The sequence below is a fragment of the Pseudomonas sp. NFACC05-1 genome, assembly GCF_900100135.1.
In the GTDB taxonomy this organism is placed as follows: domain Bacteria; phylum Pseudomonadota; class Gammaproteobacteria; order Pseudomonadales; family Pseudomonadaceae; genus Aquipseudomonas; species Aquipseudomonas fluorescens_Q.
Genome location: NZ_FMTR01000006.1, coordinates 171199 through 284317 on the forward strand (window position 1 = coordinate 171199; position 113119 = coordinate 284317).

The window sequence follows — 113119 nt, forward strand, 5'->3', positions numbered from 1 at the left end:
CAAGCGCGTACTGTTCAACCATTACCGCCGCCAGGACCTGGAGCGCGCCTACCTCGACACCCTCGCCCAACTGCCGGAGCAGGTGGCGCCGTCGGAGGAAGAACGGGCAATCATCCTGCAAACCCTGACGGAACTGGATCAACTGCTCGATGGATTGCCGCGAGCGGTCAAGCAGGCGTTTCTGCTGGCCCAGGTCGATGGCCTGACCTACAACGAAATCGCCCGTGAACTGGGGATTTCCCTGGCAACGGTCAAGCGCCATCTGAACAAGGCAGCGATGCGCTGCTACTTTGCTTTATGACCCCGTCGATCAATGGCGCACCTGACGTCAGCGCCCAAGTCGCCGAGCAGGCCGTGCACTGGCTCCTGGAAATACAGCAAGGTCCACTCGACACCCGCCAGCAGCAAGCCTGGGAGCAATGGCTCGATGCCCATAGCGAACATCGCCGCGCCTGGGAACATATCCAACGGGTCAATCAACGGCTGCGTAGCGTATCCCCTGCGTTAGCCCATGCGGCCCTCAATGCACCGAAGTCCGCCATGCGGCGGCGGGCACTCAAGACGTTGCTGGTACTGGGGGCCGGCTCAACGTTGGCCTGGGGCCTGCGTGAGCGCCAATGGCTGCCACCCTTGATGGCCGATTTCCGCAGCCCGGTGGGCGAACGGCGTCGCCTGATGCTGGATGACGGCAGCCAGTTGCAGCTCAACAGCGGCAGCGCGGTCGACGTTCGCTTCGACGCTCAACGTCGCTTGATCCGCCTGCTGGAGGGTGAACTGTTGTTGACTGCAGCCCGGGACCCCAGGCCCCTGTACGTACTGACCGCCCATGGCCGGCTGGAAAGCCGCAACGCCCGGTTCAACGTACGTGAATATCCGGAACACACCCAAGTGGCGGTGTTTGACGGCGAGGTGGACATTCGCAGCCGAAACGGCCCGTCGTCGTTGCTGGGCACATCACGGCAACTGAGCCTTGGCATCAACGGCGCCGGGCCCGCCACGGCGCTGGATGCCAACAGCGGTGCCTGGACGGAAGGCATGCTGATAGCCGCGCACATGCGCCTGGCGGACTTTCTCGACGAACTCGGCCGGTATCGCCGCGGCCAATTGCGCTGCGACGAGGCGGTCGCCAACCTGTTGATCTCCGGAACTTATCCGCTGGACAACAGCGAACGAATCCTCGATCTGCTGGAGGTCAGCCTGCCGGTAAACGTACGCCGCTTTACTCGCTATTGGGTCTCGGTCGAGGCTCGCGCTTGAACCATGATCGTCTTGCCAGAAAAAAACACGCAACCGTGAGCCGTTTTCCCGGACTCGGGTGACAGAGAAGGAAAGCCACTTCGATACAACCTTCTCGGGATCCTCATCCATGCCGCAGCAACCTACCCGCCTCACCCCGCTCGCCCGTACCGTGCGTCAATGGCTCCTGGGGGCCAGCTTGAGTTTCGTCGCACTGCCTTGTGTACAGGCTGCAGATGCCAAGGCCTATCACATCGCGCCGTCATCACTGGAAAATGCCCTCAATCAGTTCGGGCGGGAGGCCGGGGTGTTGATTTCCTTCGGCTCGCAGACGACCGCTGGTCTGCAGAGTCGTGGCCTGGAAGGCAGCTACAGCCCAGAGCAAGGGCTCAGTGCGCTGCTCGAAGGCACAGGCCTGCAAGCCCGGCCCGAGGGAGATAATGCCTTCAGCCTGCAGCCGGCCACCACCACCGCGCTGGACATCGGCACCACCACCGTGGTCGGAGACTGGCTCGGCGACGCCGCGCAGGCCAATGTCTTCGAACACCCCGGCGCCCGTGACGTTATCCGCCGTGAAACGTTCGAACGCCAGGGTGCGACGCAGGCGCGGGATGTGCTCAATCGCATTCCCGGCGTCAATGCACCGGAAAACAATGGCACCGGCAGCCATGACATGGCACTGAACTTCGGTATTCGCGGGCTCAACCCTCGCCTGGCTTCACGCTCCACGGTGCTGATGGACGGCATCCCGGTGCCTTTCGCACCTTACGGCCAACCGCAGCTATCGTTCGCGCCGGTCAGCATGGGTAACATGGACGCGGTAGATGTCGTGCGCGGCGGCGGCGCGGTGCGCTACGGCCCACAGAACGTCGGCGGCGTGGTCAACTTCGTGACGCGGGCGATTCCCGATGCACCCACGATAAAAGGGGGCTTGCAGACCGAGACGAGCCCGTCCTCCAGCCATGACGGCTTCAAGACCTCCTCCAATCTGCTGGCCGGCGGCACCGCCGACAACGGCTTGGGCGGTGCCCTGCTGTATTCCGGCACCCGCGGCGGCGACTGGCGCGAACATAGCGACACACAAATCGATGACCTGATCCTCAAGGGCAACTACCAGTTGGACGAGGCCAACAGTTTCAATGCCATGGCCCAGTATTACGAAGGCGAGGCCGACATGCCCGGCGGCCTGAATGTGGCCGACTACGATGCCGACCCGTATCAATCCACGCGTCCGAACGACCGTTTCTGGGGCCGTCGCACCCTGGTCAATGTCGGCTACCGCTACCAACAGGACCGCCGGGAATTCACCGCCAGCACGTTCTTCACCAAGACCTTGCGCAGCGGCTACCTGGACCAAGGCACCTTCCTGTCCCTGTCACCCCGTGAATATTGGGTACGCGGCCTGGAAACCCGTTTCGCCCAGGGTTTCGACCTCGGCCCGACCAGCCACGAGGTTGGCATCGGCTATCGCTACATCAACGAGGCCGGCCACGAACTGCGATACCGCACGCCGATCGCCAGCAACGAATTGCCGACAACCTCCAGCCGCAACGACCGTGATACGCGCGGGGGCACCGAGGCCAATGCATTTTTCATCGATGACCGGATCGACATCGGAAAATGGACCATCACGCCGGGTGTTCGCTACGAAATGATCGAATCCCAGCAGACCAACAACCTGACGAATGTGAAGTACAAGGGCGACTACAACACGGCCTTGCCGGCATTGAACGTGCTGTATCACCTGACCGATGAGTGGAATCTGTATGCCAACACCGAAGGCTCGTTCGGCAGTGTGCAGTACAGCCAGATGCCCAACCGTGTCAGCAGCGGCGAAGTGAAACCGGAAAAGGCCCGCACCTGGGAGCTTGGCACCCGCTATGACGATGGCAACCTGCGGGCGGAGATCGGCGCGTTCCTGATCAACTTCGACAACCAGTATGAAAGCAATCAGACCAATGATTCGGTGATCGCCCGAGGCGAGACTCGCCACCAAGGCATCGAAACCAGCATCAACTACGCCCTTGATGGCCTGAGCCCTGCACTGGCCGGTTTCGACGTGTATGCCACGTATGCCTTCGTCGATGCCACCATTCGTGAAGACGGACCGAACAAAGGCAACCGCGTGCCATTCTCTTCGAAGCACAAAGGCACACTGGGCGTGGGTTATACGGACGGGCCGTGGAAGCTGAACCTGGACAGCACCTATCAGAGCGCGCAGTTTGCCGACAACGCCAACACCCGGGCTGAAAGCGCCGACGGCAGTACCGGCAATATCCCCGGCTACATGCTGTTCAGCAGCCGCGCTGCCTATGATTTCGGCCCGCAACTGTCGGACCTGAACGTGGCGGTGGGCGTGAAGAACATCTTCAATACCCAATACTTCACCCGCTCGTTCGACGACAACAACCGAGGCAAGTACGTGGGGGAACCGCGCACGGTGTATGTGCAGACGTCCGTGGCGTTTTGATTCGGGGCTACGGTGAACCGCTGAAACAAGACGGGCCTGCGATTGCAGGCCCGTTCGGTGAGTGACTTCAAGCGATCGGGCTCAGCCGTTGAGGGCGGCCCGTTCGTTCTCCAGGAATTCTTCTTCCAATAGCGCATCGGCCAAGGCAACGGATTCGGTCGGTGTCGCAACGGCGGCGCGCTTGCCGCGCAGTTTGCCGAACAAATGCTCCAGGGCATTTTCAAGTTTGGCGGCCGCGCCTTCGATCGCCAGTTCCAGCGATTCGGCCTTGTGCGTCACGGAAATCGGCTGATGGCCCTTCGGCCGTGCTTCAAGCTGGCAACGCAGGTCATGGGGACCCGGCTTGTCGCCGTTCTCGTCCCGCAAATGAACCTCGACCCGTGTCAGGTCCTCTTCATAACGTTCGAGCGTGCTTTCGATGGTAGTACGTACCCACTCCTCCAGTCGGATGCTGCTTTGAATATGGTTATCGCTATTGACTTGGATTTGCATAGTTCATCCCTTATTTCAGCTAGCTCGCCGGGGGCCGTCGACGTTGATGCAACGGCCCCTTGAATACAGAGTCGGGCTGGCGGAAGAACAATTCAACCCCTAAAAAAAGATAAATATTCATACGCAAATAAAGCCAGACAACAGGCAAAAGCGCTGTTAATGTCGGGAGTTGCCCCCGCCCTGCCTACCCACCGTAAATCGCCTCCCCACCTGCACCGTCAGCGAACATCCGCGCGTTATTGCCCCGAAACGGGCAGCGACCACAGCCGCATTCCAGAGCGTTCGGCGCCCAGGCTCCGTGATCATTGTCCGACAGTTTTTCCGGCATGCCACTTGCTAACTCCCTGTAGGAGCTGTCGCGGGCTGCGATCTTTTGATCCTGAGGCCTGCCTGGCCCCTGGAATCTTGAGCTGAACACGATCATGGAATGGCCGGTGGTCCGGCGTTGCGAACTAATCCCGATCATGGCCGGTCAACAACTGCACGTTCAATCAGGCGGTGACGCATCATGGACAACCCTTTTCAGATCATTACCGACGCCTTTGCGCCGCATTATCAAATCAACCTGAGCATTCAGGGCCTGGACGGCAGCATCATGCTGACCCTGTCCAAGAGCGGGCGCATCGTCGCCAAACGCATGATCAGCGCCCTGCAGCGCAACGACCCGGAGCGCCTCAAGCGCCTGGTGCAAAGCATTCAGTTCGGCATCGCCATTGAGCAGGGCCACAGCGCCGTGGCCATCCTCGAAGCCATGACCGGCGGTGACAGCATCAAGCTGCCGCCACCGCACGCACAAGGGCCGGCGCCCTCTGCCGCCGGGATCTAGATTTCTCCTTTCTCCACCTCGGCATGTTCGCTGGAACCCGCTCCGACCTTGCGGTGCGGGTGCTCGATCTTCACCGAGGGGAACTGCGACGAAGCGTAGCGCACCACCAGGATCGCAAACGCCAGCAGCAGGATGCCACCGCACAAGTAGATGATCCCCAGGTCTGGCGGGCTGTGATGGGAAACGTTGGAAATCAGCAGCCGCGTCAGCGCCGTGATCGCCACGTAGATCAAAAACCGCACCGGCATGTGGTTGGTCTTGAAGTAGATCCCGACCATCGCCCCCAATTCCAGATAGATGAACAGCAGCAGGATGTCATCGATCTTGATGTGTCCTGCTTCGATCATCTGCAAGAATTCCATCACCGCCGCCCACGCGGTCACCGCACCAATGGCGAACAGGGCCAGGTAATGGAAGGTCTCGACGAACAGGTTCCCCAGGGACTCGGCCAGTTGATGGACGTTCTGGCGCAGGGTCTCGGCCCAGTTGATTTTCACGATGTAGTTTCCTTAGGTCGACTCGACCGGATGATGCGGGTTGGACGTGACGGTTGTTCTGCATGCAGAAAAAAGGCCAGCGACTGAAGGTGAGATGGCGATAGGCTGGTATCCGGCACTTTTGGGAGCTTCATTCGCCGTATCGCGAGCAAGCTCCCACACCAGCTTTGCTCCCACAAGCTTTGCCCTCACATGCCGAAACCGGTCTACATTAAAAAGCCACTATCCAAAGCAACAGGATTCGCTTATTCTTTTGCCTGTATATAAATACAGTAGTCACAAAGACAACCAATGTGAAGGCATGTGAGGTGGTGAATGGCCGTCGAAGTGGTATACCGCAGCAGCCGAGATCTGGAGCGCTTGTTCATGGATAAAGCCGAAGCTGACCGTCATGACAAAATGCTGGAACTCGCCGAATTGCTGGCAGAAGTGTTGCAAAAAGCCGTTCCATCGCTGAGCGAGCAACAGGTCGAGGAAGCCGGGATCTACATGGCGAAGAATCGTGATGTGTTCGCCAAGGCGTTCAAGAGCCAGCCGGACGCCTTGTCCGAACTGCTCAATCCGTCGAACGAATAACTAAAAAGATCGCAGCCTTCGGCAGCTCACACAGGGAATACACCGTGCGGGAGCTGCCGAAGGCTGCGATCTTTTAGTAATAACGGCGCGGATCCGAATCGATCAGGCTCGCCAGCTTGGTCAGGGCGAAACGCAGTTCGTCCTGGCTGGTGGGGGACATCAACACCAGCCGTACACAGCGAGTGGTGCCTGAGCGCTCAGCCTGGAACTGGGTGCCGCTGAGCACCAATACGCCGTTGGCCCGGGCGAGCATGGTGAACTCATCGCTGGTCCATGGCTCCGGCAGCGTCAACCAGACGTGATAGGAATATGGCTGGGTCTTGAGCTCGAAATTGGCAAAGATTTCCCGGGCGATCGCTTGTCGCCCCGCCGCCTCGTTGCGCTGGATGCGAATCAGTTTCTTGTCCAGGCCTTCGGTAATCACATTGCTGGCCAACTGCGCGGTCAATGGCGACGGCATCCAGACGCTGCTGCGCACCATCGAGGTCAGGCGCGACAGCAGTTTTGGCGGGCTGTAGATATAACCGACGCGAAGCGCCGGCATGACCGATTTCGACAGGCTGGTCAGGTACACCGAACGGTCCGGCGCAAAGGCCGACAGCGGCTTGATCGACGGATCGGTGGCCAGGAAGCCATAGATATCATCGTCCAGGATGATGAAGTCGAATTCCTCGGCAAGCGCGGCGATCTGGGCCCGGCGCTTCTGCGACATGATCGCCGCCGTCGGATTCTGGCAAGTCGCCACGCAGACCAGCATCGCCGGCTTCTCTCGCAGGCACAGCTCGCGCAACGCTTCGGGAATGATGCCTTCGTCATCCATTGGCACGCCACGCAGGCGACGCTCAAGACCGTGGGCCAGGGAAATGATGCCCGGGTAGCAAAGCGCTTCGCAGAGCACCAGGTCACCGGCGTTGGTCAGGGCGCTCATCGCCACCATCAAGCCATGCTGGGCCCCTGCCGTAATCACCACTTGCTGCCATTGCGCGTCGGGCAATGAATGACGCAACCATTGCGCCCCCGCCTCGCGATGCGCCGGGTGACCGCCATCCGGCGCGTAATCCAGTGCGCGAGCGAAATCGGTGCTCTTGGCCATGCCCACCAGGGCGCCACGCAACCAGTACTCCAGGGTTTCGCTGTAGGGCTTGATGATCGAAAGATCGAGCAGTTCGGATTGCCCCAGGTTCAGTGGCGCGGCGGCACTGTTGCTGGCCGGCAGCTCCAGCTGCTTCTGGTTGAGCACGTAAGTGCCACGCCCCACCTCCCCCTGCACCAACCGACGCCGATGGGCCTCGCTATAGGCCCGACTGATGGTGCCCGGCGTGACATTCAAGGTGGTGGCCAACTCCCGCAAGGTCGGCAGGCGATCGCCCTCGTTCAGCACGCCGTTGTTGATATCGCGCGCCAACGCATCGGCAATCGACAAATACATCGGTTGGCTGAACTCGCTTAGCTGGGGAACCCACATGAATGATCACTGCCCATCGTAGAAATGATGAATATCCGAGCATATCACATGGAGGTTAGGCAACTAATAATTCGACACAATCGACACATTGAATCGATTGATACGATTATTGAATCGTTTTTCAATGCGACATGAAGAAAAATTTATTAGAAATAATATTATTTAAAATCAAATAGTTAATTCATAAAAATCGCAAAAATAGCCTGTCATGGCAGAAAAATATCTCGTAACAATCCCGCCCCCTATTGAATCAACTCAATTCATTCAAATACACTGATCTCGAATCGAAGCAATCGACTCAATCATTCACTGCGCGCTCCTGTCGCGCCAAGTCGAGACATCATGGACACATTCAGAAAGGATCTATCTCTGTCGGCGATCATCGCGGGCTTCATCGCCGTGATCATTTCCTACGCAGGCCCACTCATCATCGTGTTCCAGGCAGCCAAGGAAGCGCACCTGCCCAATGACGTGGTGTCTTCATGGATCTGGGCCATTTCCATTGGCAGCGGGATTACCGGCCTGTTCCTGAGCTGGCGCCTGCGTGTTCCGGTCATCACCGCGTGGTCGACACCGGGTGCAGCGTTACTGGTGTCGATGCTGCCCACCGTGACCCTGCCCCAGGCCATCGGTGCCTATGTGGTGGCGTCGATGATCATCGCGTTGGTCGGCCTGTCCGGTGCGTTCGACAAACTGATGAGCCGCCTGCCCAAGGCCATTGCCGCCGCCATGCTCGCCGGGATCCTGTTCCGCTTCGGCGCCGAGCTGTTCACGTCGATCAAACTGCAGCCGGCGCTGGTGTTGGCGATGATCGCGGCGTACCTGATCTTCAAGCGCTTTTCGCCACGCTACGCGATCCTGTCGGTGCTGATCGTCGGTTGCGCGGTGGCCGCCTCGTTCGGCGAACTCAACAGCACCTCGATCACCATCGCCGTGGCCCAACCGGTCTTCATCGCCCCTGAATGGAACTGGCATGCAATCATCAACATCGGCCTGCCACTGGCGCTGGTGACCTTGACCGGCCAGTACGTGCCAGGCATGGCGGTATTGCGCACCTCTGGCTACAACACGCCAGCACGCTCGATCATTTCGGTCACCGCGATTGGCTCGATCCTGATGGCCCCGTTCGGTTCCCACGGTTTGAACCTGGCGGCCATTACCGCAGCGATCTGCACCGGCCGCGAAGCCCACGAAGACCGCGACAAACGCTACATGGCCGGGATCGCCTGCGGGGTGTTCTACATTCTGATGGGGACCTTTGGCGCCACCCTGGCCTCGGTGTTCTCCGCACTGCCGAAAGAATTGATCGCTTCCCTCGCCGGTCTCGCCTTGTTCGGCGCGATCAGTGCCGGGCTGACCGGCGCCATGGCTGACGAGAAACAACGCGAAGCGGCACTGATCACCTTCCTGGTAACGGCTTCGGGCATGAGTTTCCTCGGCCTGGCCGCCGCGTTCTGGGGCTTGATCTTCGGCCTCGTGGCGCACTTCGTGCTGACCTACACCCGCGAACGCAAAGCCGCCGTTATTGCCGAGGGCAGCCGACCATGACCACTCGTTACGACTTCATTGTGGTGGGTGGCGGCATCGCCGGCGTGTCTGCCGCTTATGAGTTGGCAGCCCATGGCAGCGTCTGCCTGCTCGAACAGGAACAGCAACTGGCCTATCACACCACGGGGCGTTCAGCCGCGATCTCGATGGAAAGCTACGGCAACCAACAGATCCGTTCACTGACCTGCGCATCCCGGCGCTTTTTCGAGAACCCGCCCGAGGGCCTGGCCGAGCATCCGCTATGGTCGCCCCGGGGCGCGCTGATCGTGGCCCAGGCGGCACGGGTGGACAAACTCAAAGCGCGTTTCAGCGCCGTCCTGGGGCAAGTGCCCACGGCCGAGCTGCTCGACGACAAGCAAGTGCAGGAGCTGGTCCCCTACCTCGCCGAAGGCGCCTGGAGCGCCGGGATCTACGAGCCCAGCGCCTTCGATCTGGATGTGCATGGCATCCACGGCGCCTACCTCGGTGGGCTGCGGGCCCGTGGTGGCGTGATCAAGCGCGAGACCGAAGTGCTGCGTGGCGAACATCGCGACGGGCACTGGCGCTTGCACACCCAGGACGGCCAGCAATTGCAAGCAGCCATCGTGGTCAACGCCGCCGGTGCCTGGGCCGATGAATTCGCCGAACGCTGCGGCGTGCCCAAGGTCGGTGTCCGACCATTGCGGCGCACCGTACTGGCGGTCGATCCACAGTGCGACGTGCACCACACGCCCTACCTGGGCACGGTCGACGAGGACATTTTCATCAAGCCTGAAGCCGGGCGGCTGATCGTCTCCCCCTGCGATGAAAGCCCTTCGTTGCCCTGCGACGCACTGCCGGAAGAGCTTGACCTAGCCATCACCATGGATCGCCTGCAAAACACCACGCGCCTGCGTCCGCGCTCGATCATCAACAAATGGGCGGGCCTGCGAACCTTCGTCGCCGACCGCTCGCCGGTGCTCGGCCAGGACCCACAGCAAGAGAGTTTTATCTGGCTCGCCGCCCTCGGTGGCTACGGCATCCAGGCTGCGCCCGCCATTGCACGCCTGTGCAGCCATGCGGCGCTGGGCATCGCCATGCCGGACGACCTGGCGGCGCTGCAGCTCAACTATCAGCATTTTTCCCCGGCCCGTTGCCGCGATGAGGAATTTTCCAGCCAGGCCGTCAAGCAGGTTGCCGATTTGCACTAACCCCCATCCCACTTAACAAGGAACGTCACTATGCAAACCACCGCTCAAATCCAGCCCGCCGCCAAACCTTTCCTGGGCGAAGAGAACGTCATTTTCACCGACAAGGCGCCATTGCCGCTGGGTACCTATTCCCAGGGCATCAAGGTCAGCCACGGGCAGACCATCTACCTGTCGGCACAGACCCCGGTCTCGGCGCTGAACAACGAAGTGCTGGCCAAGGATTTCGAAGGCCAACTGCGCCAGACCCTCGACAACCTGGTGCAAATGGCCGAAGCGGCAGGTGGCACCCTGGCGAACGTGGTCAAGGTCACGGCGTTCATCACTGACTTGAGTGAGTTCCCGACCCTCAACCGCGTCATGGAAGAGTACTTCACCAAGCCCTACCCGGCCCGCACCACCGCGGGCGCCAGTGCACTGGCACGCAACACCCTGGTTGCCATCGACGCCATCATGGTGATCTGAAACACCTTCTGTCAGCGGAGTGCCCGTCGGTCTGGTGAGCTGGACCGACGTTGGCAAGGAAAGCACCAGCACAGCGTACTTTCGGAGGGTGACATGAAAAATTCGTACAGAGAGTATGTATTGCAGTGCCTGGTTTGCGATCGAAGCTACCAGCCCCATGAGGTCAGCTATTACTGCCCTCATTGCAAAGTCGATGGTGCCCTGGACGCGCTTTACGATTACCCGGCACTCAAGCGCGAATGGTCCCGGGACAGCCTGGCCCATGACCACGCTCGTGGCATGTGGCGCTATGACCGCTTGATGCCGTTGAGCTCGACGCAGTTCATTCCACCGTTACTGGTGGGCAACACGCCGCTGTACTCGCGCCCGGAATTGCTCGGCAAGGGCGCCCGGATCAAAGTCTTCGTAAAAGACGAATCGCGGCAACCGACCGGGTCGTTGAAGGATCGCGCCAGCGCCCTGGCGGTAGCCCACGCCCTGCAATCCGGTGCACGCACCGTGGCAGTGGCCAGCACCGGCAATGCTGCTTCGGCATTGGCCGGGATGAGCGCCAGCCTGGGCTTGCACAACGTCATTTACCTGCCCAAGAGCGCGCCCCGCGAAAAGCTCGCGCAGATGCAGGGCTACGGCGCCGAGATCGTGCTGGTCGACGGGCAATATGACGAAGCCTTCGAACAATGTCTCAACGCCTGCCAAGAGCACGGCTGGTACAACCGCACCACCGGAATCAACTCGTACATGAGCGAAGGCAAGAAGACCGTCGCCTTCGAGATGTGCGAACAACTCAACTGGCAAGTGCCGGACCTGGTGTTCGTGCCCGTCGGCAACGGCTGCATCCTGGGCTCGGTCTACAAAGGCTTTTTCGACTTGCTGCAATTGGGCTGGATCGAACGCATCCCTCGCCTGATCGGCGTGCAGGCCGAGCACAGCAACTTCATGTACCGCGCCTGGCGCAACGACCGCTCGATGCAGAAAACCGAGCGCCGCCCCCCCACCAGCCTGGCCAGCAGCATCAATGTGGCGCTGCCGCGTGATCGCCTCAAGGCCATGCGTGCGGTCACCGCCAGCGGCGGTGAGTTCATCTGTGTCAGCGATCCGAGCATTGTCACCGCCGCCTCGAGATTGGCCGCCAGCACCGGCGTGTTTCCAGAAGCCGGCGCCGCCAGTGCCTTCGCCGGTCTGCTCAAGTACGCCGAAACACACCCCGACACACCGCAAACCGCCGTGATCCTGATCACCGGCAGCGGTTTGAAAGACACCTCCATTTTTCTATCCGACTCGACCAAAAGCCAGCCACGGGTGTTGCCGCATCACGTGACTGCGCCGCTGGCCGAGGCGCTTATCTAGGGAATCGCACCATGAGCCTGCAAAATTTCGACCCCACCCTTGCCCGCCTGATCGACCGCGAGCGCAACCGCCAGGAAACCCACCTGGAGCTGATCGCTTCGGAAAACTATGTCAGCGAGGAAGTGCTCCAGGCCCAGGGTTCCGTGCTCACCAACAAATACGCCGAAGGCTATCCGGGCAAGCGTTACTACGGCGGCTGCAAGGTCGTCGATGAAATCGAGAACCTGGCCATCGAACGCGCTCGCAAGCTGTTCAACTGCGAATACGTCAACGTGCAGCCGCACTCCGGCTCCCAAGCCAACCAGGCGGTTTTCCTGGCGGTACTTGAACCCGGCGATACCATCCTGGGCATGTCCCTGGCCCATGGCGGCCACCTGACCCACGGCGCCTCGGTGAATTTTTCCGGCAAGATCTACCGGGCATTTTCCTATGGCCTGGACACGGAAACCGAAACCCTCGACTACGAAGAAATGGAAGCCCTGGCCAGGGAACACCGGCCGAAGATGATCATCGCCGGGGCCTCGGCCTATTCCCGGACCATCGACTTCCAGCGCTTTCGCAAGATCTGCGATGAAATCGGTGCCTACCTGATGGTGGACATGGCGCACTACGCCGGCTTGATCGCCGCGGGCGTCTATCCGTCGCCGGTTGGCATCGCCGACTTCATCACCTCCACCACCCACAAGACCTTGCGCGGCCCGCGCGGCGGCCTGATTCTGGCCAAGGCGCAATATGGAGCCCTGCTCGACAAGACGATTTTCCCGGTGTACCAGGGCGGCCCGCTGATGCACGTCATCGCCGCCAAGGCCGTGGCGTTCAACGAAGCCTTGGGCGACGGGTTCAAGCATTACCAGCAGCGGGTGATCGACAACGCCCGCGTCATGGCCGACGTCCTGACCCGACGCGGCTTGCGTGTGGTGTCCGGCGGTACCGATTGCCACATGTTCCTGCTCGATCTGCGCTCGATGAACATCACCGGCAAAGACGCCGAAGCGTTGCTGGAAAGCGCCCATATCACCTTGAATAAAAACGCGATCCCCAACGATCCGCAGAAACCGGCCATCACCAGCGGCATTCGCATCGGCACGCCGGCGCTGACCACCCGTGGCTTTGGTGAAGCGGAATGTGCCGAAGTCGCGAACTTGATCGCCGACCTGCTGGAACAGCCGGACAACGCAGCACGCCTGGACAACACCCGGCGTCGAGTGATGCATTTGTGCGAATGCTTTCCGGTGTATCTGTTGAGGTAAGCCAACACCCGTCGCTTAAGCGCAATGCAATAGAGGCGAGCACAAACCGTGGCGAGGGAGCTTGCTCCCGCTGGGCTGCGAAGCGGCCCCATTGGATCACCGCGACCGTTCAGGCAGACCGCGCCAGCCGGTTTTACGACGGCTGCGCCGCCGAGCGGGAGCAAGCTCCCTCGCCACAGGGTTGGTGTTTTGTTGGCGGGAATAGTCAGTCTGGGAGCACCAGAAAAAACCTGTGGGAGCGAGCTTGCTCGCTCCCACAATTGGCTTTTCAGCGGTACAACAAACGCTCCGCCAGCTCATCGGCCACCCGGGCCGGTGAGCGCTTCTCCGCCTGGGCATGGGCAAAGACTTCCGTGAGCCGGGCACCGATCTTCGACAAGTGCGCGGTGATCGTCGACAGCTCTTCGCCGCGATGTTTCAGGGCGACGTAGATCAGGCCACCGGAGTTGATCACATAGTCCGGCGCATAGAGGATTCCACGTCTTTCCAACTGGTCGGCCACTTGCAGGTTGCTCAACTGATTATGGGCCGAGCCGGCAACGGCCGAGCAGCGCAGTTGTGCCACGCTTTGGCTGTTGAGCACCCCACCCAGCCCGCAAGGAGCAAGGATGTCGCAGGGCGTGCTGAGCAGCGCGTCGTTGGCGATCGGATGGGCGCCGAGTTGCTCCATCGCCAATTGCACCTTGCCTGGGTCAATGTCACTGACCAGCAGCTCGGCACCTGCGGCGTGCAGTTGTTCGGCCAGGGCATAACCGACGTTGCCCAGGCCCTGGATCGCCACCCGCAGGCTTTCGAGGTTATCGCTGCCCAGGCGGGCCATGGCGGTGGCACGAATACCGGCAAAAACCCCCATTGCCGCGTGGGGCGCGGGGTCTCCCGAGGCGGTGGTGCTGGTGACATGGCGAGTCTGCTGGGCGATGCAATCCATGTCGGCCACCGACGTGCCGCTGTCGATGGCCGTGATATAGCGACCGTCCAACTGCTCGATACAACGACCAAAGGCTTCGAACAACGCTGCCCGACTCTCGACATGGGCGGGGCGCATGATCACCGCCACCCCGCCGCCCACGGGCAAGCCGGCCAGCGCCGCCTTGTAACTCATGCCTTGGGCCAGGCGTACGGCATCGGCCACGGCACTTTCGTCGTCGGGGTAGGCAAGATAACGACACCCCCCCAGGGCGGGCCCCGGACGACTGCAATGAATGGCAATCACCGCCTTCAACCCGGTTGCCGGGTCTACGCTTAGGTGCAGCGATTCAAGGCGGGAGCTTTGCATGAGAGCAAACATCGAAAGGCTCCCGAATCACTTTTGTTTGTTTCGCCAGTATAGGCGCGCAGTCGAAATTTGCTGGAGCACGCAGGAATAAGTCGCCACCGTGCTCAGTCTTTTTCGGTATAACCTGTCATAGCCTCTGTCCGAGACTGGACGAAAATCCACGGCAGGGCTAAAACGGGAGCGTAGCCCGGAGAGTTCGATGAAACCGCGCCAAGCCTTTTTTGATTGTCTGCACCGCTCCCCACCGGCGCTGTTCGAAGCGGCGCTGTGGATCGCCGCCGAACATGATCGCGAGGTCGACGTACCGGCCTTGCTGAAGGATTTCAAGGAGCTGCAACAGCGGGTCAGCCATGGCCTGCCGATGCTGCCTGTCAGCGAACTGGGCCAGCCCTTGCTGCGACGGCTCAATGACTTGGGCTTCGCCCAGGACGACTTCACGCCTCTGCGACCACGAGCGGCGTTGCTGGACAAAGTCCTGGCACGCAAACGCGGGCAGCCCCTGGCTCTCGGGCTGATTGCCCTGGAACTGGCCCGAGGCCTGGAAATTCCGATGGTCGGTGTCAATTTCCCCGGGCATTTCCTGTTGAAGGTACCCGGCGCCGATCACCTGCTCGATCCGTGCGGCGGCCGTCGGTTGTACCCCAATGACTGTCGGGAACTGCTACAGCGCCAATACGGCGCGAACATGCAGCTCAAGGCTGAACACCTGGTCAATGCCGAGCCGATGCAGATGCTGCAGCGCCTGTCGCGCAACCTGCGTCAACTGCATCTGGCGAACGACGATTACATCGCCGCCTTGATCGACGCCGAACGGGTACTGGAACTGGGCAACGCCAGCGCCGCCGACTACCTGGCCCGCGCCAGCCTGTACCAGCGACTCGATTGCCCCAACGCCGAGCGCTTCGACCTGGAACATGCCCTGATGCTCAGCGACGATCCGATCCAGCGAATCCGACTGACGGAGCGGCTGGGGCATTTGCCGCCGAATTCGGTTGTGCACTGAGCCGGGGACTTTGTTCAGGAGCGATGACGGCCCTGTGGCGAGGGAGCTTGCTCCCGCTCGGTTGCGCAGCAACCGCCGAAAAGCTTGGGGACGCTTCGCGTCCCAGCGGGAGCAAGCTCCCTCGCCACAGGGGATCACCTGGTTTTCAGAACCGTGTGAAGCCCTCAGGGGGTATCCGGCTGATTCGCCGGGTGCGCCTGTTGGAACGCTGGATGCCCAGCCGCCAATGCCGCGACCCGACGAATCCGTGGATACGCCTGCAAAGACACATTGAACCGCTCAGCCGCGTACAACTGCGGGATCAGGTACACATCCGCCAGCCCCGGCTCTGCACCGAAGCAATAGCCGTCGTCACCCATCAACTGCTCCACGGCCGCCAATCCCTGGCTGATCCAGTACCCGATCCACTCCGTCACCTGCGTTTCATCGTGGCCCCACTGCCGCAATTTGTTGAGCACGCTGACGTTGTGCAGGGGGTGAATATCGCAACCGATCAGCGCGGCGACGCCACGCTCATGGGCGCGCACCGTCAGGTCGGCGCTGAGCAGCGGCACCTGTGGATAACGCTCCTCCAGGTATTCGATGATGGCGGGCGATTGCACCAGCAGCGCGCCCTCATCGGTACGCAACGCCGGTACCCGGCCCTGGGGGTTGATCGCCAGATAGGCCGGCTGGCGATGCTCGCCCCCAGGCGCAGCGATCAAGTTGACGGGCAAGGCCTGGTAATCCAGCCCCTTGAGCGCCAACGCAATGCGCACCCGATAGGACGAGGTGGAGCGGTAGTAGGTGTAGAGTTCCATGCCCTGCCCCTCAACGCGCCGGCAGGATCTTGCCGCGGCACTCGCCGAAGCCGATGGAGGCGAAACCCTCGCGGCGGCAACGGGCCCGCAAGATGATTTCGTCACCGTCCTCGAGGAATCGGCGCACTTCGCCAGACGCCAGTTCGATCGGTTTTTTACCGCCTTCGGTGATTTCCAGCAGGCTGCCGAATTGATGGTTTTCAGGGCCCGACAAGGTGCCCGAACCAAACAGGTCGCCGGCCTGCAACTGGCAACCGTTGACGCTGTGATGCGCGACCATTTGCGCCACGGTCCAGTACATGTACTGGGTGTTGCTCAGGGTCAGGCGCTGGGCCGGCAGGTTTTGCTCGCCCATGGCCTCGGTCAGCAACAGGACTTCCAATTCGATGTCGAAGGCACCACCGGCCTGGTCACGCTTGTCCAGCAGATACGGCAGCGGCTGCGGATCGCCTTGCGGGCGTGCCGGTTGCGGACGACGGAACGGTTCCAGGGCTTCAGCCGTTACCACCCATGGCGAAATACTGGTCAGGAAACTCTTCGACAGAAACGGCCCCAGGGGCTGGTATTCCCAGGCCTGGATGTCCCGGGCCGACCAATCGTTGAGCAGGCAGAACCCGCCAATGTGCCCGGCGGCATCGCCGATGGGGATCGGTTCGCCCAGGGCATTGCCCTTGCCGATCCAGATGCCCAGCTCCAGCTCATAGTCCAGCCGTGCACACGGGCCGAACGTCGGCTCGGTCTGGCCGGCCGGCAGGGTCTGGCCCTTGGGGCGGCGCACGTCGGTGCCGGACGGGCGAATGGTCGAGGCGCGACCGTGGTAACCGATGGGGACGTATTTGTAGTTGGGCAGCAACGGATTGTCGGGGCGGAACAGCTTGCCGACATTCTGCGCGTGCTCGATACCGACGTAGAAGTCGGTGTAGTCGTTGATCCTGGCCGGCAGGTGCATCTGGCAGTCGGCAGCGAGGAGCAGCAGTTTCGCGCCCAGGGCTTCGACCTTGCCCCGCAGGGGGCTGTCCTCGCGCAGCAGTTCCAGCAGTCGCTCACGCAGGGCAACCCGGGCGCCTCGGCCAAGGTCGAAAAACCCATTCAACTGGCCGTCGGCCATGGCTTCGACAGCTTGGCGTGCCGCGCCGTCAAACAAGCCCGCGTGCAGCGCCGCCTGCAAATCGAAAATCCGCTCGCCAATCGCCACGCCGCTGCGCAGGGCACCGCCATCGACACTGAAGATACCCAATGGCAGGTTCTGCAACGGGAAGTCCGCATGGCCGTTGGCACAGGCGACCCAGCTACGGGCAGGGGAAAGTTGAGTCATGGGTTATCTCCGGGTCGGGTCGAACGTGACAGGCAGCGAGGCCCAACATGCATCGTAGTCGGTTTGCAGTTGCGGGCAGTCCAGGGCGAAACGGCTTGGACGCAGCACCTGGCTGGTCTCGAACATGAACGCCATGGTGTTGTCGATTTTCACCGGCTGCAGTTCAGCATTGATCGCCTTGGTACAGGTCTCGCCGTCCGGGCCATGGGCACTCATGCAGCTGTGCAAGGACGCGCCGCCCGGCAGGAAACCTTCGGCCTTGGCATCGTAGGCACCCTGGATCAGGCCCATGAATTCGTTCATCAGGTTGCGGTGGAACCACGGTGGACGGAAGGTGTTCTCTGCCACCATCCAGCGTGGCGGGAAAATCACGAAATCGAGGTTGGCCAGGCCGTGGACGCTGGTGGGCGAGGTCAACACGGTGAAAATCGACGGGTCTGGGTGATCGAAACTGACCGTGCCGATGGTGTTGAAGCGGCGCAGATCATATTTATACGGCACGTTGTTGCCGTGCCAGGCCACCACGTCGAGGGGCGAATGATCCAGCTCGCAACCCCATAACTCACCGAGGAATTTCTGCACCAGTGAGGTGGGTTGCGCGAGGTTCTCGTAATGGGCGACCGGTGTCAGGAAGTCCCGTGGGTTCGCCAGGCCATTGCTGCCGATGGGCCCGAGATCCGGCAGGCGCAGCGGCGCTCCGTGGTTTTCGGCGAGGTAACCACGGGCCTGCGGGTCGAGCAGTTCAATGCGAAATTTCAGGCCCCGGGGCAGCACGACGATTTCCAGCGGTGCCAGTTCCAGCACGCCCAACTCGGTGGCGATCCGCAGCCGTCCCAGTTGCGGCACGATCAACCATTCACCGTCGGCATTGAAAAATACCCGCTCCATGGAACGGTTGGCGCGGTACTGATAAAGGCTGATGCCGGCCGGTTTGTCCGCACCGGCATTAGCCGCCATGCACACCAGCCCGTCGATGAAATCGGTAGGCTCGGCGGGGATCTCCAGCGGGTTCCAACGCAGGCGATTGGGCGTGACCTCGCCCAATGGGCCACCCGCCAGTTGCCGTTCGAGCTTGGTGAAGGCCGGGTGATTGGCAGACGGTCGGATGCGATACATCCAGGTACGCCGCGCTTCGCTGCGAGCCATGGTGAACGCCGTACCGGAGAACAACTCGGCATAGAGACCGTATGGGACTTTCTGCGGCGAGTTCTGGCCGACGGGCAAGGCGCCGGGCAAGGCTTCGCTGGCAAATTCATTGCCGAAGCCTGATTGGTAAGCCAGGTCCGACGCTGGGGAAACGAGGTTCATGGAGCCTCCAGGAATGCGGCCCGTCACTCAACGGAGTGGTTGAGGCGTACCGGGTTGTTTTTATCGTAATTCAATTACGCATAACGTAATTTGCTCGACAGCGACCGTCAAGCTATAAAGACGCCCATTCGCCTCAGGACCCAGCGCCTCCATGGAAACCCCGCTCAGCAACGGTAAACAGAAAGTCCGCTCGGCCGAAGTCGGCACCGACATCCTCAAGGCCCTGGCCGAACTGTCGCCCTCCACGTCGCTGTCGCGGCTGGCCGAACACGTGCAAATGCCGGCGAGCAAGGTTCATCGGTATCTGCAAGCCTTGATCGCCAGCGGGTTTGCCGAGCAGAACGCCGCCACCAACCACTACGGCCTGGGCCGCGAGGCCCTGCGCGTAGGCCTGGCAGCGCTCAACGGCATGGACGTGCTGCAAGTGGCCGCCCTGCCCCTGGCCGAATTGCGCGACGACTTGAACGAAACCTGCTTCCTGGCGGTGTGGGGCAACCATGGCGCGACCGTGGTGCGCATCGAACCCGCCGTGCGGGCCGTAACCGTGGTAACGCAACTGGGCTCGGTATTGCCACTGCTCAGTTCGTCCACGGGGCTGGTATTCAGCGCTTATCTGCCGGAGCGCGAGACCATCGGCTTGCGCGAACAGGAAGTACAAGGCACCGAGCACCACGCCCTCGCCGACGACCGCGCTTATGCCGTGTTGTGCGAGCAGATTCGCAGTCGCGGCCTGCACCATGTGCATGGTTTGCTGATGCCGGGGGTGGATGCCTTATCCGCCCCGGTATTCAATGCCGTCGGCCAAGTGACGGCGGTCATGACCATCGTTGGCCCGACCTCGCTGTTCCATGCCGACGAGCACGGCCCGGCGGCGCAACGCCTACTGGCAGCGACCCAGGCCGTGAGTTGGCGAATGGGCTATGAAGCGAGTTCGGAATCAGCCCAGTAAATCCGGGACAATCTTGATCATTAGATCATTGAGGTGAGCGGGGGCAAGTCGCGGATGGAGATGACGGTCATCCCCACTGAAGGGCACCATGTAAATAGCTTGGTGATCGCCTTTGGAGTGGTAGGGAATCTCATTATTGTCGAAATGGCCCAGTAGATAGTCGACCAGCGGTTCAGAAGAAGACACCACGCGCTCACCAGCGCCATGGGTAACAAAACCGGTGACGTAGACTTTATCCAGATCGACCCCGGGCAAGTGCAGTTTCAAGGCACCATGAACATCCTCAACCGACAACGGCTTGATGGAACGCCAGGATAAATCCATTGCAGGTTTTTCAGTCAGTTGGGTGACGATATCCGAAACGATTTTTTCGAACGCGATCAAATCCAGCGCCCTGACACGGTCTTCAACGGCAAAAGAATAACGCTTGTTGAACACGTTACTGACGCCTTGTTTGTAGTTGGGCACCCGCTGCTTTTCAACCCAGGCCAATGCTTCATCGAACAGGGTTTCGGACGAGCCAACTTCGGGATTCGGAAAGTCTGCCAATGTATTCAGATAACTGCTGAACGGATTGACACCCAGCGCTTCCAAATAGCGCCCCAACAACACCTGCACGGCAAAATCCACACGGGTATTCTTCAGTGCGAGCAGTTTTTCAGAGTAAGAAGAAAACAACTTGGTATTCATAAGACATCCTTGTCATGTCATAGACCGAACCTCCTGTTCGATCCGCAGGCTTAGTTATACATCAGACAAACCCCATACTGTAAAAAGACAAATGTAAGCGTGCGTAAAGACCTTCGGGAGTTGTTTTCAATCTAACCCATCACCCCCATGACTTTAGCCTTCGCAACTGCTTGAGTACGCCGCTGCACCCCCAACTTGCTATGTATGCGACGCGCATGGGTTTTTACCGTGTGCAACGATATGAACAGTTGCTCGGCAATTTGTTGATTGGAATGACCTTGTGCAATCAATTGCAGAACTTCAAGCTCTCGGTGACTGAGTAACGTATCTTCGGCGCCAGCCGTTGATGGTTCGATGGGCGCTGCCGATTGCGTCCAGTGGCCCAGCTCGGGCTGGCGCAAACGCAGCTCGCACAAGGCTTGCTGGGCCCGCCAGCACGTGACTCGCTTGAGCCCTTCTTGCAGGAGTGTCCGGGCCTGGGAGCGATCGCCGGACAACCAGACAACCTCCGTCAACACCAGATGCAGTTCGGTCTCCAGGCTGTGCATTTCACTCTGCTGTGCCTGGGTGATCATGGCTTGCAGGCACGCCTGCGGCTCCTGTGCCCGTTGCAGGTAGACCTCGGCCAGCACCAGCAGGTATTCAAGTCGCGCAATCAATTCCAGCGTCGCGGGAGGCGCGTGCTTGGCCTGCGGCCCACGAAAGTGGCGCAAGACGCGGGTCAAGGCTTCATGGGCCAATTCCGCCCGCCCCTGTTGCAACCAGAACTGACAGCTGGTTTGCAATAACACGCCACGGTAAACGGTGTCGGGGATGTGCCGCTGCTGCATGATCCGCTCGGCATCGCGCAGTTGCATGAAGGCCTCGCCATAATCGCCCTGGTTGGCAGCCAGGCTGGCCTTGCCGAGAAATCCGTAGAGCACCTGTTTGTCCAGGCTGTGCAGGCCTGTTTCCAGACCCGCTTGAAACTGCTCGGCGGCGCGCTCTTCAAACCCCATGCGCAACGCCAGGCGCCCGCGCCGCAGGGCAATACGTCCCAACAACGGGGAAAAGTCCTGGCCTGGTTTATCCAGCAGCGCCTGGACAGCGGCCAGCAGATGATCGGCCCGATGAGGCGCGCCACGTTGTTCCAGGACTTGGGCGTGATCCAGTTCCAGCAATCCTTCGAACACCAGCGAACCCTGTGCGCGCGCCAGGCACAGCGCCTGGCGGTTGATCCGATGCGCGGAAGCCAGTTCGCCTTCAAGCAGCGCCTGCTGCGTCAGCCCACCCAGGCACAGCAACCGTTGGGCCCAGGCCTCGGGGTCCAGGCTGGCCTGGGCCTGGAGAAAGTGCTCGCGCGCCTGTTCGCCATCGCCCGAGAGGTGCAGCAACCAGCCTTGCAAGACCTGCCACCTGGCCAGCAGCTGTCGCTGCCGGCAGGCCGAAGGCTGCGGCATGAACCTGGCCAACTGCTCAATGCATGTCGACGCCTGGTTGAAGCGTCCGGCGAACAACAGCGCAGCGGTGACCAACCCCACCGATTGTGGCGTACAGAGGGTCAGCGCTTCACCTTGTTGATCGTGCAGGCCCAGCAACAGCACCACGTTGCGACGCTGCAAGACGTGCTCGAAGCTCAGATGCTGCAAGAAACTCACGGCAGTCTCGAACTCCTCGGCCAACATGGCTTGCTCGAACGCCATTTGCCAGTCCTGCTCGGCAGCAAACCACTGGCAGGCCCGTCGATGCCAGGAACGCCCCTGCGGCCAGGGCTCTTCACGTACCAGCCGGGCCAGCGCCGGAAAAATCTGCAACCAGTCCGACGTCTGCTCCCATGGTTCGATGAAACATCCCAGGTCCAGTAACAAGGGCAGGCATTGCACGCCCACGGTGTCGCCGAACAGATGCTCGCATAGCCGGGCATTGAAGCGCGGTAGATGCGCCAGCACATGCCAGGCCTGCGCCAGGTCTGGAGTCAGCGCGCTGAACAGTTCGTACTCCAGATAGTCGACCAAGGTCCCCGGCCGTCCGGGCGTTGCATGTTTGCGCGCCCAATCGCAACGTTCCAGCAGCGTGATGCGCACCCCGGCACACCAGCCGCCACTACGTTGAATCACCTCGCGGGCAGTGCGGGCAGCCTGGGGGCCGGGCAGATGACGCAGCAATGGCAGGACATCGTCCGGGGTAAAGAACAACGCCTGCGCATCGAACTCGTGCAGTTCGTCATCGAGCAACAGCCGCGGCCAGTTGCATTGGGGACGGCGGCGGCTATTGAGCCACAGGTGCAACGCTGGACTGCTGGTGTTCAACAGACGGTCGAGCAACTGGTCCAGTTCGGGATTCGGCACCCGGCAGTAGTCATCCAGGAACAACCACGTGGGTGTCTGCAAACGCGCCAGGTGGGCCAGCAGTCCCGCTTCATCAAGCATCGGCAACCCGAGGGCCTGGGCCAGGCGCTCGCACATTTGCACCGCGCTCAACGCCGCGCCCCCCAATGGCAACCAATGCAACCGACACCCGGCGGGAGCCTGCAGGAAACACTCGGCGAACAATGCACTCTTGCCACTGCCCGCTGGCGCGCAAAGCAGTTTTACCCGCGCTTCGGACGTCAGCAAAGACTCACTCAGGGACCGCCGCGGCACGTGCGTCGAGGACAGGCGAGGCAACAATCCTGGACGGTCCGGACACGGGGTCATGGCGGTCATGTGGGTGATCCTGTTTATTGTTATTTCACCACCCTAGTCCTGTGTCGCCGAGCTTTGGAGAAGTATTCAGCGCGCTGATTGGCGCTCATAAAGAAACGACCGGCAGGAGCGCTGCCGGTCGTCATGTCGGGTTCAAATCAGACTCGGTCCCGTGGCGAGGGAGCTTGCTCCCGCTGGGTTGCGCAGCAGCCCCAAAACGGTCCACTCAATGCACCTGATACATCGAGCCGTCTGGTTTCAGGGCCGCTGCGCGCCCCAGCGGGAGCAAGCTCCCTCGCCACAGATGCGGTGTCCGTCCGAAGGGTTAGCGAACCCCGGTCGAACGCAGCGCTGCCGGTGTGTAGTCGGCGGCCCGGGCTTCGAAGCCGTACTCATAGCTGTGTTTCTCTTCGTTCTTCATGCCCAGCGCGATGTAGCGGCCGGCAATGATGTCGTAGAGCGCCTCCAGGGTGTAGCCCGGGTTCTGATGGTCGTAGTAGAACTGGGCATGACCTTCGGCCACCCGCCACAACTGGCCGCGACCGTCGTAGTGATCCACCAGCGCCGCCTGCCAGCTGTCCTCGTCGATGTACATGTGGCGCTTGGCATAGATGTGCCGCTCGCTGGGCTTGACCGTGCCGACCACTTCCCAGACCCGGTGCAATTCATAGCGAGTCAGGTCCTGATTGATATGACCGGCCTTGATTACATCGTCGTACTTGAGGCTTGGCGAGTCGAGCTTGTAGCTGTTGTACGGGATGTACATTTCCTTTTTGCCGACCAGCTTCCAGTCGTAGCGATCCGGCGCACCGGAAAACAGGTCGAAGTTGTCGGAGGTGCGCAACCCGTCGGCGGCGGTGCCCGGGCCGTCGTAAGCCACTTGCGGGGCACGACGCACCCGGCGCTGGCCGGCGTTGTAGATCCAGGCCAGGCGTGGCTCCTTCACTTGGTCGAGGGTTTCATGCACCAGCAGTACGTTACCGGCCAGACGTGCCGGGGCAGTGACCTCCTGCTTGAAATAGGTCAGCACGTTGCTGGCCTTTTCCGGGTCGGCGTCCTTGATCAGGAACGGCACGGCGATTTCTTCTTCGAAGCGGATCGGCGTGAAGCTGCCATTGGTCTGCGGCGTCACCTGGGTGATGACCCGGCGCAGGTTGCCGCCGTGATAACGGGTGACGTGGTTCCACAGCACTTCCACGCCGCTCTTGGGAATCGGGAAGGCGTAGTAGCGGTTGCCGGTGAAATTGGCCAGGCCATTGCCGTCGTTGATGGCGTTCACGTTGAGGGCGCTGCGCTTGGCCGACTCGTAGATTTCCGGCGGCAGGCCCACGCTGCGGTGGGTCGGATAGACCGGGATCTTGTAGGTTTCCGGGTAGCGCTTGAACATCGCGACCTGGCCTTCGGACAGCTTGTCCTTGTACTTGTCCACGGTCGCGGCGGTGATGGTGAACAGCGGTTTTTCATTGGCGAACGGGTCGGCCAGAAAGCCCTTGCTGTCCACGGCACCGGCGTTTTTCGGGATGCCGCCGGTCCAGGCCGGAATCGAGCCATCGGCATTGCCGGCTTTTTCCGCGCCCAACGGCGTAAGGCTGGTACCCAGTTTATTCGCTTCATCCGGCGAGACCGCCGCCATCACGTTCGCGGCCAGCAGGCTCAGGGCCAGGGCACCGCATTGCAGGATCATCTTGCGCATTGGGTTTTCCTTGTCAGCCAGATCAGAAGTTCACGCCGAAGCTCAACGCGAGGAAGTCGCGGTCTTCGAGAACGTTGTAATCGCCGCCAAAAAAGTCGGTGTAGCTCAGGCTGGCGGTGTAGGTGTTGCGGTAGTCGGCATCGACACCAACGCTGATGGCCTTGGCGCCTTCGTTGAACAGACCGTTGGGGCCATAGCCGGCCACGTCGTGGGACCAGGACATGTTGGGCTTGAAGTTCACCCCGCCGATCACGTTGGAGTAATCGAGGATGGCCCGGGCGCGATAGCCCCATGATGTCGAGGTGACGAAACCATCGGTGTCGCCCTGGAAGCCGTATTGGCCGTAGACCGAGTCACGGCCATAACGCAGCTTGTCCTTGGACTCCAGGCCACCGACATGCACGACCGCCGCTTCGCCAACCAGCGTCAGGCGATCAGCCCCCAGCACCTGATCGAAGAAGTGCGTCAGGGTGCTCTGGACCTGGGTCACTTCCTTGCGCCGGTAGCCGGTGTTATCCGCCCCGGCCGAGGTCGCGATGGGCGAGGCCGCGCCACCGACAATCGGGTTGAGCAGCGCCAGGGTCAGGTCGTTGGTATTGACCTGCACCGGCGCGTTGGGACGGTAGCTGACTTCCCCGGTCCAGGCGGTGCCGGTGGGTAACGTCGTGGAGAAACTGGCACCGTACAGGCGGATGTCTTCCGGGTATTCAAGGTAATACTGACCGCGTCCCAGCATGACGCTTTGCGCCAGGCCGCTGCCGCTGCCTGGGGCCAGAATGTTGGCAATCGAGATCATTCCCGGCAAGGCCGCCAGCGTAGAGGAACCTGCGGTGATGGTGCCAACAGTAGGCGTGCGGCTGTGGTAATTCATGAAGTACAGGCCGTACTCGGTATCATCGCCGAGCCAGCGCAACGCGGTACCCCACTGGCCGGAGTCACGGGCATCGCGGTCGCCACTACGGGGAATGATCACCCCTTCGCTGGACACCTGGATGCCCTGGCCGAATGCCTCGGTCAATGGCACGAACGGCGCAATCGCCGGGCTGCCCACCGTGTAGCCACTGGTGCAACCATCGGCCACCACATCGTTGCCGAAGAACGTGCCGCAGTTATCCACCACGGTCTGGTCCCACTCCAACTGATAGAAGCCTTCGATGGTGAGCTTGTCGGTCAGGCCCTGGGAGGCGAACAGCATGTTCACGGGGATCAGGCCTTCCTTGATCTCCGCACCAGGGCGACGGAACGCGGACACGTCCACCGGGTTGATGCTGTTGATCGAGTTGCCGATGAAGGTACTTTCCCCCCAACTGACCACCTGCTTGCCGGCGCGCACGGTGCCCGGCAAATCGGCGATGGAATAGTTGTGATAGACGAATGCATCGAGAATCTGCGCCCCCGAGGACTTGGCGCCTTCCTTGCGATTGCTGTCGCTGATGTCCTTGAACTCGCGGCCTTCATCCTTGAGTTCGAAGTCATACCAGTACTTGCCACGCACGAACACGCCGGTATCGCCGTACTTGAGTTCAAGGTCGTGCAGGCCTTTGAAGATTTTGGAAAAGGTCTCGCCCTTCTTGAAATTCAGCCGCCCATCATCACCGGTGGACGATTGGCCCCGACCGCCGTTGACCGTGCCAACCAAGTCGTTGTCGGCATCGCGCATGCCCCAGCTTGCGCCCACGGACAACGACGAATCGAACTGACCCTCGATCTCGCCAATGTTGAATGAAACGGCCTGCGCCTGGGCACAGCAACCCAAGGCCACCGCGACGGCCAGCGCCTGCGGCTTGAAGATGGCGCGCATTGTTATTGTTGTCATGCGTCTTCCCCGGTGAGTGACAGAGGCTTCACCCTACTGCCGCACGCCAGGGGCGATAAGCGCACCAAGGAGGTATTCGCACTGTACCTAAAAAGGATTACAGCCCATGCGGCGCAGGCCTTTGCGCCGTGCATGGATGGACTGGATGATGGGTCATCAGCGCCGCGCATACCCATGCCCAGCCTTCGACTGTTACGCGCCCTGCAACGGTGCATGCCTGAATCCGGGCTGTTTCCCGCGGGGCTCGATGCCTATGCTGGCCGGGCTTTCAGGGCAACGGGCCTGCAAGCACAAGCCTCATGGCATCCCTCATGCCTGGCACACCGTCTTCGGATGGATTGGCGTATCGGTCCATCATCCCGTGTTTACCGACGTTGGTTTGTAGCTCCTTTGCAACGTCACGCTTAGGCCGCTGCTTTTTGCAGCGGCCTTTTTTATGTGCGCCTATTTCCGAGTTAAAACTTCTTGTTTCCTACGTTGTTGTCGGAAAGGCTCACCTGCCTGTTTTAAGAGAACGAACTTATAGTTTCCTTGGTCGCCCAGGATGGGTGACTACGCAAATAGCCATGAACGACTGCACGTATTGAATCACGGCATGGCTATTCAGATTCGATTCGAAAGGAACTCGATATGCAGCAAGAAAAAAATCTACTTGTAAATAGAGGTATACCTCGCACGCCTTCGTCACCTGACGGGTTTGGGTTTAACGCAAGGCGCGTGTCAGGCCCAGACCACTCTGATCGTGCATACGATGCCGTTGATTATGCTCTTGATTGGCTAGATGAAAGCAACACTTCTACCGAAGAGCTCTTCAAAGAAAATGTCAGGAATATCACTCATATAACCAACGCCGAACTCGCCAAAACAAGAGCAGCCGTTGCTGCGGTGGTCCCTCGTGGAACCGATGCAGCCGAAATTGAATTACGAACACTCAAGCTACAACTGTTCAAAGCGAGAAAAGATCATCAAGAACACATAGCGATAGCCAATCTTTATTATGGTCATGATCCACTGACTCACAAAACTCAAGACGCTCGTTATAAGGGGTTCGAGCTCATTGGCCGTCGTGGAGGTGAAAGGGCTTACTACAACGCAATTTCCAAGTGGAATGTTTCTTATGCTGCGGCGTACGAGGCAAAATTCCTGGCTGAGCAGATCAAGCTATTGGATGCTCGCTTAACCGCACACAACAAAGCCATTGCCCAGGCAAACGCAAAAGCAGCCGCGGAGGCTCGGGCAAAGGCTCAAGCTGAAGCCAAACGCGTGGCTCAGGAACAGGCGCGCAAGGCCGCCGAAGCCGAGGCTAAACGCGCGGCTGAAGAACAAGCACGGATTGCACGGATTGCCGCAACAGTAGCTGCTAAACAAGCCCACGATGCCGCCATGGCCTTATGGGAGGCCGAAAGGTGGGCCGCTGCTGAAGAACTGGAGGCGGAGGAAGCGAGGCGTCAGGCAGAAGTCAAAAAGGCACGTCAACCAGCCCGGGCTACCCGTACATTTCCAGTATCGGGCTCCGCCGCAGCCGCCGGCCCAGTATTTACAATCGCAGGTGGGACCTTCGCCCCCAACCGGGTGACCGCCTCGGGCATCACGGATGAGTTACGCACCGCGGTTTCGGCGATCCTAAAAACAGTTACCGCAACGGCATTACCCACTGTTGCATGGTTTGCGTCACTGATTGACCCGTCGGAGCTGGGCAACGAAGAACGCTACGCCCTGAGTGTTCCGCTGTCAGAACTAGCTCCAGCCAACACCGATGATTTGCTGGCAGTCGCAACATCGAAGGGAGAGGTCAATCTCCCGGTGGTGCTGGGTTCCATGACCACCGACGACGAGATGATGTTCGTCGTCGCGAGTGCCGACGGAACATCGGTGCCCTCCAGCGTGCCGGTCAGGCTTGCAACACTCGACCCTCACAGCAACGTCTACAAATCCTACAGTCCAGATGGCTCATCCACCTTGATGACCTGGACGCCTATCGTAAAAGAGACGGATGCATCCACGACACTGCCATCGATCGTGCCGAAGATCGACCTCTATGAGGGCGGAACCCCCTGGGCCATAACCAGAGGGGTCGATAAGGATCCGGAGCTGGAGGATTACGATTTTGGTAGTGGGTTCGTCACGGTGTTCCCGGTTGAGTCGGGTATTCCGCCCATCTATACCGTCTTTAACAACTCTTCTGAATGGGCTTCCACGGAAGAGGCACGCAAGGCAGCCGAAGCCGAGATCCTAGGCGTAGCCCAGGCACAAGCACTGGAACAAGTCCTGGCGGGCCGCGCCTATCCTATACCGGGCGCGGCGGCCGCAGCCGGTCCGGTGTTCACGCTTGTCGGCAGTAGCCTGGCCATAAGTTCGGAAGCGACCTTGGCCATCCAGGCCGCGCTACGAGCCGCAGTCGCCATGGCTGTCGAATCGCTTACCGCAGTGGCAGCGCCGACCTTGGCGGGTTTTGCGGCGCTGCTCTATTCACCCAAGCTGGCAAACGGTGAATTACCCGAGCGATATGCGTTCAGCACGCCACTCTCGGAGCTCGCACCGACACATCACCACGACTTGCATGCAATCGCGGCGGCCGACGGATTCGTTGACTTGCCGGTACGCCTCACTTCTCAAGCAACCGTGGATGGTCAATCCGAAATCCTCGTGATCAACACCGACGGTGTAACCCACCCGTCAAAAACCAGAGTGGTGCCGGTTACCTATAACGCACAACAGAACCTCTACATCGCTACAACTGAACAAACCCCACCCAGAACCTTGACGTGGACGCCGGTCGTTCAACCCGGAAACAGCTCCACGGCCCTTCCCGCCGAGCCGCCCGCCCCGCCTGTTTATACAGGCGCATCGGTAACGCCCATAGAGGGAAGGATCGATCCGTTTCCCGAAATAACCGCAAACAGCTTCGATGATTATGTTTTCGTTTTCCCAATCGACTCAGGCCTGCCGCCTCTGTACGTCATGTTCAGGGATCGACGGGAAGACCCTGGGGTTGCGCTGGGAATGGGGGCTCCGGTTTCAGGCGTGTGGACGGATGCAGCATCGAAAGGTGAAGGGGCACCCATTCCGTCGCAGATTGCGGATCAGTTGAGGGGAAAGGAGTTTAGGCGTTTCAGGAAGTTTCGGGAGGCTTTTTGGAAAGCCGTCGCTGGCGATCCTATACTTTCGCAACAATTTAATTCACGTAATCTAGTAGAAATGAAAAAAGGTCGTTCTGCCTATACCAAGGAGACTGAACAGATTGGCGCACGAACCAAATATGAGCTTCACCATAAACAATACATTTCTTTAAATGGTGGAGTTTACGACATTGACAATATCACTCTCGCCACCCCTAAAAGACATATTGAAATTCATAGAGAGCACAAACAATGAAGAAATCGATAACCGAAATAACTGAAAAAGAATTTCTCGCCTTCATAATAAAAATTTCAGAAGGAAATTTTCCTTCTGAAAAAGCACATAACAACGCAGTCTTGGATTTCAAGCGTATCTCAGAGCACCCCGCAGGATCAGATCTTCTATTTTATCCAGAGCCTGGCAAGGAAAGCTCTGAGGCGATAGTCGACGAGATAAAAAACTGGCGTGCAGCCAACGGTAAACCAGGCTTCAAGCAACCCTGACGCTCCAGATATTTGAACGCCCCTTGCTGCTGAATAATCGGCAGCAGGGGTCTCTCGACTCCGGCGTCATGATGTACCGAACCCAGCAGCATTTTGACCATCCACTCCTCATCGGTAAGAAGCAATGCACCTCCTCTATCCTAGCGACCCATTTTATAAAAAACGTCCTGACGAGCAGTACGCTGAAGAGTACGAAGCGGTAATGACTGCGGGACTGAGGACTGTGCTGTTCTCTTTTGAAGATTTCGAAGCGGGCCTTTTCAAGACTTCTGCGTCCCTCACGCCCGGAGACTCGATTTTGTACCGCGGGTGGATGCTGACACCCGACGCTTATGCTGCTTTGGTTAACCAACTGCGTGAAAAAGGCGTCATTGAAGTCACCAACGCCACGCAATACCGACACTGTCATCACCTGCCACAGTGGTATCCGTTGTTGACTGCCTATACGAGCGAAACGGTGGTGCTGGACAGCGATGCAAACTTCGTTCAAGCGCTCGAAGACCTGCAATGGCCAGGCTACTTCATCAAGGACTACGTAAAGTCACTTAACACCGGTGGTGGCAGTCTAGTGGACACTCCCGAAGGCATAGCACCGCTTGTTGAAGAGATGCGCCAATACCGGGGGCAGATTGAGGGCGGTATCTGCGTCAGACGACGAGAGGAATACCTTGAAGAAACCGAGCGTCGTTATTTTGTACTCCAAGGGCAGGCCTACGGCGTCACCGATGAGATTCCTGAGTTGGTGACCGAGTGCGCACGGCTGATCGACAGTCCTTTTTTTTCGGTCGACGTAGTACTCAGGTCAGACGGTGTGCTGCGAGTGGTCGAGCTCGGCGACGGGCAGGTATCAGACCGCAAGGAGTGGCCCGCCGCGCGCTTTGCCTGGATGTTGAGCCGTGCGGGATAGGTCTGTGCCCTATCGAGACCGCCGCGAACCTGGCGGCCCTGGTGCAAAAATATTTTCCATGAGCACGGTTACCGCAGCGGGCGACAACCGGCCCAGGTAATGAGACTTAAATGGCGTGGTGTTGCAAGTTCGCCATCATTTCTTTCAAGGCTTCCAGATTGTCATTCGGGTGCACCGCATGCTCGAAGTCGCAGATCTGCTGCCAATGGGCGGCGACGTCTTCGGGCGAAAACCCTTTGCGCGGATCAAAGCCCGCCCCCAGGCTGCGTTCCCAGCGCACCTTGCCCATCCAGCCGCCGCCCACTTCGAACAGGCCGGAGGTTTCCTGGCAGGTTTCACTGGCCAGGTACACCACCAGCGGGCTGACGAGTTCAGGTTTGAGTTGCTCGAATACCTGCGGCGGGATCAGGCCTTCGGTCATGCGCGTGCCGCCGGTGGGGGCGATGGCGTTGACCAGGATATTGTTCTTGCGCCCCTCGATGGCCAGGGTGCGGGTCAGGCCATACAGGCCAAGCTTGGCCATGCCGTAGTTGGATTGGCCGAAGTTGCCGTAGATGCCGGACGTGGACGCGGTGAAGATCACCCGCCCATAATTCTGTTCACGCAGGTGCGGCCATGCGGCGCGGGTGACTTTGTAGGCGCCTTCGACATGGACGCGGTAGACCAGGTCCCAATCGGCGTCGTCCATTTTGTGAAAGGTCTTGTCCCGCAGGATCCCGGCGTTGTTGACCACCACATCAACCCGGCCGAACGCGTCGAGGGCATTTTGTACCAGCTTGTCGCCATCGGTCACCGAGTCGTGGTTGGCCTCGGCGATGCCGCCCGCCTCGCGGATTTCGGCGACCACCCGGTCTGCTGCCGAGGCATTGGCCCCTTCCCCTTGAGCCGAGCCGCCAAGGTCGTTGACCAGCACTTTTGCGCCTTGTTTGGCGAACAGCAGCGCATGGGCGCGGCCCAGGCCCCCGCCAGCTCCCGTGACGATCACGACTTTATCTTCGAAGCGCACAGACTCACTCATGGCAGAACTCCAGCAGGCGGACAGGACAATGGGCACGAGTGTCCGGCACAAGTCGACCGGTCACAATCAACACGGTTGCAAGTGAATGGTGGGCGATAAGGTGAGGGGATGATGCGGGCCCAAGCCACAGCGGCCTATTCGATTTTCCTGCTGGCAGAGGCACCGCTATCGCGAGCAGGCTCGCGATAGCGGTCTTTCAATCAGAATAGATGCTGGATGTGCTGACGCGTTCGCGAGCAAGCTCGCTCCCACAAGGTATCGTCATGAACAGGCCATTTGTCTGTGCGGCGCGGCGATGGCTTCGCGAAACGCCAGGTAATGCTTGAGCACCTGCACCGGCGCCTCGGTGTGCGGGTAATGACCAATGTCGGGCAACAACACTGTGTCCGGGCTCGGGATCAGGGCCTCGTAGCGCGCCACCATGTGTTCTCCGGAAATCGGGTCGACCGCGCCGTCAATCACCCGCAACGGCACGTCGCCGCGCTGCATCGCCTGCACCCAGCGATCCCGCTGCACACGGCGTTCGGGAATATAGGCAATGAGCTTGTGCATGATCCGCGGACCACGATGGGCTTCTACCAGACTCCAGAAATCATCCAGCTCGCTTTCAGTGGGGGTGGTCCGGGGGCCGAAAATCTGCCGAAAGCTGCTGACCAGGCTTTCCCGGGAGAACGCCCGCCCCAGCAGCCACCCCAGGGGGCTGAGCAAAAGTTTCTGGGCCCAGACTGGGCGGTGAGTTTCCGGGAACAGGCCGCCATTGAGAAAGACGCAACTGGCGAGATGGATGCGCGCTTCGTAATGCCGCGCCAGCAGTTCCTGGGCCACGCTATCACCGTAATCGTGGGCCAACACATGCAGCGCGCCCCTCACATTCAGGTGCGCGAGCAGGGCCTGTTGCAGATCGGCTTGCTCCAGCAGGCTGTAGACGTGATCCGTCGGTTTGGCGGAGTCGCCGAAACCGAGCATGTCACACGCGATCACCCGGTAACGTTGCGCCAACGGTTGCCACAGGTAATGCCAATCCCAACTGGCTGTGGGGAACCCGTGGATCAGCAGCAGCGGCTCGCCCTGCCCGGCCACCCAGTAACGGATGGCATGACCTCGGAACATGAAGATCTGGCTGCGCTGGCGCCAGATACGCAGGGGAATCTGGGCCAGGGGCATCAGCTTCGATACCCGGCGTCTTGCTGATCGAGCTTGCGTAACAACGCCGGCCAGGCCAACGCGCCGCCCATGCCCTGGGCGCTTTTGGTCACCCCGGCGATCATCGCCCGGGCGCCAGCCAGGATCTGCGGCTCGATGGCAATCAGCTCGGCCCCGCCGCTCTGCGCCAGGACCTGGATGTCACAGGCCCGCTGAAAGGTGAACATCATCAGGAAGGTATCGGCGATGGTACCGCCGCAGGTCAGCAAGCCATGGTTGTGCAGCATCAGGAAGTTGCTCTCGCCCAGGTCCGCCTGCAGGCGAGCCTTTTCTTCGTGATTCAAGGCCACACCTTCGTAGGCGTGATAGGCCAGGCTCGACAGCACGAACAGCGATTGCTGGCTGATCGGCAGCACCCCCTGTTTCTGGGCCGATACCGCCACGCCAGCAGCGGTGTGGGTGTGCAGCACACAGGCCACATCATGGCGTACCTCATGCACCGCGCTGTGGATGGTGTAGCCGGCCGGGTTGATCTCGTAGGGGCTGTCCATCAACTTGTTGCCGGCCTGATCGACCTTGACCAGGCTCGAGGCGGTGATTTCATGGAACATCATCCCGAACGGGTTGATCAGGAAATCCTCGGTACCGGGAACCTTTGCGGAAATATGGGTGAAGATCAGGTCATCCCAACCGTGCAGCGCAACAAGCCGATAACAGGCGGCAAGGTCCACCCGGGTTTGCCATTCGGCCGCACTGACCTGATCTTTGATGCTGAGTGTCGTTTGGACGGGCGCTACGCTCACGGCTCTGACCTCTGGTTTCTTGTTATATGTTTCGATCGAAACGTCGTACGCAAGAAAATCAGTCTAGTCAGCTCTTTCAGAGGCGGTAGTTGCGTTCGCAGCCAGCTTACTGGCCGAACGAGTCAGCGCATCCGCTTCAAGGGCGCAACGTGTCAATCAACTCAGCAAGCCATGGCTCGGCGTCGGTTTCCGGCGTGACGCTCTCGCTGGCATCCAGACGCAGCATCGGCAGCACCTCACGTACGCCCAATTCGACGAACAGCTCGCACATCTGCTCGCCACCGGCGCAGAAGGTATCCCCGTAGCTGGCGTCGCCCAGGCCGATCACCGCGCCAGGCAAACCGCGAAAGAACCCGGGCAACTGGTCGCGGATGACCGAATACAACGGCATCAAATTGTCCGGCAACTCACCCATGCCGGTCGTGGAAGTCACTGCCAGCACGGCCTGCGGTGCGAATGCCTGCACATCCGCCAGGGTCGCACGAGGGTCGTGCCAGGATTCAAAGCCTGCCTCGCGAAGCAGTTTGGCGGCGTGCCGGGCGACTTCTTCGGCGGTGCCATACACTGAGCCGGAAAGAATGGCGACTTTCATCGATCTGATCCTGAACCTGAAAAAAGAGCCAGGATAGTAACAGTTGCACCTGTCAGGCTGCGAATGGCTCTCAACGGCCCTAATGGCCAGTGGACAGCCTATCGATTTCTTTTAGAATGCTGCTTCTACAAGGATGTTCAAAGGGTTCTCCCCATGATCAACGCTCAACTGATGCAACTGGTCATCAATGCTTCGAACGATGGGATTGTCATCGCCGAAAAAGAAGGTGAAGACAATATCCTGATCTACGTGAACCCGGCCTTCGAACGATTGACCGGTTATCACCGCGACGAAATCCTCTATCAGGATTGCCGGTTCCTGCAATCGGGTGATCGGGACCAGCCCTCGCTGGAGCCCATTCGCAAAGCCTTGAAAGAGGGCGGTACCTGTCGTGAGGTGCTGCGCAACTACCGCAAGGACGGCACGCCGTTCTGGAATGAGTTGTCACTGTCCACGGTAAAAAACCAGGCTGACGGGCATACCTATTTCGTGGGTGTGCAAAAAGACGTCACGACCCAGGTCAAGGCTCAACAACGCGTCGCCCAGCTGGAAAAGGAACTGGCCGAAGCGCGGCAGACAATTGCCCGACTCGAAGCGACGGACGGTTCAAACAAAACCACGAATTAATGGTCAGTCACTACAATCACCAGTGAACACGTAAATTATCATTTCGAGCAGATCATGCAGCGCGATGCCCTCCTGACGCAGGATGAACTGGATTTCATCCGGACCATGCAACACAACCCGCAGTTGAACGAGCGGGATGTCACGTCGAGCTTGCTGGTAAACGGTGGGTCGCAGATCCGTGACTTGCTGACACGTCTGGCGGCAAATGAGCAGGTTACGTTGCAAGCCAATTTCGAAAACCAACAAATGACCTTTCCGCTGCATCTGGTGGAAGACGAATTCCATGCGATGCACCTGCGCTTGGGTGTGCCAAGCATCTACGAGGACGGACCGAAAATACGCCCATGGCGCCTGGCGCTCGAAGAGCCGGTGGCGCTGGAAAACATCAAGGGTCAGCCGGGACCGCTGTGGGTCCACGAAGTATCCTGCAAGGGCGTACTGCTGGAAAACCGCAGTCGGACCAAACCGCCGAAGCAGTTTGCCTTGTGGTTCAGCCCATCAGGCTACGAGAGAATTTCGCTGCGAGGCAGCTTCGAACGGGAAACCGATCGCGGCCTGTTTGCCTACCACCTGAGCCAGAATGACCAGGACGAGACCGAGCGCCTGCGCCAGTACATCCTGCAGCAACATCGCCTGACCCATCCGACCATGCACCTCTAGTATCCTGTTTCGCAAACACGTTTCTTTTTGACGGGTGGCTGGTGTCGTCAGGCAAGACGCCGCGACGAGTCATAGCCCGCTATGGCGAGGAGCGGCAACGCAGCATGACGGCAACAGACGCCGTCAAAAAGGAACAGTACTTGCGATACAGGACACTCCATTCAGGTATCCAGGTTGCCTGCCAGAAATTGACGCAGGCGCTGGCGCATCACTGTCCCCTCATTCCCCAGGCAACCGACCGGCGATCCAACCAGGCTCTCCTGTGCCAGATCGGATGCATCACCGGCCAGCATCAAAGGACAATCCAGGCTCATTGCCAATTTACCCAGGCGCTTGGGCAAGTCTGGAGCCGGCGCATGATTGGAAACCAGCACCAATGCCACCGGCTGGATCTTCTGGCACACCAGGGTCAGTTCCTCGAACGGAAGGCCGATCGACAACAGCCTGACGCCCACTTCCGCCTTGGACAGGAAAAGCCCCGTGACCAGCAACTCCAGTTCATGGCAATGATCGGCAATCGCGCAGGCCAGGACACGCGGCGACGTACCTTCGCGCTTGAACAAGAGCCGCTGGATGATGCGCGAACGCAGGAAACCATCAAGAAACACCCATTCGCTGGTTTTCCCAAACGTCTGCTGGCGTTGCAATAGTTGTCGCCAAAGCGGCATCAGGATGTCCTGGAAGACGATCGGCACGGTATAGGTGGAAAAGACCTGCCCATAGACACGATCAAGCTCCACATCGTCAAAGTTGCTAACCGCGTCCGCCACCTGTTGTTGCCAGTGGGCATGATCGGCCCTGACCTGATCGGATGAAATCAGCGTGGAGACCGGCTGCACCGACTCGGTCTTCGCCAAGATCCTTCCCACTTTGCTGACGGCCACCCCGCGCTCGATCCAAGCCAGGATGCTGCGCACTTTTTCAATATCGCCCAACGAGTACAGGCGATGCCCACTTTCGGTGCGGGTAGGTTGGATCAAACCGTAGCGCCGCTCCCAGGCACGCAGGGTCACGGGGTTAACGCCGGTCATGCGCGCGACTTCGCGAATGGGAAACAGGTCTTCCCGTCTGAAGGCGCCTGATGCCTGGAAAACGAAGCCATCCTCTGTGATTACACTCATTTTGGCAGACAATTCCGGCTGGGAAATTGGATCCTAGTTTACCCCTCCCCGGACATGTCATGACAAGGACAAACGTACTCGATGTGCGTTTTTGTTGTTTTACGCACAATCAGGAATAATCCTTGCCTGTTTTTTGGCGACCAGACGCTGCCCACCACCCCGGGGGCGTCCCCCGCGAACCTCCTACCCGGAGTGCCGCGCCTGTCTTACGGAGATGCATAATGTCTACCTCACCCGTCACCCTGATGGTTGCCCGCCGCGTCGCCCATGGACGCTATCAGGATCTGATCGCCTGGTTGCGCGAAGGCGAACAATTGGCAACCGATTTTCCCGGCTACCTGGGCTCAGGCGTGCTCGCGCCACCGCCCCAGGACGATGAATTCCAGATTATCTTCCGGTTTGCCGACGAGCAGACGCTGCACGCCTGGGAACACTCAGCCTCCCGCACGGCGTGGCTGGGACGGGGCAGCGATCTGTTTGCCCATCCCTCCGAACACCGCGTGCGCGGCATCGATGGCTGGTTCGGCGCGGCCGGTCAGCGTCCGCCACGCTGGAAACAGGCCGTGGCCATCTGGCTGGCGTTTTTTCCCGTCTCGCTGTTGTTCAATTTCCTGTTGGGGCCGCTGCTGGGCGAACTGGGCCTGTTGAGCCGCGTGTTTATCAGTACGCTGATCCTGACGCCACTGATGGTCTACCTGTTTATTCCGATGTCGACCCATCTGCTGGCGAACTGGCTCAACGGCGCGCCACAGCGGACGTTGCCGGCCAAGCCTTTTACACAGAATCAGTGATTTAACCGGGATGCCGCCTTCGCGAGCAAGCCCGCTCCCACAGTAGATTTGTGTCGTTCACATCATTTGTGTTCGACGATAATCCTCTGTGGAAGCGGGCTTGCTCGCGAAAGCGGTTTATCCGTTAACGCTGATGTCGGCTGGCGCACCCTCTTCGCGAGCACGTCGGATCGACGCTGTCACAGATTCGCCTGTCGCAATCTTGCGTCGCTGTTATAGTTTTGCTCTAGCCGTGAACCGAGCCGTCCTATGTCCAGCGCCACCGCTCCGATCCTGATCACTGGCGCAGCCCAGCGCGTCGGCCTGCATTGTGCCCGGCGATTGCTGGAAGACGGGCAACCGGTGATCGCGACCTACCGGACCGAACGTCCAGGCGTGCAAACGTTGCGGGACCTGGGCGCGGTCATGCTGTTTGCCGACTTCTCCAGCGAAGCGGGGATCCTGGCCTTTATCGAGCAACTCAAGCAGCACACCGACCGGCTGCGGGCCATCGTGCACAACGCCTCGGCCTGGCTGGCCGAGGGCCCGGGCTGCGAAGCCGCGGCCTTCAACGCCATGTTCGGCGTGCACATGCTGGCGCCTTACCTGATCAACCTGCACGGCGCCGAGCTACTGCGGCGTTCAACCCCGGCGGATATCGTGCACATCAGCGATGATGTAACCCGCAAGGGCAGCGCCCGGCATATCGCCTATTGCGCCACCAAGGCCGGCCTGGAAAGCTTGACCCTGTCGTTCGCGGCCAAGTTCGCCCCGGCGATCAAGGTCAACGGCATCGCCCCGGCCCTGCTACTGTTCAACCCCGAAGACGACGCAGCTTACCGCGCCAAGGCCCTGGCCAAGTCCGCACTGGGCATCGAACCCGGCAGCGAAGTGATCTACCAGAGCCTGCGTTATCTGCTGGACAACCCTTATGTCACCGGCACGACCCTGACCGTCAACGGCGGGCGGCACGTCAAATAGCCTTGTTTCGAGGATGCACCATGACGCTATCCCTGCCCCAGAACTATCGCGAGATCCTCATCGGCCTGGGGGAAAACCCCGAACGCGAGGGTCTGCTCGATACCCCGGTCCGTGCCGCCAAGGCCATGCAGTACCTCTGCCATGGTTATGAACAAAGCGTCGAGCAGATCGTCAACGGCGCGCTGTTCGCCTCTGACAGCGATGAAATGGTGATCGTCGCCGACATCGAACTCTATTCACTCTGCGAACATCACCTGTTGCCCTTCATCGGCAAGGCCCATGTGGCTTATATTCCTACGGGCAAGGTCCTGGGGCTGTCGAAGATCGCCCGATTGGTGGACATGTTCGCCCGCCGCCTGCAAATCCAGGAGAACCTGACCCGGCAAATCGCCGACGCGGTGCAGCAGGTCACCCAGGCCGCCGGCGTGGCGGTGGTGATCGAGGCCCAGCACATGTGCATGATGATGCGCGGTGTCGAAAAACAGAACTCGACCATGAACACCTCGGTGATGCTCGGCGTCTTTCGCGATTCCAGCACCACGCGCCAGGAGTTCCTGCAATTGATTCGACGGAGCAAGTAAATGCCACAACTTCAGCCAGCCATGGCACGCATCAAGGTCAAGGACCTGCGCCTGCGCACCTTCATCGGCATCAACGAAGATGAAATCCTCAACAAGCAGGATGTGTTGATCAACCTGACCATCCTCTACGCCGCCCAGGAAGCAGTACGCGACAACGACATCGACCACGCGCTGAACTACCGCACCATCACCAAGGCGATCATCGCCCACGTGGAAGGCAACCGCTTCGCCCTGCTCGAACGCCTGACCCAGGAATTGCTCGACCTGGTCATGACCAACGAGTCGGTGCAATACGCCGAAGTCGAAGTCGACAAACCCCACGCCTTGCGATTCGCAGAATCAGTGTCGATTACGCTCGCAGCAAGTCGGGCGACTTCGTAGCAGCTGCAAGCCTCAAGCGGTAAGCTTCAAGCCTGACCACCGCAAATCCAAACTTGCAGCTTGAAGCTCGCCCCTTGAAGCTGCCTCGCAGAGATCCCCATGAACGACCAACAACGCCTCGAACTCGAAGCCGCCGCTTTCCGTCGGCTGGTTGCCCACCTGGACAGCCGCAAGGATGTGCAGAACATCGACCTGATGAACCTCGCCGGCTTCTGCCGCAACTGCCTGTCCAAGTGGTACAAGGCCGCCGCCGATGAACGCCAGATCGAGGTCAGCCTCGATGACGCCCGCGAAGTGGTCTACGGCATGCCGTACGCCGAGTGGAAAGCCCAATACCAGAAAGAAGCCAGCGCCGAACAACAAGCGGCGTTCGCCAAAGGAAAACCCGATGCCTGATCTCAATACCCTGCGTACCCGTCTCAAAAGCGGCGAACATGCCTTCGCCGACACCCTGGCCTTTATCGCCGCCGGTTACGACTACCAGCCCCAGGCCTTCAACAACGGCGGCGTGCAAAACGCCGCCGGGCAGAACGAAGGATCCTGCAAGACGCTGGGCCTGGCGCTGCTTGAGGGCTTGAGCGATGAAGAAGCGCTGCTGGCGTTTGGCGAACACTACCGTTCGGTGCTGGCCACACCCGAAGGCAGTGATCACGGCAATATCCGTGCGCTGATGGTGCATGGGTTGGCCGGGGTGAAGTTCGAGGCGCCACCGCTGCAACGGCGCTGATCGCCCCTTCCATTACGACGAGGTCCGCTGTTGTGGCGAGGGAGCTTGCTCCCGCTGGGCTGCGCAGCAGACCCAAACAGTCAAACTCAATTTGCCTGACACACCGCGTTGCCAGGTTTGGGGGGCCGCTTCGCGCCCCAGCGGGAGCAAGCTCCCTCGCCACAGGCTGAGTCCAAGTGAGCGGCGCCTCACCACATCCCGACTTTTAAGATTGACCCGGCAACTTTATTTCGTTTGCCGGGCCCCTCTGCTCGCGGCTTAGATAACGGAAATTTCTCCATCGTCCGGGCCGTCTTCCATGAGCAGCGAAACCATCAGCCAATCGATCTCCATCGTGCATCCCGTCAGCCTCAGCCACGGCAAGAATGCCGAGGTCTGGGACACCGACGGTAAACGCTACATCGATTTCGTCGGCGGCATCGGTGTGTTGAACCTCGGCCATTGCCATCCGCGCATCGTCGAGGCGATCCGTGAACAGGCCACCCGGTTGACCCATTACGCATTCAATGCCGCCCCCCATACGCCGTACATTGAATTGATGGAACGGCTGGCGGCGTTTGTCCCGGTGGATTATCCGGTCAGCGGCATGCTCACCAACAGCGGCGCCGAGGCAGCAGAGAACGCCTTGAAGATCGTACGCGGCGCCACGGGCCGTACCGCCGTGATTGCGTTTGATGGCGCCTTTCACGGCCGCACCCTGGCGACCCTCAACCTCAACGGCAAGGTCGCGCCTTACAAGCAGAAAGTCGGCGTACTGCCCGGGCCGGTGTATCACCTGCCGTACCCCAGCAAGGACAACGGTGTCACCCGCGAAGAAGCCTTGAAGGCCATGGAGCGGCTGTTCAGCGTCGAAATCGACGTGAATGACGTGGCCTGTTTCATTGTCGAACCGGTGCAGGGCGAAGCCGGCTTCCTGGCGATGGATGTGCCCTTCGCCCAGGCCCTGCGGCAGTTCTGCGACGACAAGGGCATTGTGCTGATCGTCGATGAGATCCAGTCCGGCTTCGGTCGCACCGGCCAGCGCTTTGCCTTCTCACGGCTCGGCATCGAGCCTGACTTGGTCCTGCTCGGTAAAAGCATTGCCGGCGGCGTGCCCTTGGGCGCGGTGGTGGGACGCAAGGCGCTGCTGGACAACCTGCCCAAGGGCGGCCTGGGCGGCACCTACTCGGGCAACCCCATCGCCTGCGCCGCCGCCCTGGCGACCCTGGATGAAATGACCGACGCCAACCTGCATGCCTGGGGCTCGCAACAGGAGGAGGCAATCGTCAGCCGCTACCAATCCTGGCGCAACCGTGGGCTGACGCCCTACCTGGGCCGCCTGACCGGCGTCGGCACGATGCGCGGCATCGAGCTGACCCACGCCGACGGCACCCCGGCTTCGGCACAATTGACGCAACTGCTGGCCCTGGCGCGGGAATCGGGCTTGTTGCTGATGCCCAGTGGCAAGTCGCGACACATCGTGCGGCTGCTGGCGCCATTGACGACCGAGCCGAACGTGTTGGGGGAAGGCTTGGATATTCTGGAGGCGTGCCTGGCGAAGCTGGTCTAGACATCCCCACTCACCCTGTGGGAGCCGAGCTTGCTCGCGATGACGGCGGCACATTCAAAAATGACTGCACATGACCCACCGCGATCGCGAGCAAGCTCAGCTCCCACAGGAGACCACTGATAAACATCCCCCCATTAAAAAACCGGCCGAAGCCGGTTTTTTAATGCCTGATGGATCAGAACGAAGCGTTCTGCAAGCCATCCAGGTAGCGCTCGGTGTCCAGGGCTGCCATGCAACCGGCGCCGGCCGAGGTGATCGCCTGGCGGTAGACGTGGTCGGCCACGTCGCCGGCCGCGAAGATGCCTTCGACGCTGGTGGCGGTGGCGTTGCCGTCGCGGCCGCCCTTGACCACCAGGTAGCCGTCCTTGAGTTCCAGCTGGCCTTCGAACAGCGAGGTGTTCGGGGTATGGCCGATGGCGATGAAGACGCCGTCAACCTTGATCTCGTCGAAGCTGCCGTCGTTGTTCTTCAGGCGGGCACCGGTCACGCCCATGTTGTCACCCAGCACTTCGTCCAGGGTCGCGTTGAGCTTGAGGATGATCTTGCCTTCGGCGACGCGGGCGTTGAGCTTGTCGATCAGGATCTTCTCGGCGCGGAAGGTTTCGCGACGGTGGATCAGAGTGACCGTGCTGGCGATGTTGGCCAGGTACAGCGCTTCCTCGACCGCGGTGTTGCCGCCACCGACCACCGCCACAGGCTTGTTGCGGTAGAAGAAACCGTCGCAAGTGGCGCAGGCGGAAACGCCTTTGCCCATGAAGGTTTCTTCCGACGGCAGGCCCAGGTAACGAGCGCTGGCACCGGTGGCAATGATCAAGGCATCGCAGGTGTAGGTCGCGCTGTCGCCAGTCAGGGTGTATGGCTTGGCGGCGAAGTCCACGGCATTGATGTGGTCGAAAACGATCTCGGTCTCGAAGCGCTCGGCGTGTTCCTTCATGCGCTCCATCAAGGCCGGGCCGGTCAGGCCATGGACATCGCCCGGCCAGTTATCGACTTCGGTGGTGGTGGTCAATTGACCGCCGGCCTGCATGCCGGTGATCAGCAGTGGCTTGAGGTTGGCACGGGCCGCATAAACCGCAGCGCTGTAACCGGCAGGGCCGGAACCGAGAATAATCACTCGCGAATGACGCACTTCAGACATGACCTGCTCCTGTTGACCGGACCTTGCGGGCCGGAACGCCGGGTGAGCGGCGTGAATAAAAAGGACCGTTGACGCACTTGGGGAAGGCTTGGGTTCGACAGTCCTGGAAAAGAATGGGTGCAGCGTATCGAGGGAGCGAAGATTAAGGAAATACGGATTAACAATCCAGCTCATAGGTGAGCTCTATCCCCCGCGGCCCTTTCAATAGGCGCCTTCGCCTCAAGAAACGTTGTTACACGCCATGTCGCCGCTTTCCCGGGCGGGGCAAAGCCGGTAAGGTCGGCGCGTTCACCTTCGCTCGGAGCCACCTATGCCCGCCCCCGTCCTGTCCGGCCCGCAATATTTGCGAGAGGGCCTCAAGCTGGTCTTGAGCCCGGGCCTGCGCTTGTTTGTACTCTTGCCCCTGGCGATAAACCTGGTGCTGTTCGTCGGATTGATTTACCTGGCCGGCCACCAGTTCAGCCTGTGGGTCGATACGCTGATGCCGTCGCTGCCGGACTGGCTCAGTTTCCTCAGCTATGTCCTCTGGCCCTTGTTCGTGGTGCTCGTCGTGCTGATGGTGTTTTTCACCTTCACCATGCTCGCCAACGTCATCGCCGCCCCGTTCAACGGCTTTCTCGCGGAAAAAGTCGAAGTGGTCATCCGTGGCACCGACGACTTCCCGGCCTTCAGTTGGGCCGAGTTGATTGCCATGATCCCGCGGACCCTTGGCCGGGAAGCGCGCAAGCTCGGCTATTTCCTGCCCCGCGCCCTGGGGTTGTTCGTGCTGTCGTTCATCCCCGTGGTCAACCTGGTGGCGGCACCGCTGTGGCTGCTGTTCGGCGTGTGGATGATGGCGATCCAGTACATCGACTACCCGGCGGACAACCACAAGCTGGGCTGGAACGAAATGCTCGCCTGGCTGCGGGAAAAGCGCTGGCAGAGCCTGGGCTTTGGCGGCAGCGTGTACCTGGTGTTGCTGATCCCGGTGGTGAACATCCTGATGATGCCGGCAGCGGTGGCCGGCGCGACGTTGTTCTGGGTCCGTGAGCAAGGTGCCGAGACCGCGTTGGCCCGCCAGGGCTGAGCCCGTCACAAATCCATCATCCTGGCGTCACAATGACGAAATGGCCCCGGTCGACACTGGGGTCATGACCACACCTCTGCACATTACCCTGATCACCGAAACCTTCCCGCCGGAAATCAATGGCGTGGCCAATACCCTGGGCCGCCTGTACGACGGCCTGCTCGCCCGCGGGCATCAAGTCGAGCTGATACGACCGCGCCAGGTCGACGACCAACGCCAGGCCAGTGACGAGCAGTTGCTGCTGTGCCGGGGCTGGCCGCTGCCGGGCTATCCGGGTTTGCAGTGGGGCCAGGCGTCGATGCACAAACTGCTCAGACGCTGGAAACGCCATCGTCCGGACGTGCTGTACATCGCCACGGAAGGACCGCTGGGTCTGTCGGCCCTGCGCGCAGCCCGACGCCTGGGTATCTCGGTGGTCAGCGGCTTCCACACCAACTTCCAGCAATACACCCAGCAGTACGGCCTTGGGCTGTTGAGTCGCGTACTCACCCATTACCTGCGCTGGTTCCACAACCGCTCCAGCCTGACCCTGGTGCCCAGCCTCAGCCAGCGCCTGGAACTGGAGCGACGACATTTCGAGCGCGTGGCGTTGTTGTCCCGCGGCGTGGACAGTCAACTGTTTCACCCGGTCAAGCGCTCGTCGAACCTGCGCCAAGCGTGGGGCCTGGGCGACGACGACATCGCCGTGCTCCATGTCGGACGCTTGGCACCGGAAAAAAACCTGGGGCTGCTCAAGCGCAGTTTCGACACGCTGTGCAGCGCTTTCCCGGAGCGACGGATGAAGCTGGTGGTGGTCGGCGACGGCCCGCAGCGGTCCGAGCTGGAACAGGAATTGCCCGAAGCGATCTTTTGCGGCTCGCAACGCGGTGAGGCGCTGGCCAGCCACTATGCGTCCGGGGATGTGTTTGTCTTTCCGAGCCTGACCGAAACCTTCGGCAACGTGGTGCTGGAGGCGCTGGCGTCCGGGCTGGGCGTGGTGGCCTATGACCAGGCCGCCGCCGCGCAGCACATTCGCCATGGGTACAACGGTGTGCTGGCAATGCCGGGGGATGAAGAAGCGTTCTGTGAGGGGGCCCGTTGGCTGCTGCAAGAGCGCGAGGCCTTGCGTTGCGTGAGGCTCAATGCGCGCCAACATGCCAGTCGCCAAGGTTGGGCGGCGGTGATCGAACAATTCGAGGCGCAGTTGCGTGGGGTTTGTGTCGGCGAATCAGTGATACCCGCTGCGCCGACAGTGCGCTGAGTCTTCGGCAATATTGAAATCGCCATCGCGAGCAAGCTCTCTCCCACAGGGGATCTTTGTCGAACACCAGACTCATGTTCGCTGAAGATCAAAATGTGGGAGCGAGCTTGCTCGCGATAGCGTCAGATCAGGCGCCGCTTAAACCAGGCTCATCAACGCCTCGCGACTGAACGGCAAGATCTCCTGCTCCCGTCCTTCGCGCACTTTTTGTGCCCAGTCCGGATCCACCAGCAGCGCACGCCCCACCGCCACCAGGTCGAACTCCTCGTTATTCAGGCGCTCCAGCAATTTCTCCAGGCTCGCCGGTTGCGCGACTTTGTCGGTGTTGACCATGAACTGCAGGAACTCGCCGTCCAGGCCGACGCTGCCGACGGTGATGGTGGGCTTGCCGGTGAGCTTGCGGGTCCAGCCGGCCAGGTTCAGCTCGGAGCCTTCGAACTCCGGCTCCCAGAAGCGCCGTGTCGAGCAGTGGAAAATATCCACGCCCGCCTCGGACAATGGCTTGAGGAATTCGCCCAGGGCTTCAGGGGTCTGCACCAGACGCGCGGTGTAGTCCTGCTGTTTCCATTGGGAGAAGCGGAAAATGATCGGGAAACCTTCGCCCACCGCCGCGCGCACGGCACGAATCAATTCGATCGCAAAGCGCGAACGGTTGGCCAGGCTGCCGCCGTAACCGTCGGTGCGCTGGTTGCTGCCTTCCCAGAAGAACTGGTCCACCAGGTAGCCGTGGGCGCCGTGGATTTCCACCCCGTCCATGCCGATGCTTTGAGCGTCTTTTGCCGCCTGGGCGAACGCAGCGATAACCTCATCAATGTCCGCCTGGGTCATGCCGTGGACCACCACCTGGCCGTCCTTGAGCTTTTCGCTCGGGCCATAGCCCGGCACGCTGGCGTCCGGCTCGGTGCCGATGCGTCGCACACTGCCCACATGCCACAGCTGTGGAACGATCTTGCCGCCTTCGGCGTGTACCGCATCAACCACTTTTTTCCAGCCGGCCAACGCGGCGTCACCATAGAAATGCGGCACGTTCGGGTAGCCGTTGGAAGCCTTGTGCCCCACCGTCGTGCCCTCGGTGATGATCAGGCCAACCCCGGCCGCCGCACGACGACGGTAATACTCGATCACCTTGCTGTTCGGCACGCCGCCCGGCGAAAAGGAACGGGTCATCGGCGCCATCACCACGCGGGTCGGCAGCTCGAGCGTGCCGAGGTGGAAGGGTTTGAACAGGGCTTTTACAGGCATGGGGGCACTCCACGGGACAAGGTCGCAGGTCGATATGACGGCGATAATATGTGCCGTGCCGAGTGCTGGGTAGCACTATTGATTGGAATGATTAAGGATTAAAAGGAATCGCAGCGGTGTTTGCTCAACCATGAAACCCTGTGGCGAGGGAGCTTGCTCCCGCTCGGTTGCGCAGCAACCGCAAAGAGAAGGGCTGCTACGCAGCCCAGCGGGAGCAAGCTCCCTCGCCACAGGGGGCAGCGCCGGGCTTTCAAGCCAGCGCTTTTTCGATCGCCTGGATCACCGTGGGGTCATCCGGCGCCGTGCGCGGCGAGAAACGCGCCAGCACCCGGCCGTCCTTGCCGAGCAGGAATTTTTCGAAGTTCCAGGTAATGTCCCCGGGAAACTCGGCCCCCTCGCCCGCCAGCAGGCGGTACAACTGGTGACGATCATGGCCGTTCACGTCCAGTTTGCTGGACAGCGGGAACGTCACGCCGTAGTTGAGGCTGCAAAAGTCCTGGATTTCCTGCTCGGTTCCCGGTTCCTGCCCGGCGAACTGATTGCAGGGCAGGCCCAGCACGCTGAAGCCCTTGGCCTTGTATTGCTGATAGAGATTTTCCAGCGCCGCGTATTGAGGCGTCAGGCCACATTTGGAGGCGACGTTGACCACCAGCACGACTTGCCCCTTGAACGGCGCCAGAGCAAGCTCCTGACCATCCAGGGCTTTGAGTTTAAGGTCGTGGAAAGCACTCATGACGAACTCCAGGTTTGCGGATCTTTTCGAAACAGCCATGGTTGATGCTAACAGCAACCGACTAAAAAGGCGCCGTATGGCGCCTTTCCAGTTCACTGGTCATTTGAGCGTAGCGCACAAATCAGTGGTGATGGCCGCCTTCGCCATGGACGTGACCATGGGCAATTTCTTCTTGGCTGGCGTCACGGATGTCGACGATCTTGACTTTGAAGTTCAAACGCTGGCCGGCCAACGGGTGGTTGCCGTCAACGGTGACGTCGTCGCCTTCCAGGTCGCGAATGGTGACGATCTGCATCTGGCCATCGGGGGCGGAAGCGTGGAACTGCATGCCCACTTCCAGCTCATCAACGCCTTCGAACATGCTGCGGCTCAGGGTGCTGACCAGTTCGGCGGAGTACTCGCCATAGGCGTCTTCCGGCTCGACGGTAACGTTCAGGTCGTCACCGACCGTTTTGCCTTCCAGGGCTTTTTCCAGGCCCTGGATGATGTTGCCTGCGCCATGCAGGTAGACCAGCGGAGCGCCGCCGGCAGAGCTGTCGATGACCTCACCAGCGTCGTTGGTCAGGGTATAGTCGATGGAGACAGCCTTATTGGCGGCGATCAGCATGGGGCGAGACCTTTTGCATAAGAATGAAGAACGGACAAGTCTAAACAAGGATTTGCCCGAAAGCGAACGGAACCCGGACAAACGGACTTGCCCGAACAGACCGACGGTCACCGGCTTCCATCAGGACGAGGACGGGCACTGGGTGGCCGAGCTTTCCTGTGGCCATACCCAACACCTGCGCCACCAGCCACCCTGGCAGTCCCGGGCCTGGGTACTGGACCCTGCGCAGCGCATTGAAAAAATAGGCCAGCCCTTTGACTGCGGCTGGTGCGCACAGGCCCCGGTTAGCGATAACCTTGGCGACTGGAATTGATGGTAGATGACCAGTCATAGGTCACACCCTTGCCATGCTCCCTTAGAGAATCCGCATGCAAACTTTTTTTATCGCGCCCACCGATTTTGGTGTGGGCCTGACCTCCATCAGCCTCGGGCTGGTGCGTACCCTTGAACGAGCCGGGCTGAAAGTCGGCTTTTTCAAACCCATTGCCCAACCTCACCCCGGCGACACCGGGCCGGAACGCTCCACCGAGCTGGTGGCCCGCACCCATGGCCTCAAGCCGCCGCAGCCCCTGGGCCTGGCGCACGTCGAGCGCATGCTCGGCGACGGCCAACTCGATGAGCTGCTGGAGGAAATCATTACCCTTTATCAGCAGGCGGCCATCGGCAAGGACGTGCTGGTCGTCGAAGGCATGGTCCCGACCCGCAACGCCAGCTACGCCGCCCGGGTCAACCTGCACCTGGCCAAGAGCCTGGACGCCGAGGTCATCCTGGTGTCGGCACCGGAAAACGAAGTGCTGACCGAGCTGTCTGGCCGGGTAGAGTTGCAGGCGCAGTTGTTTGGCGGGCCGAAGGACCCGAAAGTTCTCGGGGTGATCCTGAACAAGGTCCGCACCGACGAAAGCATGGAGGCGTTTTCCGCACGGCTCAAAGAGCACTCGCCCTTGCTGCGCAGCGGCGATTTCCGCCTGCTCGGTTGCATCCCGTTTCGCCCCGAACTCAATGCCCCGCGCACCCGCGACGTGGCCGACCTGATGGGCGCGCAGGTGCTCAATGCCGGCGACTACGAAACCCGGCGCATGAGCAACATCATCATTTGCGCCCGCACCATGCGCAACACCGTGGAACTGCTCAAGCCCGGCGTGCTGGTGGTGACCCCCGGCGATCGCGACGACATCATCCTGGCCGTGAGCCTGGCAGCGATCAACGGCGTGCCGCTGGCCGGGCTGCTGCTGACCAGCGACACCCTGCCCGACCCGCGCATCATGGACTTGTGCCGCGGCGCCTTGCAGGCGGGGTTGCCGGTTCTGTCGGTAAGCACCGGCTCCTATGACACCGCTAACCTGCTCAACGGCCTGAACAAGGAAATCCCCATTGATGACCGTGAACGTGCAGAGATCATCACCGATTTTGTCGCCAGCCACCTGGACGCCAAGTGGCTGCACCAGCGCTGCGGCACGCCACGGGAAATGCGCCTGTCGCCAGCGGTGTTCCGCTATCAGTTGATCCAGCGCGCCCAGGCCGCCAACAAACGTATCGTGCTGCCCGAGGGCAGCGAACCTTTGACCGTCCAGGCTGCCGCCATTTGCCAGGCCCGGGGCATTGCCCGCTGCGTGTTGCTGGCAAAACCGGCCGACGTCGAAGCGGTGGCCCGCGCCCAAGGCATCGAACTGCCGCCGGGGCTGGAGATTCTCGACCCGGATTCGATTCGCGAGCGCTACGTCGAACCCATGGTGAGGTTGCGCAAGAGCAAGAGCCTGAACGCGCCGATGGCCGAGCAGCAATTGGAAGACACCGTGGTCATCGGTACCATGATGTTGGCCCTGGATGAAGTGGACGGTCTGGTATCGGGCGTCATCCACTCCACCGCCAACACCATCCGCCCGGCGTTGCAACTGATCAAGACCGCGCCAGGCTGCTCCCTGGTGTCCTCGGTGTTTTTCATGCTGTTTCCCGAAGAAGTGCTGGTCTACGGCGACTGCGTGATGAACCCGCACCCCAGCGCTGCGGAGCTGGCGGAAATCGCCCTGCAAAGTGCCGACTCGGCCGCCGCGTTCGGCATCATGCCGAGGGTGGCGATGCTCAGCTACTCCAGCGGTGAGTCGGCCAGTGGCGAAGAAGTGGAAAAAGTTCGCGAAGCCACCCTGCTCGCCCACGAGGCCCAGCACGGCCTGTTGATCGATGGTCCGCTGCAATACGACGCCGCCGCCAACGAAACCGTGGCACGGCAATTGGCGCCCAACAGCCAGGTGGCCGGTCGGGCGACGGTGTTCATCTTCCCGGACCTCAACACCGGCAACACCACCCACAAGGCCGTGCAGCGCAGCGCCGATTGCGTCAGCCTCGGGCCGATGCTGCAAGGCTTGCGCAAACCGGTGAATGACTTGCCGCGCGGCGCCCAGGTCGACGACATCGTGTACACCATCGCCTTGACCGCGATCCAAGCCGCCAACCGACCTTTGGACATTTAAATGCTGGACTTTCTGCCTGCCCCCTTGCGCGGCGTCATTGCCTCGCTGCTGCTGGCGCTGAACACCATCGCCTGCTGCACACCGCTGTTCATCGTGGCGATCTTCAAGCTGTTGCTGCCCTTCCCCGCTGCCCAGCGCTTCACTGACTGGTTGATGGGCCACATCCACGAAGCCTGGATCAGCAACAACAAGGCCTGGATGAACCTGCTGCGTCGTACCCGTTGGCACCTCAGCGGCCTGGAGGGCCTGGACTACCAGCATTCGTACCTGATCACCAGCAACCATCAGAGCTGGGTCGATATCATGGTGTTGCAGTACGTGCTGAACCGACGCATCCGGCCGTTGAAGTTCTTCCTCAAGCAGGAACTGATCTGGGTACCGGTGATCGGCCTGGCCTGGTGGGCGCTGGGCTTCCCGTTCATGAAACGCTACTCCAAGGCTTACCTGGAAAAGCATCCGGAAAAGAAAGGCAAGGACCTGGAAACCACCCGCAAGACCTGCGCAAAGTTTCGCGACAATCCGGTGGGTATTTTCAATTTCGTCGAAGGCACGCGTTTCACCGAAGGCAAGCATGCCCAGCAGCAGTCACCGTTTCGCTACCTGCTCAAACCCAAGGCCGGCGGCATCGCGTTTGTGCTCGACGCCATGGGTGAACAACTGGAGTCGATCATCAACGTGACGATCCATTATCCGGGCGGGCGTCCGGGGTATTGGGATCTGCTGTGCGGCAAGATGGACGAGGTGGTGGTGCATTTCCAGGAACTGAAGATCCCACCGCAGTTCATTGGCAAGAACTACGATCAGGACGGCGTGTATCGCCTGGAGTTCCAGGGCTGGATCAACCAGTTGTGGCAGGACAAGGATGCGTTGCTTGCGCAGATGCACCGCGAGTATCCCTCTAAGTCTTGAGGTGTCTGTACTGGCCTCATCGCGAGCAAGCCCGCGATAGCGTCCCTCCAGACAACAAAAAGCCCGCCGATGATCACTCACCTGCGGGCTTTTACTTGCCGCTTGCAGCTAAAAACTTACAGCTGCACCTCTTTATATCGCCCCACGCTTGCGCAGCAGGTCCAGGACCTGCTTGACGCTTTCTTCCAGTGTCAGCGACTGGGTGTCGATCACCAGGTCGGCATCCAGCGGCACGTCATACGGGAAGGATTCGCCTGGGATGTTGTCGCCAGCGGCGGCATACAACCCTTGCGGATCACGCTGGGCGCACACCGCTGGCGAGGCCTGGACGTAGACCGTCAACAGACGCTCCTTGCCGATCAGGTCCTTGGCCTGCTCACGCCCTTCGGCATTTGGCGCAACGAACGCGGCGAGGGTCAGCAGGCCGGCTTCGTTGAACTGACGCGCGACGTGAGCCGCACGGCGCCAGTTCTCGGTACGTCCGGCACGATCCTGCGGCAGCCCCTTGTTCAGGTCATGGCGCAGGTTCTGGCCATCGAGGACGAAGACCGCACGGCCCATGTCGAACAACTTGCGTTCCACCGCATAAGCCAGCGTGCTTTTGCCAGCGCCCGACAGGCCACTGAACAGCACCGTGGCCGGTTGCTGGCCGAAGCGCTGGGCGCGCTCTTCCACCGACACATGGGCCAGTTTGCCGTGGTGCGTGCTGCTGCCGTGAGCCAGCGGCTGGGCGACGATCATGCCGGCACCGACCGTGCCATTGGTCAGGCGATCGATGATGATGAACGCGCCAGTGGTGCGGTTGCTCTCGTAGCCGTCCAGGGCGATCGGCGCATCCAGGGCGATCTTCACCTTGCCGATTTCGTTGAGCTGCAACGCGCTGGCAGGACCTTCTTCCAGGGTGTTCACATCGACTTTGTTGACGATGCTGGCAATCGAGCCCGGCACATAGCTGGTGGCGCGCTTGATGTCGTATTTCTTGCCCGGCAGCATCGGCTCTTCAGCCATCCATACCAGCATCGCTTCGAAGCTGTCGGTCACCGGCGGCACATTGTCGGCATGCACCAGCAGGTCGCCACGGGAGATGTCGATCTCATCTTCCATGGTCAGCGTCACCGCTTGACCAGGACCTGCGTGCTCCAGCTCGCCTTCGAAGGTGACGATGGATTTCACCCGGCTGCTCTTGCCCGACGGCAGTACCACCACTTCGTCGCCCTTGTGCACGATGCCGCTGGCGAGGGTGCCGGCGAAACCGCGGAAGTTCAGGTTCGGACGGTTGACGTACTGCACCGGGAAACGCAGGTCGGTGAAGTTGCGGTCGCCCGCCACTTCCACGGTCTCGAGGATTTCCATCAGCGACTGACCGGTGTACCACGGCGAGCGCTCGGACTTGTTCACCACGTTGTCGCCCTTGAGGGCAGACATCGGCACGAAGTGCATGCTGGTGGGCTTCATCTTCAAGCCTTCGGCGAACTTCAGGTAGTCGGCCTTGATCGACTCGAACACGCCCTGGTCGAAGTCCTTGAGGTCCATCTTGTTGATGGCGACGACGATGTGCTTGATGCCCAGCAACGAGGCGATGAAGCTGTGACGTCGGGTCTGGGTCTGCACGCCATAGCGGGCGTCCACCAGGATGATCGCCAGGTCACAGGTGGACGCACCGGTGGCCATATTGCGGGTGTACTGCTCATGGCCCGGGGTATCGGCAATGATGAACTTGCGCTTGGCGGTGGAGAAATAGCGGTACGCGACATCGATGGTGATGCCTTGTTCGCGCTCGGCCTGCAGGCCGTCGACCAGCAACGCCAGGTCGATGTCGTCACCGGTGGTGCCGACTTTCTTCGAATCGCGGGTGATGGCTTCCAGGTGATCTTCGTAGATCATCTTGGAGTCGTGCAGCAGGCGCCCGATCAGGGTGCTCTTGCCGTCGTCGACGTTACCGCAGGTCAAAAAGCGCAGCAGCTCTTTACGCTCGTGCTGGCCCAGGTAGGCGAGGATGTCCTCGCTGATCAAATCAGATTGGTGCGACATGACAACCCCTTAGAAATAACCCTGACGTTTTTTATCTTCCATCGAGCCTGCGCCATCGTGGTCGATGACCCGGCCCTGGCGCTCGGAAGTTCGCGTCAGGAGCATTTCCTGGATGATGTCCGTCAGGCTCTCGGCCTCGGACTCCACCGCGCCCGTCAACGGGTAGCAGCCAAGGGTACGGAAACGCACTTTCTTCTTGACGATACGGGCTTTGTCTTCATCCGACAGGTGCTCGAGGATGCGCTCGTCGTCAATCATGATCAGCGTGCCGTTCTTCTCGATCACTTCCCGCTCGGCGGCAAAGTACAGCGGCACGATCGGGATGCCTTCGAGGTAGATGTACTGCCAGATGTCCAGCTCGGTCCAGTTCGACAGCGGGAATACGCGGATCGACTCGCCTTTGTTGACCTTGCCGTTGTAGACGTTCCACAGCTCCGGGCGCTGGTTCTTCGGGTCCCAGCGGTGCTTGCTGTCGCGGAACGAGTACACGCGCTCCTTGGCGCGGGATTTCTCTTCATCGCGACGGGCACCGCCGAACGCGGCGTCGAAACCATATTTGTCCAGGGCCTGCTTGAGGCCTTCGGTCTTCATGATGTCGGTGTGCTTGGCACTGCCGTGGGTGAACGGGTTGATGCCCTGCGCCACGCCGTCCGGGTTCACGTGGGTGATCAGGTCCAGGCCCAGTTCCTCGACCATGCGATCGCGAAACTTGTACATTTCCTGGAATTTCCAGCGGGTGTCGACGTGCATCACCGGAAACGGCAGCTTGCCGGGGAAGAACGCCTTGCGTGCCAGGTGCAGCATCACGGCGGAGTCTTTACCGATGGAGTACAGCATCACCGGGTTATCGAACTCGGCGGCCACCTCGCGGATGATGTGGATGCTTTCCGCCTCCAGCTGTTTCAGATGCGTCAGTTTGTCGACCATGGCTACTCACGAAAACTTTCTTATGAACGGCCAGCGGGCCGTGTTCGAGCGGGGAATCCTAGCACAGCGACCTCTTCTAATCAGGGCGCCAACTAGATCGAAACAGCATATGGATATGCCTGGTGGTTCGGGTATTGCAGTGAACGCTGTGGGAGCGAAGCTTGCTCGCGATAGCGGCGTTGCCTGTGCCGACGTCATCGCGAGCAAGCTTTGCTCCCACAAGGGATCTGAGTGAGGTCAAATGGGATTCGGGCAATCGATGAAGATGTGCTCCAGGGCAAAGCGTCGCGCCAGGTAATCGCCCAATGCCTGGACACCGTAGCGCTCGGTCGCATGATGCCCGGCGGCGATGAAGCTGATGCCGTTTTCCCGCGCACTGTGGAACGTCTGCTCCGACGCCTCGCCGCTGAGATACAGGTCGACGCCGGCCAATACCGCCTGATCGATATAGCCCTGGCCGCCACCGGTGCACCAGCCAACCCGGCGGATCATCTGCTCGCCTTCGATCAACAACGGCTCACGCCCCATGACTTCCTGGACCTTGCGCGCGAAATCCCGGGCCGTCATCGGTTCGGACAGGGAGCCGACCAGGCCGACGATCTTGGGATTGTCCGGATCCAGCGGTCCCTCGACAGTGATGTCCAACTGGCGGGCCAGTTGCACGTTATTGCCCACCTCCGGATGCAGGTCCAACGGCAAGTGATAGGCCAACAGGCTGATATCATGCTTGAGCAAGGTCCTGAGACGACGCTGCTTCATGCCGGTGATGCAAGGGTTTTCGCCCTTCCAGAAATAACCGTGATGCACCAGCACCAGGTCGGCCTCGGCCTCGACGGCAGCGTCAAGCAAGGCCTGGCTGGCGGTGACACCACTGACAATGCGCATCACCTGGGGTGCACCTTCGACCTGCAGGCCGTTGGGGCAGTAATCGGCAATCCGGCTGCTGGCCAGGTAACGGTCCGCTTCTTCGACCAGGGTGTTCAGGGCTACCGCCATGAAAAGACTCCTAAATATCCCGTTCAGAGGCACGCGCGGCCTCGTATAATGCGCGACATTATGGGCGGTCTCATACCGCCTGCAACCTTTGTAGGACGTGCTTAATGCTCAAGGCGCTGCGTTTTTCCGGCTGGCCGCTGTTGGCCGGCGTGCTTGTCGCTCTACTGATTATCCAGCGCTACCCGGAATGGGTCGGCCTGCCAAGCCTTGATGTCAACCTGCAGCAGGCGCCGCAAACCAAGGCTGTGCAACAGGGGCCGGTGTCCTACGCCGACGCCGTGACCACCGCCGCGCCAGCCGTGGTGAACCTGTACACCACCAAGGTCATCAACAAGCCCAGCCATCCGCTGTTCGAAGACCCGCAATTCCGGCGGTTCTTCGGCGACAACTCGCCCAAGCAGAAGCGCATGGAGTCGAGCCTGGGATCGGGCGTGATCATGAGCCCGGAAGGTTATATCTTGACCAACAACCACGTCACCAGCGGCGCCGACCAGATCGTGGTAGCCCTCAAGGACGGTCGTGAAACCCTGGCGCGAGTGATCGGCAGCGACCCGGAAACCGACCTCGCGGTGCTGAAGATCGACCTCAAGAACCTGCCGGCCATCACCATCGGCCGCTCAGACAGCATCCGCATCGGCGACGTCACCCTGGCCATCGGCAACCCGTTCGGTGTCGGCCAGACCGTGACCATGGGCATCATCAGCGCCACCGGACGCAACCAGCTGGGCCTGAACAACTACGAAGACTTCATCCAGACCGACGCCGCGATCAACCCGGGCAACTCCGGCGGCGCGCTGGTGGATGCCAACGGCAACCTCACTGGGATCAACACGGCGATCTTCTCCAAGTCCGGCGGCAGCCAGGGCATCGGCTTCGCCATTCCGGTGAAGCTGGCGATGGAGGTGATGAAGTCCATCATCGAGCACGGCCAGGTGATCCGTGGCTGGCTGGGTATTGAAGTCCAACCGCTGACCCAGGAACTGGCGGAGTCCTTCGGCTTGTCCGGGAGGCCCGGTATCGTGGTGGCGGGAATTTTCCGCGACGGCCCGGCGCAGAAGGCCGGCCTGCAACTGGGCGATGTGATCCTGAGCATCGATGGCGAGCCGGCCGGCGATGGCCGCCGCTCGATGAACCAGGTGGCGCGGATCAAGCCCACCGACAAGGTAACGATCCAGGTCATGCGCAATGGCAAGGAACTCAAGCTCACCGCTGAAATCGGCCTGCGCCCACCGCCGGCGCCGGTGGTGCTCAAGGAAGAGCAGTAGCCGCGGGCAACTTCCCGGGTGGCCAGTCCTCCTGAATGCAGTTCATTTCAGAAAAATGACCTGTGGCGAGGGAGCTTGCTCCCGCTCGGCCGCGAAGCGGTCGTAAACCGGCGGGTGCGGTGTGTCTGATGCTCCGCATTGGCAGGTTTTGGGGCCGCTTCGCGGCCCAGCGGGAGCAAGCTCCCTCGCCACAAAAAATCCTATCCGCTCCGCCAAAGTGATCCCCCTGGCAAACCCATCCAGATTTCACTTGAAATTACAGATAGCATAAATTCTCATTAGTAGTGTTATATTGTTTCAACTATAAGATTTGGAACAACATAACATGTCATCTCTAACACGGATGTCTTTCGCCAGCCTGGCCTTCGGCCTTTTGGGCGATCCGGCCTACGCCAAGGAAATCCAACCGCTGGAACTGGACGCCATCAGCGTGACGTCCGACTACGAATCCCCCTCCGGCCCCGTCACAGGCTATCGCGCCACCCGCTCCGCCAGTGCCACCAAAACCGACACCGCCCTGCGCGACATCCCGCAATCGATCAGCGTGATTCCCGCCAGCGTGCTCAAGGACCTGGGCAGCACCAACGTCGAACGGGCATTGGAATACGCCGGCGGTGTATCGAAGCAGAACAACTTCGGTGGCCTGACGCTCTACGAATACAGCGTGCGCGGCTTCACCACATCGGAATTCTACAAGGACGGCTTCAGCGCCAATCGCGGTTATCCAAGCACCCCAGACGCCGCGAACATCGAACGCATCGAAGTACTCAAGGGCCCGGCGGCCAGCCTGTATGGACGGGGCGATCCCGGCGGTACGGTGAACATAGTCACCAAGAAACCCCAGCCCGAAGCCTTCACCACCTTGCAAACCAGCGCTGGCAGTTGGGATCGCTACCGAACCGCGCTGGACGTCAACACGCCACTGGACACCGAAGGCAACCTGCTGTCGCGGGTCAACCTGGCGGTCGAGGACAACAATAGCTTTCGCGACCATGTCGGCAGCAAACGTGTTTTCGTTGCGCCCTCCATCAGTTGGCAACTGAACCCCGATACGCGGTTGCTGGTGGAAAGCGAAATCGTGCGCCACAGCTCGACGTTCGACCGCGGCATCGTCGCTCCGAACAATCGCTGGAGCGGCGTTTCCCGCTCGACCTTTTTGGGCGAACCCAACGACGGCGACATCGACAATCACAACAACCTGCTCCAGGCCGCCCTCGAGCGTCAGCTCAACGACACCTGGCAACTGCGCCTGGCCAGCCATTACAAGCAGGGCGAACTCTGGGGCTTCGCTTCCGAGGCACGCCCGCTGAACGCCGATGGCCACACAGTGAATCGCCGCTACCGCGAGCGTGACAACAATTGGCACGACAGCATCACTCAGTTGGAATTGCGCGGCCTGTTCGACCTCGGTCCCTGGCAGCACGAACTGTTGATCGGCAGCGAATACGAGGACTACCGCAAGAACGAACGCGTGACCAACATCGCCGGCGCTTACCCCATCGACATCTATCAGCCGGTCTACGGCCAGCCAAAACCCACTGGCACGCCCTCCGGCACAGACTTTTTCGAACATGTGCAAAGCCGCGCGCTGAACCTGCAAGACCAGATCGTCTTCACCGACAAACTGCGGGGCATCCTCGGCGTACGCTATGAGCATTTCGAGCAGGGCATCGACGATCACACCCGCAATCGCACCAACCGCCAACGCTACGATGCCCTGACGCAGCGAGCCGGCCTGTTGTATCAACTGACACCCGAGGTTGGCCTGTTCGCCAACGCCTCCACCTCGTTCAAACCCAACAATGGCCTGGATGCCGGCGGTAAAGCCTTCGACCCCGAGGAAGGCGTCGGCTATGAAGTGGGGATCAAGAGCGAGTTGTTAGACGATCGCCTGAGCACCACCCTGGCGGCGTTCCATATCGAGAAGGAAAACGTCCTGAACCCGGTCGCCGGCACCGACTTCAGCCGCGCCATCGGCAAGGCGCGCAGCCAGGGCATCGACTTGCAGTTGACCGGGCAGGTGACCGACGCCGTGCGGGTGATCGGCGCCTATGCCTACATCGACGCCGAAGTGACCAAGGGTGACCCGGGAAACCCCACAGGCAGCCGGATCCTCGGCGTCGCTAAACGCAGCGGCAGCCTGCTGGGGGTCTACGAATTCCAGGATGGGCACCTGCGCGGCTCGGATGTTGGCGCGGCGTTCACTTACGTCGGCGATCGCTCGGGCGAAGCCGGCAAGGATTTCGAACTGCCGGCCTACCACACCGTGGACCTGCTGGCCCATTACAAGGCCAGCGATGACGTCACCGTGGGCCTGAACCTGAATAACGTCTTCGACGAAAAATACTACGAACGCTCCTACAGCAATTACTGGGTCACTCCCGGCGATCCGCGCAACTTCACTGTCAGCCTCACCCTCGATCTATAAGGAAGTCAGCATGAAATACCCCAAGACCTTCGCTCTGCTCGGCCTGTTCCTGGCCACACAGGCCTCGGCCCATGGCCTGTGGACCGAACAGCGTCGCGGCAACGTCGAAGTGATCTACGGCCACGGTGCCGAAGACAATGCCTTCAAGGCGCAGAAAATCAGCGGTGCCTGGGCCTATGACCTGGGCGGCAAGATGATCCCCGTCACCGTAGAGCGCCTGCCGGACCACGCCCGCCTGCAACCACTCAAGCCGCCAGCGGTGCTGGCCGTGGCGCTGGACAATGGCATGTGGTCCCAGACGGCCGACAAGAAGTGGATCAACGAAGGCCGCAGCAAAGTGCCCGGGGCGATCGAATCGACCCATACGTTCAAATACAGCCTGGCGATCTATGAACCGGGGGTGAAACTGCCGACGCTTGCACCGATCAAGTTCGTGATCCTGCCGGAAGTCGACCCGCTGACCGTTGGCCCGGGCCAGTCATTGCCGGTACGCGTGCTGCTGGACGGCAAACCGGCGGCTGGTGTGAAACTGGTGGGCGACTACCGCAGCATGCCGAACACCGTCTCGACTGAAACCGACGCAGAAGGCCGGGCCAAGGTGCTGGTGCGCAACGAAGGCTTGAATGTGATCGCGGCGCAGATGGAAATTGCGCTCAAGGACAACAAGGACGTGGCCACCCGTGGCGTGTTCACCTCATTGACCTTCCTGGGTGAGCCGCATCACGAGTAACCCCCAGAACCTAATGTGGGAGCGAGCGTGCTCCGGGCGGCGATCCGACGATGAGGCCGGCACAATCACCGCAACGCTCAAGCCGGAGTCAAGCACTCCGGCCCATTGAGTTTCGGATCATTGACCATATTGGCCAATACCCGCTCGCGCAATGGCGCCGGCTCGCTTGCCAGCAGCCCTTGCAAAGCATGCAGTGGTGTCTCGGGGTCGAGCCACAGGCGCTGGCCTTCTTCGTCCAGAATCAACGGCCGGCGCTGGCCTGCCGCCGGTTGAGTGATGACCGCCGTGCTCAGCCACACCTGTTCCTGCACCGGATACGCTTCCCAGATCGCGGCGAAAAACAGCGACGAACCCTCCCCCGGCGTCAACCAGTACGGACGCTTGCGCGTACCGCCGCGCCACTCATAGAAACCATTGGCCGGCAGCAGGCAACGGCGCAGGCGCAAGGCCTCGCGGAACATCGGCTGCTCGGCCACGGTTTCGGCCCGGGCATGGGCCGGCGTGCGGGACAGATCGGTCAACCAAGGCGGCGTCAGGCCCCAGCGCGCCCGGGCCAGTTCTCGCTGGCCCTCGGCGTCGGCCCGCAGGATCAACACCGAATCGTTGGGCGAAATGTTCCATTGAGCCTTCTGATCGGCGGGGAAACCGGGCAGGGCCGCGAAGGTGGGGGTCCAGCGAAACAGGGCATAACGTCCACACATGGGGCAACACGACTCTTGATCGAACAAACGGCCGCCAGCCTAACAGACCAGCGTACCGGGATAGCTGTCCGGTTCATCGCCGGGCAACGGCAGTGCGGCATTGTACGCGGCGATCAACTCCCGGGCGTATTGCGCCTGGTCATCTTCCACCGCCAGTCCCAGCAAGCCCTGCATGGGCAACTCCCCCGCACCGCCCAGCAAATCGCGCCCCACCAGATGCGCCGTGATGCCTTCACTGGCAAGCATGCCTTGCAACAACTCGCCTTCCATCAGGTTTTCCAGCTCGTAGATTCGCCGCATCGGTGTCGCCCCCGTCAGTCGTTTTCGCTGAAGACCTCGAGATGCCATTCCTCACCATGGACCTGCAACACAAAGGTGATTGGCCGGCAACAGACCTGACAATCCTCGATGTAGTCCTGATCGCCGCCGGACAAGTCCAGGGATGTCTCTACGTCCTCCCCACAATAGGGACATTCATAATGAGCGCTTTCCAGCATCGCGGTCTCCCAGGTGACTTGTGCGTATAATCGCCGGTCTATTTGCAGGGCTATTTTTGTCTGGCTTATCTTCCAGGCCGTGCCCTGTCGTTTTTTCGTTAGAACCTTTACTTACCCTAGCCGTTTCCAACAAGAGAGCATGATGGGCGAATTCGATGCCATCCGACCTTACGACGACAGCGAAGTCCCAGCGGTGCTGGCACGACTGCTCGGCGACAAGGCGTTTCTAGATATCCTCACCCACTTCCGCTTCCCACGCCTGGCCGGCGCCTTCGGCTGGATGCTCAAACCCCTTATAGCGCAAAGATTGCGCCGTGAGTTCGCCGGAGTGACGTCGGTCGCCACGTTGCAGGACAAAGTGGAGTTCTATGTCGACCACACCATCGAGCGCGCCACCGACGGCGTGACCTATACCGGTGTGGAGCAGTTCAAGTCCGGCAGTGCGTATCTGTTCATCGCCAACCACCGCGATATCGTGATGGACCCGGCCTTCGTCAACTACGCCGTATACCACGCCGGCCTGCCGACGCCGCGCATCGCCATTGGCGACAACCTGCTGCAAAAGCCCTTTGTCAGCGACCTGATGCGCCTGAACAAGAGCTTCATCGTGCACCGCTCCATCACCGGGCGGCGGGAAAAAATGGCGGCATACCAGTTGCTGTCGGCGTACATCAACCATTCGATCCGCAACGATTGCGCCTCGATCTGGATCGCCCAGGCCGAAGGACGGGCCAAGGACGGTGACGACCGGACCGAATCGGCGATCCTCAAGATGTTCCACATGAGCCGCAAGGACGAGCCGTTCGGCGAGGTGATCCAGTCACTGAACCTCACCCCGGTGTCGATCAGCTACGAATACGACCCGTGCGACCAGGCCAAGGCCCGCGAGTTGTACATCCGCGCAACCACCGGCACCTACACCAAGGCTCCGGGCGAGGACGACGTGAGCATCGCCAAGGGCATCACCGGCTACAAGGGCCGGGTCCACGTGAACTTCGCCGCGCCCATCACCGAGCTGTTCGAGGACACCAAGCAACTGGCCCAGGAGATGGATCGGCAGATTCTCGGCGGCTACCGCCTGTTCCCGGTGCATTACCTGGCTTATGCCCAATGGGACGACGCCGACCCGCAGTTGCAGGTGCCCAAGGCGGCCGAGGTGTTCGGTGCCGAGGAGCTGGTCAAGGCCCAGGAAGAATGGCAACGCCGGCTGGACGCTTGCCCGCCGGAACACCGGCCGTTCCTGGTGCTGCAATATGCAACGCCGGTGCGAAATCAGTATCGGGTCAAGGCGGGGTTGGCGCTTTAAGCGACAGGTCTGAGGACACGGGTTCCCTGTGGCGAGGGAGCTTGCTGTGGCGAGGGGATTTATCCCCGCTGGGCTGCGCAGCAGCCCCAAACCCTGACAGCTCGGTAAGTCTGGTCGATCACATCAACCTGATCAGGGCTGCTACGCAGCCCAACGGGGATAAATCCCCTCGCCACAGGCCACCATGCCCCGATCAAAACGGTTATCTCATCAGAACTGCGTACTGATCCACGACACCAGCAACGCCAGCGCCAGGCAGCCAAAGCCAAACCGGTAGAAAAACCGGTTCATCCGCTGAGTGGCCAGATCCAGCAGCGCTTCGAAGCGTTCGTTGCCATCGCGATTGCGCGCTTCAAGGCAGGCCCGCGCCCGTTGTTCACGGCGGCGCGTCGCATGCAGCACCCAACCGCCCGGGCAGGCAAACAGCAACGCCAGCAGGTTGATCAGTTTGGCGGGGTGGGCGGCGAACAACGAAAGCAGATGCAGCGACATCACGAACCTCAAGCGAAAAACGGACAGGACACGTCCGTGGCCTACGAACAGGGCGCGGATTCTACCGAAAGCCTGCCGCCCTGCACCGTTTTTTCCGACCAGTAACGATCGGCTGGGTAATGGCTTGGTGACTTCGTGGCGAGGGAGCTTGCTCCCGCTGGACTGCGAAGCAGTCCCAAAAAAAGCTTGCACGATTAACCTGACACACCGAGACGCTAGTCGGGGGCTGCTGCGCAGCCCAGCGGGAGCAAGCTCCCTCGCCACAGGGTCCATAATCAATCCTCGGGTTAATTTCCCCCGTCACGGTTTCGTCATCTGATTAGGCCACTCTGTCGCCCTTCAAACCTGCCCGGAACCCCTCATGTTGCACGCCGAAAACCAGGATCGCCTGTATCTCATCAGCCCAAGCGACGAACAACAGAACCTCGTCGACAGCCTGTCCTTCAACGTGCAGGACCGACATTGGCTGGTGTATTGCGCCCTCGGCGGCCATCAACATGCCGACCTTCCAGAGACCGACCTGCTGACCGGGATCAGTGTGCTGGAGTTCTATTCCCAGGCAGCCTGAGAACATCGCCCATAAAAAACCCCTGTGGGGCAAGCTCCCACAGGGGTTGTGAGGTTTGTTACTTATTCAGCCAGCACTTGCCCAATGGTCGGATCCTTGAACAGCCGGGTCAGGGCATCGCTCAAGACGTCGCTGACCAGCTTGGTGTTGGTGTCCTGGTTAGGCGCCATGCCGAAACGCTGGTCCAGGGAAGCACCGTAACGACCGCTGTAGCGGCGGTTGGCGTTCTGCACGTCGGAGCGGAAGGTCGCGCCGATGGTGGCCTCGGTCACGTACATGCCTTCCTTGGGTGACTGATACTTGAGCTCGGCCAGGGTTACGGTCAGTTGCGGTGCATTCAAGGCATTGGCGGTCGGCGTGAAGCCCAGCAAACGCACGGCAGCTTCAGCCTGGGCCTGCAGCTTGGGCAGGATCTGCGCGCCCTGCACCGTGATCACACTGGTTTCCGGATACAGCCCGCCACGAGTGCCGAGCGTCGGCGACGGACGACCGTCCACCACTCGCACCACCACCGGCTGGCCACGCCCCACAGGCGCCAGTTGGGCATTGAGCTTGGGCTCCGGGTTAAGTTGTTGCGGGCTGTGGGCGCAGCCGACGAGGGTCAGACTGGTCACAGCGATCAAACCGAACAACAGGCGTTGCAACATGCTCTTCTCTCCAGAATCGGGCACAAACAGGCCGGCAGTATAGCGGTGCGCCATCGCCGTGAACTAGCGTCGCACGATGAATACTGAAATGTCTGACACGGGCCGTGGTTGCCGGTTCCTGTCACCCCATTGTCACGGTCCTTACACCGGCATGTCATAGCCCGCTGTCAGGCTTGCCCCAAGCTCCCTGACCCGGTATCCGCTCATGCGCTTCCTTATTTCCCTGTTCACCCCTCGCCCTCATCACCGCAGCTTCGCCTTGCTCGATCGCAACGGCCGTTGCCAGGCGTTCAAACAGTGCAGCCTGCAACCCATGGGCGAAGGCTGGGTGGAAATCGAAGAGATCCGTCTCAACTGGCTGCACCAACCATTGCCCGCCAGCGCCCGCGTGCAACCGCTTCCTGCCCGCGCACGTAACCGGCAGTTGTTGACCATCTGACCGGACGGCTAATAAAAGTCATTAAACACGACCATTTCCCTGCGTTTCTTCGATACAATCTCCCCCCGATTATAAGGACGTCTCCTGATCGGGCCTCGCAACACCGCTGATGCGCTGGTATTGGCACCCCACAACGCCCACAGAGAGCCGCCCACACAGATCGAGTGAAGCTGGCGCGCTTGCTGTTCCTCCAGGCAAATCACCACTTTTCGCGAATCTGCAGAGCTGTCATTACGCTCGGTCACTGAGCTGTCTGCCCGTTTTGCCTGTCATGTACTACATGGGGGCAACCAAACCGGGCGCAGTGCCAGGCTGGGACAGCCCTTTTTTGAGGTTCACGTCTTCAAAAGAGCGTGAAAAAACGGGTTTTCACAACTTCACGAGAGTGTGGCGAGCAAATGAAGAGTTTTGCGTCTGAACAAGCACCATTAGCGTCTGAAACAGCCCAACGACACAGGACCGGATATCGCTCAAGAACCGGCGCCTGAAGCCTGTCCGCTACGGATTTGGTTGCACGAACGGATGTCTCGGCCATAAGTCGAATTGCCTGCCCGGCGCTTAAATGAGTTCATGTGACTCTTGAGGCCAGGCTGCATGCATCCGCAGTAGGTGCGAAAAATTGCGAAGATTCGGACATGGCGATCCTGGCCATGGATAACTGGGGCGCAACTGACCTGCCCCGCCACTCCTGGCCGCTATGCCGACAATTTGGTGCTGCAGATTTTGGAGACGCGTTAAATGGCGCATAACGAAGCAGTCGATGTAGTTCTGGTAGGGGCCGGCATCATGAGTGCCACCCTGGCCGTACTGCTCAAGGAGCTCGACCCCGCGATCTCGCTGGAAGTCGTCGAGCTGATGGATTCCGGTGCCGCGGAGAGTTCCAACCCATGGAACAACGCCGGCACCGGTCACGCCGGGCTGTGTGAGCTCAATTACACGCCCCAGGCGGCCGACGGCAATGTCGACATCAAGAAAGCCGTGCACATCAACACCCAGTTCGAGGTGTCGAAGCAGTTCTGGACGTACCTGACCAAAAAAGGCACGTTCGGCTCCTCCAAGTCCTTCATCGCCCCGGTGCCACACCTGAGCTTCGTGCAAGGCGAGAAAGGCGTGTCGTTCCTGAAGAAGCGCTTCGAGCTGATGCGCCAGCATCACGCCTTCGCCGACATGGAATACACCGAGGACAAGGCCCGGATGGCCGAGTGGATGCCGCTGATGATGCCTGGCCGGCCGGCCGATGAGGTCATCGCCGCCACTCGCGTCATGAACGGCACCGACGTCAACTTCGGCGCCCTGACCAACCAGTTGCTCAAGCACCTGACCAGCGCCCCGGACACTCAGGTCAAATACTGCAAGCGCGTCACCGGCCTCAAGCGCAACGGCAGTGGCTGGACCGTGAGCATCAAGGACGTCAATTCCGGCAGCAGCCGCGATGTCGACGCCAAGTTCGTGTTCCTCGGTGCCGGCGGTGCGGCGTTGCCGCTGCTGCAAGCCTCGGGCATCGAGGAAAGCAAGGGCTTCGGCGGCTTCCCGGTCAGTGGCCAGTGGCTGCGTTGCGACAACCCGGAAGTGGTCAAGCACCACCAGGCCAAGGTCTACAGCCAGGCCGCCGTGGGCTCGCCGCCGATGTCGGTGCCGCACCTGGACACCCGTGTAGTCGATGGCAAAAAATCCCTGCTGTTCGGGCCATACGCCGGTTTCACCACCAAGTTCCTCAAGCACGGCTCGATCATGGACCTGCCGCTGTCGGTACGTGCCGGCAACATCGGCCCGATGCTGGCCGTGGCCCGGGACAACATGGACCTGACCAAGTACCTGATCAGCGAAGTGATGCAGTCCATGGAACAGCGCCTGGAATCCCTGCGTCGTTTCTACCCCGAGGCGAAAGCCGAGGACTGGCGCCTGGAAGTGGCCGGCCAGCGGGTGCAGATCATCAAGAAAGACCCGAAGAAAGGTGGCGTCCTGCAGTTCGGCACCGAACTGGTGGCGGCCAAGGACGGCAGCCTCGCCGCCCTGCTCGGCGCATCGCCGGGTGCTTCGGTGACCGTGTCGATCATGCTGGAACTGATCGAGCGCTGCTTCCCGGACAAAGCCAAGGGCGAGTGGGCTGCCAAGCTCGCAGAGATCTTCCCGGCCCGGGAAAAAGTGTTGGAAACCGACGCGGCGCTGTATCGAAAAATCAACGCGCAGAACAACATTGCGTTGGAGTTGGTTGAAGACAGCAAGGCTCAAAGTTACGCCTGATACTGTGTACTGATAAAAAGCCTCCCGTGCAAACAGGAGGCTTTTTATTACCCGTATTATGACTTCATACTGAACTTGACGCGTGTTCCGCCATGACGAACATAATCATCGTCATCTTCAACCTCTAGTAACTCCGCAACACAGGCACCTGCCGGTTTCGCTTCAACCCAGCGACGATAAGGCATTGTCTGTCCGTCACTCACCGGCACGCCAGGAATATGCCCGAAACTGAAATGGCAGGTGCGGTTTCCTTGGGTGTAGGTAAATGACTCCCGCTCGGCACGCGCCTGGGGCAGATAATAGGTTAGCTCCTGGCGTTCTCCAGGACTTATCGAAAAGCTGTGGCCCGCATTTTCCGGGGCCAGAGACCACGTGAAATCGCTACCCGGCACAATGACCGCTGACGTTGCGTTGAATATTTCCACATTGACGATCTCATCGAACGCATTGGAAACCGAACTTGCCAGACAGCCGATCAGGGCCAATAAACACCCGGCGATACATTTACCTTTATCTTCCATGATAAATAAAACTCCATTTAGCGATTGAAATGAAACCCCTTGGTTTCAACCCAAAAGTAATGGAAATCCAGTTAAAACAAAACAGCCCGAATGGTGACATAACCTTTCGGGCTTAGTTGAGTACGTCATGAAATACTGATGCAGACATTCAAACGCCGCGGCGGCGCGGACATGACATTAACGCGATCAGCCACGCGCCTTATTGATCAGTTCAATGTATTCCTCGGCGTTACGCTGGTCCTGGATCAACGCCACGAAATCCTTGCCTTGCTCATCCTTGCCATTAAGGTCGTAACCGGCCTCGACGAAAAACGTCAGGAACCGCTCGAAGTCATCGACCCGCAGCCCACGGTAGGCCTTGATCAGTTTGTGCAGCGACGGCGACGTGGCATCGACCGGTTCGAAATTGAGGAACAGCTTGACCTGTTCATCGCCAATCTCGTCGCCAATCACTTGTTTCTTGTCTTTACGCATTGCCGGCTCCAGCTCGCACAGTTCACGGGGCGGGCAGTTTACCCCCGGCAGGCCTCGCGGCTCAACGCGGGCGTTCGGCACCGGTGTGCAGGTCGGCCCAGATATGACCGTTGGCGTAGGTGAGAAACTGCACATAGACCGTGTTGTTGCGCAGCAGATCGATGACCACCCGGTACTGAGCCTGAGGATAAGACAGCGTCAGGGTCTTGCTCGCCTCGTCGAAAACCGGTTTCTTCAGGCTTTTGCTTTCGCCGTCGAAGTTAAGGATCACCTGGCTGAGGGTCGCGCCCTTGTTCATCGGCTTGCCCTTGAGACGGACCAGCAAGGGCGAAGTGACCGGAATCGGTTGCTGGTTGGACTGACGCTGGTTACCCAGCACCACCGAATACTCGGTCACTTGCAGCAACTGCTGCTGTTCAGGCTGCTCCTGGCGCACCACCAGGTCATCAGGCGGTAGGAACTGGCTGTGCATCGGTGCAGCCACGACCGCCAAGGGCAGGCTGGAGATCAACAGCAAAGTAGCGCTACGGCGGATCGATACACGCATGACAAGCTCCGGGGTCTTGGCCGAGCACTCTAGCATGAGCCTGGATGGTAAAAATAACGATCCAGATCAATACATCCGCGCAACGAGCACGGCATACTCAAAGAGCCATCAGCCCCGGCCTACCGGCGCATGCCTTTGTGGCGAGGGAGCTTGCTCCCGCTGGGTGGCGCAGCCGCCCCATAATATTGCGAGCGCTACGCACTCGAGCGGGAGCAAGCTCCCTCGCCACAGGGCCAGTGCCAGTGTCCCCCTTGCGAGGAGTATTCATGTCTTTCTCCGCCCCACCGTTGTTTGCCGCCTGGCGCCAGGCCTGGCGCGCCGGTTACACCCTGGAGCGCCTGCGTGGCGACCTGGTGGCCGGGCTGACCGTCGGCATCATCGCCATCCCACTGGCCATGGCCCTGGCGATTGCCGTTGGCGTGCCGCCGCAACATGGCTTGTACACGGTGTTGGTGGCCGCGCCCTTGATCGCCCTCACCGGCGGCTCACGCTTTAACGTCAGCGGGCCGACGGCGGCATTCGTGGTAATCCTGCTGCCCATCACGCAACAGCACGGCCTGGGCGGCCTGTTGTTGTGCACCATGCTCGCTGGTCTGATCTTGATCACCCTGGGCCTGATGCGCGCCGGACGGCTGATCCAATACATCCCCTACCCGGTGATTCTCGGCTTTACCGCCGGGATCGGCGTGGTCATCGCCACCTTGCAACTGAAGGATCTGCTGGGGTTGACCACCGTCGGGCAAGCCAAGCACTACATCGAACAGTTGGGCGAACTGATCGTGGCGCTGCCCAGTGCCCGGCTCGGCGATGGCATCATCGGCGTCACGTGCCTGGCGGTGCTGTTTGCCTGGCCACGCTGGGTACCGCGGGTTCCCGGGCATTTGGTTGCCTTGCTGGTCGGGGCGCTATTGGGACTGGCGCTGGAGCGCGGCGGTTTGCCGGTGGCGACATTGGGTGAGCGTTTCAGCTACATGGTCGATGGCATCAGCCACCCCGGTATCCCGCCGTTTTTACCGAGCTTCGAGTGGCCATGGAACCTGCCAGATGGCCAGGGGCGTCCCTTGACGCTTTCCTATGATCTGATCCGCCAATTGCTGGGCCCGGCCTTCGCCATTGCCATGCTTGGCGCCATCGAATCGCTGCTGTGCGCCGTGGTGGCGGATGGCATGACCGGCAGCAAGCATGACCCCAACGCCGAGCTGATCGGCCAAGGCCTGGGCAACCTCGTGGCGCCGCTGTTCGGCGGTATCACCGCCACGGCGGCCATTGCCCGCAGCGCGACCAATGTGCGCAGCGGCGCCTCTTCACCGCTGGCGGCGATCATTCACAGCCTTGTGGTACTGCTGGCGATGGTGTTGCTGGCGCCCCTGTTCAGCTACCTGCCCATGGCAGCCCTGGCGGCGCTACTGGTGATAGTGGCCTGGAACATGAGCGAAGCCGGACACGTGTTGCATACCTTGCGCATCGCCCCGCGCAGCGACGTACTGGTGCTGCTGACCTGCCTTAGCCTGACTGTCCTGTTCGACATGGTCATGGCCGTCGCCGTCGGCCTGCTGCTGGCCGCCGGGCTGTTCATCAAGCGCATGAGCGAACTGACCGACAGCGCCGAACTGCCTCGCCACTTCCACCAGGCCCTGCTGGACATGCCCGAGCATGTGCGCTGCTACGCAATTCGTGGGCCGCTGTTCTTCGGTGCGGCAGAAAAAGCCCTGGACGTGCTGCGCAAGTTCGATCCGGGGGTGCGCGTGGTGGTGGTGGAAATGAGCGCCGTGCCCATGCTGGACATGACCGCGCTGGCTGCGTTTGAAAACATCCTGAAGGATTACCGCAAGCAGGGCATCGGCCTGATCCTGGTCGCGACGGCGCCCAGGGTGCGCCTGAAGCTGCGCCGCGCCGGTATTCATCGCGAGCAGCGGCAATTGGCGTATGTGCAGACCCTGGAGCAGGCGCGGGTCAAGAGCGAGCAGTGGTTGGCCAGCGGCAGCACCGCTCAGCCACGACTTGCTTGAACTGTGGCGAGGGAGCTTGCTCCCGCTGGGCTGCGCAGCAGCCCCAATTGCAGGTGGGTGCTACGCACCCAAGCGGGAGCAAGCTCCCTCGCCACAAAAGCTCCGTGCCGACGACTGATTCGGTGCTCAGTCGAACTGGGCACGCATCCAGGCCCGGTACTCGGCGACGCCTGGCTCGCCTTCACGGGGCGCCCAGTGGGCCAGTTCGCCCTCGCCCACGGGGCGGTAGGGGCCGGCTTTGCATTCGAACATCAGGCTGTCGGCTTCCAGCACCACCAATCCGTGATACACGCCGGCCGGAAGGTCGACGCCGAGGCAATCGCCACCGGCCTGCAGGATGCGCTTGTCCACCACCGCGCCGGCTTCATCGAAGATCAATACCCCCAGCCGGCCCTTGAGCACCAGCAAGGTTTCGGCCTTGTCGGCGCTCAGATGGCGGTGCGGCGGGATGTAGGTCGAAGGCTGCAAGCCCACCGCCATGCGGTGGCACGGCTCATCCATTTCGTGGAAGTTATGGTGCTGCCGTCCGCGAGGGCTGGCCGCGGCTTTTTCGGCCAATCCATCGAACAGTGCATGATCCAGAAAGCTTGGCCGGGTCATCGACTACATTCCCTTGACGGCGAAAATGCCATTGGCGTTGCGCCAGTAACCTTTGTAGTCCATGCCGTAGCCGAAGATGTAGCGGTCGATGCACGGCAAGCCGACGAAATCGGCTTTCAAGTCCGGACGGGCCTTGCGGTCGTGGTCCTTGTCGATCAGCACGGCGGTGTGCACGGCGCGGGCACCGGCGTGTTTGCAGAAGTCGATGATGGCGCCCAGGGTGTGACCTTCGTCGAGGATGTCGTCGATGATCAGCACGTCGCGGTCGATGAACGAGACTTCCGGCTTGGCCTTCCAGAACAAGTCACCGCCGCTGGTTTCGTTGCGATAACGGGTGGCGTGCAGGTAGGACGCTTCCAATGGGAAGTTCAGATAGGTCAGCAGCTTGCCGGAAAAAATCAGCCCGCCGTTCATGACGCAGAACACCACCGGATTGGCATCGGCCAGCTGTTCATTGATTTGCGCACCGACACGGGCGATGGCCGCTTCGACTTCGGCTTCGGTGTACAGGCAGTCAGCCTCTCGCATGATTTGACGGATATGCTCGAGATCAGCGGACATGGCGCTCTCCAGGGGTGGCAGGGTTCGGAAAAGCCGGCAAAGGTACGCATCCCGCCCGGCCAGATCAAGCGTTTGTGGACTAACGTTCTGTATTGTCTATAGGACAACACCCTCGGATAGATTAATCTAGGCCGGTTTTTTTGCCCGCCGCCGGAGCCTTCCCCATGCCCATCCTCGAGATCCGCCATCCGCTGATCAGACACAAACTCGGCCTGATGCGCCGCGCCGATATCAGCACGAAGAACTTCCGTGAACTCGCCCAGGAAGTCGGTGCCCTGCTCACCTACGAGGCCACCAAGGACCTGCCGCTGGAGTCCTATGAAATCGACGGCTGGGCCGGTACGGTCCAGGTCGAGAAGATCGCCGGCAAGAAGATCACCGTGGTGCCGATCCTGCGCGCCGGCATCGGCATGCTCGAGGGCGTACTGAGCCTGATTCCAGGGGCCAAAGTCAGCGCCGTGGGTGTGGCTCGCAACGAGCAGACCCTGCAGGCGCACACCTATCTGGAAAAACTGGTGCCGGAAATCGACGAGCGCCTGGCGATGATCATCGACCCGATGCTCGCCACCGGCAGCTCCATGGTCGCCACCATCGACCTGTTGAAAAAAGCCGGTTGCCGGGACATCCGCGCCATGGTGCTGGTCGCCGCGCCCGAAGGCATCAAGGCCGTGCAGGACGCCCACCCGGACGTGACCATCTACACCGCGTCCATTGACCAGAAACTCAACGAGCACGGCTACATCATCCCGGGCCTGGGCGATGCCGGCGACAAGATCTTCGGCACCAAGCAGAAGGACGCTTGAGCATGCAGGATGAGTTCAACGATCCGCTCTGGCGCCAGGTGCTGTCCGGCGCGCAGATGCTGTTCGTCGCCTTCGGCGCGCTGGTACTGATGCCGCTGATCACCGGGTTGGACCCTAACGTGGCGCTGTTCACGGCCGGCCTGGGAACGATCCTGTTCCAAATCGTCACCGGGCGCCAGGTGCCAGTGTTCCTGGCTTCGAGCTTTGCCTTCATCACGCCGATCATCCTCGCCAAGGGCCAGTTCGGCCTGGCCGCGACCATGGGCGGCGTGATGGCGGCAGGTTTCGTCTACACCTTTCTTGGCCTGGCGGTGAAGATCAAGGGCACCGGGTTCATCGACCGGCTGCTGCCGCCGGTAGTGATTGGCCCGGTGATCATCTCCATCGGCCTGGCCATGGCGCCGATTGCCGCCAACATGGCGATGGGCAAGGCCGGCGACGGCACCGAGCTGATTCATTATCAGACCGCGATGATGATCTCGATGCCGGCGCTGCTCACCACCCTGATCGTGGCGGTGTTTGGCAAAGGCATTTTCCGCCTGGTGCCGATCATTTCCGGCGTGCTGGTGGGCTTTGCCATGGCGTTTTTCTTCGGCGTCGTGGACACCGCGAAAATCGCCGCCGCGCCGTGGTTCGCCCTTCCGGCCTTCACCGCACCGGAGTTCAATTGGCAGGCGATCCTGTTCATCGTCCCGGTGGCGCTGGCGCCGGCCATCGAGCACATCGGCGGCGTGATTGCCGTGGGCAGCGTGACCGGTCGCGACTACCTGAAAAAACCCGGTCTGCACCGCACACTGCTCGGTGACGGCATTGCCACCACCGCCGCCGGCCTGTTCGGCGGCCCGCCCAACACCACCTATGCCGAGGTGACTGGCGCGGTGATGCTAACCAAAAACTACAACCCGAAGATCATGACCTGGGCGGCGATCTTTGCCATCAGCCTGGCATTCATCGGCAAGTTCGGTGCGCTGCTGCAAAGCATTCCGGTGCCGGTGATGGGCGGGATTCTGTGCCTGTTGTTCGGTTCGATTGCGGCAGTGGGCATGAACACCTTGATCCGCCACAAGATCGACCTGGGCGAGGCGCGCAACCTGGTGATCGTTTCGGTCACGCTGGTGTTCGGCATCGGTGGTGTGCTGGTGGGCACCGGCACTGGGCCGGACGATTTCGGCCTCAAAGGCATCGCGTTGTGCGCGGTGGTGGCGATCGCGCTGAACCTGCTGCTGCCGGGCAATGACAGTTGGAAGCACAAGAAGGCGGATGAGCCGCTGCTATAAATCAGCCTGCTCTTCTATTGTGGCGAGGGAGCTTGCTCCCGCTGGACTGCGAAGCAGTCCCGCTGTTGTGGGCGCTTCGCACCCAAGCGGGAGCAAGCTCCCTCGCCACAGGTTTTGTATTACAGCGCGATCGGCGCCCGCTCACACAGCGTGCTCAACGCCTTGGCCCACTGCGGCTCATCATTGAGGCAAGGCACCAGCACCAACTCCTCCCCTCCGGCCTCACGGAACTGCTCGCGCCCGCGATCACCGATTTCTTCCAGGGTCTCGATGCAGTCGGCAACGAACGCCGGGCACATCACCAGCACCTTCTTCACGCCACTTTTAGCCAACTCTTCCAGGCGTGCTTCAGTGTAAGGCTCGATCCACTTGGCACGGCCCAGTCGCGATTGGAACGATACCGACCAACTACCATCCGCCAGCCCCATCTGCTCGGCAAACAGTTGCGCGGTGCGAATGCACTGGGCGCGGTAACAGGTCGCCATGACCTCCGGCGGCGCGTTCTTGCAGCAGTCGGCGTCTTTGAAGCAATGGAAGCCCGTTGGGTCGAGCTTGGTCAGGTGCCGCTCCGGCAAACCATGGAAACTCAACAACAGGTGATCGTGTTCCTGCATCAGGTACGGCTTGGCGCTGGCCACCAGGGCGTCAACGTATTCGGGCTGATCGTAGAAGGGCTGGAGAATCGAGAACTGCACATCGAGTCTCTTTTCCCGCACGACCCGCTTGGCCTCTTCGATCACCGTGGTCACGGTGCTGTCGGCGAACTGCGGATACAACGGCGCCAACGTGATCTTCTTGTGACCCTGGCTCGCCAGCCGCACCAACGCCGACTCAATGGACGGCTCGCCATAACGCATTGCCAGTTCTACCGGTCCCTGGGTCCACTGCGCGGTCATGGCCTGTTGCAGCCGGCGGCTGAGCACCACCAACGGCGAACCCTCCTCCCACCAGATCGAGGCATAGGCATGGGCCGACTGCTCGGGACGCTTGATCAGGATCAGCGACACCAGCAAGCGCCGCACGGGCCATGGCAAGTCGATGACATAAGGATCCATCAGGAATTGATTGAGGTAGCGGCGCACATCGGCCACCGAAGTGGAGGCAGGCGAACCCAGATTCACCAGAAGCAACGCGTGATCGGTCATGCAACGTCCTATTTCAAAGGCGGCCGGACAAGTCTTCCAAGGCCGCGGGCAAATCAGTGAACCGGAATGTGAAACCCGCCGCCTGCAATCGGGCCGGCGTGGCGCGCTGGCCGCCGAGCAACAGCAAGGACAGTTCCCCCAGCGCGACTTTCAACGCAAGCTCCGGCATCGGCACCACGGCTGGCCGATGCAATACATGCCCCAGGGCCTTGGCAAAATCGCGGTTGCGCACCGGGTTCGGAGCGCACGCATTATAAGGACCGCTGGCATCAAAGCGGTGCAGAAGAAAATCAATCAGGGCGATTTGATCGTCAATATGAATCCACGGCATCCACTGCCGACCATTGCCGATACGCCCGCCCAGCGCCAGTTTGAACGGCAGCCGCAGCCGCGACAAAAAGCCGCCCTCGGCAGACAGGACCAGGCCGGTACGAACCAGCACCACGCGTATGCCCAACGCCTCGGCCCGTTGCGCGGTTTCTTCCCAGGCGATACACAACTGACTGGCGAAATCTTCACTCACCGGCCCCGACTCCTCAGTCAACTCACGCTCGCCACCGTCGCCATACCAGCCCACCGCGGAACCGGAAATCAACACCTGCGGTTTCTGCTCGCAACGCTCCAGCCACGCTAGCAAAACTTCCGTCAGCGTGATGCGACTGCTCCACAACAACATCTTGCGCTTGTGACTCCAGGGCCGGTCGGCAATCGGCGCTCCCGCGAGGTTGACCACTGCGTCCACCGGCTCGACAACTTCATCGAGCCTGGCAACGCCTCGTACATCTGCCCCACAGATTTTCGCCACCTCTTCGGGCCGGCGACTCCATACCGTCAAGCGATGTCCCTGCCCCAACCAGAGGCGGCAGAGCTGACGTCCGATCAAACCAGTACCGCCGGTCAGCAATATGTGCATGAGATGTTCCTCGTATCGCGTTTTACCCGGCCCATTAGTCTATTTTTATAAGCAGGGATTTTTCGTATCGGACAGGGTCTGTGTTTAACAATAGGACAAGCTGTCCAAACGCGAACGGTAAAACTTATACCAAAAACCCGAATTGTACAGGTTTAAACGACGGCGTAGTCTGTACAGAAAGGTAAACGAGGCCCTCATGACTGTACCTATCGCAATCATCGGCACCGGCATCGCCGGACTTTCAGCCGCCCAGGCCCTGACGGAGGCCGGGCATATCGTTCAACTCTTCGATAAAAGCCACGGCAGCGGCGGACGCATGTCGAGCAAACGCAGCGACGTCGGCGCATTGGACATGGGCGCGCAATACTTCACCGCCCGTGATCGCCGCTTTGTCACGGAGGTCCAGCGCTGGCAAACCAACGGCTGGGCGGCGGAATGGAACCCGCAACTCTACAACTTCCAGAACGGACAACTGAGCCCATCGCCGGACGAGCAGACCCGTTGGGTCGGCACGCCGCGCATGAGCGCCATCAGCCGCGCCTTGCTCGACAAGTTGCAGGTGCAGTTTTCCTGCCGGATCACCGAGGTGTACCGCGGCCAGGAACACTGGCATTTGCAGGACGCCGAAGGTTTCACCCACGGCCCCTTCGGCCAGGTGGTGATCGCCACGCCCGCGCCCCAGGCCACCGCGTTGCTGGCGGCCGTACCGAAGCTGGCCGCAGTGGCCGCCGGCGTGAAGATGGACCCGACCTGGGCCGTGGCGCTGGCCTTCGAAACACCGCTGGATACGCCCATGGAAGGCTGCTTCGTACAGGACAGTCCCCTGGATTGGCTGGCGCGCAACCGCAGCAAGCCGGGACGCGACAACACGCTCGACACCTGGGTACTGCACGCCACCAGCGACTGGAGCCGGCAGCACATCGACCTGTCCAAGGAAGCGGTGATCGAACATCTGCACGGCGCCTTCGCCGAACTGCTGCACAGCGCGATGCCCGCACCGAGCTTCAGCGTGGCCCATCGCTGGCTCTACGCCCGCCCCGCCGGCAACCACGAATGGGGCGCCTTGGCCGATGCCGACCTGGGCCTGTATGTGTGCGGCGACTGGTGCCTGTCCGGCCGGGTCGAAGGCGCATGGCTCAGCGGCCAGGAGGCCGCACGCCGCCTGCACGCAAGCCTGCAGTAAGCGCATCACCCATCGATATTCGCTGCTGTCGAAAGAGACAGCAGCCTGCCTGCGACACAGATTGACGTCGCCTCGCCACACAATCCGGTTGACTTGTGCACGTTCGGACCTATGATGAAAATATTGTACAGAAACACAAATCTGTACAAGATTTAGCAATCAGAGGTCGCCTATGTCCAGCACAGCCATCGCCAAACCCAGAATCGCCATCAGCGCCTGCCTGATGGGGGCTGAAGTTCGCTTTAACGGCGGGCACAAGCAATCGCAGTTGTGCAGCCGCACCCTCGTCGACTATTTCGATTTCGTGCCGGTGTGCCCCGAAGTCGCCATCGGCCTGGGTATCCCCCGGGAGCCGATTCGCCTGGTGGGCGACCCCAAACATCCCGAGGCGCTCGGCACGGTGAATCGCGAGCTCAACGCGACCCGGCCACTGGCCGACTACGCAAAGCAAATGGCTGGGGAACTGGATGACATCTGCGGCTATATCTTCATGCAGAAATCGCCGTCCTGCGGACTGGAGCGGGTCAAGGTTTATGATCACAACGGCGTGACCCAGGACGGCGGCGGCCGCGGGATCTATGCCCAGGCCTTCTGCGAACGCCACCCCGACCTGCCGGTGGAGGAAGACGGTCGCCTCAACGACCCGGTGCTGCGCGAGAACTTCCTGACCCGGGTGTTCGCCTATGCCGCCTGGCAACCTTTGCGTCGCGACGGACTGAGCCGTCGCGACCTTATCGAATTCCACTCGCGCTACAAATACCTGCTGATGGCCCACAACCCAGTGCAATACAAGGCCCTGGGCAATTTGCTGGGCAACATGGGCAAGGCCGACCCCAATGAGTTGGGCCCACGCTATTTCAGCGCATTGATGGCCGCCTTGAAGAAATGCGCCACCCGTCGCACCCACACCAACGTGCTGCAACACCTGAGCGGTTACCTCAAGCGCGTCATCGACGCCGATGACAAACAGGAAGTACAGCATCTGATCGGGCAATATCGCCTCGGCATCGTGCCCTTGGTGGTGCCACTGACGTTGCTCAAGCATCACCTGCGCCAGCACCCCGATCCTTACCTGACGCAGCAGGTCTACCTGCAACCACACCCGGAAAACCTCAGCTTGCGAAACGCTATTTGATGAAGAACGAACCCGACTCCAGCGCCAGCGAAGACCTGGGGGCCGACTTTGCCAAGGCCTTGGCGCAAGGCTGGCTGCCCATACGCGAGGTCGCCCGGCAAACCGGTGTCAACGCCGTCACGCTGCGAGCCTGGGAACGCCGTTATGGCCTGATCGTGCCGCACCGTACCCCCAAGGGCCACCGACTGTTCAATGCCGACCATGTGCAACGGATCCTGAGCATTCTCACCTGGATCGACCGTGGCGTTGCGGTGAGCAAGATCAAGCCTTTGCTGGACACACCGCAGCCACCGACCGAACCCACACAGGTGCCGGAGAATGACTGGCAGCGCCAGCGCCACGCCTTGGTGCTGGCGGTGACGCAACTGGCCGAGCGCCAGATCGATGATCTGGTCAACCAGGCGATGGCGCTGTACCCACCCTGGACCGTGTGCGAGCAGTTGCTCTTGCCGTTGCTGGCCGAGTTGCACCTGCGCTGGCAAGGCCAGTTCGGTGCGCAGCTGGAACGGGTCTTCCTGTACTCGTGGCTGCGCAGCAAGTTCGGCAGCCGGATCTACCACAACAACCGTCAGTTGCGCGGCGCGCCACTGTTGCTGGTCAATCATTCGGACTCGCCCCAGGAGCCGCACTTATGGCTCACCGCCTGGCTGGCCAGCAGCGCCGACTGCCCGGTGGAAGTGTTCGACTGCCCTCTACCGGCCGGCGAACTGGCCCTGGCGGTCGAGCGCCTCAAGGCCCGCGGCGTCCTGCTGTATTCCAGTCACGCACTCAACCTGTCCCAACTGCCCAGGCTGCTGGGCGGAATCGATTGCCCGATCGTCATTGCCGGCCCGGCTGCGTCGATCCACCAAGCCAGGTTATCCACAGGCGTGTCGATGATTGACGTGTCCTGGGCCGAAGACCCGTTATCGGCTCACCGCGAACTGAGTCGTCGAGAACTCCTTTAGATGGAAGACAGCATGCAACTGATCTGGCTGCGCAGCGACTTGCGCCTACACGACAACACCGCCCTCACGGCGGCCGCAGCCCAAGGCCCCTGCGTGGCGGTGTACCTGACCAGCCCCGAACAATGGCGCGCCCATGACGACGCACCGTGCAAGATCGATTTCTGGTTGCGCAACCTCAGCGCGTTGAGTGCGGCCCTGGCCGAATTGAACATCCCATTGCTGATCCGCGCCGCTGCGCATTGGCACCAGGCACCGCAGGTACTGCTCAAGCTGTGTCGCGAACTGAACGTCGACGCCGTGCATGTCAACGAAGAGTACGGCCTGAATGAAACACGACGCGACGCCGAAGTCGCCCGCACGCTGAATGACCAGGGCGTTGAATTTCACAGCCACCTCGATCAATTACTGTTCAAGCCCGGCAGCGTGCTGACCAAGACCGGCAATTATTTCCAAGTGTTCAGTCAGTTCCGCAAAGTCTGCTACAGCCGTCTGCACCTCTCATTGCCGAGCCTGGTCGCCACGCCGGCCCGGCAGGCCTCCACCGGCATTGCCCGCGACCCGGTGCCGACACAAGTCGATGGCTTCGCCCCGCCCAGCGAAGCGCTACGAGCCCTCTGGCCCGCCGGGGAAACCGAAGCCCGTCGGCGCCTGGACACCTTCGTCGACCAGCACATCGACGATTACCAAGGTGAACGAGATTACCCCGCCAGGCCCGGCACCAGCCAGCTCTCGGCCTATCTGGTGGCCGGCGTGGTGTCGCCGCGCCAGTGCCTGCACGCCGCGCTGCAAGCCAACCAAGGTGAATTCGAGAGCGGAAATGCCGGCGCTGTGACCTGGATCAATGAATTGCTCTGGCGCGAGTTTTATAAACACATTCTAGTGGGCTATCCACGCGTGTCGCGCCATCGTGCGTTTCGCCCCGAAACCGAGGCGTTGGCATGGCGCAAGGCCCCCGCAGAATTGGAAGCCTGGAAGCAAGCACGCACCGGCCTACCGATTATCGATGCAGCCATGCGTCAAATGCTGGAGACCGGTTGGATGCACAACCGCTTGCGGATGGTCGTAGCCATGTTCCTGACCAAGAACCTGTTGATCGATTGGCGCGAAGGCGAGCGCTTTTTCATGCAGCACCTGATCGACGGCGACCTCGCCGCCAACAATGGCGGCTGGCAATGGAGCGCCTCCACCGGCACCGACTCGGCGCCCTGGTTCCGCATCTTCAATCCGTTGAGCCAGTCGGAAAAATTTGACCGCGAGGGCTTGTTCATCAAGCACTGGTTACCTGAACTGAACGATCTGGACAGGCAACAGGTCCATAGCCCAAATACCCAGGGCGGCTTGTTTGGCGCCGTGGATTATCCGGCACCGATTGTCGACTTGAGCCAATCCAGGGCGCGTGCGCTGGCAGCGTTCAGAAACCTGCCAGCGCGACAGGATGCAGCCGTTGAAGGGATGGGCGATTAGCGAACACGAAATTGCCGGTCTAGGGGATGCATCATTTACCCGATAACATATAGTCTTACTAATCGTACGGACTCTACTGAAAAGCCACGGATCAGTAGGCTGTCCAATCGAAAGGAGAAGGGAATGGGTCTCAGACTGCCACGGCGCTATTGGCTCACCGGGGCTGGCAACGGAATCGGCGCTTCGTTGGCTGAAGCGATACTGGAGACAGGTGCATACCTGGCCGTCAGTTCGCGCTCGACCCGATCATGCGAAACCCTTTCGGTACGTTATCCAGGACAAGTGCTGGCCGTGCCCGGCAATTTGACCGACAGCCGGGCCGTGCGCGAAATCGGCGAACAGATCACCCGGCAATGGGGCGCCCTGGATCAGGTGATCGTCAATGCCGGGACGGCTGAGTACGTTGACGGGCAGCCGGCTGATCACACATTGATCGAGCATATTGTGCGCAGCAATCTGCTGGCTGCCAGTTTCTGCATCGAAGTGGCCACGCCCTTGTTGCGCGCTGGGACCGAACCTCATCTGGTGGGTATTGCCAGCCCGGCGACTTACCTGCCGCCTTCGCAAACCGAAGCCGGTGGCAACGGGATACGTCATCTGTTCGAATCGGCTCGGGCAGACCTGGCGCGCGCGGGTGTTGACGCGACGTTGGTACACCCTGGCTACGACGGCCCATTGCAGGGGGCCGAAGACAGCTTCCCAACCCCGGCTCACTGGTCGGCGGACGAAGCAGCGCAACATGTGCTGAATCAGTTGGTCGAGCGCCCACGGGAAGTCGCGCTCCCCATTGTGTCCATGACCACACTCTGGCCTTTGCCTTCGTCGACCGAAACCGTGCCGCCCGACATTGACTCATGCCAGGCGAAAAACGGCTATCCGATCAAGGGACAACCCTGAGCCGCCGATTGCCTTACACTGCGCGCCATGAAAACCATCCCTGTCCATGAAATCCCGGCACCGGCAGTCACGTGCTCGACGTGCGCGGCGTGCTGCTGCCAGTTGGAAGTGATGCTGATCACCGACACCGGGGTTCCGGAGCGTTTTATCGACACGGACGACTGGGGTGGGGAAGTGATGCTGAGGCTTGATGACGGTTGGTGCGCGGCCCTGGATCGCGACAGCATGATGTGCACCATCTACGAAAAGCGCCCGCTGATCTGCCGGGAGTTCGAGATGGGCGCACCGGAGTGCCTGGAAGAACGCCAAGGGATTGCGACGGCGTATCGGTAGGAAATAGACCCGATTTTTGTGGGAGCGGGCATGCTCGCGAAGCGTCGGATCAGCCAGCACTGAAGCGATTGACACTACGCTTTCGCGAGCAAGCCCGCTCCCACAGTATTTAAGTGTTACAGCGGCATCGTGTAGTGCAGCGAGTAGCTTTCTACACCATCGTTGGTCGACTTGATGCCGGCGTTGGAGTAATGAGTGGCGCGAATGCCCACTTCATGTCCACCGTTGAAGCGCAGGCCGAAGCCGATACGATCTTCAAACTGGAAAGCCGTACCGAGCTTGTTGTCTTCCACTTCGGTATTGGCGAACAACGCCACACCGACACCCGCCTCGATGTAAGGCTTCACGTTCTGGCCGGAAAATTCATACACAAACACAGGCGAAAACGACAGGCTGTGATTGCTGGATGTCTCGTCCCCTTCCCAGTAGGTATAGGCACCGCTCCAGTAGCCGGTCAGGCGACCGACATCACTTTGCAGCCAACTCTTGTCCCAGTCGAACTGCATGCCCAGGCGATAGGTCATGGTCGAATCGCTGGTCTGGCCAACCCCAAATTCCACACCCGCTGCTTGTGCAGTGTAAGTGTGCCCCAACAATGCAGCCGCAAACGCGGCGAAGCAGAATAAGCGCTTCATTAGAAACATCCTTTTCCGAACAGACTTAGTTGATTTTGTTACAAACAGACAAAGCTATAGAAATCTGCCCCCAAACAGAAGTTCAGCCCGTTTCACACAGTTTTCACATTTTTCTTACAGATCGAAGCTTCGCACAACGCCGGACGAATGCCATAGCGTAGGTAGGATTTTTCTTAAATGTATCGGGTCTGCACTCGTCCAGAAATACGTTTCGCCGGCTGGTCCCTCAGCCAGCAGCTCTCGCTCAGCCAAAAGACGCTGAAGTTGCCGGGCCACGGCGGCACCGGTGTCGATCAGGCTGATGTGCTCCGGAATCATCCGCGCGAGCAATGGCTTGAGGAACGGATAGTGCGTGCACCCCAGGATCAGCGTATCGCAGCCAGCTGCCAGCAAGGGGTCGACGTAATGTTGCAGCAATTGATACAAGGCCGGACTGTGTAAATCACCCGTCTCGATCAGTTCAACCAGGCCCGGACACGGTTGCGTGATGACTCGCACATCGGTGGCGAAACGGTCGAGCAAAGCGGCGAACTTGGCGCTCTGCAAGGTGCCGGTGGTGGCCAGCACACCGACGATACCGCTGCGGGTCGCGGCAGCCGCCGGCTTGACCGCCGGCTCCATCCCGACGATGGGCCAATGAGGGAAATCACGGCGTAGATCGGCAACGGCAGCAACCGTTGCGGTGTTGCAGGCGACAACCAGCGCCTTGGCGCCCTGGCCCAGGAGAAAGTCGGCAATGATCGCGCAGCGTTGCCGGATGTATTCCGGGGTCTTCTCGCCGTAGGGAATATGCCCACAGTCCGCCACATACAACAGCGACTCATTGGGCAGCAACTGGCGAATTTCCCCCAGCACCGACAACCCGCCGACACCCGAGTCAAGCACACCAATCGGCGCTTCACTCATGTTGGCCACCGCAGACGCTGCAACCTGGGTCGCGCTTGACCCGCAGTTCACGGAAACGCGTGCCCAGGGCATCGATCAACAGCAAGCGCCCCACCAGCGGCTCACCGAAACCGGCCAGCAACTTCAAGGCTTCAAGGGCTTGCAGGCTGCCCACCAATCCCACCAGCGGTCCGATCACACCGGCCTCGCTACAGGTCAGCTCGGCTTCGCTGCCGTGACCATAAAGGCAGTGATAGCAAGGGCTTTCGGGGCGGCGTGGGTCGAACACCGACAACTGCCCTTCCAGACGAATCGCCGCGCCACTGACCAGCGGCTTACCCGCCGCGACACAGGCCGCGTTCACCGCTTCGCGGGTCGAGAAATTGTCGGAGCAGTCGAGCACCACATCCACTGTCGCGACTGCCGCGGCCAGGCTGTCTTCGTCCATGGCCACCCGGTGAGGCATCAGCCGAACCTCAGGGTTGATCGCCCCCAGGCGTCGCATCGCCGAATCGACCTTGCTCAGGCCGACGCTGTCAGTGTCGTGAATGATCTGGCGTTGCAGGTTGGTCAGGTCGACGGTGTCGAAATCCGCCAGGTGCATCTCCCCCACCCCAGCGGCGGCCAGGTACAACGCTACCGGGGCGCCGAGACCACCAAGGCCGATGATCAGCACGCGGCTTTGCTTGAGACGCAATTGGCCGTCGATGTCGACGTGCTGCAACAGAATCTGCCGGCTGTAGCGCAACAACTCCTGATCGTTCAGCACGGCAGGCACCCCAGGCTGATGCGCTCATGACCACCCAGGTCCTTGCGGCTGTGGACTTCGACAAAGCCTTGGGTGCGCAGCAAATCGCGCACTGCTTCGGCCTGGTCGTAGCCGTGCTCGAGCATCACCCAGCCACCCGGCTCAAGGTGAGCCGGGGCCTGGGCAACGATCTGGCGCAAATCATCGAGCCCGTCCGGCCCGGCAACCAGGGCGCTGGATGGCTCGAAACGCACGTCACCCTCGGCCAGATGCGGATCGCTGGCTGCAATGTACGGCGGGTTGCTGATGATCAACTCGAAACGCGTGTCTTCCAGCGCACTGAACCAGTGGCTGCTCAGCACCGTGACGTTGTGCAGATCCAGGCGCTGGCGATTGCGTTCGGCCAGGGCTACGGCCTCCAGCACCCGGTCGACCGCGGTGACTTTCCAGGCAGGGCGCTCGCTGGCCAATGCCAGGGCAATCGCACCGCTGCCGGTGCCCAGGTCCAGGACCCGGGCCGGTGTGGCCGGCAACAACGCCAGCGCGGTTTCCACCAGCAGCTCGGTGTCGGGACGCGGGATCAAGGTATGAGGCGCGACTTCCAGGTCGAGTTTCCAGAAGCCCTGTTGCCCGAGGATATACGCCACCGGCTCGCCGGAGCGACGCCGCCGCAGGTATTCGGAGAACAGCAACGCTGCCTCACTGGGTACGATCCGCTCGGGCCAGGTGTGCAGGAAGCTGCGGGACTTGCCCAAGGCTGCGGCAAGCAACAACTCGGCGTCCAGCCGTGCCGTGGGCGAATCCGGCAACTCGGCGGCGCGTAACAGACTGGCGATGATGGTCATTTATTCACCTGTGCTTACTCGCCAATCGCCGCCAGCTGGTCGGCCTGGTATTCGGCCAGCAACGGCTCGATCACCGCATCGACCCCGCCGGCAAGGATCTCGTCCAGGGAATACAGGGTCAGGTTGACGCGATGGTCGGTGACCCGGCCCTGGGCGAAGTTGTAGGTACGGATCCGCTCGGAACGATCCCCCGAGCCCACCAGCAATTTGCGCTCACTGGCGATGGCATTGGCAGCGGCGCTGGTCTGCTGGTCGTTGAGCTTGGCCGACAACCAGGCCATGGCCCGCGCGCGGTTCTTGTGCTGGGAACGTTCTTCCTGGCACTCGACCACGATGCCCGAGGGCAAGTGCGTGATGCGGATCGCCGAGTCAGTCTTGTTGACGTGCTGGCCGCCCGCGCCGGAGGAACGGTACGTGTCGACCCGCAGGTCCGCCGGGTTGATCTCGATGGCTTCCTGCTCGTCCGGCTCGGGCAATACCGCCACGGTGCAAGCCGAGGTGTGGATACGCCCTTGGGATTCGGTGGCCGGCACACGCTGCACACGGTGGGCACCCGATTCGAATTTCAGCTTGCCGTAGACATTATCGCCTTCGACCCGGGCGATGACTTCTTTATAGCCGCCGTGTTCGCCTTCGTTCTCCGACAGGATCTCCACCCGCCAACCGCGACGCTCGGCATAACGCGAATACATGCGGAACAGGTCGCCGGAAAAAATCGCCGCCTCGTCGCCGCCGGTGCCGGCACGGATCTCGAGGAACACGTTGCGCCCGTCATTCGGGTCCTTGGGCAGCAGCATGCGTTGCAGGTTGCTTTCCAGTTCGAGCAACTGCTCCTTGGCTTCGCGCACTTCTTCCACGGCCATTTCACGCATGTCCGGGTCGCTGTCCTTGAGCAGCGCCTGGGCGCCTTCGAGGTCGTCCTGCACTTTGAGCAACTGTTTATAGGTGGCGACAATCGGCTCGACTTCCGCATATTCCTTGGAATAGGTGCGGAATTTGTTCTGGTCGGAAATGACTTCGCCGTCGCCCAGCAAGGCGGTCAGTTCTTCGAAACGGTCCTGGAGGATATCCAGCTTGTTGAGCAGTGACGCTTTCATTGCGGTTTTTTATCCGAAAAGCTATCCGGTGAGCCCTCACCGAGGGCGAAGAGTTCCTGGGCCATGGCCAGCGCATCGAGGCGGCCTTCGGCGGTCAGCTTCTTGAGCTGGACACTGGGGGCGTGGAGCAATTTGTTGGTCAGGCCGCGAGCCAGTTGCACCAGCACCTCTTCGGCACTGCCGCCGTTGGCCAGCAGGCGCTGGGCCTTTTGCAGCTCCTCGTCGCGCAGGCGTTCGCTCTGCTGACGATAGGCCTTGAGCACATCCACCGCCGCCAGCTCGCGCAGGCGGACCATGAAGTCGTCGGCGCCGATGGTGATCATCTCTTCCGCCGCCTGGGCCGCGCCTTGTCGGCTCTTGAGATTCTCGGCGACCACCTCGTGCAGATCGTCGACGCTGTAGAGATACACGTCGTCCAGCTCGCCGACTTCCGGCTCGATGTCCCGGGGGACAGCAATGTCCACCATAAAAATCGGCTTGTGCTTGCGCAGTTTCAGGGCACTTTCCACCGCGCCCTTGCCAAGGATCGGCAACTGGCTGGCGGTGGAACTGATGACGATGTCGCTGTGCACCAGCTCCGCGGGAATGTCCGACAACAGCACCGCATGGGCGCCGAACTGCTCGGCCAGGGTACTGGCCCGCTCCAGGGTCCGGTTGGCGACGACTATGCGCTTGACCCCCAGGTCGTGGAGATGGCGGGCGACCAGGGTGATGGTCTCACCGGCGCCGATCAGCAGCGCCTGGCTGCGTTGCAAATCGCTGAAGATCTGTTTCGCCAGGCTGACAGCGGCAAACGCCACGGATACCGGGTTTTCGCCGATGGCGGTGTCGGTGCGCACTTGCTTGGCGGCATTGAAGGTGGCCTGGAACAGACGGCCCAACAGCGGACCGACGGTGCCGGCCTCGCGGGCCACAGCGTAGGCCGACTTCATCTGGCCGAGAATCTGCGGCTCGCCCAACACCAGCGAATCGAGGCCCGAGGCGACGCGCATCATGTGACGAACGGCCGCATCGTCTTCATGCACATAGGCACTGGCGCGCAGTTCTTCGAGGCTCAGGTCGTGATAGTCGGCCAGCCAGCGCAGAATCGAATCCGCCGAAACGTGATCCTGTTCTATATAAAGCTCGCTGCGATTGCAGGTGGAGAGGATCGCAGCTTCGCGGCTGTCGGTGAGTCGGCAGAGCTGCTGCAGGGCCTCAACCAGTTGCTCAGGCGTAAAGGCCACGCGCTCGCGGACGTCTACTGAAGCAGTCTTGTGGTTAATACCGAGTGCAAGGAAGGCCATTCAAGGTCGCTGATAGTGACGTGAAGCCGGCAATTGTCCTACTTCGTCAGATTCAGAACAACCACTCGATCTCTATCGCCCTGCCCTGGCTTGTAAATCGACGGGGCGGTTATGTTTGACCCAAGGCTTGTGTCATGATGATCCGACCGCAGGTTAGTCGTCCTCTTCCTATATGAATAGATCTTCCGCGTTGCTCCTCGCCCTTGCCTTGCTCAGCGGCTGCCAGTCCATGGCCCCCGTTTCGACGGACGGTACGCCGCCGGTCGAAGACAGCGTGCAGGCACCTGAAAAACCCAAGGTCTACGGCTCGTTCAGCGAAGAAACCATCTTCAGCCTGTTGAGCGCCGAACTGGCAGGCCAGCGCAATCGCTTCGACATTGCGCTGGACAACTACGTGACCCAGGCCATCAATACCCAGGACCCGGGAATCTCCGAGCGGGCATTTCGCATTGCCGAATACCTGGGCGCCGACCAGCCCGCGCTGGATACCGCGCTGATCTGGGCCAGGAATGCCCCCGATGACCTGGAAGCGCAGCGCGCCGCCGCCGTGCAACTGGCCCGGGCCGGGCGCTACGACGACTCCATGGTCTATATGGAGAAAGTCCTGCTGGGCAAGGGCGACACCCATTTCGACTTCCTGGCCCTGTCCGCCGCCGATACCGACCAGGAAACCCGCAACGGCCTGATGAAAAGCTTCGATCGCCTGTTGCAGCGCCACCCGAATAACGGCCAGCTGATTTTCGGCAAGGCCCTGCTGCTGCAACAGGATGGCGACACCCAGGGCGCCCTCACGCTGCTGGAAGACAACCCGCCGGAAGCCGGCGAAGTGGCGCCGATCCTGCTGCGTGCCCGCCTGCTGCAAGGCTTGAACCGCGGCGACGAAGCCTTGCCGCTGCTGGAAAAAAGCATCAAGAAATACCCGGACGACAAACGCCTGCGCCTCACCTACGCCCGCATGCTGGTGGAAAACAACCGCATGGACGACGCCAAGGTGGAGTTCTCCAGCCTGGTCCAGCAATACCCGGAAGACGACGAGTTGCGCTATTCCCTGGCGCTGGTCTGCCTGGAAGCCAAGGCCTGGGAAGAGGCCAAGGGTTACCTGGAGGACCTGATCGCCCGGGAAAGCCACGTCGACTCGGCCCATCTGAACCTGGGGCGCATCGCCGAGGAACGCAATGACCCTGAGAGCGCACTGATCGAGTACGCCCAGGTTGGCCCGGGCAACGACTATCTGCCGGCGCAGTTGCGCCAGGCCGATATCCTGATCGGCAATGGCAAGACCACCGAAGCCCAGAGCCGCCTCGCGGTGCAACGCGACTCCCAACCGGACTACGGCATCCAGCTGTACCTGATCGAAGCCGAAACGTTGTCGGCCAACAACCAGGGCGACAAGGCCTGGAACGTGTTGCAACAAGCCTTGAAGCAGTACCCGGACGACCTGAACCTGCTGTATACCCGCGCCATGCTGGCGGAGAAACGCAATGACCTGGCCCAGATGGAGAAAGACCTGCGCCTGATCATCCAGCGTGACCCGGACAACGCCATGGCCCTCAACGCCCTGGGCTATACGTTGTCGGATCGCACCACCCGCTATGACGAAGCCAAGCTGCTGATCGAACAGGCCCACCAGATCAATCCGGAAGACCCAGCGGTGCTCGACAGCCTTGGCTGGGTGAATTTCCGCCTGGGCAATCTCGACGAAGCCGAACGCCTGTTGCGCCAGGCCCTGGAGCGCTTCCCCGACCAGGAAGTCGCCGCTCACCTGGGCGAGGTCCTGTGGGCCAACGGCAAACAACGCGAAGCCCGGCAGATCTGGAGCAAGTTCCTCAAGGACCAGCCCGACAGTCCCATTTTGCGCAGCACCATCAAACGCCTGACCGGATCCGAGACTCTTTAAGATTATGTTTTTGCGCCATCTCATCGTTTTCAGCTTCATTGCCCTGCTCGCCGGCTGCGCGGGCTTCGGCGCCCGTGAATCCGTCCAGGGCCAGGGCAACCAGGCCCAATGGCGCGAGCACAAGCAACAACTGAGCGGCCTCGACGGCTGGCAGATCGACGGCAAGATCGGCATTCGCGCCCCGAAAGACTCCGGCAGTGGCACGCTGTTCTGGCTGCAACGCCAGGACTACTACGACATCCGCCTGTCGGGCCCACTGGGTCGCGGTGCGGCCCGCCTGACCGGTCGGCCGGGCCAGGTATCGCTGGAAGTCGCCAACCAGGGACGCTACGAGGCACCCACGCCCGAAGCGTTGCTGGAAGAACAACTGGGCTGGAAGCTGCCGGTTTCCCACCTAACCTGGTGGGTTCGCGGGCTGCCGGCACCGGACAGCAAAAGCCGTCTGACCCTCGATGCCGACAGCCGCCTGTCCAACCTGGAACAGGATGACTGGCAGATCGAGTACTTAAGCTATGCCCAGCAGAACGGCTATTGGCTGCCCGAACGCATCAAGCTGCACGGCAGCAACCTCGACGTCACGCTGGTGATCAAGCAATGGCAGCCGCGCAAGCTGGGGCAATGACATGAGCGCCGCACGCCTGACCCTGCCCTCCCCGGCCAAGCTCAACCTGATGCTGCACATCCTCGGTCGTCGTCCGGACGGCTACCACGAGTTGCAGACGATTTTTCAGTTCCTGGACTACGGCGACGAAATCACCTTTGCCGTACGCGACGACGGCGTGATTCGCCTGCACACCGAATTCGAAGGTGTTCCCCACGACGACAATCTGATCGTCAAGGCCGCGAAAAAACTCCAGGCGCAATCCGGTTGTACGCAGGGCATCGATATCTGGATCGACAAGATCCTGCCCATGGGTGGTGGCATCGGTGGCGGCAGCTCGAATGCGGCTACCACGCTGCTCGGTCTCAACCACTTGTGGCAGCTGGGTTGGGACGCGGATCGCCTGGCCGCCCTGGGCTTGACACTGGGCGCCGACGTGCCGGTTTTCGTGCGTGGCCACGCCGCTTTCGCTGAGGGCGTAGGGGAAAAACTCACCCCGGTGGACCCTGAAGAACCCTGGTACTTGGTACTGGTGCCGCAAGTCTCTGTAAGTACAGCAGAAATTTTTTCAGATCCACTGTTGACACGTAACTCTCCTCCCATTAAAGTGCGCCCCGTTCCCAAGGGAAACAGTCGAAATGACTGCTTACCGGTGGTAGCAAGGCGTTATCCAGATGTTCGTAACGCTTTGAATTTGTTAGGTAAATTTACCGAAGCAAAACTCACCGGAACTGGAAGTTGTGTGTTTGGGGGCTTCCCAAGCAAAGCTGAAGCTGATAAAGTCTCGGCCCTTCTGACAGAGACCCTTACAGGGTTTGTAGCAAAAGGAAGCAACGTTTCGATGTTGCATCGCAAGCTGCAAGACCTGCTCTAAAAGGAATCGAGTGCTGGGCACTCGCAGCAACAGATACAGGGGCGTCGCCAAGCGGTAAGGCAGCAGGTTTTGATCCTGCCATGCGTTGGTTCGAATCCAGCCGCCCCTGCCATTTTCCTATACTCATCCAGGTATACCCTCAGCCTTCAGGTACTGCGCGTGTCCAAGATGATGGTCTTTACGGGGAACGCTAACCCCGATCTGGCTCGGCGTGTTGTACGTCAGCTGCATATCCCTCTCGGTGACATTTCTGTCGGTAAGTTTTCCGACGGCGAAATCACTGCCGAGATCAATGAAAACGTTCGCGGTAAAGACGTCTTCATTATTCAGCCGACTTGCGCCCCGACCAACGATAACCTGATGGAACTCGTCGTGATGGCTGATGCCTTCCGTCGCTCCTCGGCTACTCGTATCACTGCTGTTATTCCTTACTTTGGTTATGCCCGTCAGGATCGCCGTCCGCGTTCCGCACGTGTGGCAATCAGCGCAAAAGTCGTGGCTGATATGCTGACCGTAGTCGGCATCGACCGTGTCCTCACGGTTGATTTGCATGCTGACCAGATTCAGGGTTTCTTCGATATTCCCGTGGATAACATCTACGGCTCCCCGGTCCTGGTGGATGATATTGAAGATCAGCGCTTCGAAAACCTGATGATCGTGTCCCCGGACATTGGCGGCGTCGTGCGTGCACGAGCAGTTGCCAAATCCCTGGGCGTGGATCTGGGTATCATCGACAAACGCCGTGAGAAAGCCAATCACTCCGAAGTGATGCATATCATCGGCGACGTCGAAGGGCGCACCTGTATTCTGGTCGATGACATGGTCGATACCGCCGGCACCCTGTGCCATGCGGCCAAGGCCCTGAAAGAGCATGGCGCTGCCAAGGTCTTTGCCTACTGCACACACCCTGTGCTGTCGGGTCGAGCGATCGAGAACATTGAAAATTCCGTGCTGGACGAGCTGGTGGTCACCAACACCATCCCGCTGTCCGCTGCAGCACAAGCCTGTGTGCGTATCCGCCAACTGGATATCGCACCGGTTGTTGCCGAGGCGGTTCGCCGCATCAGCAACGAAGAATCGATCAGTGCGATGTTCCGCTAAGGGCCCTGCCCTTTCCAGGACATCTCGTTGACGAAAAGCGCCCCGCCCCGGCATTACCTGTCGGGGCGGGGCTTTTTTGCCCATATCGCCTTAAGCGCTGGTCGCAAGCGCTGGGGTGAATGTGGTTACTTTGGAGATACAACATGAACGATTTTACTCTGAATGCTGAAGTGCGTTCCGACCTGGGGAAAGGTGCGAGCCGCCGCCTGCGTCGTCTCGCAAGCCTGGTTCCAGCTGTAGTCTACGGTGGCGAGAAAGCCCCTGAGTCCATCAGCATGCTGGCCAAAGAAGTTGCCAAACTGCTCGAAAACGAAGCGGCCTACAGCCACATCATCGAGCTGAACATCGGCGGCACCAAGCAGAACGTCGTGATCAAGGCCCTGCAACGTCACCCGGCCAAAGGCCACGTGATGCACGCTGACTTCGTACGCGTAGTCGCCGGCCAGAAACTGACCGCTATCGTGCCTGTGCACTTCGTTGGTGAAGCTGCTCCGATCAAGAAAGGCGGCGAAATTTCGCACGTTGTTTCGGAAATCGAAGTGACCTGCCTGCCGAAAGACCTACCTGAATTCATCGAAGTCGACCTGGCTAACGCCGAAGTCGGCACGATCATTCACCTGTCCGACCTCAAGGCTCCTAAAGGCGTTGAGTTTGTTGCTCTGGCACACGGCGATGACAAGGCTGTTGCCAACGTCCACGCTCCACGTGTTGCTCCAGAAGCTACTGAAGAAGGCGCTGCAGAGTAATTTCACTCTGTCGCCGGAGTGGCCGGAAACATCGCGGACTGGAACGTAGCGAGACAGCGGGCGAGAACGCGAAGTTTACTTAACGGTAAATCCGCCATTTTCGTCCATTGCCGCAACACCGCCTGATTGCGACATCGTTATCCACACTCCAGGAAGGGCCCCTATCGTGACTGCCATTAAACTGATCGTTGGCCTGGGAAATCCAGGCGCTGAATACGAACAGACCCGGCATAACGCAGGGGCCCTTTTTGTTGAGCGCATCGCGCAAGCACAAGGCGTCAGCCTGGCAGCCGATCGCAAGTATTTCGGCCTGACCGGTCGCTTCTCGCACCAGGGTCAGGATGTTCGCCTGTTGATTCCCACCACCTACATGAACCGCAGCGGCCAGGCCGTAGCGGCATTGGCCGGTTTCTTTCGCATCAAGCCTGAAGAAATCCTGGTGGCCCACGACGAACTCGACCTGCCTCCGGGCGTTGCCAAGCTCAAGCAAGGCGGCGGCCATGGCGGTCACAACGGATTGCGCGACATCATCGCGCAACTGGGTAATCAGAATACCTTTCACCGCCTGCGGCTCGGCATCGGCCACCCAGGCGTTGCCAGTATGGTTTCAAACTTTGTCCTGGGTCGTGCGCCTCGCGCCGAACAGGAAAAACTCGATGCCAGCATCGACTTCGCCCTCGGCGTGCTGCCGGATATCCTCGCCGGTGAATGGAACCGCGCGATGAAAAACCTGCACAGCCAGAAGGCCTGACACTTATCCGAGGGGAAACACCATGGGATTCAATTGCGGCATCGTCGGCCTGCCTAACGTCGGCAAGTCCACCCTGTTCAACGCCCTGACCAAATCCGGTATCGCGGCCGAGAACTTCCCCTTCTGCACCATCGAGCCGAACAGCGGCATCGTGCCGATGCCCGACCCACGCCTGGACGCCCTGGCGGCCATCGTGATCCCGGAGCGCGTGCTGCCGACCACCATGGAATTCGTCGACATCGCCGGCCTGGTGGCTGGCGCCTCGAAGGGTGAAGGCCTGGGCAACAAGTTCCTGGCCAACATCCGTGAAACCGATGCCATCGCCCACGTGGTCCGCTGCTTCGAAGACGAGAACGTGATTCACGTTTCCAACAGCGTCGACCCGAAACGCGATATCGAGATCATCGATCTGGAACTGATCTTCGCCGACCTCGACAGCTGCGAAAAACAGCTGCAGAAAGTCGCTCGCAATGCCAAGGGGGGCGACAAGGACGCCGTCGCCCAGAAAGCCCTGCTCGAGCAACTGATCGCTCACTTCACCCTGGGCAAGCCGGCACGCAGCCTGATCAAGAACATGGGCGCCGATGAGAAACAGATCATCCGCGGCTTCCACCTGCTGACCACCAAACCGGTCATGTATATCGCCAACGTTGCCGAAGACGGCTTCGAGAACAACCCGCTGCTGGACGTGGTGAAAGCCATCGCCGAAGAAGAAGGCGCGATGGTCGTACCGGTCTGCAACAAGATCGAAGCGGAAATCGCCGAGCTTGAAGATGGCGAAGAAAAGGACATGTTCCTGGAGGCCCTGGGCCTTGAAGAACCCGGCCTGAACCGCGTGATTCGCGCCGGCTATGAAATGCTCAACCTGCAGACCTACTTCACCGCTGGCGTAAAAGAAGTCCGCGCCTGGACCGTTCGCGTCGGAGCCACCGCGCCACAAGCCGCGGCCGTGATCCATACCGACTTCGAAAAAGGCTTCATCCGCGCCGAAGTCATCGCCTATGACGATTTCATCCAGTACAAGGGCGAAGCGGGTGCCAAGGAGGCTGGTAAATGGCGTCTGGAAGGCAAGGAGTACATCGTCAAGGACGGTGATGTGATGCACTTCCGCTTTAACGTCTGACGGTTTTCCGTGGCTCTCCACGGTACTTGATGGACCTCAGCCCCCCCCGTCATCGTTAAGCGATACGGGGGGTTCGCGTCTAAGCCCCACCATCCCCATCCATTGAGATCCGAGCGTTGCCAGTAGAGATTCACATAACCGACATTCAGCCCGTACAGTTGTGCTTTCGACCTAACTGCTCCTCCAAACCGAATCCAGTACGAATGTCGCTGTTGATAAGCTCGCCCAGTGCTTTATCGACGGCTGCCAATGCGCCCTCCATGTAGCCGCCTTGATCGCCACCTACCTCGCTGCCGATCAAATGAAATATATCGCTCCATGGTGAATCGAGCGACAGCGTGAACTCATGCCGTCCGTGCCACCCCAGCGAAACCTGATCCTCGTCTGTCGCAGTAAATGGATCGGTTGCCCAGTCGTGTATGAAGTCCTCAATTGGATTGAGCGCTTCATCGCCAAAGAGACGCTTCAGTTGTTCCCGGCATAACGCCTTCAAATCCGACATATTCATGCTTTGGCGTCGAGCCGCATTCATACTTAGAAAACCGAAGAGTGCTGCCCCGCTTTCATTACAGGCGTCGTGAACTTCACCTAGTGGGCCAACACCGCTGAACGCATCGCCCGAGAGATCGTGCTCACGCCAGAATGGCCTGGCATATCGTGCAACGTATTTAGCGTGTGACGCCATCCATGTCGGCATGCTGTTCATCTGCTGCAATTTTTGCCGAGAGAGGGGCGGCGTAAAATGAATTTTCCCTATTAGCCGAGGAGGTATAGCCAGCCAAATCTGTGAGTAAATCGAAGAGTGAACTCGGCCTTCAGAGAGCGTTAAGCGTATAGCCTGATCGTCGATTTGGATGTCCGTCAGCGCTGCATCGACGTGGACAGATGCTTGTGGCAATGAAGCCGCGAGCGCTTTAACCAAGCGGCCTGTTCCCCCTTCTATACGCATCGAAACGTTGCCCGAGCGATACCCCTCTCTACGAACCAGATCAGTGGCCCAGCGCTCTACCAGCGCATCCCCTTCTTCGTGTTGCTGAAACGTAGGTAAGCCCAACTCCTCGACCAGGCTTTGCATGCGAGGCTGGCAGTCTGGCCAGAACCACGTCGGCCCGAGATCAAAGCCACCCACCTCCGTTGAAAGAATTCTTCCACCAAGTCGACCTTGTGCTTCGAACAGATCGAAGTCTATGCCAAGACCACGAAGGCGATAGGCTGCATAAACACCAGCCAGACCTCCTCCAATGATGGCAATTTTCTGTGTAGTCATGGGTGCCCTCCGGGACGAAAAAAGGGCGCCATCCGGCGCCCAGTTATATCAGTGTTTCTCGAAGGCAGACACGGCATCGAATACCCGCGCGGTGTAAGTCAGTGCCGCCCCAGCATTGAGCGAGATGGCTACGCCCAGCGCTTCAGCAATTTCTTCGCGGGTTGCACCATGCTTGAGCGCAGCCTGGACGTGGGAGGCAATACAGCCGTCACAACGTGTGGTGATTGCCACGGACAAGGCGATCAGCTCATGGATCTTCGGCTCCAGGTGCTTAGCCGGGGCGCTGCCGATGGTGTGGAGGCCACGCATGGTTTCCGGGGCCAGTTTGGCGAACTCACTGACGTTACCCATCAGGCCCGCAAAATACTCATTCCAGTTCATCATGTTGCATCTCTCCCGATTAGTTACGACCGGCAGTCACGCCGCCATCGACTGGCAATACAGTGCCGGTGATCCACGAGGCTTCATCCGAGGCGAGGAACAACATCGCTTGGGCCACATCTGCTGGCTGACCGTTGCGGCCAAGCGGGTGGAAAGCGTTGAAGGTCGGTAAGACTTCCTTGACCTGATCAGCGTCCATGAAGGTCCCGTAGACCGGAGTTTCAACCACTGCGGGCGCCACCGTGTTAATGCGGATGTTGGAGCCGGCCAGCTCAAGCGCCAAGTTGCGAGTCAGGGCGTGGACGCCCGCATTCGCGGCGGAATAGGCAGCCGAGGGCGTCGCGCCGATGGCCTGGATCGCCCACAAAGAACCGGTCTGGACGATTGCGCCGCCGCCGCGCTTCAGCATGGCTTTGGCCGCAGCCTGGGCCATGAAAAACTTGCCTTTGAGGATAATGTCCAGAAACGCGTCATATTCCTCCGGGCTCACCTCAAGAAATGGCTTAGGGCTGAAGATGCCGGCGTTGTTGATGAGGATGTCTACGCCGCCGAAGCTGCTCGCTGCGAGGTCAACCAGTGCTTGCGCGGTGGCAGGCTTGGCGATATCCCCCGCATGAAAGCGGACCTTTTGACCCGAGGCATCAATTTCCTGGGCAACCTGGGCCAGTTTCACAGCATCTCGACCACCGATGACAACACTGGCGCCCGCTTCAACGAGCCGTTTGGTTACTTCCTTACCAATGCCTGAACCACCGCCGGTAACAATCGCAACCTTGTTAGAAAAACTATTCATGCTTTGATCTCCTCAGTGACACTGAGCGCAAGGGGTGAGAAACAACTACACCTTGGAATTGACCCTTTTTCTGCTATCTTCTGGGTACTAATCCGTTGGCTTGGTGTGCATTCTTCACGGCTGCGCTCACAGCGACAACGCAGAAGATTTTGTTTTAAGAGATAGAAAAACTATCAATGACCACTCCCGCTTATCTAAACGCCCTGCGTGCATTCGAAGCCGCCGCGCGGCACCAAAGCTTCTCCGCAGCCGCCGCCGAACTGAACGTCACGCCAGCCGCCGTGGGGCAACAGGTCCGTAACTTGGAGTCGTGGCTGGGTATTTCCCTGTTCACGCGCGCGAGTAGCGGTACTGCGCGCCTGATGCTCACGGACGTCGCCCGAGTGGCCTTGCCGGATATCAGAGAGGGGTTTGATCGGCTGTCGATTGGTCTCGCCCGGCTAAAGGATGCCAGCGTACATGCCGGGCTTACGGTCACGGTGAGCCCGGCCTTCGCATCCAAGTGGCTACTGCCACGAATCGAGCGCTTTCAGCAGGACCACCCGGATCTGGATGTACTGCTGGACACGAACGCTCGATCCGTGGATTTTCAGGTCGAGCGCATCGATGTCGGAGTGCGATACGGTGCAGGAAAGTGGCCAGGTCTCATCGCCGTGCACTTGATGGATGAGGTGATGTTCCCCGTCTGCGCGCCCGACTTCCCTCTGCTCAAGGACGGCAAGCTGATAGCCGAGGCTTTGGCCGATTGCACGCTGATCCATGATCTATCCATGGCCAACGATCGTGACTATCCCACGTGGCGAATGTGGCTGGACGCCTCTGGTTTTACGCACATCAAGTCTGACCACGGATTGCGGATCAACAACTCGGCTTCAGTCCTGCAAGCCGCGATAGACGGCCAAGGCTTGGCGCTCGCCCGCAGCGTGATGGTGCGCGATGATTTGTCGACGGGCCGCCTGATACGGCCGTTTGCGGACAAAGGGCTGGACTGCCCGTTGACCCAGGCCTATTACGTCGTCTACCGCGCTGAGTGCAGTGAACTACCGAAAATCCAAGCCTTCCGGGACTGGTTGATTGCCGAGGCAGAGCAAGCCGGATCACACGCCTAGATCTGGCGAAGCATCCTTGATCCAGACACGAGCACCTTGCGTGCCCGCTTTCACCACAAAGTGTTCGCCCTGCGGTAAACGCAACCAACTGAGTGGTTGCAGCAGGAAACCTTCGCCTATCAATTCGCCCTCCAGCACCAGCAACTCCAGTCCTCTGTGATTAGCTCGAGTCTGCTGGGTTCCAGCCGGTATAGCCTCCACCCAGACGCGCTCATGCTCACTCTCGTACAGAAGCTGATTGTTTTGAGTTCCAATACGCAAGACTACCGGGTGCCGGTCTGCGGGATGGAACTGGCGCAAGCGAACAAAGATTGTGCAGCCGCAGCTCGCTCCTGGAGCGTGCCGGCTGCCAGGAGGATTACGTACATAAGTACCTGCGGGATATCGGCCGTGCTCATCTTCAAAGACACCCTCCAACACCAGGAACTCCTCTCCGCCCGAGTGAACATGCGCGCTGAACGCACTGCCGGGAGCGTACCGCACCATTGAAGTTGCCCGCGCCTGTTCGCCACCGACCCGATACAAAGGGCGCCGATCCACTCCTGCGATCGGGCTATGAATCCATGGCAGCGTAGAGCTATGCACAATTGCCCTTTTTTGGCGGTCGTCGTTAACAAGCTCCTTCATCACAACTCTGCCCTGCCACCATCGACGACTACTTCAGCACCCAGCATGTAGCTTGAAGCATCACTGGCTAAAAAGAGCACCGCCGCCGCAACTTCCTCAGCGCGCCCCATACGGCCGATGGGCGCTTGCGCACCCACTCGCTCGGCATAAGCACGGTACTCCTCTTCACTTTGGTTTGGCTGATGGTGAATCGGGGTTTCGATAGCACCGGGGCTGACCGCGTTGACTCGAATGCGGCGCTCCAACAACTCTGCCGAGAGGGTACGCGCGAAACAGCGGACAGCAGCCTTGGAAGCCGATAACAGCGTCCGGCCCGGAGCACCAACCTGATTGAGCCAGGATGTGGAAAGGATGATAGAGCCGCCCGGGCGCATGATCGGTTCAATGGCTTGTACCGAGAAGAAAACGCCCTTCACGTTGATATCCATAAGCCTGTCGTACTGCTCTTCGGTCGTGCTGGACAGCGGCGTTCCAAACGCGACTCCAGCATTGGCGAAGAAGATGTCCAAGCCGCCGAACTCCTGCTCGACAACCTTCGCCATTTGCCGGAGTTGCTCGCTTGAACTTACATCAGCGACCAACGTGATAACACCTGGGCCAAGCTCTCTGCGCGCCGCCGCCAATTTATCCGCATCGCGGCCGGTGATCGCAACGCGCGCACCGTGAGCCAGAAACACCTTCGCCGTGGCCAGGCCGATGCCTGAGTTACCGCCAGTGATCAACGCCGTTTTACCGGTGAGCATATAAGACTCCTGTTGCGAGCTGGGCTATGTAGGGGGGTGCATTCAGCTCGAATGAAGTCATGGTGTGAAAACAAACGCCGCATCGCGACTGATTAAATCTACGCATCCGACATAGAAAATCTTCGTTGTGGAGAACCCTACTGATCTCCAAAGATTCTATTAGCTCTGAATTGTTGAACTCAATTTCGGCAACTACAGAGCAAGTCAGTAAAGTTTTTCTAGTGGTTGGAGCGTTTGCCTGATGACTGCGATAACTGACCCAGACCGCAATGAAACCAGCCGTTCGATCTGGGCATTGCAGGCGATTCTATGCCTGGTTGCCTTCGCAGCAAATTCGATTTTTTGCCGCCAGGCACTGATGAACGGTCAAATTGACCCCGATTCATTCACGGCGATTCGGTTGCTCAGTGGCGGGGTATTTCTGCTGCTCTTGATCAGGCGTCGTAATCCTCGTCCAAGCATCGGCGGTAGCTGGAGGGGTGGCCATCATTGCTGCGCTGGGGGGCGTCTGGCTCTTGAGCGAGCCTATGTCGATCCGCTTGTTGATGGTCTCAGCCGTGGTACTGGGGGGCGTCGCGCTGGCTTTGCCGGCGAACCGTCACCACGGCAATTGATCCATACGAACCATCACGCATGGGCAGCCTGCATGAGGCTTATTAGATTCTTCTTGCCAGTATCGGCCGCCAGTAGCCCTTACCGCAGAAACGGATACACACACCCTCCCAAACCGTCTCTATCGCACCCAGAGATCATCGGCTCTTTGAAATCACGCCACCCATATACTGATTCAAATCGCGAAAATCCTTAACGCTCCAAGAATGCGGCGGTAGCTTCACACCATTCTCTCGCAAGGTCCTCGGAATCAAATCCCCATTGGGTCGCAGTATTATCGACGACACAATGACACCCGGATAATCACTCAGTCGTTTCTTGAAAGCGGACGTTGTAAGGTCAGGCGTAGGAGGATTGCTCTTATGAGCCAACGGCCCTGTCCCCTTGATATCTGCCCCATGACACATGGCACATCTCTGTAAATAGAGATTTTTCCCATTGGCATTATCCGCAAAGGACAGTGATGTTTGAATGAACGATAAAAACCCTAGCGAAGCGATGACTAATATTTTCATGATGCTTTCGGCACATACCAATTTTTATGGGCGCAACTCCCTGCGGGAGCAAACTCATTCCCACAGGTTTTAGATGCCGGGATTGTTGTCCGCTCGCACAATCCGACTAGAACAGATAGCCCATGTAGATCGCCGCGCCACCACCGGCCTGCAGGCCAGCATTCACCCCGGCCATGACCACCGCGCCCTTGGCCGAGCGCGCCAGTTGCCGGTTGACCGTGGTCGAAGCGATGAGCGAGGTTGCCGGGTTGGAGCTCAGGGCCACCGACAACGCCAGCAACTTGGGATCGAGCCCGAACAGCAGGGCCGTGGCCGAACCGCCGATCCCCAAGCCCACGCCCACTTCGGTATACATGCAAGGGCCGGTGATATCGTCACTGGTCAGGTCGCGGTCGACCAGGGCGTCGCTGACAAACACCTTGCCAGTGCTGGGAAACGCCTCTGCCGCACCGGCCGCAGCCACACCCTTGCCCTTGATCTGGATATTGATCTTGCCGAAACGCGGCAGCCTGGCGCCAAACCCGACACCCACACCGACCCCGCCATAACGGTAGCTGACGTCTTCGCCCTGGGGCGAGCGCAGGATAATCGAGCCACCACTGCCCGCCACCATGACCACGGTCAGGCCACCACCGCTAGCGGTCTGGTACTGCCAGCGACTTTCATTAACCGGGAGTGGGATGTTGTAGCTCATACGTTCAAAGTCCTTTATGTGAATGAACCGCATCGCGACCGCGTTGGCGGGTGGCTTTCAGCAGGCCGACAAGGGTGAACACCAGTCCGATAAAACCCAGTACACCGGAAGTGCCCCACAGTGCCGCCGGGGCATCGACGATGGCGCTGGCCGTCGGCTGCTCGGGCAGGTAATGCACCCGCACCGGCTGGTCCTTCTGATAGCCGAAGATAAACCCGCCCTGGGGGTAGGAAATTTTTTCACCACTGATGGTGGTGAAGGCGATCTCGGGATGCGAACCACCGGCATTCAAGTGGCTGACGATGCCATCGGCGGTCTGTGCCCGGGCGAGGAAGTCGCGACGGTCGAGGGTGAGATTGACGGCAATGCCCAGCAAGCCAATGCCGATCAGCGCAAAAAGCAGGCCCAGCAGTATCGTCCCGGTGCGTGACGGGGGGTTGTTAGCCATAGCTTGTCCCGGTATTCGTCCATGAAAGAAGGCGGGGAGGATAACAAAAAGCCTGCTATGTCGTAATGCGGTTCATTCGAGGTTTGTGATCGCCGTGGCGAGGGAATTTCCGCCCTCGCCACGGATGCCCATTAGCCTCTTTTGACCTTGAAGCGTCCCAACACCCGCTGCATCAGGGAAGCTCGCTCTGAAAGGTCCTTGGCCGCCACTGCACACTCTTGCGAATTCGACTGGTTTTTCTGCGTCACTTCATCGATCTGTTCCAAGCCGATGCTGGCCTGCTGCAAGCCGGAAGCCTGCTCGCTGGAGGCCTGGTAGATCAGCGAAACCAGGTTGGAAACCGCGCTGGTTCCACTGACGATGTTCTTCAGTGATTCGGCGGTCCGGCCGGCGATGATCATGCCACGCTGAGTCTTGCTCGATGAATCGGCGATCAGCGCGGCAGTCTGCTGGGCGGCCTCGGCACTGCGGGCGGCCAGGCTACGCACTTCATCGGCGACCACGGCAAAACCGCGCCCAAGCTCACCCGCCCGGGCAGCCTCGATCGCCGCGTTCAAGGCCAGCAGGTTGGTTTGGGCGGCGATGTTGTCGATGGTGGTGATGATCGCAGTGATGTCCTTGCCCGAGTTGTCGATTTCGGCCATGGCGGCTATCAGTTCGCTCATCAATTTGTCGCTTTCCCCGGCATCGGCCCGCGAGGCCTGGGATTGCTCATCGGCCTTCTTGGCGTTGGCGGCATTGTCCCGGGTCTGGGCGGCCATCTGCGTCATCACCGCGCTGATTTCGGTGATGGACGAGGCGGAATTGGAAGCTCCGTCCGAGAGTGACTGACTCAAGTCGGTAACCTGCGCCGAGCTGCCGGTGATCTGGGTGGCGCTGATTTGAACCTCGGAAATCAGCTGGTTCAGGTTGCTGACCATTTTCTCCAATGACTTGCCAAGGGTGTCATGGGGCGAAGACAAGCGGACCTCCAGATCCAGGTCACCTTCGGAAATACGCTCGGCCACCCGCACCTGCCGTTGCAGGCTTTCAGACATGTCGTTGAGGGCCACAGACAACTGCCCGACTTCATCTTCGGATTTCTGCACCAGGCGACGAGAGAAATCCCCCAGGCTGATGGTGGCGGCCAAGGCGGCGGCTTCGCGAATCGGCCCAACGATTTTTGCCGCGGCATACCACAGGGCAGCCAGGGCCAACAACGAAATGACCAACCCTACCGATACCTGCCAGATGCTGTTGTTGAGGCTGCGCGCTTGCAGTTCCTGCTCCAGGGCGATGGCCTGGCTCATGACCACAGCCTTGGGCAGGCGAATCAACACCGCCCAGGGCTTGCCCGTGCGACCGAGCGCAATGGGCATCAGCACTTCGATGTTCTGTGTTTGCGCATTGAGCAGGCCATCACCCCGACCGCCCTGGATATCGCGGAGCACTTTTTCCCATGAGTTCGGCAACAACGCCTTGATCGGCTGGCCAATCAGGTCGGTCCGCTGGCTGTCCGCGACCACCAAGCCCTGGTTACTCAAGATCGAAACCGTGCCTTTGCCGCCGTAGAGATCGGCAGACATCTGCTCGCTGAGTTTCTGGATAAACGCGATATCGAAGTCAGCCCCGACCACACCGTAGAACTTGCCGTTGGATACGATGGGCACCGACAAGGTGGTCAGCCAGACGTTTTTCCCCTGGACCACATAAGGAATGGGGTCGAGCACGCTTTCCTTGAGGGTGTCGCGCGGGCCGCTGTACCAGCCGCCCTTGGGCACACCGTTGGGATGACGGTCCGGGGAGTCATACTCGACCAATGGTTGCACCGCGACGTGGCCATCGGCGCTGCGCGTCCAGTAAGGCGTGAAGCGCCCGGTCAGCGGGTTATTGCCATCCTCTGCATTGCGGAACGCCGGATCCTGCCCGTCCAACGCATTCGGTTCCCAGCAGGAATAGGTGCCGTTGAAGTCCGGGTTATCCTTGAGGACGCTGAGCAGTACGCTGTTGATCTGTTCACGGCCCAACGCCAGGGGGCTTTGCGAGGCCTTGCTGGCGGCAAAGGCATTGGCCATGGTGCGGGCTGCATCCAGCGCATTCTGCAACTTGGCCTGGATGGCGTTGGCCCGGGACTCGGCCAGGTTCTGGATTTCCCGGATCGCTGATTTTTCAACCAGTGCGCTGACCTCGGTCGAAACATATTGCTCGTTGGCCCGGGCGCTGAAGAGCCCGTAGACAATCAGGCTGATGGATGAAACAAACAGGCATACGCCTGCCGTGACACAAATGCGTGCCTGCAATGACTTGAACTTCATATCATTCCCCGCCTGATTCTATTTATGGCCAACGTCAAAAGACGGCAGCATCTAACGTATGCACGACACGGCATGACAATCGATTACGGCTGCTACGCCGTCCCCGAGGCAAACACCTTGGAAGAACTTGGCGATACAGCTCTTTATAAGAATTTCAATATGGCAGGTGGGGGGCGCAACCCCTGTCCGCCCGCAGCGCAGAAGAGGTCATCAAACCAAGAATCGAAGGCCTTATGTCCGGGACAATAAGGGCGATAGCTGGAAAGAATGTGAAAACCTGCTTTTTCAGTCACCACAGGGGTCACCCTTGAATAATGCTGCAGATTCCCTTCCAACCATTAACCACAACAGCAAATTAACACGACCAACCTTTATACAAATACCCACTTAAGGCTTATACAAACCAATACTTTAGTCGCAACAGCAACGTACTCATCAAGTACAAGATTCACAGCGTTTCAAGTTTGGACTCACTCCTTGCACGGCACTGGCCACCACCGCGCAAAAGGGAGGGCTCAGGCAAGATATGGGCGCCGGGCTACACTCCATGCGCGCCCAGCAAGGCACAACGCTCGAACGCCTTCTTCCGCATAGATAGGGAGATTCTCATGCACCGTCTCGCAAACCACGGATATACGAAGAGACCCGCCCCCGCCATTTGTGCAGTGCTGCCAGCCACTGGCGACATTGAACGGCACCTCCCTGGCTGAGCATTCCCTCGGCTACCTCAAGTCCGGGAACGATGATTCGCTCCGGGACTTCGCAACCCGACACTTGAAAAGACTTCCCGATCAATGCATCGGCGTAGCAGGCACCGGCGCGCCGGACTCTTGGGAGCGCAGCCGTACCCATGCACTGCGCTCACTCACCTCCGAAAACAACCGCAAGGCGTCCACCCAATGTCGTGAAAAGGAGATCCACATGAACAACCTGAGCGATATAACGCTGGCAACATCCACCAACCCCAGCGCCTTCCTCACGGTCCCGCTCGGCGATCCGGTCCAGGCTGACAACGGCAACATTCCACCCAACACGCGGATGCTGCCCGGCCAGTGGGCGGCAGCGGCCGACAACAGTTACGTGTTGCTGCTGCAGCCTGACGGCAACCTGGTGCTGTACCAGGTCGTCACAGGCCCCGTGGCGGCCAACAGCTCGTTCACCGGTAGCGCGATCTGGGCCACAGGCACCAACAATGGCGCCTACTTCGATGTCCAGACCGATGGCAACCTGGTCCTGGGTACCAGCGACGGCAACGTGGCATGGTCACCCTACACCAACGGCATCGACCCACAGGAACTGCTCGTCCAGACCGACGGCAACCTCGTGCTGTACAACACCCTCAACCAAGCCTGCTGGGCCTCAAGCAGCAATCACTATCAGGTTTGGCCGCCGACTCGCTGGGTCAATGTACAAAGCCACCTCGTTGCACCCGAGAAAGGCGTGCCCTTTGTACTCACCGCCAGTTCAGACGGCGTGACGCTGAGCCCTTTCGTGGCCGGTTCGCCCAACCAGATCTGGCAAGTCACCGCCGATGGACGGCTGCTCAGTGGCCTGCTCGCCGGGTTGGTGCTGGGTCAGGATACCGACAGCAGTACGCCAATCAACACCACACAGAGCGTACCCGTCCCGGTCGAGCAAACCTGGCTGTGGAGAACGGGACTCGGCCCCACGGCCATCCAGAACAGCGCTTCGAATCAGTATCTGAGTGTCGATATCACGGGGGGCTCGGTTCAGATGCAAGACACCGACACCTCGAGCCAATGGTACTTCATGCCTACCACGCCCCTGGACAGCATCATGGCCTTGCCGGCGTCCGACCCGGCCTTCCCGGCCTTTACGCCTGACCAACAGGCTGTCTATGACTGGATCAACAACAAACTGGCGGCCATGAACAATCAGCCCCATTTGATCCTGCGCGAGCAGTACACCAACGGCGCCAGCACCCTGGACAATTACCGGCAAGACATGCTCGGCCTGGACTACAGCGCGTTCCCACCGCAAGTCTGGCACCCCGTAGTGGACCAGTTGAAGTTGGAGCTCAGCGCGGCGAGCGCCGTCAACAGCCTGTTCGCCTGCTACACCAGTTTCCACACCCTGCTGTTCGAGGACCAGGGGGCGTTGCTCTCCGAACTTGGGCTGGATGCCGGGTTCGAGGACGGTGACTCGACCAATATCGGCGGCATCATCCTGGCGGTGCTCTCGGGCGTCATCTACACGGTGCTCTCGGCTGAAACGATGGAAGGCGACATCAATTATTTCGCCGTCGCGGCCAACGTTCTCCAGAGCGGTATCAATGTGGCGGTCGCGGCCCAGACCTCGAACGTTTCTCCCAGCCTGTTCCAGGTAGCCTATGCCGACCTGTGGGGACAATTGAGCGCTACCTTCGAAGGATTGCTGGACACGTTCGACACCATGGAAACCACGATACTGACCGACTGGGCCAAGCTGAAAATCACCTATACGCTGATCGCTTCCACTGCGCCCGACGGATTGTTCTGGAACTCCGGTGAAACTGGAAATATGGTGAAAGCCGCCAAGCAGGGCTACGTGCTGTCGGTGATGCAAATGCTGCTGCCGACCAAATTCCAGATCTATCAATACCTGGACGTCAATAACAACCCCATCGACGGTGTGCCCGCCTATGCGCAGTACATCACACCCGCGATCGACGGGACCTACTTCAAATACTGGATCGCCGATTCGACGGATTGGTCAATCTATCCGCAAGAAATCGCGCTCACCCAAGTCTGGGACAACGGCGGCTCGAAGGACGACTTTTTTAACAACAGGAACGGTTGGGCATTCGCCATGACGCGGCCCTACACCTACAGCGGCAACGCCGCCAATTACCTGGTAATCGCGCTTACCAACCTGAGCCCGAACACGCTGGTGGCCACGGTGTTCAATCCGTCCCCCACCTCCGCTGGGCCGTCCCCACAAACCCTGTATCCCTACGAGACCGTGTTGATCGAGGCCGAAGCAGCATTTCCTGGTGGCGTAGCGCTCACGCTCTCGATCTTCGACCCTTCCCGTGGCAACTACTTCGACGAGCCAATCGCCTCGTTCGATGCCTTTCAGGATTACTCTGGGTTTGCGGCCGGTAATGTGCGCACCGCCAACGCCACGACGGCGGGCGATTATCAACTGTCGACTCCACTGTGCAACTCGGGCGGGTACAAGCAATACCCCGGCGCCATCCAGGCCAGTATCTACCGTCCTTGAAGGGTGAATCGCATGCATAAGGAGCGGGAATTGGCTAGAAGAAAAAGCCGTGTTGACAGGCGGGCTTGCTCCGAAGGCGCTGGGTCGGTTTGCAATGATGTTGGATGTGCCGACGCCTTCGCGAGCAAGCTCGCGTTGGCGTCGGCTCAGCTACATGGACCTTCGCGCCTCAAGCCTTTCGAGTCCTCGGCAAGAAAATCGCCAACACCCCGAACAGCGGCAGGAACGAGCACAACCAGTACACATACTCGATGCCACGGATGTCCGCCAGGTGCCCTAGCAGCGCGGCGCCAATCCCGCCGAAACCGAACATCAGCCCGAAGAACACGCCGGCGATCATCCCGACGTTGCCCGGTACCAGCTCCTGGGCATACACCACGATGGCCGAGAACGCCGAGGCCAGGATGAAGCCGATGACCACGCTGAGGATGCTGGTCCACAACAGGTCAACGTGAGGCAGGATCAGGGTGAACGGAGCCACGCCGAGGATCGAGAACCAGATCACCGCCTTGCGCCCGATCCTGTCGCCAATCGGTCCGCCGAAGAACGTCCCCGCCGCCACTGCCCCGAGAAACAGGAACAGGTGCAATTGCGAAGAGGCCACCGACAAGTCGAACTTCTCGATCAGGTAGAACGTGAAGTAGCTGGTGAAACTGGCCATGTAGAAATACTTGGAAAACACCAACAGCCCCAATACCACCAGCGCACTCAAGACCCGGCCTTTGGATAAGCCATGCGTGGCCGCTTGGCCTTGCTTGAGCTTGAACAAGTTCAGGTGGTTGGCGTACCAGCGGCTGATGCGGTACAGCACGAACAGCGCTAACAGGGCGAACAAGCCGAACCAGGCCACATTGCCTTGCCCATAGGGAATGATGATCGCCGCCGCCAGCAGCGGGCCGAACGCTGAGCCGGCGTTACCGCCCACCTGGAACGTCGATTGCGCCAGCCCATAACGGCCGCCCGAGGCCAATCGCGCCACCCGCGACGCTTCCGGGTGAAAGGTCGACGAGCCAATGCCGATCAATCCCGCCGCCAACAGGATCAAGGCAAAACTGCCGACCATGGACATCATCACAATGCCGATCAACGTGCACACCGTCCCGGCCGGCAGCAGCCAGGGCTTGGGGTGCCGGTCAGTGTGATAGCCGACCCAAGGCTGCAACAAAGAGGCGGTCAACTGGAACGTCAGCGTGATCAAGCCAACCTGAGTGAACGTCAGGCCATAGCTGTCCTTGAGCATTGGATAAATCGAGGGCAGCACGGCCTGGATCAAGTCGTTGATCAGATGCGCCAGCGCCACGGCGCCGATGATCCGCATGACCAACGGGCTGCTTTGCGCAGTGGTGGCAACGACCGGGGTCTCGGCCTGGGTATTGCTGATAGCCATGGGAGTTTCCATACGACAGAGGGTGCACACGGGCAAGGCGTCAATGTGCCATTTTTCGGTGCAGCAAGGCTATCCCCTTAGCTAGCTATCGACCTCGAAAAATTGTCGAAATCCAAGGTGATAGCCCAACGCCATGGTCTGAATCTTGCCTTGTTAACGGTCTACAACACGGCTCCTTACAAAGGAGACCGAGAATGGGAAGTTTCGCTACAGAGCTGGCCTACCGAGCCGATTTGGACAAACTTTCGAGGCCTTTTAAAAGAGCACCTGTTTCGACACTTGTGTAGAAAACGCACAAAAATAGTGCAAGGGTGTTCAGGGGAGTATGGGCATGCAGGCTTTTTTATCACCTGGAATCAGGTTGTTGGGGCATTTCGGCTTCGCCCGCAAATTCCAATTGCTGTTCCTGCTTTTTATCCTGCCGCTCATGGGCAGCCTATGGCTTATCGGCCAGGACTATCGCGACAAACTCAGCCTGATTTCCGGGGAACGCGCCGGGGTGCGCCAATTGCTGGCCCTGGATAACCTGGACAACCTGCTCACCGCGCAGCGCAACCGCGCAGCCCGCTGGCGTGCCACCGAAACCAATCGGCAGCCGACACCCGCGACGCTGGCCGCCATGGCAGCGTATGACGCAGTGCAACCGGCCCTTACCCAGGCCGCCAGTGACCTGGGCAACGCCCTGCAAACCGAAGGCGCCGAAGCCGATACCCTCGCCCGCTATCAAGCCCTGCAAACCAGCCTCAACGGTCTGGATTCGAAAAGCCTGGGCAGCGTGGGCTGGTGGCCGGATGGCTACGACCGCTTCACCGCCGCCCTCAGCGCCCTGCAAGCCTTGCGCGAACAGATGGTCATGGACAACCGCCTGACCCTCGCCTCCTGGCTGGAAACGTATTTGCTGACTCAGATTTCCACCCAACAGACGCCGGACCTGATCGAACGGGTCGGTCGCCTGGCCAGCGTTGGACAAGCCTCCGTGGTATCAGGCCAGTTCACGTTGCAGAGTCGCCTGCAACTGCGGGACCTGCGCAGCCGTATCGGCGACGCCCGGGACCAGTTGGTCAAGACCGGGGCGCTGCTGGAAACCCGCCTGCCCAGCGATCTGCAAACCTGGGCCGGACAATACCAGGGCAGCCTCAAGCACTTGGATGCTGGCCTGAAAGTGTTGGATGACGGCGTGTTCGGCGGTTCCATCAATCTCAAGCCCGAAGACTTCGAAAAACACATGGACGCCCTCCTCGCCGACCTGGCGACCCTGCGGCAACAGTCACTGGTGGCACTGGATACGCGGCTGGACCACTACCACGGTTCGGCGATTCGCCAGTTCACCCTGGTGGCGACGGTACTGGGCTGCCTGCTGCTGGCGGCGCTGTATCTTTTTGTTTGCCTGCAAGCGTCGATCCGGCGCAGCGCCAGCGGCATTACCCTGCTGGCCGAAGCCCTGCGCGACGGCAATCTCAGCCTGCAAGTGCCGGTGCAAGGGCGCGATGAACTGGCGGCCATCAGCACCGCTCTCAACGTCGCCGTGGTGCAATTGCGCAACAGCCTGCTGGGGGTCGACCACGAAACGTTGCAGTTGAGCAACGCTGTACGCACCCTCAATACCCATTCCAGCGGCGCCCTGGGCGAAGTCGAGGCCCAGCAGATGCAGATCAGCCAGATCGCTGCCGCCGCGACACAACTGGCCGCCACCTCCCAGGGCGTGGCAAAGAGTTGTGAACAGGCCTCCGATAGCGCGCAGCAGACCCGCCGCATCGCCACCGACAGCAGCCACGACAGCCAACGCACCACGGCCAGCATCCAGCAGCTCAACCAGCGCCTCAACGAAACCGCCGCCGCACTGGGACGGGTCAGCGAACAGGGGCAACAGATCCAACTGGTGGTCGATACCATTCGTGGCGTGGCCGAGCAGACCAACCTTTTGGCCCTCAATGCCGCCATCGAAGCCGCTCGCGCCGGGGAACAGGGCCGTGGTTTCGCGGTGGTGGCCGACGAGGTGCGCAGCCTGTCGCAACGCACCCAATCCTCCACACAACAGATTGCCGCCACCGTCGACAGCCTGCGCGCCACGGTCAACGAAGCCGTCAGCCTGATGGAAGCCGCCTGCGGCCAGGCCCAGACCGACGCCCAAGCCGTCACCGGTCTTGGCGAACGGCTGGGAGAAATTGCCAGCGCGGTGCAAAGCGTCACCGATACCCTGGCGCAAATCGCCACCGCCGTGGATGAGCAAGCCAGCACCGCCGACGAGGTCAGCGGCAATATCCAGCAGGTCGACCAGGCAGCAATGCGTTTGCTTGAAGGCGCAAGGGCCGTGAACCTGGCGGCGGATACCCTGAGCCAGGGAAGCCGGGCTCTGAGTGCCAACACAGGGAGATTTCAGCTCGGTTGATAGCGATTTGCTGCGAGGATTGTTAAGCGGTTGAAAGCGCAGAGAAATATTTCAGATTTACGCTTGACACATCTGCGTTACCGGCGAATAATGCGCGCCACTTGGCTACATAGCTCAGTTGGTTAGAGCATAGCATTCATAATGCTGGGGTCCGGGGTTCAAGTCCCTGTGTAGCCACCAAGTCCTGTTCAACGATGTTTTCGAACGTCTTTGAACAACAAGAAGCCCGCCTAGTGCGGGCTTTCTTGTATCTGGAAATCCATTCCGCTCTACGCGCATCCTTCACATCCTGTATGCCCCCCATGTCTGCCTCAGTAGAAAGCATACATAGATGAAGCGCAGCGATATCAAACGCCGTCCCCTCTCCGATAGCCGCCAAGAAAGCTAGGAAAGCTGCGGAGATAGAAGCCACAAACGAACCCCTCGAGGCCTTGGCTCGTAAATGGCATTCCTCTCGCTTGGGCGGCTGGGGATCTCGACACAGCGAAGAGGATTCTCGGAGCCTTGGAACGTCACGTGTTCCCTTCTCTAGGAAAACATTGATGAGGGACGTCTAAACGCCCCATGTCGCAGTGGCGAAGCTCATAGAAAGCCTTACGCCTTGAAAAAATCACAACACTGGAGATAATGATAAGAATTATCATTCAGTACACTCCAATGACCCACATTGCGCTCGCTTCTTCCAGTGCTCGGCAGACGGTTCTGCACAGTCTTTTTGGCGACCATCATGGTTGGTTGCTGAGTCGCCTGCGGGCGCGGCTTGGTTGTACTCATGATGCCGCTGACATGGCTGCCGAAGTGTTCGTTCAGGTTGTCGCTTTACCTGAGCCGCAGGCGATACGCGAACCTCGGGCGTTGCTTACGACCATTGCCAAGCGATTGATGTACGACAGTTGGCGACGGCGCGATCTGGAGCGTGCTTATCTGGAAGCGTTAGCGTTGCAACCTCAAATGTTTGAGCCCTCTCCCGAAGTACGTGCTTTGGCGATTGAAGCGCTCCTTGAAATCGATGCCTTGCTCGCCGGTCTTTCTGCGCGAGCCCGTACTGCATTTCTGTGCAGTCAGGTGGACGGAATGAAGTACGCCGACATTGCCGAGTTGATAGGGGTCTCGACCATTCGAGTACGTCAATACGTGGCCAAGGGTTTGAAACTGTGCTGCCAGAATCTGATGCGCAAATGAAGCACACACGCTCCGCAGTCGATGAAGCTATCGAGTGGACGGCCTGTATGCGCTCAGGCGAAGTCATGGCCGACGAACAAAAGGCGTTTGACGCCTGGTTTGCCAACCCGACGAATGCGCAGGCATGGGAGAAAGTTCAGGTCCATTTGGAGGCAACCTTCCCACCCCTCTTGCGTGGCTCGGACTCACAGGTACGCCGGGTGCTGCAAACCCCTGATCTGCAGCGACGTCGCTTGCTTCGTGGGGCGCTGGTGTTCGGCGGTGTCGGCATCGGTGCAACACTGATTGGCCGGCAGAGTACGCTGTTCTCTACTATCGGAGGCGATTTGCGGACCGCTACGGCCCAACGGGGTGATTTCAATCTGTCGGATGGCAGCAAATTGCGGTTGGATGCACGCAGCGCGGTGGATATCAATTTTACTGATAGCGAGCGCAGCCTGCTGCTGCGTGCCGGAAAGCTGATCATTGAGGTCAGTGACGACCCTCGGCCTTTCGTAGTGCAAACGTCCCACGGATTTGCACGCGGCGCTGGCGCTCGGTTCATGGTTTCGCTGCAGGGCGATTCGACCCATGTATGGGGCATGCGGTCCAGCCTCTGCATCGGTCGCCTCAACGATCGTTGTTCAGCACTCCAAAGCGGCGAAGGTGCCCGACTCGACTCGAAAGGCATCACGCCACTGGCGGCTAATCGTAAAGGTGAGAGCAGTTGGGAGAGCGGCAAACTAAGTGTGGATGACTGGGCGCTTGGGGAGGTGATCGAGGCATTGCAGCCTTACCGACGCGGGGTGATCCGCATCAGTACGGCAGCGGCCCGGCTTCGTGTTTCCGGCCTGTTCTCCTTGGATAACAGTGAGCGTGCACTGAACTCGCTGGAGCAGATTCTGCCCGTACGCATCGAGCAGTACCTGGGGTTCTGGACCCAGATCGAACTGCTCGGCTAAGTTTTTTTCATCTGCCCTGTATCGCTTTTTCAGTCTCGTTGGACATAGGCATTAACCGCTAATAAAAGCGCAGCCGCCAACACGGAGTTACCTATGTCCAATCGTTTTA

The 113119-nt window shown here is 60.2% G+C and carries 109 protein-coding genes, 2 tRNA genes and 3 pseudogenes (2 of these 114 running past the window's edge); 62 read left to right on the plus strand and 52 right to left on the minus strand.

The window, feature by feature from the left end:
- From BLO97_RS12210 to fecA, 3 genes are all read left to right on the plus strand, one after another.
- Positions 1-301, plus strand: the 3' portion of a protein-coding gene (locus tag BLO97_RS12210; RefSeq protein WP_092149430.1) for a sigma-70 family RNA polymerase sigma factor. It extends 188 nt beyond the left edge of the window; only the last 301 of its 489 coding nucleotides appear in the window; its start codon lies off the left edge, out of view; it ends in the stop codon at positions 299-301.
- Positions 298-1257, plus strand: a complete 960-nt coding sequence (locus BLO97_RS12215) for a FecR domain-containing protein (protein ID WP_092149427.1) — start codon at positions 298-300, stop codon at positions 1255-1257. Before BLO97_RS12210 ends, BLO97_RS12215 begins: the two co-directional genes overlap by 4 nt.
- A gap of 109 nt (positions 1258-1366) precedes the next feature.
- On the plus strand, positions 1367-3706 hold the full coding sequence (fecA, locus tag BLO97_RS12220) for a TonB-dependent Fe(3+) dicitrate receptor FecA (protein ID WP_092346030.1): 2340 nt from the start codon (positions 1367-1369) through the stop codon (positions 3704-3706).
- Positions 3707-3787: 81 nt separating this feature from the next.
- Here the strand turns inward: fecA and BLO97_RS12225 are convergent, their stop codons facing one another.
- Positions 3788-4198 (minus strand): HPF/RaiA family ribosome-associated protein, encoded by a 411-nt coding sequence (locus BLO97_RS12225; protein WP_092149421.1) that lies wholly within the window; start codon positions 4196-4198, stop codon positions 3788-3790.
- A gap of 508 nt (positions 4199-4706) precedes the next feature.
- On the opposite strand from BLO97_RS12225, the gene BLO97_RS12230 reads away from it, so the two are divergent.
- Positions 4707-5024, plus strand: coding sequence for a DUF3509 domain-containing protein (locus tag BLO97_RS12230; protein ID WP_063324449.1), 318 nt, complete (start codon positions 4707-4709; stop codon positions 5022-5024).
- On the opposite strand, the gene BLO97_RS12235 is transcribed toward BLO97_RS12230, so the two are convergent.
- Positions 5021-5521, minus strand: coding sequence for a phosphate-starvation-inducible protein PsiE (locus BLO97_RS12235; protein WP_063324448.1), 501 nt, complete (start codon positions 5519-5521; stop codon positions 5021-5023). The two genes, BLO97_RS12230 and BLO97_RS12235, sit on opposite strands and share 4 nt — an antisense overlap.
- A 315-nt stretch (positions 5522-5836) precedes the next feature.
- On the opposite strand from BLO97_RS12235, the gene BLO97_RS12240 reads away from it, so the two are divergent.
- The gene (locus BLO97_RS12240) at positions 5837-6097 is read left to right on the plus strand and encodes a YebG family protein (protein WP_063324447.1); all 261 of its coding nucleotides are present in this window, start codon (positions 5837-5839) and stop codon (positions 6095-6097) included.
- A 73-nt stretch (positions 6098-6170) separates the two neighbouring features.
- On the opposite strand, the gene BLO97_RS12245 is transcribed toward BLO97_RS12240, so the two are convergent.
- The gene (locus tag BLO97_RS12245) at positions 6171-7562 is read right to left on the minus strand and encodes an aminotransferase-like domain-containing protein (protein ID WP_058543599.1); all 1392 of its coding nucleotides are present in this window, start codon (positions 7560-7562) and stop codon (positions 6171-6173) included.
- Between the two features lie 342 nt (positions 7563-7904).
- Here BLO97_RS12245 and BLO97_RS12250 point away from each other — a divergent pair, with 342 nt between their 5' ends.
- The 5 genes from BLO97_RS12250 (at position 7905) to glyA (ending at position 13338) form a co-directional block, all read left to right on the plus strand.
- Complete coding sequence (locus BLO97_RS12250; RefSeq protein ID WP_063324446.1) at positions 7905-9110, plus strand: benzoate/H(+) symporter BenE family transporter; 1206 nt, start codon at positions 7905-7907, stop codon at positions 9108-9110.
- A complete protein-coding gene (locus BLO97_RS12255) occupies positions 9107-10279 on the plus strand; it encodes an NAD(P)/FAD-dependent oxidoreductase (RefSeq protein WP_092223740.1) in 1173 nt (390 codons plus the stop codon). Before BLO97_RS12250 ends, BLO97_RS12255 begins: the two co-directional genes overlap by 4 nt.
- Before the next feature lie 30 nt (positions 10280-10309).
- The gene (locus tag BLO97_RS12260; protein ID WP_003205417.1) at positions 10310-10741 is read left to right on the plus strand and encodes a Rid family detoxifying hydrolase; all 432 of its coding nucleotides are present in this window, start codon (positions 10310-10312) and stop codon (positions 10739-10741) included.
- A gap of 93 nt (positions 10742-10834) precedes the next feature.
- A complete protein-coding gene (gene thrC / locus BLO97_RS12265; RefSeq protein WP_092346032.1) occupies positions 10835-12088 on the plus strand; it encodes a threonine synthase in 1254 nt (417 codons plus the stop codon).
- Between the two features lie 11 nt (positions 12089-12099).
- Positions 12100-13338, plus strand: a complete 1239-nt coding sequence (glyA, locus tag BLO97_RS12270; protein ID WP_063324443.1) for a serine hydroxymethyltransferase — start codon at positions 12100-12102, stop codon at positions 13336-13338.
- Between the two features lie 268 nt (positions 13339-13606).
- Here glyA and BLO97_RS12275 read toward each other — a convergent pair whose 3' ends face one another.
- Positions 13607-14626 carry a Glu/Leu/Phe/Val dehydrogenase family protein gene (locus BLO97_RS12275; protein WP_003205422.1) on the minus strand — a complete coding sequence of 340 codons (1020 nt, stop codon included), beginning with the start codon at positions 14624-14626 and terminating at the stop codon, positions 13607-13609.
- A 187-nt stretch (positions 14627-14813) separates the two neighbouring features.
- Between BLO97_RS12275 and BLO97_RS12280 the strand changes: the two genes are divergently transcribed.
- The gene (locus tag BLO97_RS12280) at positions 14814-15617 is read left to right on the plus strand and encodes a SirB1 family protein (protein WP_063324442.1); all 804 of its coding nucleotides are present in this window, start codon (positions 14814-14816) and stop codon (positions 15615-15617) included.
- Between the two features lie 164 nt (positions 15618-15781).
- On the opposite strand, the gene maiA is transcribed toward BLO97_RS12280, so the two are convergent.
- Genes maiA through hmgA form a run of 3 tightly spaced genes read right to left on the minus strand, consistent with a single transcriptional unit; the run spans position 15782 to position 19040 of the window.
- On the minus strand, positions 15782-16417 hold the full coding sequence (maiA, locus tag BLO97_RS12290) for a maleylacetoacetate isomerase (RefSeq protein ID WP_092346034.1): 636 nt from the start codon (positions 16415-16417) through the stop codon (positions 15782-15784).
- Between the two features lie 10 nt (positions 16418-16427).
- On the minus strand, positions 16428-17732 hold the full coding sequence (fahA, locus tag BLO97_RS12295; protein ID WP_092346036.1) for a fumarylacetoacetase: 1305 nt from the start codon (positions 17730-17732) through the stop codon (positions 16428-16430).
- A 3-nt stretch (positions 17733-17735) separates the two neighbouring features.
- Positions 17736-19040: a homogentisate 1,2-dioxygenase gene (gene hmgA, locus BLO97_RS12300; protein ID WP_092149400.1), complete on the minus strand. Its 1305-nt coding sequence runs from the start codon at positions 19038-19040 to the stop codon at positions 17736-17738.
- Between the two features lie 151 nt (positions 19041-19191).
- On the opposite strand from hmgA, the gene BLO97_RS12305 reads away from it, so the two are divergent.
- Positions 19192-19989 carry an IclR family transcriptional regulator gene (locus BLO97_RS12305; RefSeq protein WP_092346038.1) on the plus strand — a complete coding sequence of 266 codons (798 nt, stop codon included), beginning with the start codon at positions 19192-19194 and terminating at the stop codon, positions 19987-19989.
- Here the strand turns inward: BLO97_RS12305 and BLO97_RS12310 are convergent.
- The 4 genes from BLO97_RS12310 to BLO97_RS12325 form a co-directional block, all read right to left on the minus strand.
- The gene (locus BLO97_RS12310) at positions 19978-20679 is read right to left on the minus strand and encodes a hypothetical protein (RefSeq protein ID WP_092346040.1); all 702 of its coding nucleotides are present in this window, start codon (positions 20677-20679) and stop codon (positions 19978-19980) included. The two genes, BLO97_RS12305 and BLO97_RS12310, sit on opposite strands and share 12 nt — an antisense overlap.
- 131 nt (positions 20680-20810) lie before the next feature.
- Positions 20811-23363 (minus strand): LuxR C-terminal-related transcriptional regulator, encoded by a 2553-nt coding sequence (locus BLO97_RS12315; RefSeq protein WP_092346042.1) that lies wholly within the window; start codon positions 23361-23363, stop codon positions 20811-20813.
- A gap of 304 nt (positions 23364-23667) precedes the next feature.
- The gene (locus BLO97_RS12320) at positions 23668-25035 is read right to left on the minus strand and encodes a DUF1329 domain-containing protein (RefSeq protein ID WP_063324435.1); all 1368 of its coding nucleotides are present in this window, start codon (positions 25033-25035) and stop codon (positions 23668-23670) included.
- A 22-nt stretch (positions 25036-25057) separates the two neighbouring features.
- Positions 25058-26851, minus strand: coding sequence for a DUF1302 domain-containing protein (locus BLO97_RS12325; protein WP_092346044.1), 1794 nt, complete (start codon positions 26849-26851; stop codon positions 25058-25060).
- Between the two features lie 630 nt (positions 26852-27481).
- On the opposite strand from BLO97_RS12325, the gene BLO97_RS12330 reads away from it, so the two are divergent.
- The 3 genes from BLO97_RS12330 to BLO97_RS12340 all read left to right on the plus strand — a co-directional run bounded on the left by BLO97_RS12330 (position 27482) and on the right by BLO97_RS12340 (position 31381).
- The gene (locus BLO97_RS12330; protein WP_092149385.1) at positions 27482-30226 is read left to right on the plus strand and encodes an S-type pyocin domain-containing protein; all 2745 of its coding nucleotides are present in this window, start codon (positions 27482-27484) and stop codon (positions 30224-30226) included.
- Positions 30223-30474 (plus strand): bacteriocin immunity protein, encoded by a 252-nt coding sequence (locus tag BLO97_RS12335; RefSeq protein WP_092149382.1) that lies wholly within the window; start codon positions 30223-30225, stop codon positions 30472-30474. The genes BLO97_RS12330 and BLO97_RS12335 overlap by 4 nt, the downstream gene beginning before the upstream one ends.
- A 124-nt stretch (positions 30475-30598) precedes the next feature.
- Entirely contained in the window at positions 30599-31381 is a 783-nt protein-coding gene (locus BLO97_RS12340; RefSeq protein ID WP_092346046.1) for an ATP-grasp domain-containing protein, read from the plus strand.
- A gap of 106 nt (positions 31382-31487) precedes the next feature.
- Here BLO97_RS12340 and BLO97_RS12345 read toward each other — a convergent pair whose 3' ends face one another.
- From BLO97_RS12345 to BLO97_RS12360, 4 genes are all read right to left on the minus strand, one after another.
- Complete coding sequence (locus tag BLO97_RS12345) at positions 31488-32399, minus strand: SDR family oxidoreductase (protein ID WP_092149376.1); 912 nt, start codon at positions 32397-32399, stop codon at positions 31488-31490.
- Positions 32400-32660: 261 nt separating this feature from the next.
- Positions 32661-33563 (minus strand): alpha/beta fold hydrolase, encoded by a 903-nt coding sequence (locus BLO97_RS12350; protein ID WP_063324431.1) that lies wholly within the window; start codon positions 33561-33563, stop codon positions 32661-32663.
- The gene (locus BLO97_RS12355) at positions 33563-34345 is read right to left on the minus strand and encodes a class II aldolase/adducin family protein (RefSeq protein WP_063324430.1); all 783 of its coding nucleotides are present in this window, start codon (positions 34343-34345) and stop codon (positions 33563-33565) included. The genes BLO97_RS12350 and BLO97_RS12355 overlap by 1 nt, the downstream gene beginning before the upstream one ends.
- 136 nt (positions 34346-34481) lie before the next feature.
- A complete protein-coding gene (locus BLO97_RS12360) occupies positions 34482-34937 on the minus strand; it encodes a flavodoxin (protein WP_063324429.1) in 456 nt (151 codons plus the stop codon).
- A 153-nt stretch (positions 34938-35090) separates the two neighbouring features.
- On the opposite strand from BLO97_RS12360, the gene BLO97_RS12365 reads away from it, so the two are divergent.
- Entirely contained in the window at positions 35091-35564 is a 474-nt protein-coding gene (locus tag BLO97_RS12365; RefSeq protein WP_063324428.1) for a PAS domain-containing protein, read from the plus strand.
- 54 nt (positions 35565-35618) lie between these two features.
- Positions 35619-36224 carry a hypothetical protein gene (locus BLO97_RS12370; protein WP_092149373.1) on the plus strand — a complete coding sequence of 202 codons (606 nt, stop codon included), beginning with the start codon at positions 35619-35621 and terminating at the stop codon, positions 36222-36224.
- Positions 36225-36385: 161 nt separating this feature from the next.
- Here BLO97_RS12370 and BLO97_RS12375 read toward each other — a convergent pair whose 3' ends face one another.
- The gene (locus BLO97_RS12375; RefSeq protein ID WP_092223760.1) at positions 36386-37345 is read right to left on the minus strand and encodes a MerR family transcriptional regulator; all 960 of its coding nucleotides are present in this window, start codon (positions 37343-37345) and stop codon (positions 36386-36388) included.
- Positions 37346-37566: 221 nt separating this feature from the next.
- Here BLO97_RS12375 and BLO97_RS12380 point away from each other — a divergent pair, with 221 nt between their 5' ends.
- The 7 genes from BLO97_RS12380 (at position 37567) to BLO97_RS12410 (ending at position 42334) form a co-directional block, all read left to right on the plus strand.
- Positions 37567-38136: an antibiotic biosynthesis monooxygenase gene (locus tag BLO97_RS12380; protein WP_092149367.1), complete on the plus strand. Its 570-nt coding sequence runs from the start codon at positions 37567-37569 to the stop codon at positions 38134-38136.
- A gap of 249 nt (positions 38137-38385) precedes the next feature.
- Positions 38386-39096 (plus strand): dihydromonapterin reductase, encoded by a 711-nt coding sequence (gene folM / locus BLO97_RS12385; RefSeq protein WP_092149364.1) that lies wholly within the window; start codon positions 38386-38388, stop codon positions 39094-39096.
- A 20-nt stretch (positions 39097-39116) separates the two neighbouring features.
- On the plus strand, positions 39117-39677 hold the full coding sequence (folE, locus tag BLO97_RS12390) for a GTP cyclohydrolase I FolE (RefSeq protein WP_092149361.1): 561 nt from the start codon (positions 39117-39119) through the stop codon (positions 39675-39677).
- Positions 39678-40058, plus strand: coding sequence for a dihydroneopterin triphosphate 2'-epimerase (gene folX / locus BLO97_RS12395; RefSeq protein ID WP_063324422.1), 381 nt, complete (start codon positions 39678-39680; stop codon positions 40056-40058).
- A 99-nt stretch (positions 40059-40157) separates the two neighbouring features.
- Entirely contained in the window at positions 40158-40454 is a 297-nt protein-coding gene (locus tag BLO97_RS12400) for a DUF1244 domain-containing protein (protein WP_063324421.1), read from the plus strand.
- Complete coding sequence (locus tag BLO97_RS12405) at positions 40447-40785, plus strand: HopJ type III effector protein (protein ID WP_175456253.1); 339 nt, start codon at positions 40447-40449, stop codon at positions 40783-40785. The genes BLO97_RS12400 and BLO97_RS12405 overlap by 8 nt, the downstream gene beginning before the upstream one ends.
- Before the next feature lie 298 nt (positions 40786-41083).
- A complete protein-coding gene (locus BLO97_RS12410; protein ID WP_092346048.1) occupies positions 41084-42334 on the plus strand; it encodes a 2-aminoadipate transaminase in 1251 nt (416 codons plus the stop codon).
- Between the two features lie 175 nt (positions 42335-42509).
- Here BLO97_RS12410 and trxB read toward each other — a convergent pair whose 3' ends face one another.
- Positions 42510-43472, minus strand: a complete 963-nt coding sequence (trxB, locus tag BLO97_RS12415; RefSeq protein WP_030139882.1) for a thioredoxin-disulfide reductase — start codon at positions 43470-43472, stop codon at positions 42510-42512.
- Between the two features lie 310 nt (positions 43473-43782).
- Between trxB and cysZ the strand changes: the two genes are divergently transcribed.
- Positions 43783-44538 (plus strand): sulfate transporter CysZ, encoded by a 756-nt coding sequence (gene cysZ / locus BLO97_RS12420; protein WP_063324418.1) that lies wholly within the window; start codon positions 43783-43785, stop codon positions 44536-44538.
- A 40-nt stretch (positions 44539-44578) separates the two neighbouring features.
- Positions 44579-45778, plus strand: coding sequence for a glycosyltransferase family 4 protein (locus tag BLO97_RS12425; protein ID WP_092346050.1), 1200 nt, complete (start codon positions 44579-44581; stop codon positions 45776-45778).
- 138 nt (positions 45779-45916) lie between these two features.
- On the opposite strand, the gene BLO97_RS12430 is transcribed toward BLO97_RS12425, so the two are convergent.
- The 3 genes from BLO97_RS12430 to BLO97_RS12440 form a co-directional block, all read right to left on the minus strand.
- On the minus strand, positions 45917-47020 hold the full coding sequence (locus BLO97_RS12430; RefSeq protein ID WP_092346052.1) for an NADH:flavin oxidoreductase: 1104 nt from the start codon (positions 47018-47020) through the stop codon (positions 45917-45919).
- Positions 47021-47270: 250 nt separating this feature from the next.
- Positions 47271-47753 carry a glutathione peroxidase gene (locus BLO97_RS12435; protein ID WP_072344396.1) on the minus strand — a complete coding sequence of 161 codons (483 nt, stop codon included), beginning with the start codon at positions 47751-47753 and terminating at the stop codon, positions 47271-47273.
- A 121-nt stretch (positions 47754-47874) separates the two neighbouring features.
- A complete protein-coding gene (locus tag BLO97_RS12440) occupies positions 47875-48360 on the minus strand; it encodes an FKBP-type peptidyl-prolyl cis-trans isomerase (protein ID WP_003205467.1) in 486 nt (161 codons plus the stop codon).
- Here BLO97_RS12440 and BLO97_RS12445 point away from each other — a divergent pair.
- The 3 genes from BLO97_RS12445 to BLO97_RS12455 are packed head-to-tail and all read left to right on the plus strand — an operon-like array spanning position 48329 to position 51737.
- Positions 48329-48673, plus strand: coding sequence for a DUF3565 domain-containing protein (locus BLO97_RS12445; RefSeq protein WP_072344588.1), 345 nt, complete (start codon positions 48329-48331; stop codon positions 48671-48673). The genes BLO97_RS12440 and BLO97_RS12445 overlap by 32 nt on opposite strands.
- Positions 48674-48728: 55 nt before the next feature.
- Positions 48729-50828, plus strand: coding sequence for a phosphate acetyltransferase (pta, locus tag BLO97_RS12450; RefSeq protein ID WP_063324414.1), 2100 nt, complete (start codon positions 48729-48731; stop codon positions 50826-50828).
- Positions 50829-51737 (plus strand): acyltransferase, encoded by a 909-nt coding sequence (locus tag BLO97_RS12455; protein ID WP_072344415.1) that lies wholly within the window; start codon positions 50829-50831, stop codon positions 51735-51737.
- Between the two features lie 132 nt (positions 51738-51869).
- Here the strand turns inward: BLO97_RS12455 and cysN are convergent, their stop codons facing one another.
- The 3 genes from cysN to BLO97_RS12475 all read right to left on the minus strand — a co-directional run bounded on the left by cysN (position 51870) and on the right by BLO97_RS12475 (position 55691).
- On the minus strand, positions 51870-53768 hold the full coding sequence (gene cysN / locus BLO97_RS12460; RefSeq protein ID WP_092346054.1) for a sulfate adenylyltransferase subunit CysN: 1899 nt from the start codon (positions 53766-53768) through the stop codon (positions 51870-51872).
- A 9-nt stretch (positions 53769-53777) separates the two neighbouring features.
- Positions 53778-54695: a sulfate adenylyltransferase subunit CysD gene (gene cysD, locus BLO97_RS12465; RefSeq protein ID WP_003178041.1), complete on the minus strand. Its 918-nt coding sequence runs from the start codon at positions 54693-54695 to the stop codon at positions 53778-53780.
- Between the two features lie 237 nt (positions 54696-54932).
- A complete protein-coding gene (locus tag BLO97_RS12475) occupies positions 54933-55691 on the minus strand; it encodes a Nif3-like dinuclear metal center hexameric protein (protein ID WP_092149529.1) in 759 nt (252 codons plus the stop codon).
- 104 nt (positions 55692-55795) lie between these two features.
- Between BLO97_RS12475 and algW the strand changes: the two genes are divergently transcribed.
- The 3 genes from algW to BLO97_RS12490 all read left to right on the plus strand — a co-directional run bounded on the left by algW (position 55796) and on the right by BLO97_RS12490 (position 60114).
- Positions 55796-56956: a Do family serine endopeptidase AlgW gene (gene algW / locus BLO97_RS12480; protein WP_014340162.1), complete on the plus strand. Its 1161-nt coding sequence runs from the start codon at positions 55796-55798 to the stop codon at positions 56954-56956.
- Positions 56957-57281: 325 nt separating this feature from the next.
- Positions 57282-59384 carry a TonB-dependent siderophore receptor gene (locus BLO97_RS12485; RefSeq protein ID WP_092346056.1) on the plus strand — a complete coding sequence of 701 codons (2103 nt, stop codon included), beginning with the start codon at positions 57282-57284 and terminating at the stop codon, positions 59382-59384.
- 10 nt (positions 59385-59394) lie between these two features.
- Complete coding sequence (locus BLO97_RS12490) at positions 59395-60114, plus strand: DUF4198 domain-containing protein (protein ID WP_092346058.1); 720 nt, start codon at positions 59395-59397, stop codon at positions 60112-60114.
- Positions 60115-60191: 77 nt separating this feature from the next.
- On the opposite strand, the gene BLO97_RS12495 is transcribed toward BLO97_RS12490, so the two are convergent.
- Genes BLO97_RS12495 through BLO97_RS12505 form a run of 3 tightly spaced genes read right to left on the minus strand, consistent with a single transcriptional unit; the run spans position 60192 to position 61312 of the window.
- Positions 60192-60815 carry an SOS response-associated peptidase gene (locus BLO97_RS12495; protein WP_092346060.1) on the minus strand — a complete coding sequence of 208 codons (624 nt, stop codon included), beginning with the start codon at positions 60813-60815 and terminating at the stop codon, positions 60192-60194.
- A gap of 39 nt (positions 60816-60854) precedes the next feature.
- Positions 60855-61115 carry a putative signal transducing protein gene (locus BLO97_RS12500; protein WP_072344436.1) on the minus strand — a complete coding sequence of 87 codons (261 nt, stop codon included), beginning with the start codon at positions 61113-61115 and terminating at the stop codon, positions 60855-60857.
- A 14-nt stretch (positions 61116-61129) separates the two neighbouring features.
- Positions 61130-61312, minus strand: a complete 183-nt coding sequence (locus tag BLO97_RS12505; RefSeq protein ID WP_092149541.1) for a CPXCG motif-containing cysteine-rich protein — start codon at positions 61310-61312, stop codon at positions 61130-61132.
- Positions 61313-61451: 139 nt separating this feature from the next.
- Here BLO97_RS12505 and BLO97_RS12510 point away from each other — a divergent pair, with 139 nt between their 5' ends.
- Positions 61452-62618 carry a 1-acyl-sn-glycerol-3-phosphate acyltransferase gene (locus tag BLO97_RS12510; RefSeq protein WP_092223772.1) on the plus strand — a complete coding sequence of 389 codons (1167 nt, stop codon included), beginning with the start codon at positions 61452-61454 and terminating at the stop codon, positions 62616-62618.
- Positions 62619-62828: 210 nt separating this feature from the next.
- On the opposite strand, the gene BLO97_RS12515 is transcribed toward BLO97_RS12510, so the two are convergent.
- Entirely contained in the window at positions 62829-63110 is a 282-nt protein-coding gene (locus tag BLO97_RS12515) for a hypothetical protein (RefSeq protein WP_072344446.1), read from the minus strand.
- 361 nt (positions 63111-63471) lie between these two features.
- On the opposite strand from BLO97_RS12515, the gene BLO97_RS12520 reads away from it, so the two are divergent.
- The gene (locus BLO97_RS12520; RefSeq protein ID WP_003185312.1) at positions 63472-63678 is read left to right on the plus strand and encodes a hypothetical protein; all 207 of its coding nucleotides are present in this window, start codon (positions 63472-63474) and stop codon (positions 63676-63678) included.
- 62 nt (positions 63679-63740) lie between these two features.
- Here BLO97_RS12520 and BLO97_RS12525 read toward each other — a convergent pair whose 3' ends face one another.
- The gene (locus BLO97_RS12525) at positions 63741-64325 is read right to left on the minus strand and encodes a YajG family lipoprotein (protein WP_003205489.1); all 585 of its coding nucleotides are present in this window, start codon (positions 64323-64325) and stop codon (positions 63741-63743) included.
- A 205-nt stretch (positions 64326-64530) separates the two neighbouring features.
- Here BLO97_RS12525 and BLO97_RS12530 point away from each other — a divergent pair, with 205 nt between their 5' ends.
- Together BLO97_RS12530 and mqo are read left to right on the plus strand one after the other, a co-directional pair.
- Complete coding sequence (locus BLO97_RS12530) at positions 64531-64764, plus strand: hypothetical protein (protein WP_072344449.1); 234 nt, start codon at positions 64531-64533, stop codon at positions 64762-64764.
- Between the two features lie 738 nt (positions 64765-65502).
- Positions 65503-67008, plus strand: a complete 1506-nt coding sequence (gene mqo / locus BLO97_RS12535; RefSeq protein ID WP_063324403.1) for a malate dehydrogenase (quinone) — start codon at positions 65503-65505, stop codon at positions 67006-67008.
- A 56-nt stretch (positions 67009-67064) separates the two neighbouring features.
- Here mqo and BLO97_RS12540 read toward each other — a convergent pair whose 3' ends face one another.
- The 3 genes from BLO97_RS12540 to BLO97_RS12550 all read right to left on the minus strand — a co-directional run bounded on the left by BLO97_RS12540 (position 67065) and on the right by BLO97_RS12550 (position 68550).
- A complete protein-coding gene (locus BLO97_RS12540; RefSeq protein ID WP_063324402.1) occupies positions 67065-67529 on the minus strand; it encodes a hypothetical protein in 465 nt (154 codons plus the stop codon).
- A gap of 186 nt (positions 67530-67715) precedes the next feature.
- On the minus strand, positions 67716-68003 hold the full coding sequence (locus BLO97_RS12545) for a PA4642 family protein (RefSeq protein WP_092149547.1): 288 nt from the start codon (positions 68001-68003) through the stop codon (positions 67716-67718).
- A 61-nt stretch (positions 68004-68064) separates the two neighbouring features.
- Positions 68065-68550, minus strand: coding sequence for a hypothetical protein (locus tag BLO97_RS12550; RefSeq protein WP_063324400.1), 486 nt, complete (start codon positions 68548-68550; stop codon positions 68065-68067).
- Between the two features lie 266 nt (positions 68551-68816).
- Here BLO97_RS12550 and dauA point away from each other — a divergent pair, with 266 nt between their 5' ends.
- Complete coding sequence (dauA, locus tag BLO97_RS12555) at positions 68817-70559, plus strand: C4-dicarboxylic acid transporter DauA (protein ID WP_092346062.1); 1743 nt, start codon at positions 68817-68819, stop codon at positions 70557-70559.
- Between the two features lie 126 nt (positions 70560-70685).
- Here dauA and BLO97_RS12560 read toward each other — a convergent pair whose 3' ends face one another.
- Positions 70686-71159, minus strand: coding sequence for a WbuC family cupin fold metalloprotein (locus tag BLO97_RS12560; protein WP_092149556.1), 474 nt, complete (start codon positions 71157-71159; stop codon positions 70686-70688).
- Between the two features lie 3 nt (positions 71160-71162).
- On the minus strand, positions 71163-71720 hold the full coding sequence (locus BLO97_RS12565; RefSeq protein ID WP_053125250.1) for a hypoxanthine-guanine phosphoribosyltransferase: 558 nt from the start codon (positions 71718-71720) through the stop codon (positions 71163-71165).
- Between the two features lie 164 nt (positions 71721-71884).
- Between BLO97_RS12565 and upp the strand changes: the two genes are divergently transcribed.
- Positions 71885-72523: a uracil phosphoribosyltransferase gene (gene upp / locus BLO97_RS12570; RefSeq protein WP_003185330.1), complete on the plus strand. Its 639-nt coding sequence runs from the start codon at positions 71885-71887 to the stop codon at positions 72521-72523.
- A 2-nt stretch (positions 72524-72525) separates the two neighbouring features.
- Entirely contained in the window at positions 72526-73800 is a 1275-nt protein-coding gene (locus BLO97_RS12575) for a uracil-xanthine permease family protein (RefSeq protein WP_092149559.1), read from the plus strand.
- A 119-nt stretch (positions 73801-73919) separates the two neighbouring features.
- On the opposite strand, the gene hemH is transcribed toward BLO97_RS12575, so the two are convergent.
- Together hemH and BLO97_RS12585 are read right to left on the minus strand one after the other, a co-directional pair.
- Entirely contained in the window at positions 73920-74945 is a 1026-nt protein-coding gene (gene hemH / locus BLO97_RS12580) for a ferrochelatase (RefSeq protein WP_092223775.1), read from the minus strand.
- 13 nt (positions 74946-74958) lie between these two features.
- The gene (locus BLO97_RS12585; RefSeq protein ID WP_092346064.1) at positions 74959-75858 is read right to left on the minus strand and encodes a TIGR01777 family oxidoreductase; all 900 of its coding nucleotides are present in this window, start codon (positions 75856-75858) and stop codon (positions 74959-74961) included.
- Between the two features lie 196 nt (positions 75859-76054).
- Here BLO97_RS12585 and BLO97_RS12590 point away from each other — a divergent pair, with 196 nt between their 5' ends.
- The 6 genes from BLO97_RS12590 (at position 76055) to BLO97_RS12615 (ending at position 81817) form a co-directional block, all read left to right on the plus strand.
- On the plus strand, positions 76055-77041 hold the full coding sequence (locus BLO97_RS12590; RefSeq protein WP_092149567.1) for an NAD(P)/FAD-dependent oxidoreductase: 987 nt from the start codon (positions 76055-76057) through the stop codon (positions 77039-77041).
- Positions 77042-77213: 172 nt separating this feature from the next.
- A complete protein-coding gene (locus BLO97_RS12595; RefSeq protein WP_092223781.1) occupies positions 77214-78176 on the plus strand; it encodes a YbgA family protein in 963 nt (320 codons plus the stop codon).
- A complete protein-coding gene (locus tag BLO97_RS12600; protein ID WP_063324392.1) occupies positions 78176-79123 on the plus strand; it encodes a MerR family transcriptional regulator in 948 nt (315 codons plus the stop codon). Before BLO97_RS12595 ends, BLO97_RS12600 begins: the two co-directional genes overlap by 1 nt.
- Before the next feature lie 12 nt (positions 79124-79135).
- On the plus strand, positions 79136-80587 hold the full coding sequence (phrB, locus tag BLO97_RS12605; protein WP_063325223.1) for a deoxyribodipyrimidine photo-lyase: 1452 nt from the start codon (positions 79136-79138) through the stop codon (positions 80585-80587).
- Between the two features lie 123 nt (positions 80588-80710).
- Complete coding sequence (locus tag BLO97_RS12610) at positions 80711-81484, plus strand: SDR family NAD(P)-dependent oxidoreductase (protein WP_092346066.1); 774 nt, start codon at positions 80711-80713, stop codon at positions 81482-81484.
- 27 nt (positions 81485-81511) lie between these two features.
- On the plus strand, positions 81512-81817 hold the full coding sequence (locus BLO97_RS12615; RefSeq protein ID WP_003205513.1) for a YkgJ family cysteine cluster protein: 306 nt from the start codon (positions 81512-81514) through the stop codon (positions 81815-81817).
- A gap of 116 nt (positions 81818-81933) precedes the next feature.
- On the opposite strand, the gene BLO97_RS12620 is transcribed toward BLO97_RS12615, so the two are convergent.
- The 6 genes from BLO97_RS12620 to hemA form a co-directional block, all read right to left on the minus strand.
- Positions 81934-82452: an acyloxyacyl hydrolase gene (locus tag BLO97_RS12620; protein ID WP_092149578.1), complete on the minus strand. Its 519-nt coding sequence runs from the start codon at positions 82450-82452 to the stop codon at positions 81934-81936.
- A gap of 114 nt (positions 82453-82566) precedes the next feature.
- Positions 82567-83358, minus strand: coding sequence for a glutamate racemase (gene murI, locus BLO97_RS12625; RefSeq protein WP_092149581.1), 792 nt, complete (start codon positions 83356-83358; stop codon positions 82567-82569).
- Positions 83351-84106 (minus strand): molybdopterin-synthase adenylyltransferase MoeB, encoded by a 756-nt coding sequence (locus BLO97_RS12630; RefSeq protein WP_092223827.1) that lies wholly within the window; start codon positions 84104-84106, stop codon positions 83351-83353. Before BLO97_RS12630 ends, murI begins: the two co-directional genes overlap by 8 nt.
- Positions 84100-84930, minus strand: coding sequence for a peptide chain release factor N(5)-glutamine methyltransferase (prmC, locus tag BLO97_RS12635; RefSeq protein WP_092346068.1), 831 nt, complete (start codon positions 84928-84930; stop codon positions 84100-84102). Before prmC ends, BLO97_RS12630 begins: the two co-directional genes overlap by 7 nt.
- A gap of 14 nt (positions 84931-84944) precedes the next feature.
- Positions 84945-86027 (minus strand): peptide chain release factor 1, encoded by a 1083-nt coding sequence (gene prfA, locus BLO97_RS12640; protein ID WP_092346070.1) that lies wholly within the window; start codon positions 86025-86027, stop codon positions 84945-84947.
- The gene (gene hemA, locus BLO97_RS12645) at positions 86024-87313 is read right to left on the minus strand and encodes a glutamyl-tRNA reductase (RefSeq protein ID WP_063324386.1); all 1290 of its coding nucleotides are present in this window, start codon (positions 87311-87313) and stop codon (positions 86024-86026) included. Before hemA ends, prfA begins: the two co-directional genes overlap by 4 nt.
- Positions 87314-87485: 172 nt before the next feature.
- Here hemA and BLO97_RS12650 point away from each other — a divergent pair, with 172 nt between their 5' ends.
- From BLO97_RS12650 to ychF, 8 genes are all read left to right on the plus strand, one after another.
- Positions 87486-89210 carry a tetratricopeptide repeat protein gene (locus BLO97_RS12650; protein WP_092346072.1) on the plus strand — a complete coding sequence of 575 codons (1725 nt, stop codon included), beginning with the start codon at positions 87486-87488 and terminating at the stop codon, positions 89208-89210.
- A 4-nt stretch (positions 89211-89214) separates the two neighbouring features.
- Positions 89215-89832: a lipoprotein insertase outer membrane protein LolB gene (gene lolB, locus BLO97_RS12655; RefSeq protein ID WP_003205525.1), complete on the plus strand. Its 618-nt coding sequence runs from the start codon at positions 89215-89217 to the stop codon at positions 89830-89832.
- Position 89833: 1 nt separating this feature from the next.
- The gene (ispE, locus tag BLO97_RS12660; protein WP_092149596.1) at positions 89834-90685 is read left to right on the plus strand and encodes a 4-(cytidine 5'-diphospho)-2-C-methyl-D-erythritol kinase; all 852 of its coding nucleotides are present in this window, start codon (positions 89834-89836) and stop codon (positions 90683-90685) included.
- 37 nt (positions 90686-90722) lie between these two features.
- Positions 90723-90797: transfer RNA gene (locus tag BLO97_RS12665), tRNA-Gln, on the plus strand.
- A 47-nt stretch (positions 90798-90844) separates the two neighbouring features.
- Positions 90845-91786 carry a ribose-phosphate pyrophosphokinase gene (locus BLO97_RS12670; protein WP_003205529.1) on the plus strand — a complete coding sequence of 314 codons (942 nt, stop codon included), beginning with the start codon at positions 90845-90847 and terminating at the stop codon, positions 91784-91786.
- Between the two features lie 143 nt (positions 91787-91929).
- Positions 91930-92532 carry a 50S ribosomal protein L25/general stress protein Ctc gene (locus tag BLO97_RS12675; protein ID WP_014340196.1) on the plus strand — a complete coding sequence of 201 codons (603 nt, stop codon included), beginning with the start codon at positions 91930-91932 and terminating at the stop codon, positions 92530-92532.
- 166 nt (positions 92533-92698) lie between these two features.
- Complete coding sequence (gene pth / locus BLO97_RS12680; protein WP_003205533.1) at positions 92699-93283, plus strand: aminoacyl-tRNA hydrolase; 585 nt, start codon at positions 92699-92701, stop codon at positions 93281-93283.
- A gap of 22 nt (positions 93284-93305) precedes the next feature.
- The gene (gene ychF, locus BLO97_RS12685) at positions 93306-94406 is read left to right on the plus strand and encodes a redox-regulated ATPase YchF (protein WP_092149599.1); all 1101 of its coding nucleotides are present in this window, start codon (positions 93306-93308) and stop codon (positions 94404-94406) included.
- 145 nt (positions 94407-94551) lie between these two features.
- On the opposite strand, the gene BLO97_RS12690 is transcribed toward ychF, so the two are convergent.
- The 3 genes from BLO97_RS12690 to BLO97_RS12700 are packed head-to-tail and all read right to left on the minus strand — an operon-like array spanning position 94552 to position 96847.
- Positions 94552-95673: a flavin monoamine oxidase family protein gene (locus tag BLO97_RS12690; RefSeq protein WP_092223787.1), complete on the minus strand. Its 1122-nt coding sequence runs from the start codon at positions 95671-95673 to the stop codon at positions 94552-94554.
- A gap of 48 nt (positions 95674-95721) precedes the next feature.
- Positions 95722-96057, minus strand: a complete 336-nt coding sequence (locus BLO97_RS12695; protein ID WP_092149605.1) for a carboxymuconolactone decarboxylase family protein — start codon at positions 96055-96057, stop codon at positions 95722-95724.
- 16 nt (positions 96058-96073) lie between these two features.
- A complete protein-coding gene (locus BLO97_RS12700; protein WP_092223790.1) occupies positions 96074-96847 on the minus strand; it encodes an SDR family NAD(P)-dependent oxidoreductase in 774 nt (257 codons plus the stop codon).
- 176 nt (positions 96848-97023) lie between these two features.
- On the opposite strand from BLO97_RS12700, the gene gcvA reads away from it, so the two are divergent.
- The gene (gene gcvA, locus BLO97_RS12705) at positions 97024-97956 is read left to right on the plus strand and encodes a transcriptional regulator GcvA (protein ID WP_063324380.1); all 933 of its coding nucleotides are present in this window, start codon (positions 97024-97026) and stop codon (positions 97954-97956) included.
- Here gcvA and BLO97_RS12710 read toward each other — a convergent pair.
- Positions 97945-98583: a cupin domain-containing protein gene (locus BLO97_RS12710; protein ID WP_092149611.1), complete on the minus strand. Its 639-nt coding sequence runs from the start codon at positions 98581-98583 to the stop codon at positions 97945-97947. The two genes, gcvA and BLO97_RS12710, sit on opposite strands and share 12 nt — an antisense overlap.
- Entirely contained in the window at positions 98583-99326 is a 744-nt protein-coding gene (locus BLO97_RS12715) for an SDR family oxidoreductase (RefSeq protein ID WP_092149614.1), read from the minus strand. Before BLO97_RS12715 ends, BLO97_RS12710 begins: the two co-directional genes overlap by 1 nt.
- A 241-nt stretch (positions 99327-99567) precedes the next feature.
- On the opposite strand from BLO97_RS12715, the pseudogene BLO97_RS32255 reads away from it, so the two are divergent.
- A pseudogene (locus tag BLO97_RS32255) lies at positions 99568-99810 on the plus strand (EamA family transporter); the annotation flags it as partial.
- Positions 99811-100075: 265 nt separating this feature from the next.
- On the opposite strand, the gene BLO97_RS12725 reads toward BLO97_RS32255, so the two are convergent.
- The 5 genes and pseudogenes from BLO97_RS12725 to BLO97_RS32265 form a co-directional block, all read right to left on the minus strand.
- Positions 100076-100453: a c-type cytochrome gene (locus BLO97_RS12725; RefSeq protein WP_092346096.1), complete on the minus strand. Its 378-nt coding sequence runs from the start codon at positions 100451-100453 to the stop codon at positions 100076-100078.
- A 106-nt stretch (positions 100454-100559) separates the two neighbouring features.
- Positions 100560-101147: a hypothetical protein gene (locus BLO97_RS12730; RefSeq protein WP_014340199.1), complete on the minus strand. Its 588-nt coding sequence runs from the start codon at positions 101145-101147 to the stop codon at positions 100560-100562.
- Between the two features lie 4 nt (positions 101148-101151).
- A complete protein-coding gene (locus BLO97_RS12735) occupies positions 101152-101595 on the minus strand; it encodes a DUF3592 domain-containing protein (protein ID WP_175489843.1) in 444 nt (147 codons plus the stop codon).
- 131 nt (positions 101596-101726) lie between these two features.
- Positions 101727-102632, minus strand: a complete 906-nt coding sequence (locus tag BLO97_RS32260; RefSeq protein WP_371856169.1) for a methyl-accepting chemotaxis protein — start codon at positions 102630-102632, stop codon at positions 101727-101729.
- A pseudogene (locus BLO97_RS32265) lies at positions 102627-103889 on the minus strand (HAMP domain-containing protein); the annotation flags it as partial. The gene BLO97_RS32260 and the pseudogene BLO97_RS32265, both read right to left, overlap by 6 nt.
- Positions 103890-104810: 921 nt before the next feature.
- Here BLO97_RS32265 and BLO97_RS12745 point away from each other — a divergent pair.
- Positions 104811-107111, plus strand: coding sequence for a calcium up-regulated protein (locus BLO97_RS12745; RefSeq protein WP_092346078.1), 2301 nt, complete (start codon positions 104811-104813; stop codon positions 107109-107111).
- 169 nt (positions 107112-107280) lie between these two features.
- Here BLO97_RS12745 and BLO97_RS12750 read toward each other — a convergent pair whose 3' ends face one another.
- Positions 107281-108498 (minus strand): MFS transporter, encoded by a 1218-nt coding sequence (locus BLO97_RS12750; RefSeq protein ID WP_092149632.1) that lies wholly within the window; start codon positions 108496-108498, stop codon positions 107281-107283.
- 331 nt (positions 108499-108829) lie between these two features.
- On the opposite strand from BLO97_RS12750, the gene BLO97_RS12755 reads away from it, so the two are divergent.
- The 6 genes and pseudogenes from BLO97_RS12755 to BLO97_RS12780 form a co-directional block, all read left to right on the plus strand.
- Positions 108830-110887: a methyl-accepting chemotaxis protein gene (locus BLO97_RS12755; RefSeq protein ID WP_063324372.1), complete on the plus strand. Its 2058-nt coding sequence runs from the start codon at positions 108830-108832 to the stop codon at positions 110885-110887.
- 103 nt (positions 110888-110990) lie between these two features.
- Positions 110991-111067: transfer RNA gene (locus BLO97_RS12760), tRNA-Met, on the plus strand.
- A gap of 182 nt (positions 111068-111249) precedes the next feature.
- Positions 111250-111424 (plus strand): annotated as a pseudogene (locus tag BLO97_RS31900) (integrase); the annotation flags it as partial.
- A gap of 120 nt (positions 111425-111544) precedes the next feature.
- Positions 111545-112069: a sigma-70 family RNA polymerase sigma factor gene (locus BLO97_RS12770; protein ID WP_092149682.1), complete on the plus strand. Its 525-nt coding sequence runs from the start codon at positions 111545-111547 to the stop codon at positions 112067-112069.
- The gene (locus BLO97_RS12775; protein WP_092223802.1) at positions 112066-113010 is read left to right on the plus strand and encodes a FecR domain-containing protein; all 945 of its coding nucleotides are present in this window, start codon (positions 112066-112068) and stop codon (positions 113008-113010) included. Before BLO97_RS12770 ends, BLO97_RS12775 begins: the two co-directional genes overlap by 4 nt.
- Positions 113011-113103: 93 nt before the next feature.
- Positions 113104-113119: the beginning of a TonB-dependent siderophore receptor gene (locus tag BLO97_RS12780; protein WP_092149641.1), read on the plus strand. It continues 2414 nt past the right edge of the window; the window shows 16 of its 2430 coding nt (coding positions 1-16); the start codon lies at positions 113104-113106; its stop codon lies beyond the right edge, outside the window.

Coding starts and splice junctions, on each gene's coding strand:
- BLO97_RS12215 (WP_092149427.1), top strand. CDS start 298: ATGACCCCGTCGATCAATGGCGCACCTGACGTCAGCGCCCAAGTCGCC.
- fecA (WP_092346030.1), top strand. CDS start 1,367: ATGCCGCAGCAACCTACCCGCCTCACCCCGCTCGCCCGTACCGTGCGT.
- BLO97_RS12225 (WP_092149421.1), bottom strand. CDS start 4,198: ATGCAAATCCAAGTCAATAGCGATAACCATATTCAAAGCAGCATCCGA.
- BLO97_RS12230 (WP_063324449.1), top strand. CDS start 4,707: ATGGACAACCCTTTTCAGATCATTACCGACGCCTTTGCGCCGCATTAT.
- BLO97_RS12240 (WP_063324447.1), top strand. CDS start 5,837: ATGGCCGTCGAAGTGGTATACCGCAGCAGCCGAGATCTGGAGCGCTTG.
- BLO97_RS12245 (WP_058543599.1), bottom strand. CDS start 7,562: ATGTGGGTTCCCCAGCTAAGCGAGTTCAGCCAACCGATGTATTTGTCG.
- BLO97_RS12250 (WP_063324446.1), top strand. CDS start 7,905: ATGGACACATTCAGAAAGGATCTATCTCTGTCGGCGATCATCGCGGGC.
- BLO97_RS12255 (WP_092223740.1), top strand. CDS start 9,107: ATGACCACTCGTTACGACTTCATTGTGGTGGGTGGCGGCATCGCCGGC.
- BLO97_RS12260 (WP_003205417.1), top strand. CDS start 10,310: ATGCAAACCACCGCTCAAATCCAGCCCGCCGCCAAACCTTTCCTGGGC.
- thrC (WP_092346032.1), top strand. CDS start 10,835: ATGAAAAATTCGTACAGAGAGTATGTATTGCAGTGCCTGGTTTGCGAT.
- glyA (WP_063324443.1), top strand. CDS start 12,100: ATGAGCCTGCAAAATTTCGACCCCACCCTTGCCCGCCTGATCGACCGC.
- BLO97_RS12275 (WP_003205422.1), bottom strand. CDS start 14,626: ATGTTTGCTCTCATGCAAAGCTCCCGCCTTGAATCGCTGCACCTAAGC.
- BLO97_RS12280 (WP_063324442.1), top strand. CDS start 14,814: ATGAAACCGCGCCAAGCCTTTTTTGATTGTCTGCACCGCTCCCCACCG.
- maiA (WP_092346034.1), bottom strand. CDS start 16,417: ATGGAACTCTACACCTACTACCGCTCCACCTCGTCCTATCGGGTGCGC.
- fahA (WP_092346036.1), bottom strand. CDS start 17,732: ATGACTCAACTTTCCCCTGCCCGTAGCTGGGTCGCCTGTGCCAACGGC.
- hmgA (WP_092149400.1), bottom strand. CDS start 19,040: ATGAACCTCGTTTCCCCAGCGTCGGACCTGGCTTACCAATCAGGCTTC.
- BLO97_RS12305 (WP_092346038.1), top strand. CDS start 19,192: ATGGAAACCCCGCTCAGCAACGGTAAACAGAAAGTCCGCTCGGCCGAA.
- BLO97_RS12310 (WP_092346040.1), bottom strand. CDS start 20,679: ATGAATACCAAGTTGTTTTCTTCTTACTCTGAAAAACTGCTCGCACTG.
- BLO97_RS12315 (WP_092346042.1), bottom strand. CDS start 23,363: ATGACCGCCATGACCCCGTGTCCGGACCGTCCAGGATTGTTGCCTCGC.
- BLO97_RS12320 (WP_063324435.1), bottom strand. CDS start 25,035: ATGCGCAAGATGATCCTGCAATGCGGTGCCCTGGCCCTGAGCCTGCTG.
- BLO97_RS12325 (WP_092346044.1), bottom strand. CDS start 26,851: ATGACAACAATAACAATGCGCGCCATCTTCAAGCCGCAGGCGCTGGCC.
- BLO97_RS12330 (WP_092149385.1), top strand. CDS start 27,482: ATGCAGCAAGAAAAAAATCTACTTGTAAATAGAGGTATACCTCGCACG.
- BLO97_RS12335 (WP_092149382.1), top strand. CDS start 30,223: ATGAAGAAATCGATAACCGAAATAACTGAAAAAGAATTTCTCGCCTTC.
- BLO97_RS12340 (WP_092346046.1), top strand. CDS start 30,599: ATGCACCTCCTCTATCCTAGCGACCCATTTTATAAAAAACGTCCTGAC.
- BLO97_RS12345 (WP_092149376.1), bottom strand. CDS start 32,399: ATGAGTGAGTCTGTGCGCTTCGAAGATAAAGTCGTGATCGTCACGGGA.
- BLO97_RS12350 (WP_063324431.1), bottom strand. CDS start 33,563: ATGCCCCTGGCCCAGATTCCCCTGCGTATCTGGCGCCAGCGCAGCCAG.
- BLO97_RS12360 (WP_063324429.1), bottom strand. CDS start 34,937: ATGAAAGTCGCCATTCTTTCCGGCTCAGTGTATGGCACCGCCGAAGAA.
- BLO97_RS12365 (WP_063324428.1), top strand. CDS start 35,091: ATGATCAACGCTCAACTGATGCAACTGGTCATCAATGCTTCGAACGAT.
- BLO97_RS12370 (WP_092149373.1), top strand. CDS start 35,619: ATGCAGCGCGATGCCCTCCTGACGCAGGATGAACTGGATTTCATCCGG.
- BLO97_RS12375 (WP_092223760.1), bottom strand. CDS start 37,345: ATGAGTGTAATCACAGAGGATGGCTTCGTTTTCCAGGCATCAGGCGCC.
- BLO97_RS12380 (WP_092149367.1), top strand. CDS start 37,567: ATGTCTACCTCACCCGTCACCCTGATGGTTGCCCGCCGCGTCGCCCAT.
- folM (WP_092149364.1), top strand. CDS start 38,386: ATGTCCAGCGCCACCGCTCCGATCCTGATCACTGGCGCAGCCCAGCGC.
- folE (WP_092149361.1), top strand. CDS start 39,117: ATGACGCTATCCCTGCCCCAGAACTATCGCGAGATCCTCATCGGCCTG.
- folX (WP_063324422.1), top strand. CDS start 39,678: ATGCCACAACTTCAGCCAGCCATGGCACGCATCAAGGTCAAGGACCTG.
- BLO97_RS12400 (WP_063324421.1), top strand. CDS start 40,158: ATGAACGACCAACAACGCCTCGAACTCGAAGCCGCCGCTTTCCGTCGG.
- BLO97_RS12405 (WP_175456253.1), top strand. CDS start 40,447: ATGCCTGATCTCAATACCCTGCGTACCCGTCTCAAAAGCGGCGAACAT.
- BLO97_RS12410 (WP_092346048.1), top strand. CDS start 41,084: ATGAGCAGCGAAACCATCAGCCAATCGATCTCCATCGTGCATCCCGTC.
- trxB (WP_030139882.1), bottom strand. CDS start 43,472: ATGTCTGAAGTGCGTCATTCGCGAGTGATTATTCTCGGTTCCGGCCCT.
- cysZ (WP_063324418.1), top strand. CDS start 43,783: ATGCCCGCCCCCGTCCTGTCCGGCCCGCAATATTTGCGAGAGGGCCTC.
- BLO97_RS12425 (WP_092346050.1), top strand. CDS start 44,579: ATGGCCCCGGTCGACACTGGGGTCATGACCACACCTCTGCACATTACC.
- BLO97_RS12430 (WP_092346052.1), bottom strand. CDS start 47,020: ATGCCTGTAAAAGCCCTGTTCAAACCCTTCCACCTCGGCACGCTCGAG.
- BLO97_RS12435 (WP_072344396.1), bottom strand. CDS start 47,753: ATGAGTGCTTTCCACGACCTTAAACTCAAAGCCCTGGATGGTCAGGAG.
- BLO97_RS12445 (WP_072344588.1), top strand. CDS start 48,329: ATGGAGACAGCCTTATTGGCGGCGATCAGCATGGGGCGAGACCTTTTG.
- BLO97_RS12440 (WP_003205467.1), bottom strand. CDS start 48,360: ATGCTGATCGCCGCCAATAAGGCTGTCTCCATCGACTATACCCTGACC.
- pta (WP_063324414.1), top strand. CDS start 48,729: ATGCAAACTTTTTTTATCGCGCCCACCGATTTTGGTGTGGGCCTGACC.
- BLO97_RS12455 (WP_072344415.1), top strand. CDS start 50,829: ATGCTGGACTTTCTGCCTGCCCCCTTGCGCGGCGTCATTGCCTCGCTG.
- cysN (WP_092346054.1), bottom strand. CDS start 53,768: ATGTCGCACCAATCTGATTTGATCAGCGAGGACATCCTCGCCTACCTG.
- cysD (WP_003178041.1), bottom strand. CDS start 54,695: ATGGTCGACAAACTGACGCATCTGAAACAGCTGGAGGCGGAAAGCATC.
- BLO97_RS12475 (WP_092149529.1), bottom strand. CDS start 55,691: ATGGCGGTAGCCCTGAACACCCTGGTCGAAGAAGCGGACCGTTACCTG.
- algW (WP_014340162.1), top strand. CDS start 55,796: ATGCTCAAGGCGCTGCGTTTTTCCGGCTGGCCGCTGTTGGCCGGCGTG.
- BLO97_RS12485 (WP_092346056.1), top strand. CDS start 57,282: ATGTCATCTCTAACACGGATGTCTTTCGCCAGCCTGGCCTTCGGCCTT.
- BLO97_RS12490 (WP_092346058.1), top strand. CDS start 59,395: ATGAAATACCCCAAGACCTTCGCTCTGCTCGGCCTGTTCCTGGCCACA.
- BLO97_RS12495 (WP_092346060.1), bottom strand. CDS start 60,815: ATGTGTGGACGTTATGCCCTGTTTCGCTGGACCCCCACCTTCGCGGCC.
- BLO97_RS12500 (WP_072344436.1), bottom strand. CDS start 61,115: ATGCGGCGAATCTACGAGCTGGAAAACCTGATGGAAGGCGAGTTGTTG.
- BLO97_RS12505 (WP_092149541.1), bottom strand. CDS start 61,312: ATGCTGGAAAGCGCTCATTATGAATGTCCCTATTGTGGGGAGGACGTA.
- BLO97_RS12510 (WP_092223772.1), top strand. CDS start 61,452: ATGATGGGCGAATTCGATGCCATCCGACCTTACGACGACAGCGAAGTC.
- BLO97_RS12515 (WP_072344446.1), bottom strand. CDS start 63,110: ATGTCGCTGCATCTGCTTTCGTTGTTCGCCGCCCACCCCGCCAAACTG.
- BLO97_RS12520 (WP_003185312.1), top strand. CDS start 63,472: ATGTTGCACGCCGAAAACCAGGATCGCCTGTATCTCATCAGCCCAAGC.
- BLO97_RS12525 (WP_003205489.1), bottom strand. CDS start 64,325: ATGTTGCAACGCCTGTTGTTCGGTTTGATCGCTGTGACCAGTCTGACC.
- BLO97_RS12530 (WP_072344449.1), top strand. CDS start 64,531: ATGCGCTTCCTTATTTCCCTGTTCACCCCTCGCCCTCATCACCGCAGC.
- mqo (WP_063324403.1), top strand. CDS start 65,503: ATGGCGCATAACGAAGCAGTCGATGTAGTTCTGGTAGGGGCCGGCATC.
- BLO97_RS12540 (WP_063324402.1), bottom strand. CDS start 67,529: ATGGAAGATAAAGGTAAATGTATCGCCGGGTGTTTATTGGCCCTGATC.
- BLO97_RS12545 (WP_092149547.1), bottom strand. CDS start 68,003: ATGCGTAAAGACAAGAAACAAGTGATTGGCGACGAGATTGGCGATGAA.
- BLO97_RS12550 (WP_063324400.1), bottom strand. CDS start 68,550: ATGCGTGTATCGATCCGCCGTAGCGCTACTTTGCTGTTGATCTCCAGC.
- dauA (WP_092346062.1), top strand. CDS start 68,817: ATGTCTTTCTCCGCCCCACCGTTGTTTGCCGCCTGGCGCCAGGCCTGG.
- BLO97_RS12560 (WP_092149556.1), bottom strand. CDS start 71,159: ATGACCCGGCCAAGCTTTCTGGATCATGCACTGTTCGATGGATTGGCC.
- BLO97_RS12565 (WP_053125250.1), bottom strand. CDS start 71,720: ATGTCCGCTGATCTCGAGCATATCCGTCAAATCATGCGAGAGGCTGAC.
- upp (WP_003185330.1), top strand. CDS start 71,885: ATGCCCATCCTCGAGATCCGCCATCCGCTGATCAGACACAAACTCGGC.
- BLO97_RS12575 (WP_092149559.1), top strand. CDS start 72,526: ATGCAGGATGAGTTCAACGATCCGCTCTGGCGCCAGGTGCTGTCCGGC.
- hemH (WP_092223775.1), bottom strand. CDS start 74,945: ATGACCGATCACGCGTTGCTTCTGGTGAATCTGGGTTCGCCTGCCTCC.
- BLO97_RS12585 (WP_092346064.1), bottom strand. CDS start 75,858: ATGCACATATTGCTGACCGGCGGTACTGGTTTGATCGGACGTCAGCTC.
- BLO97_RS12590 (WP_092149567.1), top strand. CDS start 76,055: ATGACTGTACCTATCGCAATCATCGGCACCGGCATCGCCGGACTTTCA.
- BLO97_RS12595 (WP_092223781.1), top strand. CDS start 77,214: ATGTCCAGCACAGCCATCGCCAAACCCAGAATCGCCATCAGCGCCTGC.
- BLO97_RS12600 (WP_063324392.1), top strand. CDS start 78,176: ATGAAGAACGAACCCGACTCCAGCGCCAGCGAAGACCTGGGGGCCGAC.
- phrB (WP_063325223.1), top strand. CDS start 79,136: ATGCAACTGATCTGGCTGCGCAGCGACTTGCGCCTACACGACAACACC.
- BLO97_RS12610 (WP_092346066.1), top strand. CDS start 80,711: ATGGGTCTCAGACTGCCACGGCGCTATTGGCTCACCGGGGCTGGCAAC.
- BLO97_RS12615 (WP_003205513.1), top strand. CDS start 81,512: ATGAAAACCATCCCTGTCCATGAAATCCCGGCACCGGCAGTCACGTGC.
- BLO97_RS12620 (WP_092149578.1), bottom strand. CDS start 82,452: ATGAAGCGCTTATTCTGCTTCGCCGCGTTTGCGGCTGCATTGTTGGGG.
- murI (WP_092149581.1), bottom strand. CDS start 83,358: ATGAGTGAAGCGCCGATTGGTGTGCTTGACTCGGGTGTCGGCGGGTTG.
- prmC (WP_092346068.1), bottom strand. CDS start 84,930: ATGACCATCATCGCCAGTCTGTTACGCGCCGCCGAGTTGCCGGATTCG.
- prfA (WP_092346070.1), bottom strand. CDS start 86,027: ATGAAAGCGTCACTGCTCAACAAGCTGGATATCCTCCAGGACCGTTTC.
- hemA (WP_063324386.1), bottom strand. CDS start 87,313: ATGGCCTTCCTTGCACTCGGTATTAACCACAAGACTGCTTCAGTAGAC.
- BLO97_RS12650 (WP_092346072.1), top strand. CDS start 87,486: ATGAATAGATCTTCCGCGTTGCTCCTCGCCCTTGCCTTGCTCAGCGGC.
- lolB (WP_003205525.1), top strand. CDS start 89,215: ATGTTTTTGCGCCATCTCATCGTTTTCAGCTTCATTGCCCTGCTCGCC.
- ispE (WP_092149596.1), top strand. CDS start 89,834: ATGAGCGCCGCACGCCTGACCCTGCCCTCCCCGGCCAAGCTCAACCTG.
- BLO97_RS12675 (WP_014340196.1), top strand. CDS start 91,930: ATGAACGATTTTACTCTGAATGCTGAAGTGCGTTCCGACCTGGGGAAA.
- ychF (WP_092149599.1), top strand. CDS start 93,306: ATGGGATTCAATTGCGGCATCGTCGGCCTGCCTAACGTCGGCAAGTCC.
- BLO97_RS12690 (WP_092223787.1), bottom strand. CDS start 95,673: ATGACTACACAGAAAATTGCCATCATTGGAGGAGGTCTGGCTGGTGTT.
- BLO97_RS12695 (WP_092149605.1), bottom strand. CDS start 96,057: ATGATGAACTGGAATGAGTATTTTGCGGGCCTGATGGGTAACGTCAGT.
- BLO97_RS12700 (WP_092223790.1), bottom strand. CDS start 96,847: ATGAATAGTTTTTCTAACAAGGTTGCGATTGTTACCGGCGGTGGTTCA.
- gcvA (WP_063324380.1), top strand. CDS start 97,024: ATGACCACTCCCGCTTATCTAAACGCCCTGCGTGCATTCGAAGCCGCC.
- BLO97_RS12710 (WP_092149611.1), bottom strand. CDS start 98,583: ATGAAGGAGCTTGTTAACGACGACCGCCAAAAAAGGGCAATTGTGCAT.
- BLO97_RS12715 (WP_092149614.1), bottom strand. CDS start 99,326: ATGCTCACCGGTAAAACGGCGTTGATCACTGGCGGTAACTCAGGCATC.
- BLO97_RS12725 (WP_092346096.1), bottom strand. CDS start 100,453: ATGAAAATATTAGTCATCGCTTCGCTAGGGTTTTTATCGTTCATTCAA.
- BLO97_RS12730 (WP_014340199.1), bottom strand. CDS start 101,147: ATGAGCTACAACATCCCACTCCCGGTTAATGAAAGTCGCTGGCAGTAC.
- BLO97_RS12735 (WP_175489843.1), bottom strand. CDS start 101,595: ATGGCTAACAACCCCCCGTCACGCACCGGGACGATACTGCTGGGCCTG.
- BLO97_RS32260 (WP_371856169.1), bottom strand. CDS start 102,632: ATGTCTGAAAGCCTGCAACGGCAGGTGCGGGTGGCCGAGCGTATTTCC.
- BLO97_RS12745 (WP_092346078.1), top strand. CDS start 104,811: ATGAACAACCTGAGCGATATAACGCTGGCAACATCCACCAACCCCAGC.
- BLO97_RS12750 (WP_092149632.1), bottom strand. CDS start 108,498: ATGGCTATCAGCAATACCCAGGCCGAGACCCCGGTCGTTGCCACCACT.
- BLO97_RS12755 (WP_063324372.1), top strand. CDS start 108,830: ATGCAGGCTTTTTTATCACCTGGAATCAGGTTGTTGGGGCATTTCGGC.
- BLO97_RS12770 (WP_092149682.1), top strand. CDS start 111,545: ATGACCCACATTGCGCTCGCTTCTTCCAGTGCTCGGCAGACGGTTCTG.
- BLO97_RS12775 (WP_092223802.1), top strand. CDS start 112,066: ATGAAGCACACACGCTCCGCAGTCGATGAAGCTATCGAGTGGACGGCC.